107 protein-coding genes, 6 tRNA genes and 1 pseudogene (2 of these 114 cut by a window edge) are annotated in these 115,031 nt (G+C 55.5%); 68 read left to right on the forward strand and 46 right to left on the reverse strand.

Going from position 1 to position 115,031, the window contains the following annotated elements; translation table 11 throughout:
- A protein-coding gene (locus E3U32_RS03540; protein ID WP_134347659.1) for an MFS transporter crosses the window boundary here: on the reverse strand, positions 1–815 show its 5' portion. Its footprint begins 415 nt before the window's first position; the window shows 815 of its 1,230 coding nt (coding positions 1–815); its start codon is at positions 813–815; the stop codon falls past the left edge of the window.
- A gap of 96 nt (positions 816–911) precedes the next feature.
- Between E3U32_RS03540 and E3U32_RS03545 the strand changes: the two genes are divergently transcribed.
- Positions 912–1,802 (forward strand): LysR family transcriptional regulator, encoded by an 891-nt coding sequence (locus E3U32_RS03545; protein ID WP_134347660.1) that lies wholly within the window; start codon positions 912–914, stop codon positions 1,800–1,802.
- Here E3U32_RS03545 and E3U32_RS03550 read toward each other — a convergent pair.
- Complete coding sequence (locus E3U32_RS03550; RefSeq protein WP_021241815.1) at positions 1,799–1,987, reverse strand: YfgG family protein; 189 nt, start codon at positions 1,985–1,987, stop codon at positions 1,799–1,801. The genes E3U32_RS03545 and E3U32_RS03550 overlap by 4 nt on opposite strands.
- Positions 1,988–2,340: 353 nt before the next feature.
- Here E3U32_RS03550 and E3U32_RS03555 point away from each other — a divergent pair, with 353 nt between their 5' ends.
- Complete coding sequence (locus tag E3U32_RS03555) at positions 2,341–4,581, forward strand: sensor domain-containing phosphodiesterase (protein ID WP_134347661.1); 2,241 nt, start codon at positions 2,341–2,343, stop codon at positions 4,579–4,581.
- Between the two features lie 4 nt (positions 4,582–4,585).
- On the opposite strand, the gene ppx is transcribed toward E3U32_RS03555, so the two are convergent.
- The 4 genes from ppx to purM all read right to left on the reverse strand — a co-directional run bounded on the left by ppx (position 4,586) and on the right by purM (position 10,071).
- Positions 4,586–6,124 (reverse strand): exopolyphosphatase, encoded by a 1,539-nt coding sequence (gene ppx, locus E3U32_RS03560; RefSeq protein WP_134347662.1) that lies wholly within the window; start codon positions 6,122–6,124, stop codon positions 4,586–4,588.
- Between the two features lie 3 nt (positions 6,125–6,127).
- Positions 6,128–8,188: a polyphosphate kinase 1 gene (gene ppk1 / locus E3U32_RS03565; protein ID WP_134347663.1), complete on the reverse strand. Its 2,061-nt coding sequence runs from the start codon at positions 8,186–8,188 to the stop codon at positions 6,128–6,130.
- A 207-nt stretch (positions 8,189–8,395) separates the two neighbouring features.
- Entirely contained in the window at positions 8,396–9,037 is a 642-nt protein-coding gene (gene purN, locus E3U32_RS03570) for a phosphoribosylglycinamide formyltransferase (protein ID WP_134347664.1), read from the reverse strand.
- Entirely contained in the window at positions 9,034–10,071 is a 1,038-nt protein-coding gene (purM, locus tag E3U32_RS03575) for a phosphoribosylformylglycinamidine cyclo-ligase (protein WP_025758936.1), read from the reverse strand. The genes purN and purM overlap by 4 nt, the downstream gene beginning before the upstream one ends.
- Before the next feature lie 246 nt (positions 10,072–10,317).
- Here purM and bglK point away from each other — a divergent pair, with 246 nt between their 5' ends.
- The 5 genes from bglK (at position 10,318) to E3U32_RS03600 (ending at position 15,678) form a co-directional block, all read left to right on the forward strand.
- A complete protein-coding gene (bglK, locus tag E3U32_RS03580; RefSeq protein ID WP_134347665.1) occupies positions 10,318–11,211 on the forward strand; it encodes a beta-glucoside kinase BglK in 894 nt (297 codons plus the stop codon).
- 10 nt (positions 11,212–11,221) lie between these two features.
- Entirely contained in the window at positions 11,222–12,652 is a 1,431-nt protein-coding gene (locus tag E3U32_RS03585; RefSeq protein ID WP_134347666.1) for a 6-phospho-beta-glucosidase, read from the forward strand.
- Between the two features lie 227 nt (positions 12,653–12,879).
- Entirely contained in the window at positions 12,880–13,506 is a 627-nt protein-coding gene (upp, locus tag E3U32_RS03590) for a uracil phosphoribosyltransferase (protein ID WP_008501641.1), read from the forward strand.
- Positions 13,507–13,592: 86 nt separating this feature from the next.
- Complete coding sequence (uraA, locus tag E3U32_RS03595; RefSeq protein ID WP_134347667.1) at positions 13,593–14,882, forward strand: uracil permease; 1,290 nt, start codon at positions 13,593–13,595, stop codon at positions 14,880–14,882.
- A 94-nt stretch (positions 14,883–14,976) separates the two neighbouring features.
- Positions 14,977–15,678 carry a DnaA inactivator Hda gene (locus tag E3U32_RS03600; protein ID WP_216821201.1) on the forward strand — a complete coding sequence of 234 codons (702 nt, stop codon included), beginning with the start codon at positions 14,977–14,979 and terminating at the stop codon, positions 15,676–15,678.
- Positions 15,679–15,760: 82 nt separating this feature from the next.
- On the opposite strand, the gene E3U32_RS03605 is transcribed toward E3U32_RS03600, so the two are convergent.
- Genes E3U32_RS03605 through celB form a run of 3 tightly spaced genes read right to left on the reverse strand, consistent with a single transcriptional unit; the run spans position 15,761 to position 19,458 of the window.
- The gene (locus E3U32_RS03605) at positions 15,761–17,179 is read right to left on the reverse strand and encodes a leucyl aminopeptidase family protein (RefSeq protein WP_134347668.1); all 1,419 of its coding nucleotides are present in this window, start codon (positions 17,177–17,179) and stop codon (positions 15,761–15,763) included.
- Entirely contained in the window at positions 17,179–18,135 is a 957-nt protein-coding gene (locus E3U32_RS03610) for a N(4)-(beta-N-acetylglucosaminyl)-L-asparaginase (RefSeq protein ID WP_134347669.1), read from the reverse strand. The genes E3U32_RS03605 and E3U32_RS03610 overlap by 1 nt, the downstream gene beginning before the upstream one ends.
- A gap of 3 nt (positions 18,136–18,138) precedes the next feature.
- Positions 18,139–19,458, reverse strand: coding sequence for a PTS cellobiose transporter subunit IIC (gene celB / locus E3U32_RS03615; RefSeq protein WP_134347670.1), 1,320 nt, complete (start codon positions 19,456–19,458; stop codon positions 18,139–18,141).
- Positions 19,459–19,605: 147 nt separating this feature from the next.
- Between celB and E3U32_RS03620 the strand changes: the two genes are divergently transcribed.
- Positions 19,606–20,430: an XRE family transcriptional regulator gene (locus E3U32_RS03620; protein ID WP_134347671.1), complete on the forward strand. Its 825-nt coding sequence runs from the start codon at positions 19,606–19,608 to the stop codon at positions 20,428–20,430.
- Here E3U32_RS03620 and arsC read toward each other — a convergent pair.
- Positions 20,427–20,783: an arsenate reductase (glutaredoxin) gene (gene arsC / locus E3U32_RS03625; protein WP_134347672.1), complete on the reverse strand. Its 357-nt coding sequence runs from the start codon at positions 20,781–20,783 to the stop codon at positions 20,427–20,429. The genes E3U32_RS03620 and arsC overlap by 4 nt on opposite strands.
- 18 nt (positions 20,784–20,801) lie before the next feature.
- Positions 20,802–22,265: a beta-barrel assembly-enhancing protease gene (gene bepA / locus E3U32_RS03630; protein WP_134347673.1), complete on the reverse strand. Its 1,464-nt coding sequence runs from the start codon at positions 22,263–22,265 to the stop codon at positions 20,802–20,804.
- A gap of 221 nt (positions 22,266–22,486) precedes the next feature.
- Here bepA and E3U32_RS03635 point away from each other — a divergent pair, with 221 nt between their 5' ends.
- Complete coding sequence (locus E3U32_RS03635) at positions 22,487–23,551, forward strand: AI-2E family transporter (protein ID WP_024907566.1); 1,065 nt, start codon at positions 22,487–22,489, stop codon at positions 23,549–23,551.
- A gap of 83 nt (positions 23,552–23,634) precedes the next feature.
- On the opposite strand, the gene bcp is transcribed toward E3U32_RS03635, so the two are convergent.
- Together bcp and E3U32_RS03645 are read right to left on the reverse strand one after the other, a co-directional pair.
- Positions 23,635–24,105, reverse strand: a complete 471-nt coding sequence (gene bcp / locus E3U32_RS03640; protein WP_134347674.1) for a thioredoxin-dependent thiol peroxidase — start codon at positions 24,103–24,105, stop codon at positions 23,635–23,637.
- Entirely contained in the window at positions 24,105–24,674 is a 570-nt protein-coding gene (locus E3U32_RS03645; protein WP_134347675.1) for a glycine cleavage system transcriptional repressor, read from the reverse strand. The genes bcp and E3U32_RS03645 overlap by 1 nt, the downstream gene beginning before the upstream one ends.
- Positions 24,675–24,819: 145 nt before the next feature.
- Between E3U32_RS03645 and dapA the strand changes: the two genes are divergently transcribed.
- From dapA to ypfH, 7 genes and pseudogenes are all read left to right on the forward strand, one after another.
- A complete protein-coding gene (gene dapA / locus E3U32_RS03650; RefSeq protein ID WP_134347676.1) occupies positions 24,820–25,698 on the forward strand; it encodes a 4-hydroxy-tetrahydrodipicolinate synthase in 879 nt (292 codons plus the stop codon).
- Positions 25,699–25,714: 16 nt separating this feature from the next.
- On the forward strand, positions 25,715–26,749 hold the full coding sequence (gene bamC, locus E3U32_RS03655) for an outer membrane protein assembly factor BamC (RefSeq protein ID WP_033146169.1): 1,035 nt from the start codon (positions 25,715–25,717) through the stop codon (positions 26,747–26,749).
- Between the two features lie 109 nt (positions 26,750–26,858).
- A complete protein-coding gene (gene purC / locus E3U32_RS03660; RefSeq protein WP_134347677.1) occupies positions 26,859–27,572 on the forward strand; it encodes a phosphoribosylaminoimidazolesuccinocarboxamide synthase in 714 nt (237 codons plus the stop codon).
- A 120-nt stretch (positions 27,573–27,692) separates the two neighbouring features.
- Entirely contained in the window at positions 27,693–28,562 is an 870-nt protein-coding gene (ypfJ, locus tag E3U32_RS03665; RefSeq protein WP_134347678.1) for a KPN_02809 family neutral zinc metallopeptidase, read from the forward strand.
- A 599-nt stretch (positions 28,563–29,161) separates the two neighbouring features.
- Positions 29,162–29,483: pseudogene (locus E3U32_RS23885) on the forward strand (tRNA cytosine(34) acetyltransferase TmcA); the annotation flags it as partial.
- A gap of 213 nt (positions 29,484–29,696) precedes the next feature.
- Positions 29,697–30,509, forward strand: a complete 813-nt coding sequence (locus tag E3U32_RS23890; protein ID WP_353620356.1) for a GNAT family N-acetyltransferase — start codon at positions 29,697–29,699, stop codon at positions 30,507–30,509.
- Between the two features lie 73 nt (positions 30,510–30,582).
- On the forward strand, positions 30,583–31,278 hold the full coding sequence (gene ypfH / locus E3U32_RS03675) for an esterase (RefSeq protein WP_134347679.1): 696 nt from the start codon (positions 30,583–30,585) through the stop codon (positions 31,276–31,278).
- Between the two features lie 38 nt (positions 31,279–31,316).
- Here the strand turns inward: ypfH and E3U32_RS03680 are convergent, their stop codons facing one another.
- Genes E3U32_RS03680 through E3U32_RS03690 form a run of 3 tightly spaced genes read right to left on the reverse strand, consistent with a single transcriptional unit; the run spans position 31,317 to position 33,027 of the window.
- Complete coding sequence (locus tag E3U32_RS03680) at positions 31,317–31,514, reverse strand: YpfN family protein (protein ID WP_014171111.1); 198 nt, start codon at positions 31,512–31,514, stop codon at positions 31,317–31,319.
- Positions 31,515–31,538: 24 nt separating this feature from the next.
- Positions 31,539–32,666 (reverse strand): succinyl-diaminopimelate desuccinylase, encoded by a 1,128-nt coding sequence (gene dapE / locus E3U32_RS03685; protein ID WP_134347680.1) that lies wholly within the window; start codon positions 32,664–32,666, stop codon positions 31,539–31,541.
- 10 nt (positions 32,667–32,676) lie between these two features.
- Entirely contained in the window at positions 32,677–33,027 is a 351-nt protein-coding gene (locus tag E3U32_RS03690) for an ArsC family reductase (protein WP_134347681.1), read from the reverse strand.
- A gap of 387 nt (positions 33,028–33,414) precedes the next feature.
- On the opposite strand from E3U32_RS03690, the gene ypfM reads away from it, so the two are divergent.
- Positions 33,415–33,474, forward strand: coding sequence for a protein YpfM (gene ypfM, locus E3U32_RS03695; RefSeq protein WP_015572204.1), 60 nt, complete (start codon positions 33,415–33,417; stop codon positions 33,472–33,474).
- 109 nt (positions 33,475–33,583) lie between these two features.
- On the opposite strand, the gene acrD is transcribed toward ypfM, so the two are convergent.
- Both acrD and narQ read right to left on the reverse strand, forming a co-directional pair.
- Positions 33,584–36,697, reverse strand: coding sequence for a multidrug efflux RND transporter permease AcrD (gene acrD, locus E3U32_RS03700; protein ID WP_134347682.1), 3,114 nt, complete (start codon positions 36,695–36,697; stop codon positions 33,584–33,586).
- 142 nt (positions 36,698–36,839) lie between these two features.
- Positions 36,840–38,534: a nitrate/nitrite two-component system sensor histidine kinase NarQ gene (gene narQ / locus E3U32_RS03705; protein ID WP_134347683.1), complete on the reverse strand. Its 1,695-nt coding sequence runs from the start codon at positions 38,532–38,534 to the stop codon at positions 36,840–36,842.
- Positions 38,535–38,686: 152 nt separating this feature from the next.
- Here narQ and aegA point away from each other — a divergent pair, with 152 nt between their 5' ends.
- The 3 genes from aegA to E3U32_RS03725 all read left to right on the forward strand — a co-directional run bounded on the left by aegA (position 38,687) and on the right by E3U32_RS03725 (position 42,467).
- Complete coding sequence (gene aegA, locus E3U32_RS03715) at positions 38,687–40,696, forward strand: formate-dependent uric acid utilization protein AegA (RefSeq protein WP_134347685.1); 2,010 nt, start codon at positions 38,687–38,689, stop codon at positions 40,694–40,696.
- 32 nt (positions 40,697–40,728) lie between these two features.
- Entirely contained in the window at positions 40,729–41,322 is a 594-nt protein-coding gene (nudK, locus tag E3U32_RS03720; protein ID WP_134347686.1) for a GDP-mannose pyrophosphatase NudK, read from the forward strand.
- 101 nt (positions 41,323–41,423) lie between these two features.
- Positions 41,424–42,467, forward strand: a complete 1,044-nt coding sequence (locus tag E3U32_RS03725; protein WP_134347687.1) for a DUF1176 domain-containing protein — start codon at positions 41,424–41,426, stop codon at positions 42,465–42,467.
- Between the two features lie 92 nt (positions 42,468–42,559).
- On the opposite strand, the gene tkt is transcribed toward E3U32_RS03725, so the two are convergent.
- The gene (tkt, locus tag E3U32_RS03730) at positions 42,560–44,548 is read right to left on the reverse strand and encodes a transketolase (RefSeq protein WP_134347688.1); all 1,989 of its coding nucleotides are present in this window, start codon (positions 44,546–44,548) and stop codon (positions 42,560–42,562) included.
- Positions 44,549–44,567: 19 nt separating this feature from the next.
- Positions 44,568–45,518 carry a transaldolase gene (gene tal / locus E3U32_RS03735; protein ID WP_134347689.1) on the reverse strand — a complete coding sequence of 317 codons (951 nt, stop codon included), beginning with the start codon at positions 45,516–45,518 and terminating at the stop codon, positions 44,568–44,570.
- Between the two features lie 246 nt (positions 45,519–45,764).
- On the opposite strand from tal, the gene maeB reads away from it, so the two are divergent.
- The 18 genes from maeB to eutR all read left to right on the forward strand — a co-directional run bounded on the left by maeB (position 45,765) and on the right by eutR (position 62,981).
- Positions 45,765–48,044, forward strand: coding sequence for an NADP-dependent oxaloacetate-decarboxylating malate dehydrogenase (gene maeB / locus E3U32_RS03740; protein ID WP_134347690.1), 2,280 nt, complete (start codon positions 45,765–45,767; stop codon positions 48,042–48,044).
- Positions 48,045–48,204: 160 nt separating this feature from the next.
- A complete protein-coding gene (gene eutS, locus E3U32_RS03745; protein WP_024907587.1) occupies positions 48,205–48,540 on the forward strand; it encodes an ethanolamine utilization microcompartment protein EutS in 336 nt (111 codons plus the stop codon).
- Positions 48,541–48,552: 12 nt separating this feature from the next.
- Entirely contained in the window at positions 48,553–49,032 is a 480-nt protein-coding gene (eutP, locus tag E3U32_RS03750; protein ID WP_134347691.1) for an ethanolamine utilization acetate kinase EutP, read from the forward strand.
- Positions 49,010–49,714, forward strand: a complete 705-nt coding sequence (eutQ, locus tag E3U32_RS03755) for an ethanolamine utilization acetate kinase EutQ (RefSeq protein WP_134347692.1) — start codon at positions 49,010–49,012, stop codon at positions 49,712–49,714. Before eutP ends, eutQ begins: the two co-directional genes overlap by 23 nt.
- A gap of 9 nt (positions 49,715–49,723) precedes the next feature.
- On the forward strand, positions 49,724–50,527 hold the full coding sequence (gene eutT, locus E3U32_RS03760) for an ethanolamine utilization cob(I)yrinic acid a,c-diamide adenosyltransferase EutT (RefSeq protein WP_134347693.1): 804 nt from the start codon (positions 49,724–49,726) through the stop codon (positions 50,525–50,527).
- Positions 50,524–51,540 (forward strand): phosphate acetyltransferase, encoded by a 1,017-nt coding sequence (pta, locus tag E3U32_RS03765; RefSeq protein ID WP_134347694.1) that lies wholly within the window; start codon positions 50,524–50,526, stop codon positions 51,538–51,540. The genes eutT and pta overlap by 4 nt, the downstream gene beginning before the upstream one ends.
- 40 nt (positions 51,541–51,580) lie before the next feature.
- Entirely contained in the window at positions 51,581–51,874 is a 294-nt protein-coding gene (gene eutM, locus E3U32_RS03770; protein ID WP_114680758.1) for an ethanolamine utilization microcompartment protein EutM, read from the forward strand.
- Positions 51,875–51,988: 114 nt separating this feature from the next.
- On the forward strand, positions 51,989–52,276 hold the full coding sequence (eutN, locus tag E3U32_RS03775; protein WP_134347695.1) for an ethanolamine utilization microcompartment protein EutN: 288 nt from the start codon (positions 51,989–51,991) through the stop codon (positions 52,274–52,276).
- Positions 52,277–52,287: 11 nt separating this feature from the next.
- On the forward strand, positions 52,288–53,691 hold the full coding sequence (locus tag E3U32_RS03780; RefSeq protein WP_134347696.1) for an aldehyde dehydrogenase family protein: 1,404 nt from the start codon (positions 52,288–52,290) through the stop codon (positions 53,689–53,691).
- Between the two features lie 12 nt (positions 53,692–53,703).
- Positions 53,704–54,543 (forward strand): ethanolamine utilization protein EutJ, encoded by an 840-nt coding sequence (gene eutJ / locus E3U32_RS03785; protein ID WP_134347697.1) that lies wholly within the window; start codon positions 53,704–53,706, stop codon positions 54,541–54,543.
- Entirely contained in the window at positions 54,533–55,717 is a 1,185-nt protein-coding gene (eutG, locus tag E3U32_RS03790; RefSeq protein ID WP_134347698.1) for an ethanolamine utilization ethanol dehydrogenase EutG, read from the forward strand. The genes eutJ and eutG overlap by 11 nt, the downstream gene beginning before the upstream one ends.
- 30 nt (positions 55,718–55,747) lie before the next feature.
- Positions 55,748–56,980 carry an ethanolamine utilization protein EutH gene (gene eutH / locus E3U32_RS03795; protein WP_134347699.1) on the forward strand — a complete coding sequence of 411 codons (1,233 nt, stop codon included), beginning with the start codon at positions 55,748–55,750 and terminating at the stop codon, positions 56,978–56,980.
- Positions 56,977–58,380, forward strand: a complete 1,404-nt coding sequence (gene eutA, locus E3U32_RS03800; RefSeq protein ID WP_134347700.1) for an ethanolamine ammonia-lyase reactivating factor EutA — start codon at positions 56,977–56,979, stop codon at positions 58,378–58,380. The genes eutH and eutA overlap by 4 nt, the downstream gene beginning before the upstream one ends.
- An 11-nt stretch (positions 58,381–58,391) precedes the next feature.
- A complete protein-coding gene (eutB, locus tag E3U32_RS03805; protein ID WP_003038029.1) occupies positions 58,392–59,753 on the forward strand; it encodes an ethanolamine ammonia-lyase subunit alpha in 1,362 nt (453 codons plus the stop codon).
- Positions 59,754–59,772: 19 nt separating this feature from the next.
- A complete protein-coding gene (eutC, locus tag E3U32_RS03810; RefSeq protein WP_134347701.1) occupies positions 59,773–60,669 on the forward strand; it encodes an ethanolamine ammonia-lyase subunit EutC in 897 nt (298 codons plus the stop codon).
- Positions 60,670–60,678: 9 nt separating this feature from the next.
- Positions 60,679–61,338, forward strand: coding sequence for an ethanolamine utilization microcompartment protein EutL (eutL, locus tag E3U32_RS03815; protein WP_134347702.1), 660 nt, complete (start codon positions 60,679–60,681; stop codon positions 61,336–61,338).
- 11 nt (positions 61,339–61,349) lie between these two features.
- Positions 61,350–61,880: an ethanolamine utilization microcompartment protein EutK gene (gene eutK, locus E3U32_RS03820; protein ID WP_134347703.1), complete on the forward strand. Its 531-nt coding sequence runs from the start codon at positions 61,350–61,352 to the stop codon at positions 61,878–61,880.
- Between the two features lie 48 nt (positions 61,881–61,928).
- Complete coding sequence (gene eutR / locus E3U32_RS03825) at positions 61,929–62,981, forward strand: HTH-type transcriptional regulator EutR (RefSeq protein ID WP_134347704.1); 1,053 nt, start codon at positions 61,929–61,931, stop codon at positions 62,979–62,981.
- A gap of 120 nt (positions 62,982–63,101) precedes the next feature.
- Here eutR and hemF read toward each other — a convergent pair whose 3' ends face one another.
- Both hemF and amiA read right to left on the reverse strand, forming a co-directional pair.
- Positions 63,102–64,001: an oxygen-dependent coproporphyrinogen oxidase gene (gene hemF / locus E3U32_RS03830; protein WP_134347705.1), complete on the reverse strand. Its 900-nt coding sequence runs from the start codon at positions 63,999–64,001 to the stop codon at positions 63,102–63,104.
- On the reverse strand, positions 64,001–64,876 hold the full coding sequence (gene amiA / locus E3U32_RS03835) for an N-acetylmuramoyl-L-alanine amidase AmiA (RefSeq protein WP_023308739.1): 876 nt from the start codon (positions 64,874–64,876) through the stop codon (positions 64,001–64,003). The genes hemF and amiA overlap by 1 nt, the downstream gene beginning before the upstream one ends.
- A 212-nt stretch (positions 64,877–65,088) precedes the next feature.
- Here amiA and E3U32_RS03845 point away from each other — a divergent pair, with 212 nt between their 5' ends.
- The 10 genes from E3U32_RS03845 to pdxK all read left to right on the forward strand — a co-directional run bounded on the left by E3U32_RS03845 (position 65,089) and on the right by pdxK (position 73,380).
- Positions 65,089–65,514, forward strand: a complete 426-nt coding sequence (locus E3U32_RS03845) for a GNAT family acetyltransferase (protein ID WP_134347706.1) — start codon at positions 65,089–65,091, stop codon at positions 65,512–65,514.
- On the forward strand, positions 65,501–65,950 hold the full coding sequence (locus E3U32_RS03850) for a DUF2919 domain-containing protein (RefSeq protein ID WP_134347707.1): 450 nt from the start codon (positions 65,501–65,503) through the stop codon (positions 65,948–65,950). The genes E3U32_RS03845 and E3U32_RS03850 overlap by 14 nt, the downstream gene beginning before the upstream one ends.
- Before the next feature lie 63 nt (positions 65,951–66,013).
- Entirely contained in the window at positions 66,014–66,589 is a 576-nt protein-coding gene (locus E3U32_RS03855; protein WP_134347708.1) for an RpoE-regulated lipoprotein, read from the forward strand.
- Positions 66,590–66,681: 92 nt separating this feature from the next.
- The gene (locus E3U32_RS03860; RefSeq protein ID WP_134347709.1) at positions 66,682–67,581 is read left to right on the forward strand and encodes a Dyp-type peroxidase; all 900 of its coding nucleotides are present in this window, start codon (positions 66,682–66,684) and stop codon (positions 67,579–67,581) included.
- Positions 67,582–67,754: 173 nt separating this feature from the next.
- Positions 67,755–68,768: a sulfate ABC transporter substrate-binding protein gene (locus tag E3U32_RS03865; protein WP_134347710.1), complete on the forward strand. Its 1,014-nt coding sequence runs from the start codon at positions 67,755–67,757 to the stop codon at positions 68,766–68,768.
- Positions 68,768–69,601, forward strand: coding sequence for a sulfate/thiosulfate ABC transporter permease CysT (cysT, locus tag E3U32_RS03870; RefSeq protein WP_134347711.1), 834 nt, complete (start codon positions 68,768–68,770; stop codon positions 69,599–69,601). Before E3U32_RS03865 ends, cysT begins: the two co-directional genes overlap by 1 nt.
- A complete protein-coding gene (gene cysW / locus E3U32_RS03875; RefSeq protein ID WP_134347712.1) occupies positions 69,601–70,476 on the forward strand; it encodes a sulfate/thiosulfate ABC transporter permease CysW in 876 nt (291 codons plus the stop codon). Before cysT ends, cysW begins: the two co-directional genes overlap by 1 nt.
- Positions 70,466–71,560: a sulfate/thiosulfate ABC transporter ATP-binding protein CysA gene (gene cysA, locus E3U32_RS03880; RefSeq protein WP_134347713.1), complete on the forward strand. Its 1,095-nt coding sequence runs from the start codon at positions 70,466–70,468 to the stop codon at positions 71,558–71,560. Before cysW ends, cysA begins: the two co-directional genes overlap by 11 nt.
- 66 nt (positions 71,561–71,626) lie before the next feature.
- On the forward strand, positions 71,627–72,538 hold the full coding sequence (gene cysM / locus E3U32_RS03885) for a cysteine synthase CysM (protein ID WP_134347714.1): 912 nt from the start codon (positions 71,627–71,629) through the stop codon (positions 72,536–72,538).
- Positions 72,539–72,543: 5 nt separating this feature from the next.
- Positions 72,544–73,380, forward strand: a complete 837-nt coding sequence (gene pdxK, locus E3U32_RS03890) for a pyridoxine/pyridoxal/pyridoxamine kinase (protein ID WP_134347715.1) — start codon at positions 72,544–72,546, stop codon at positions 73,378–73,380.
- 44 nt (positions 73,381–73,424) lie between these two features.
- Here the strand turns inward: pdxK and crr are convergent, their stop codons facing one another.
- From crr to cysZ, 5 genes are all read right to left on the reverse strand, one after another.
- Positions 73,425–73,934: a PTS glucose transporter subunit IIA gene (gene crr, locus E3U32_RS03895; protein ID WP_003861316.1), complete on the reverse strand. Its 510-nt coding sequence runs from the start codon at positions 73,932–73,934 to the stop codon at positions 73,425–73,427.
- 40 nt (positions 73,935–73,974) lie between these two features.
- Positions 73,975–75,702 (reverse strand): phosphoenolpyruvate-protein phosphotransferase PtsI, encoded by a 1,728-nt coding sequence (gene ptsI, locus E3U32_RS03900; protein WP_023332954.1) that lies wholly within the window; start codon positions 75,700–75,702, stop codon positions 73,975–73,977.
- A gap of 44 nt (positions 75,703–75,746) precedes the next feature.
- Positions 75,747–76,004, reverse strand: a complete 258-nt coding sequence (ptsH, locus tag E3U32_RS03905; protein ID WP_000487600.1) for a phosphocarrier protein Hpr — start codon at positions 76,002–76,004, stop codon at positions 75,747–75,749.
- Between the two features lie 317 nt (positions 76,005–76,321).
- Positions 76,322–77,293 (reverse strand): cysteine synthase A, encoded by a 972-nt coding sequence (gene cysK, locus E3U32_RS03920; RefSeq protein ID WP_014884739.1) that lies wholly within the window; start codon positions 77,291–77,293, stop codon positions 76,322–76,324.
- A 163-nt stretch (positions 77,294–77,456) separates the two neighbouring features.
- On the reverse strand, positions 77,457–78,218 hold the full coding sequence (gene cysZ / locus E3U32_RS03925; protein WP_134347716.1) for a sulfate transporter CysZ: 762 nt from the start codon (positions 78,216–78,218) through the stop codon (positions 77,457–77,459).
- 230 nt (positions 78,219–78,448) lie between these two features.
- Here cysZ and zipA point away from each other — a divergent pair, with 230 nt between their 5' ends.
- The 3 genes from zipA (at position 78,449) to E3U32_RS03940 (ending at position 81,722) form a co-directional block, all read left to right on the forward strand.
- Positions 78,449–79,420 carry a cell division protein ZipA gene (gene zipA / locus E3U32_RS03930; RefSeq protein WP_134347717.1) on the forward strand — a complete coding sequence of 324 codons (972 nt, stop codon included), beginning with the start codon at positions 78,449–78,451 and terminating at the stop codon, positions 79,418–79,420.
- Between the two features lie 69 nt (positions 79,421–79,489).
- Positions 79,490–81,505: an NAD-dependent DNA ligase LigA gene (ligA, locus tag E3U32_RS03935; protein WP_134347718.1), complete on the forward strand. Its 2,016-nt coding sequence runs from the start codon at positions 79,490–79,492 to the stop codon at positions 81,503–81,505.
- Position 81,506: 1 nt separating this feature from the next.
- A complete protein-coding gene (locus tag E3U32_RS03940; RefSeq protein ID WP_003861328.1) occupies positions 81,507–81,722 on the forward strand; it encodes a DUF3820 family protein in 216 nt (71 codons plus the stop codon).
- Here E3U32_RS03940 and E3U32_RS03945 read toward each other — a convergent pair.
- Complete coding sequence (locus E3U32_RS03945) at positions 81,719–82,714, reverse strand: bile acid:sodium symporter family protein (protein WP_134347719.1); 996 nt, start codon at positions 82,712–82,714, stop codon at positions 81,719–81,721. The two genes, E3U32_RS03940 and E3U32_RS03945, sit on opposite strands and share 4 nt — an antisense overlap.
- 89 nt (positions 82,715–82,803) lie before the next feature.
- Here E3U32_RS03945 and E3U32_RS03950 point away from each other — a divergent pair, with 89 nt between their 5' ends.
- Entirely contained in the window at positions 82,804–83,739 is a 936-nt protein-coding gene (locus E3U32_RS03950; protein WP_134347720.1) for a LysR family transcriptional regulator, read from the forward strand.
- Here E3U32_RS03950 and E3U32_RS03955 read toward each other — a convergent pair.
- The 4 genes from E3U32_RS03955 to E3U32_RS03970 form a co-directional block, all read right to left on the reverse strand.
- Positions 83,736–84,074 (reverse strand): FlxA-like family protein, encoded by a 339-nt coding sequence (locus E3U32_RS03955; RefSeq protein WP_047346677.1) that lies wholly within the window; start codon positions 84,072–84,074, stop codon positions 83,736–83,738. The genes E3U32_RS03950 and E3U32_RS03955 overlap by 4 nt on opposite strands.
- 170 nt (positions 84,075–84,244) lie before the next feature.
- Positions 84,245–84,320, reverse strand: a tRNA-Lys gene (locus E3U32_RS03960).
- Between the two features lie 4 nt (positions 84,321–84,324).
- A tRNA-Val gene (locus E3U32_RS03965) sits at positions 84,325–84,400 on the reverse strand.
- A 41-nt stretch (positions 84,401–84,441) separates the two neighbouring features.
- A tRNA-Val gene (locus tag E3U32_RS03970) sits at positions 84,442–84,517 on the reverse strand.
- 258 nt (positions 84,518–84,775) lie between these two features.
- On the opposite strand from E3U32_RS03970, the gene gltX reads away from it, so the two are divergent.
- On the forward strand, positions 84,776–86,191 hold the full coding sequence (gene gltX / locus E3U32_RS03975) for a glutamate--tRNA ligase (RefSeq protein WP_134347721.1): 1,416 nt from the start codon (positions 84,776–84,778) through the stop codon (positions 86,189–86,191).
- 56 nt (positions 86,192–86,247) lie between these two features.
- Here the strand turns inward: gltX and E3U32_RS03980 are convergent, their stop codons facing one another.
- Positions 86,248–86,631: a YfeC-like transcriptional regulator gene (locus E3U32_RS03980; protein ID WP_134347722.1), complete on the reverse strand. Its 384-nt coding sequence runs from the start codon at positions 86,629–86,631 to the stop codon at positions 86,248–86,250.
- 1 nt (position 86,632) lies between these two features.
- Positions 86,633–86,995 carry a YfeC-like transcriptional regulator gene (locus tag E3U32_RS03985; protein WP_134347723.1) on the reverse strand — a complete coding sequence of 121 codons (363 nt, stop codon included), beginning with the start codon at positions 86,993–86,995 and terminating at the stop codon, positions 86,633–86,635.
- 217 nt (positions 86,996–87,212) lie between these two features.
- Here E3U32_RS03985 and E3U32_RS03990 point away from each other — a divergent pair.
- The 3 genes from E3U32_RS03990 (at position 87,213) to E3U32_RS04000 (ending at position 89,809) form a co-directional block, all read left to right on the forward strand.
- A tRNA-Ala gene (locus tag E3U32_RS03990) sits at positions 87,213–87,288 on the forward strand.
- A gap of 41 nt (positions 87,289–87,329) precedes the next feature.
- A tRNA-Ala gene (locus tag E3U32_RS03995) sits at positions 87,330–87,405 on the forward strand.
- 214 nt (positions 87,406–87,619) lie between these two features.
- Complete coding sequence (locus E3U32_RS04000; RefSeq protein WP_134347724.1) at positions 87,620–89,809, forward strand: sensor domain-containing phosphodiesterase; 2,190 nt, start codon at positions 87,620–87,622, stop codon at positions 89,807–89,809.
- A gap of 44 nt (positions 89,810–89,853) precedes the next feature.
- Here E3U32_RS04000 and E3U32_RS04005 read toward each other — a convergent pair whose 3' ends face one another.
- Positions 89,854–91,041 carry a NupC/NupG family nucleoside CNT transporter gene (locus E3U32_RS04005; protein ID WP_014884725.1) on the reverse strand — a complete coding sequence of 396 codons (1,188 nt, stop codon included), beginning with the start codon at positions 91,039–91,041 and terminating at the stop codon, positions 89,854–89,856.
- A gap of 350 nt (positions 91,042–91,391) precedes the next feature.
- Here E3U32_RS04005 and E3U32_RS04010 point away from each other — a divergent pair, with 350 nt between their 5' ends.
- Positions 91,392–92,630 (forward strand): Nramp family divalent metal transporter, encoded by a 1,239-nt coding sequence (locus E3U32_RS04010; protein ID WP_134347725.1) that lies wholly within the window; start codon positions 91,392–91,394, stop codon positions 92,628–92,630.
- A 33-nt stretch (positions 92,631–92,663) separates the two neighbouring features.
- On the opposite strand, the gene E3U32_RS04015 is transcribed toward E3U32_RS04010, so the two are convergent.
- Together E3U32_RS04015 and mgrA are read right to left on the reverse strand one after the other, a co-directional pair.
- The gene (locus tag E3U32_RS04015) at positions 92,664–93,014 is read right to left on the reverse strand and encodes a DUF2502 domain-containing protein (protein ID WP_134347726.1); all 351 of its coding nucleotides are present in this window, start codon (positions 93,012–93,014) and stop codon (positions 92,664–92,666) included.
- A gap of 127 nt (positions 93,015–93,141) precedes the next feature.
- Complete coding sequence (mgrA, locus tag E3U32_RS04020) at positions 93,142–94,140, reverse strand: L-glyceraldehyde 3-phosphate reductase (RefSeq protein ID WP_134347727.1); 999 nt, start codon at positions 94,138–94,140, stop codon at positions 93,142–93,144.
- Between the two features lie 185 nt (positions 94,141–94,325).
- Between mgrA and ipdC the strand changes: the two genes are divergently transcribed.
- Positions 94,326–95,984 (forward strand): indolepyruvate decarboxylase, encoded by a 1,659-nt coding sequence (gene ipdC, locus E3U32_RS04025; RefSeq protein WP_134347728.1) that lies wholly within the window; start codon positions 94,326–94,328, stop codon positions 95,982–95,984.
- Here ipdC and E3U32_RS04030 read toward each other — a convergent pair whose 3' ends face one another.
- A complete protein-coding gene (locus tag E3U32_RS04030; protein WP_134347729.1) occupies positions 95,985–97,220 on the reverse strand; it encodes an ion channel protein in 1,236 nt (411 codons plus the stop codon). It lies immediately after the preceding gene.
- A 206-nt stretch (positions 97,221–97,426) separates the two neighbouring features.
- Here E3U32_RS04030 and glk point away from each other — a divergent pair, with 206 nt between their 5' ends.
- Complete coding sequence (gene glk, locus E3U32_RS04035) at positions 97,427–98,392, forward strand: glucokinase (RefSeq protein ID WP_134347730.1); 966 nt, start codon at positions 97,427–97,429, stop codon at positions 98,390–98,392.
- A 31-nt stretch (positions 98,393–98,423) separates the two neighbouring features.
- Here the strand turns inward: glk and E3U32_RS04040 are convergent, their stop codons facing one another.
- Together E3U32_RS04040 and E3U32_RS04045 are read right to left on the reverse strand one after the other, a co-directional pair.
- Complete coding sequence (locus E3U32_RS04040) at positions 98,424–99,155, reverse strand: LytR/AlgR family response regulator transcription factor (RefSeq protein WP_134347731.1); 732 nt, start codon at positions 99,153–99,155, stop codon at positions 98,424–98,426.
- Positions 99,156–99,158: 3 nt separating this feature from the next.
- Complete coding sequence (locus E3U32_RS04045) at positions 99,159–100,865, reverse strand: sensor histidine kinase (RefSeq protein ID WP_134347732.1); 1,707 nt, start codon at positions 100,863–100,865, stop codon at positions 99,159–99,161.
- Between the two features lie 29 nt (positions 100,866–100,894).
- Here E3U32_RS04045 and E3U32_RS04050 point away from each other — a divergent pair, with 29 nt between their 5' ends.
- A complete protein-coding gene (locus tag E3U32_RS04050; RefSeq protein ID WP_134347733.1) occupies positions 100,895–101,188 on the forward strand; it encodes a hypothetical protein in 294 nt (97 codons plus the stop codon).
- A 64-nt stretch (positions 101,189–101,252) separates the two neighbouring features.
- A complete protein-coding gene (gene alaC / locus E3U32_RS04055; RefSeq protein WP_134347734.1) occupies positions 101,253–102,491 on the forward strand; it encodes an alanine transaminase in 1,239 nt (412 codons plus the stop codon).
- A gap of 52 nt (positions 102,492–102,543) precedes the next feature.
- On the opposite strand, the gene ypdK is transcribed toward alaC, so the two are convergent.
- Both ypdK and lpxP read right to left on the reverse strand, forming a co-directional pair.
- On the reverse strand, positions 102,544–102,615 hold the full coding sequence (gene ypdK, locus E3U32_RS04060) for a membrane protein YpdK (protein WP_099458937.1): 72 nt from the start codon (positions 102,613–102,615) through the stop codon (positions 102,544–102,546).
- A gap of 357 nt (positions 102,616–102,972) precedes the next feature.
- On the reverse strand, positions 102,973–103,929 hold the full coding sequence (lpxP, locus tag E3U32_RS04065) for a kdo(2)-lipid IV(A) palmitoleoyltransferase (protein WP_134347735.1): 957 nt from the start codon (positions 103,927–103,929) through the stop codon (positions 102,973–102,975).
- Positions 103,930–104,222: 293 nt separating this feature from the next.
- On the opposite strand from lpxP, the gene E3U32_RS04070 reads away from it, so the two are divergent.
- Complete coding sequence (locus E3U32_RS04070) at positions 104,223–104,861, forward strand: helix-turn-helix domain-containing protein (RefSeq protein WP_134347736.1); 639 nt, start codon at positions 104,223–104,225, stop codon at positions 104,859–104,861.
- A 3-nt stretch (positions 104,862–104,864) separates the two neighbouring features.
- Here E3U32_RS04070 and E3U32_RS04075 read toward each other — a convergent pair.
- Both E3U32_RS04075 and E3U32_RS04080 read right to left on the reverse strand, forming a co-directional pair.
- Positions 104,865–104,939, reverse strand: a tRNA-Arg gene (locus E3U32_RS04075).
- A 75-nt stretch (positions 104,940–105,014) separates the two neighbouring features.
- Positions 105,015–105,944: a formate/nitrite transporter family protein gene (locus tag E3U32_RS04080; protein ID WP_134347737.1), complete on the reverse strand. Its 930-nt coding sequence runs from the start codon at positions 105,942–105,944 to the stop codon at positions 105,015–105,017.
- Positions 105,945–106,259: 315 nt separating this feature from the next.
- On the opposite strand from E3U32_RS04080, the gene mlaA reads away from it, so the two are divergent.
- Positions 106,260–107,012: a phospholipid-binding lipoprotein MlaA gene (gene mlaA, locus E3U32_RS04085; protein ID WP_134347738.1), complete on the forward strand. Its 753-nt coding sequence runs from the start codon at positions 106,260–106,262 to the stop codon at positions 107,010–107,012.
- A 44-nt stretch (positions 107,013–107,056) separates the two neighbouring features.
- Here mlaA and fadL read toward each other — a convergent pair whose 3' ends face one another.
- Positions 107,057–108,379 (reverse strand): long-chain fatty acid transporter FadL, encoded by a 1,323-nt coding sequence (gene fadL, locus E3U32_RS04090; RefSeq protein WP_166790901.1) that lies wholly within the window; start codon positions 108,377–108,379, stop codon positions 107,057–107,059.
- Between the two features lie 372 nt (positions 108,380–108,751).
- Between fadL and E3U32_RS04095 the strand changes: the two genes are divergently transcribed.
- The 4 genes from E3U32_RS04095 to sixA all read left to right on the forward strand — a co-directional run bounded on the left by E3U32_RS04095 (position 108,752) and on the right by sixA (position 113,431).
- Complete coding sequence (locus E3U32_RS04095) at positions 108,752–109,036, forward strand: YfcZ/YiiS family protein (RefSeq protein ID WP_134347740.1); 285 nt, start codon at positions 108,752–108,754, stop codon at positions 109,034–109,036.
- Between the two features lie 242 nt (positions 109,037–109,278).
- A complete protein-coding gene (fadI, locus tag E3U32_RS04100; RefSeq protein WP_134347741.1) occupies positions 109,279–110,589 on the forward strand; it encodes an acetyl-CoA C-acyltransferase FadI in 1,311 nt (436 codons plus the stop codon).
- Complete coding sequence (gene fadJ, locus E3U32_RS04105) at positions 110,589–112,736, forward strand: fatty acid oxidation complex subunit alpha FadJ (RefSeq protein ID WP_134347742.1); 2,148 nt, start codon at positions 110,589–110,591, stop codon at positions 112,734–112,736. The genes fadI and fadJ overlap by 1 nt, the downstream gene beginning before the upstream one ends.
- 209 nt (positions 112,737–112,945) lie before the next feature.
- On the forward strand, positions 112,946–113,431 hold the full coding sequence (sixA, locus tag E3U32_RS04110) for a phosphohistidine phosphatase SixA (RefSeq protein WP_134347743.1): 486 nt from the start codon (positions 112,946–112,948) through the stop codon (positions 113,429–113,431).
- 50 nt (positions 113,432–113,481) lie between these two features.
- Here sixA and smrB read toward each other — a convergent pair whose 3' ends face one another.
- On the reverse strand, positions 113,482–114,033 hold the full coding sequence (gene smrB, locus E3U32_RS04115; protein ID WP_008502613.1) for an endonuclease SmrB: 552 nt from the start codon (positions 114,031–114,033) through the stop codon (positions 113,482–113,484).
- Positions 114,034–114,178: 145 nt separating this feature from the next.
- Here smrB and prmB point away from each other — a divergent pair, with 145 nt between their 5' ends.
- Positions 114,179–115,031, forward strand: partial view of a 50S ribosomal protein L3 N(5)-glutamine methyltransferase gene (gene prmB, locus E3U32_RS04120; RefSeq protein ID WP_008502612.1) — the 5' portion only. It continues 80 nt past the right edge of the window; the window shows 853 of its 933 coding nt (coding positions 1–853); its start codon is at positions 114,179–114,181; its stop codon lies off the right edge, out of view.

The raw sequence follows: 115,031 nt of genomic DNA on the forward strand, positions 1-115,031 counted from the left end.
GTAAAAAGCGTTAATGTGAAGGGGGTTAAGCGGGCACCCGCCAGTACCTCCAGGGCGCGCGCGCCCGTCTGGCCGATTCCCCACAGCATGCCGATGGCGACCGGCAGGCCGAAGCTTTCAATAAACTCCGGCAGATGAGTGGACGTGCCGTTAGAGACAAAGGTGATGAGGGCAATGAAGGCGGCATAAAGCCAGCCGTTACGCCGTTCGTTGTTCAGCGGCGGCGCGGTAACTTTTGTCGTCACCGTCAGCCGCTGCCGGGGAAGCGTGCGTATCAGCACCGCGCTCAACAGGCCAAAGAGGGCATAGACGCGTAGCGCATCCTGCCAGCCCATGATGTGAAGCAGGCTATCGCCCAGCGGCCAGAAGATGGCGGAGGCCAGCCCGCCCGCCAGCGTGACCCGTGAAATTGTTCTTCGCGCCTGCTGTCCGTAGAGGTTCACCAGCGCGGCGAACAGCGCATCGTACAGCGACAGGCGCATCCCGACGCCGGTGACCAGCCAGGCGCAGTACCAGCCAAAAAGCGTCTGGGTATACGCCATCCCCGCGCAGCTGATGGCGATCAGCAACGTGCCGCTCATCACCACCTTCTGGCCGCCAAAGCGCGCGAGCAGACGGGCGACAAAAGGGGAGACCGCCGCCATCACCAGCATCGCCAGCGTCAGGCCGAGGTAAATCTGCGGTGATGACCATCCCCGGTCGGCTGAAATGGCCTGCGCAAAAGTGCCGGGCATATAAAACGAGATCCCCCAGTTGATGAGTTGATTACATCCCGCCGTGAGGGCGAGTCGGCGAGGCAGGGCAGGTGTTTCCATTGTTTTCATTCCGCTGTGCAGTTGTCCTGAGCATAACTCGCGCGGTATTGTGCTGGCAGGGCAGCAACCTTATGCGCGGTATAAGAGAAACTTTGAATGACGACGCTTAATCTGGGCTATCTCGCCACGTTCCGTCTGGCGATCCAGCGCGGCAGCTTTTCAGCGGCAGCGGATCTGCTCGGCATTTCCCAGCCCGCCGTCAGCCTGCAAATACGCCAGCTGGAGCAATTTCTGCAAACGCGGCTGGTGGAGCGTACCGGGCGTGGCATTAAGGCGACGGATGCCGGGCAGGCTTTGCTGGCCCATGGGGAGCGTATTCAGCAGGCGGTGGATGACGCCATCCGCTCCGTGAGCGCGTTCAGCCACGACGTGAGCGGCACCATTACGCTTGGCACGGGGGCAACGGCCTGTATCCATCTTTTGCCGCCGCTGCTGGAACAGCTACGCCGCGACTTTCCGCTCCTGAGCGTGGGGGTGACGACGGGTAACACCCTCGACATCGTCAGGGCCATCGAAGAAAACCGTCTCGATATGGGGCTGGTGACGCTGCCGGTGAGTAGCAGAGCGCTGGAGGTGATGCCGGTGATGGACGAGGAGTTTGTCTTTATCGCGTCGCGAGGGCAGCAGGATGCTTTCAGGGATTTCACCCCACAGGCACTGCACGCTCAGCCGCTGATTGCCTTTGAATCCGGCAGCGGTACCCGGGCGCTGATCGACGGCTGGTTTGCAGGCAGTGGATTAACGATCGCGCCGGTGATGCAGCTTGGCAGCATAGAGGCGATCAAACGCATGGTTCGTGCGGGGCTGGGCTACAGCATTGTGCCGCGAATGGCGGTCAAAGAGGATGCCGATCGCGAAGGGCTGTGCGTGATGTCGCTGACGCCCGTGCTGCAGCGGCAGCTGGCCGTGGTGATGCGGCAGGATAAAATCCTGAGCAAAGGCATAGCAGGCATTATTCGGATAGTGCAAAACCCTCCGGCGGCCTAGCGGTCAGCGGTGTCGACGGTCAGGCTGGATTGCTGTGACTGGGTTTTGTCCTGATGGTGATACCAGGCGCCAATCGAAGAGTAAACGAAGCGGCCAAAGAAAAACAGGAAGCTGATGAGCAGTATGATGCGGGTCATTCGGGTGTTAAATCGATGTCGTTTGCGCATACGCGTGACCTGACTCACTCTGTTTTTCCTGGGTAAGCCCTTTTGGGCGATAAGGATATTAAGGCACAGCGGGAAGATGGGGTCAATTCTGGAGTGTGTAAATAACCGTCAATGTTTACATTGGTTAATGTTATTGAAATTAATTAATGCATTTACCATATTGATAATATGAAGAAAAATATTTCAAAAAAAACACCACAAAAAGTTATTTGCGTAAATTAGTTTGATTTAAGTCAACGGATTCCCGGCCCTGATATTTAAAATCCTTCCTCCACACTGTTCGCCCCGCTCGTGGCCGGGTGACGCGTACGTCAGGTTGGATGCCTGTCTTTATTTTCCCTCTGGAGCGATAGGGGTTTAACTGGGCATCTATGAATATTCTCGCTTTCCTGAAAAACAATGAAAACCGCTGGTGGGCATTGCCGCTTATTTTACCTGTGGTTTTACTTCCCGTGCTGAGCGTCGCCAATACGTTCACGCAGTTGGGCGACGGCATTGTGGCACTCTATTATTTGCCCCTCTCATTTTTGCTTTCGCTGATGATGTTCTTTGGCCTGGGAGCCCTTCCCGGGATCGCGCTGTCGCTGTTTATCCGCTATTACCCGTCGGTCGGGATGTTTGAAACTGTCGCCGGTATGCTCCATTTTATCATTCCTTTAGTGCTCAGCTGGGGGGGTTACCGGGTGTTTGCGCCCCGACGGAATATGACGGCTTACGGCGACGTCCGGCTGATGGCGCAGCGCATCTTCTGGCAGGTCTTCTGCCCCGCGACGCTGTTTCTGGTGTTGTTTCAGTTTGCGGTCTATCTGGGCGTGTATGAGAGCCGCCAGAGCCTGGCGGGATTAAACCCTCTTAATATTCGCACGCTCATTAACTATCAGGCACTGCTGGTCAGCGGGCTGACGGGCGTGCCGTTGAGCTATCTGCTGATCCGCCTGATTCGCCATCCGCGTTATGTCAAAAGCCTTGTCTCGCAGATCCGTTCCCAGATAGATAAAAAGGTGACGATCGCTGAGTTTTTACTATGGGCTGTTGCGCTTGGCGGGCTGCTTTCACTGCTGCTGCTTCCGATGAACGAAAACAGCTCCATTTTCACCACCAACTACACCCTGTCATTGCTGATGCCGGTGATGCTCTGGGGCGCGATGCGTTTTGGCTATAAGCTGGTATCGCTGATCTGGACACCGGTGCTGCTGGTGTCTATTCACTATTTTTACCACTATATCCCGGTTAACCAAGGGTATGACATCCAGCTGGCGATCACCTCTTCCAGTTACCTGGTCTTCTCGTTTGTGGTGATTTATATGTCGATGATGGCGACTCGCCAGCGCGCCGTGAATAAACGCTCCCGCAGGCTGGCGCTGCTCGACCCGGTCGTACATATGCCTAACCTGCGGGCATTGTCGCGCGATCTGGCAAAGAACCCGTGGTCGGCGCTCTGCCTGCTGCGCATTCCGGAACTGGAAATTCTGGGGCGAAATTACGGTGTGTTGCTGCGTATTTTGTACAAACAGCAGCTGGCGCAGTGGGTTAATGGCACGCTCCAGCCCAATGAGCAGGTGTATCACCTGACCGGGTATGACCTGGCGGTGCGGCTCAACGCGGAATCTCACCAGCAGCGGATTGAAGCCCTGGACGAGCATATCAAACAGTTCCGCTTTGTCTGGGATGGCATGCCGCTGCAGCCGCAGGTTGGCGTGAGCTACTGCTATGTACGTTCTCCGGTTAACCATCTCTATCTGGTCCTGGGGGAACTGGGGGTAGTTGCCGATATGTCGCTCTCCTCCAACCATCCGGAAAATCTTCAGCAGCGTGGTGCGGTCCATTTGCAGCGTAGCCTGAAGGATAAAGTCGCGATGATGAGCCGCCTGCAAAAGGCGCTCGATAACAACGAATTCACCCTGCTGGCGCAGCCCGTTCGCGGCCTGCGAGGCGATCGCTATCACGAAGTCTTGCTGCGGATGTCGGATGTCAACGGGTTATTGATCTCTCCCGATCAATTCTTGCCCGTTGCGCAGGAGTTTGGTTTGTCGTCGCGGGTGGATTTGTGGGTGCTGGAGCACACCCTGCGCTTTCTGGCCGCGCATCGCGAAAGGCTGCCCGGACAGCGTTTTGCCATTAATCTGGCCCCTTCAACCGTTTGTCGGGTGCAGTTCCCGCTCGAGGTGAGTCGCCTGCTGGCGAAATACGCCATCGAGCCGTGGCAGATGATTTTTGAGGTGACGGAGTGCAGCACTTTCGGCAGCGGGGAGCAGGCGCTACACATCCTTCAGCAGCTGCAGAAAATGGGGGTACGCATTGCGATTGATGATTTCGGTACCGGGTATGCGAGCTATGCACGGCTGAAAAGCGTGGATGCGGACATTCTCAAGATCGACGGCAGCTTTATCCGCAATATCGTCAACAACAGCCTGGATTACCAGATAGTGGCCTCTATCTGCCATCTGGCGCGCATGAAGAAAATGCTGGTGGTCGCAGAGTATGTCGAGACCGAAGAGATACGTAGCGCGGTTAACGCGCTAGGTATTGATTATGTGCAGGGCTATTTGATTGGCAGGCCGGTACCGCTTGAGTCACTGCTGGAAGCTGAGGCGTCCTCCTCGGACGCCTGAGGCGTTACGCGGCGACGTCGGCACTCTCTTCTTCGATTTTGAGCAGCCAGCCGGTGACCGCTTCCCAGTACTGCTGCTCTTTTTCCAGGTCCAGCAGGACCAGCGCGTTCTGGCTAAACCAGTCGTGCGGGAAGCTTAGCGTCCAGTGATGGTCGTCGGTTTTCAGCTTCAGCGTTGGCGGCGTGGTGGTTGCCTGACGCTGGTTATTGAGCAGCACGCCCAGACGCAGCAGCTGAATCAGCGGCAGGAACTGCTTCTTCTTGAACAGCGTGAAGCGCGGCAGATCGTCAAGCTTGATGGCTTTACGGTGATAGCGCACCAGGGTCGCCATCATGGTTTGCTGCTCCTGGTTGAAGCCAGGCAGATCGCTGTTTTGCAGAATATACGCCGAATGGCGGTGCATCCCGCTGTGGTTGATATTCAGTCCCACTTCGTGCAGCATCGCTGCCCATTTCAGCAGGGCGGCAAGCTGCGGGTGCGCCAGCTTAGGGTTCTGCTCCTGCCATTGATCGTACATCTGAACGGTCGTTTCCAGAACTCGCTTCGCCTGTTCCCGATCGATGTTGTACTGGTTTGCCAGGCTTTGCGCGGTGCGGCTGCGGATATCCTGATGGCGGAAGCGGCCTTCCATCTCATACAGCACACCTTCACGCAGCGCGCCGTCAGAAAGACGCAGCTCTTTAATGGCCAGCGCATCAAACACGCCGCAGAGGATAGCCAGCCCCGGCACGAAGACCGCTTTGCGCTCGTCGGAAAGGCCCGGCAGGCTTAAGGCGTCGAAGCTTTTATTTTTCAGCACCTCTTCGGTAAGCAGTGTCAGGCGCTCGGGCGTGATAAACCCGTCTTTTTCACCCATCGCCAGCAGCACTTCATGCGCCGCTTTGATGGTGCCTGACGCGCCCAGCGCTACGTTCCAGCCCTGAATACGGTACTGCCAGGCCAGGTTTTCCAGCTTCTGGACAGCCGCCATACGCGCGCGCTGGAAGTTCTCACGGGTGATGGTGCCGCCCGGGAAATACATCTGCGCGAAGCTGACGCAGCCCATACGGCGGCTTTCCACCAGACGTGGCTCAAAGTCTTCGCCGATCACCAGCTCCGTAGAGCCGCCGCCGATATCAATAACCAGCTTGCGCCCTTTTTCCGGTTGGGTGTGCTCGACGCCCATGAAAATCAGACGCGCCTCCTCGTTACCGGAGATGATCTCAATCGGGTAGGGGATCACTTTTTCGGCCCGCTTGAGGAATTCTGGCGCGTTCAGCGCCTGGCGCAGGGTGTGGGTGCCCACGATGCACACGCTGGAGGGCGAGAAGCCCTGCAGGCGTTCAGCAAACAGCGACAGGCAGTTTAACCCACGCTCCATCGCCTCTTCGCTAAGCATGCTGCGTTCATCAAGACCATCCGCCAGGTGTACGCGCTGCTTCAGACGACCGATGATCTGCAGCGCGCCATCCACCTCACGGGCGATGACCATGTGGAAACTGTTAGAGCCAAGATCGACCGCGGCGAATTCCTGCGGACGTGGGGTCTTATCATTTATCGGCATAGGTTAATCGGGTTGCTCGAGTGATTTGATATAGTCGTAAATCGCCAGTTGCGACCGCACTTTACGGCGGTTGCCGCGCGGTACGTAGCGGTTACTGAGTTCTTTGTCGATATAGCGTGCTTTCACGGTATCGCTGAACAGAATCTCGATGATGTCGAGGATCTGCTGCTTCAGGCGTGGATCCAGCAGCGGCGTCGCGACTTCAATTCGGTAGTCAATATTGCGCGTCATCCAGTCTGCAGAAGAGAGATAGACCTGTTTATCACCCGCATTATCAAAAATATAGACCCGATCGTGTTCCAGGTAACGGTCAACAATGCTGATCACCCGAATATTGTCGCTGATGCCTTCCAGTTCAGGGATCAGGGAGCACATGCCGCGGATCAGCAGGTTAACCGGCACGCCGGAACTGGACGCCGCGTACAGCCTGTCCACCAGACCTTTGTCGACCAGGTTGTTGAGCTTCAGCGTGATGCCTGACGACAGCCCTTTCTGGGCATTGGCGATCTCTTTGTCGATCATATCGTACAGCAGACGGCGCGAGTTCTGCGGCGACACCAGCAGATAATCGAAGCTCACCGGACGGTACGGGTTCTCAATAAAGTTAAACACCCGGCGCACCTCGTTCGTGATGCGGGCATCGGCGGTCAGCAGCGAGTAGTCGGTATAAATTCGCGCGGTTTTCTCGTTAAAGTTTCCGGTACCGATGTGGGCATAACGCACCACCTCATCGCCCTCTTTACGCGAGATCAGGAACAGCTTGGCGTGAATTTTCAGTCCTGGCGCGGAGAAGATGACGTGTACGCCCGCTTCCGTCAGACGGCGCGCCCAGTGAATGTTCGCCTCTTCGTCGAAGCGCGCCTGCAGCTCAACCACCACGGTGACTTTTTTGGCGTTGTGCGCCGCATGGATCATCGCGTCGATGATGCGGGAATCTTTTGCCACGCGGTAGATGTTGATTTTGATCGCCAGGACGTTCGGGTCGAAAGAGGCCTGACGCAGCAGTTCCAGCACGTGCTCGAACGTGTGATACGGATAGTAGAGCAGGACATCGCGTTCGCGAATGGCGTCGAACCCGTTGCGGAATTTATCAAACCACAGATGGCGCAGGCGCGGCAGCGGCTTGTTCACCAGATTGGCTTTGCCGACGTTCGGGAAGCCAATAAAGTCTTTAAAGTTGTGGTAACGGCCACCCGGCACGATGGAGTCATAGCGCGAAATGGTCAGTTTCTCGCGCAACATTTCCACCATGGCGTCTGGCATATCGCGCTGATAAACAAAGCGCACCGGTTCGGCCGTCAGACGCTGTTTAAGGCTGGATGACATCAGCTCCATCAGGCTGGCTTCCATCTCGTGCACCAGGTCATATTCGGCGTCACGGGTCATCTTCATCGAGTAGGCGTTTAACGCATCGTAATCGAAGAAGCCTTTAAAGATGTCGTCCAGGCAATAGCGCAGGATGTTATCCAGCAGGATCATCGGTTTGCGTCTGCGCGGGGTTTCCGGCGGCAGGTTCACAAAGCGTGGCACCTTGTCGGACGGGATCTCCAGCAGCGCGTAACGGATAGATTCACCGCGAATGATCTCCACCGCCAGGTAGGTGTAGTCATCTTTCAGGAACTGCACCAGATCGGTTTCGCGGTTGATCAGAATCGGGGTAATGTGCTGGCGCAGATAGTGTTTGAAGTAGTGCCGCAGCCAGTTTTGCTGGTTAACGGAAAGCTGGCGTTCGTTAATCAGGAAGATTTGATTACGCGCCATCTCCAGCAGGAGTTCGTTATACAGGCCGTCAAATTCCTGATCGGCTTTCAGCACGCGGGCCTGTATTTTGCCCAGCAGATGACGCGAGTGAGAGTTTAAGCCCTGTTCTTCGCTAATGATGATGCGTCTTTTCAGCTCGGCAAAGCGAACCTTATAGAACTCATCCAGGTTGTTGGAATAAATGCCCAAAAAACGCATGCGCTCGATCAGCGGGTTACTTTTGTCAGCCGCTTCCTGGAGTACACGTTCGTTGAATGCTAACCAGCTTAGCTCTTTCTCGATATATAACTTTTCCTGACCCATTACAGCTCACACTCCAGTTCAATCACAGGACGTGGTAAATCCGTCTCGTCCTTATTATGGCGAGCATTTCCACGATATGTCCAACAGTGCCAGAAAAGTATGACAGTTATTTTTTTTGTTGGGGATTTTAGAAGGTTGGAGAAGGGAATATCGGGTAATGCGATGTACAGGTCGGGTAAGCGCAGCAGCGCTACCCGACATAACCAACTACTCTTCCGCCGCATAACCCTGCGGGGGGAGCTTAACGCCATCCAGCCATGCTGCGCCGTCGCGCATCGCCAGACGCCCGTCAACAAACCAGCTGACCACCAGCGGGTAAATGGCATGCTCCTGAGTCTGCACGCGTTCGGTCACGTCTTCTTCGTTGTCGCCGTCAAAGACCGGAACTTTCGCCTGCAGGATCACCGGACCGCCGTCCAGTTCGTCAGTAACGAAATGCACGGAGGTGCCATGCTCTTCATCGCCGTTTTCCAGAACCTGACGATGGGTGTGCAGGCCGGGATATTTCGGCAGAAGCGAAGGGTGAATATTCAGCAGACGTCCGGCGTAATGCGCGACAAAAGCCGGGCTCAGAATTCGCATATACCCCGCCAGCACCACGACGTCAGGGGCGTAGGCATCAATCTCCTGAACCAGCTCACGGTCAAAGGCTTCACGACCGGCGAACTGGCTGGCTTCCAGCGCGTGCGCGGGAATGTTCGCTTCCCGGGCGCGCTCAAGGCCGAACGCATCGGCCTTGTTGCTGAATACTGCCCGAATGGTGCCGTTGATTTTCTTCTGTTTGCAGGCGTCGATTATCGCCTGCAAATTGCTTCCGTTGCCGGAAATGAGCACCACGATGTTTTTCATTCAATGACCACACGCTGTTCGGAATCGGAAGCTTTAATCGTACCGATTTTCCACGCGTTTTCACCTTTCTCTGTCAGCAGTTTAACCGCTTTGTCCGCTTCACTTGCCGGCAGGGCGATAACCATACCCACGCCACAGTTAAAGGTGCGATACATTTCGTGAGAGCTCACATTGCCTGCGGTCTGCAGCCAGTTGAACACGGCTGGCCACTGCCATGACGATTCGTCGATCACCGCCTGCGTGTTGTCTGGCAGCACGCGCGGAATGTTTTCCCAGAAGCCGCCGCCGGTCAGGTGAGCGATAGCGTGAACGTCGACGTTCTCGATAAGTTCAAGCACGTTTTTCACGTAGATGCGGGTCGGCGCCAGCAGATGGTCCGCCAGCGGTTTACCTTCAAGCTCGGTGGTCTGTGGGTCGCAACCGCTCACCTCAAGGATTTTACGCACCAGAGAGTAGCCGTTTGAGTGCGGGCCGCTGGAGGCCAGCGCGATCAGCACATCGCCATCGGCCACTTTGCTGCCGTCGATAATTTCTGATTTTTCTACCACGCCGACGCAGAAGCCTGCGACGTCGTAATCTTCGCCGTGATACATGCCTGGCATTTCCGCGGTTTCGCCACCGACCAGCGCACAGCCTGACTGTAAGCAGCCTTCGGCGATACCGTTAATCACGCTGGCTGCGGTATCCACGTCCAGTTTGCCGGTCGCGTAGTAGTCGAGGAAGAACAGCGGCTCTGCACCCTGAACCACCAGGTCGTTTACGCACATCGCGACCAGATCGATACCGATCGTGTCGTGACGTTTTAAATCCATCGCCAGGCGCAGTTTTGTGCCTACACCATCAGTACCCGAGACCAGAACAGGTTCACGATATTTTTGCGGCAGCGCGCACAGTGCGCCGAATCCACCCAGACCACCCATCACTTCCGGGCGGCGGGTTTTTTTCACCACACCTTTGATTCGGTCAACCAGCGCATTACCTGCGTCAATATCAACACCGGCATCTTTGTAGCTGAGAGAAGTTTTGTTGGTCACGGCTTAAATCCCCACGCGATTGCATAGCTAGTAAGAAAAATCGGCGCAATTCTAACAGTCCAGGCAAACGTTTGCGAGCCTATTCTCGGCAAGAGGATTTTTTTTTCTGTTGCGTCTCGTACGGCGTGCAAACTTGACTCCGTTCACGAAAATGAAACCGGTTTCGGCGATCCGCTTGCAAGCGGTTTGCGGAATGAACATCATAAACTGAAACCGGTTTCAGTTTCATTCAGGAGGGATGAAGTCATGAACATTGCCGCATTTGATATTGGTGGCACCGCCTTAAAAATGGGTATCGCGACAGGGCAGGGAGCGCTGCTGCAGAGGGACAAGGCCGCCATTAAAAACAGCGACGGCGAGGCCATCCTTTCGCAGATGCTGGGCTGGGTGGCGGCGCATCCCGGGCTTGCGGGGATCGCCGTCAGCGCGCCGGGGTATGTGAATCCGCATACCGGGTTTATCGACATGGGCGGGGCGATTCGCCGCTTCGACCAGTTCGCGATGAAAGCCTGGCTTGAGGCGCAGACGGGGTTACCGGTCACTGTAGAGAATGACGCCAACTGCGTGCTGCTGGCGGAGCGCTGGCAGGGCAAGGCGACGGATATCGACAACTTTCTGGTGCTGACCATCGGCACCGGGATCGGCGGGGCGATTTTCTGCAACGGCAGGCTGGTTCACGGGGCGCGTTTTCGCGCCGGGGAGTTCGGCTACATGCTCACGGAAAGGGCGGACTCAAGACGCGTTGCCCGCCACTCCATGAATGAAAACTGCACGTTACGCACCCTTCGCAAGCGTTACAGCGATTTTTACGGGCTGGCGCTTGATGACGTGACCGGCGAAGCCATTTTTGACGGTTATGACGCAGGCGACGCCGTGTGCCGCCGCCTGGTGGATGATTTTCTTAACGGTATTGCGACAGGTCTCTACAACCTGGCGAATGTTTTCGATCCGCAGACCATATTCATTGGCGGCGGAATTGCGGAGCGCCCCGGGTTTATGGATTTGCTTCGCACCCATCTCTCGTGGTTTGGCATCGCGGATATCGCCGATGTTGTCAGCCACGGCAACCGCGCCGGGTTAATTGGCGCGGTTTACCACTTCAGACAGCAGTATCCGTCAGCAATCCGCAACATCGAATGAGGGAAAAAGTATGTCAGGATTTAAAGCAGGTTTTCTGTGGGGCGGCGCGGTTGCCGCGCATCAGCTGGAAGGCGGCTGGAAAGAGGGCGGCAAAGGGGTGAGCGTCGCCGACGTCATGACCGCCGGCGCGCACGGCGTACCGCGTGAAATCACCAACGGCGTGCTGCCAGGAAAAAACTACCCGAACCACGAAGCCATCGATTTCTACCATCGCTATAAAGAAGACATCAAACTCTTTGCCGAGATGGGGTTCAAATGCTTCCGTACTTCTATCGCCTGGACGCGTATTTTCCCGAAAGGGGACGAGCTGGAGCCTAACGAGGCTGGCCTGAAATTCTATGACGATCTGTTCGACGAATGTCTGAAATACGGCATCGAACCGGTTATCACGCTTTCTCACTTCGAAATGCCTTTCCATCTGGTCACGGAATACGGTGGATGGCGCAACCGTAAGCTGATCGACTTCTTCGTTCGTTTCGCAAAAGTCGTTTTCCAGCGCTACCAGCATAAAGTGAAGTACTGGATGACCTTCAACGAGATCAACAACCAGGCCAACTTCCACGAAGACTTTGCGCCGTTCACCAATTCCGGGCTGAAGTATGAGCCGGGTGAAGACCGTGAGCCGGTGATGTTCCAGGCCGCGCACTATGAGCTGGTGGCCAGCGCCCTGGCGGTGAAGGCGGGGCGCGAGATTAATCCGTCGCTGCACATCGGCTGCATGATTGCCATGTGCCCTATCTATCCGCTGACCTGCGCGCCTGACGATATGATGATGGCGATGAACGCCATGCACCGTCGTTACTGGTTCACCGACGTTCACGTGCGCGGCAAGTATCCGCAGCATCTGCTCAACTACTTTGAGCGTCGCGGTTTCGCGCTGGATATCACCGAAGAAGATAAAGCGGCGCTGACGCAGGGCTGCGTGGATTACATCGGGTTCAGCTATTACATGTCTTTCGCCACCAAAGCGACGGCGGATAACCCGCAGCTGGATTACGACGAGAGCAAGAGCCTGGTCTCTAACCCGTACGTGCAGAAATCCGACTGGGGCTGGCAGATTGACCCGGTAGGGCTGCGCTACTCCCTGAACTGGTTCTGGGATCACTACCAGCTGCCGCTGTTTATCGTGGAAAACGGCTTTGGCGCTATTGACGTGCAGGAGAGCGACGGCACGGTGGACGACCAGTACCGTATTGACTACCTGGCCGCACACATCCGCGAGATGAAAAAAGCGGTAGTGGAAGATGGCGTTGACCTGATGGGGTATACCCCGTGGGGCTGTATCGACCTCGTTTCTGCCGGCACGGGCGAAATGAAAAAGCGCTACGGCTTTATCTTTGTCGATAAAGATAATGAAGGTAACGGCACGCTGAACCGCAGCAAGAAGAAGTCGTTCGACTGGTATAAGCAGGTGATCGCGAGTAACGGCGATAACCTGTAATTGTCGGGTGGCGCTAACGCTTACCCGACCTACACTACACGTAGGCCCGCGTAAGCGTAGCGCCACCGGGCAGAACCCGCACCCAAGCCGGAGTCTCGCCTCCGGTTTTTTTTATCTCTAAATCACTTTGCTTGATATACGTCAAGCAAGATGGGTATGGCCTAATCCGAAAAAAGCGGTATAATCCCGCGATTTTTTTGCGGATGCCACCTCAGAGGAGAAAGAGAATGAAGATTGTGGAAGTGAAACACCCACTCGTTAAACACAAGTTGGGCCTGATGCGTGAGCATGACATCAGCACGAAGCGTTTTCGCGAACTGGCATCTGAAGTCGGCAGCCTGCTGACCTACGAAGCGACCTCTGACCTGGAAACGGAAAAAGTGACCATCGAAGGCTGGAACGGCCCGGTGCAGGTTGAGCAGATCAAAGGTAAGAAAATTACCGTTGTGCCAATCCTGCGTGCCGGTCTCGGCATGATGGAAGGCGTGCTGGAGCACGTGCCAAGTGCGCGTATCAGCGTGGTCGGGATCTACCGTAATGAAGAGACGCTGGAGCCGGTTCCTTACTTCCAGAAGCTGGTGTCTAACATCGACGAGCGTATGGCGCTGGTGGTTGACCCAATGCTGGCGACCGGCGGTTCAATGATCGCGACCATCGACCTGCTGAAAAAAGCGGGCTGCAGCAGCATCAAAGTGCTGGTGCTGGTTGCGGCACCGGAAGGGATCGCGGCGCTGGAAAAAGCGCACCCGGACGTTGAGCTGTATACCGCCTCTATCGACCAGGGCCTTAACGAGCACGGGTACATCATCCCGGGGCTGGGCGATGCCGGCGATAAGATCTTTGGTACGAAATAATCGAATAACGATAAATAAGCCGACTTTGATAGTCGGCTTTTTTTTGAATAAAACACCAACAACAATACTACTCAGAGGAAAACACTATGACGCGCCGTGCTATCGGGGTGAGTGAAAGACCGCCGCTTTTACAGACTATCCCGCTTAGTTTGCAGCACCTGTTCGCCATGTTTGGCGCAACCGTGCTGGTGCCAATCCTGTTTCACATTAACCCGGCTACCGTGCTGCTGTTCAACGGCATTGGTACGCTGCTGTACCTCTTTATCTGTAAAGGCAAAATCCCGGCGTATCTGGGGTCGAGCTTCGCCTTTATCTCGCCGGTTTTACTGCTGCTGCCGTTGGGTTATGAAGTGGCGCTGGGCGGGTTTATTATGTGTGGCGTCCTGTTCTGCGTGGTGTCTTTTATCGTGAAGAAAGCCGGTACCGGCTGGCTGGACGTCATGTTCCCGCCTGCCGCGATGGGCGCCATCGTTGCGGTCATCGGTCTGGAGCTGGCGGGCGTGGCGGCGAATATGGCCGGTCTGCTGCCTGCTGACGGCCAGTCACCGGATTCCAAAACCATTATCATCTCGCTCGTAACGCTGGGCGTAACGGTGTTTGGCTCCGTGCTGTTCCGCGGCTTCATGGCGATTATCCCGATCCTGATCGGCGTGCTGGCGGGCTATGCGCTCTCCTTCGCAATGGGCGTGGTGGATACCACTCCAATCGCTCAGGCGCACTGGTTCGCTCTGCCAACCTTCTATACGCCACGCTTCGAATGGTTTGCTATCTTCACCATTCTGCCCGCGGCGCTGGTAGTGATTGCGGAGCACGTCGGCCACCTGGTGGTGACGGCGAACATCGTCAAGCGCGATTTAATCCGCGATCCGGGTCTGCATCGTTCCATGTTTGCCAACGGATTCTCGACCATTATCTCGGGGTTCTTTGGCTCCACGCCAAATACCACCTACGGTGAGAACATCGGCGTGATGGCCATTACCCGCGTCTACAGTACCTGGGTTATCGGCGGCGCGGCGATCATTGCCATTCTGCTCTCCTGCGTCGGTAAGCTGGCGGCCGCTATCCAGATCATTCCGGTGCCGGTAATGGGCGGTGTGTCTCTGCTGCTGTACGGCGTGATCGGCGCATCCGGTATTCGCGTGCTGATTGAATCTAAAGTGGATTACAGCAAAGCGCAGAACCTGATCCTGACCTCCGTTATCCTGATCATCGGCGTGAGCGGTGCGAAGGTGCACATTGGTGCGGCCGAGCTGAAAGGTATGGCGCTGGCAACTATCGTCGGAGTCGGCCTGAGCCTGATCTTCAAGCTGATCTCTGTGCTCCGCCCGGAAGAAGAGATACTGGACGCTGACGACAGCGAAAAAGCGTCACATTGATCGTTTAACCGGGCGAAGGATCGCCCGGTTCTCTCCTTGCAGGTTCCGTGTTAAACTCCGTTCCGATTTTATGTAAGATCTGGTTGAGGTACTTCTGAACGGACCGGCACAGCTCTCTCTGCCACTCTATCTCCCTGACGACGAAACTTTCGCGAGTTTCTGGCCGGGTGATAACCCCTCTTTACTGGCTGCACTGCAAAACGTGCTGCGCCAGGATCACAGCGGATACATCTATATCTGGTCACGCGAAGGCGCGGGGCGCAGCCACCTGTTGCATGCCGCCTGTGCGGAGCTCTCCGCGCGGGGTGATGCGGTAGGCTATGTGCCGCTGGATAAACGTACCTGGTTTGTGCCTGACGTGCTGGAGGGAATGGAACATCTCTCCCTGGTGTGCATCGATAATATCGAATGCGTGGCGGGGGATGAGCCGTGGGAAATGGCGATCTTTAACCTCTATAACCGCATTCTGGAGTCGGGCAAAACCCGGCTGCTGATCACCGGCGATCGTCCGCCGCGCCAGCTTAACCTTGGGCTACCGGATCTGGCGTCTCGTCTGGACTGGGGCCAAATCTACAAGCTCCAGCCGCTGTCGGATGAAGACAAACTCCAGGCGTTACAGCTGCGGGCAAAGCAGCGTGGATTTGAGCTGCCGGAGGACGTGGGGCGTTTCCTGCTTAAGCGTCTGGACAGGGAAATGCGCACGCTGTTTGATACGCTCGATCAGCTCGATCGCGCTTCCATTACCGCCCAGCGCAAGCTGACCATTCCGTTTGTGAAAGATATTCTCAAGCTGTAGTTGTGCCGGGTGGCGGCTGCGCCTTACCCGGCCTACAGGAGCCTTCGGGTTTCGTAGGCCCGGTAAGCGTGGCGCCACCGGGCTAGAGATCTCCCATTAGATGCTTCACCAGCAGCGGAATCGGCCTCCCTGATGCCACGCTCTGTCCGTTTTCACGCCACAGCGCCGTTCCGCTGATATCCAGATGCGCCCACGGAATGGTCGGCGGGCAGAAGTGATGCAGCAGCCACGCCGCCGAGGCGCTGATTGCCGCATTGTTGGTCGGCGTGTTGCACAGATCGGCAATCGCGCTGTCGGTCTGCTTTTTCAGCCGCGCGTCCAGCGGCAGGGACCACACTTCATCGCCGCTCTGTTTACCCGCCTGCGTTAGCGCCTTACGCAGCGGTTCATCCTGGGTCATCAGCCCGCTCAGCTCATACCCCAGCGCTTTCACCACCGCACCGGTTAAGGTCGCCATATCAATGATATAGCGCGCCTGCGGATGCCGCTGGCTGGCCCAGGCAATCGCGTCTGCCAGTACCAGGCGGCCTTCGGCATCGGTATTGTTGATTTCAACCGTAGTGCCGTTGCAGGCCCTCGCGACCGTGCCGGGCTGCATGGCGTCCGGACCTATCGCATTTTCCGCCAGCGCCAGCACGCCCATGATGCGAACGGGAAGGCCAAGTTCTGCGACCGCGAGCATCAGGCCCAGCACGTTTGCCGCCCCGCACATGTCATATTTCATGGTGTACATGCCTGCGCCTTCCTTTAGCCACAGCCCTCCGGTATCAAAGGTAATACCTTTTCCTACATAGCAGCATACCTGGCCGTCAGAAACACCGTCATAGTGGATCGCCAGCAGCCGCGGCGGGCAGGAGGCGCCTTTGCCTACGGCATGAAGGAGCCCCAAACCTTGCTCAACAATGTCTGTTTCGTTGAGTACCTCACACCGCAGGGCCGGGAAGGCGGCACACAGCTTTTGCGCCTCTTCGACCACAAACTGCGGCGTGCAGCGGTCAGAAGGGGTATCCGCCAGACGACGCGCGCAGACCATCCCCCTGGCGATAGCCTGCTGCTGGCGGAAGATAGCGTCCAGCTTGTCCTGCTGTTCCGGCAGGCAGAGCGCGGTAATCCGCTCAAGACGAACGTCGCTGGCGGTTTTCTTCAGCTGCAAATCGCTCAGCCTGTGCGCCTGGTTAAAGAGAAAACGCAGCACCTGTACCAGCACAACGTCATCGATATGAGTAATGTCTATAACTACATCCGGGCTGACGGGGGAGGCCAGCAGGGGGCGCAGCGCCGCAAGTAATCCTTCGGTCAGACTGTCCTGCCAGAGCGTATCGGGCAGCAAAGAGATGCGGGCAAAAGGCGCGCAGCCAAAGCGCGTGTCCGCGATGGCGTTCTGGTCGCGCATTTCAGCGATAAGCGCCGTATCCGGCAACAGGCTGCAGGAGGCGCGGGCGATTAAATGGCTTTTTGGCTTCGCGTCTGACAGCGTGGTGATAAATTGATACGTAATCATCATTGTTCCTCAATCGGCGCGCGGATCCGCGCAGCGTAGGCCTGCATCCATTCGTCATCCACGGCCTGATAGTGCGTCTTCTCCTGCCGGCGCTCGGTGCGAAATACGGTAAGCGGCTGGCGGGCGGTGGCGACCACAAACGAGAAGGTTTTGATGTTCGTCGCCGCGCCGAACTCGCCTTTGTTATTCATGCACACCACGGAGAGATCGCCCACGCGGCCAAAGCGCGACATCAGCTTGTCTTCCAGCTCGAACACTACCGAATCTGCCGCCTGCTGCGGCGTCATGCCCTGCGCCATCCGGCGGACGATTTCGTAGCTGGTACAGCCTTTCATCAGATCTTCCCCCACGCCCGTGGCGATGGCGGCGCCGGTTTCGCTGTCGCAGTAAAAGCCGGAACCGATAATTGGCGAATCGCCGAGTCGGCCGCGCTTTTTCATGAACAGGCCGCTGGTGGAGGTGGCGACGCTCATCGACCCCTGTTTGTCGAGGCCGATAATCCCGACGGTGTCGTGACCGTCGTACGGGCTTAAGCCTTTATCCAGCGTCTCCCGGCAGCGCTTGCGGTAATGCTGCATGGCGCGGTCGGTGAGCATGGTTTTGTCCGCAAAGCCCTGGCTCAGCGCCCATTCGCGCGCTCCCTGGCCGACCAGCAGGCTGTTGTAACGCTGGCGGCTAAGCGCCTGCGCCACGCGTACCGGGTTGGCGATATCCACCAGATTGCCCACGGCACCAAACGCCAGCGTGTCGCCGTCCATGTAGGCGGCGTCCAGCTCAACCTCGCCATTTTCGGTGGGCAGTCCGCCATAGCCGACGGATTTATAAAATGGAAAGTCCTCGACGGCGGCCACGGCATCTACCACTGCCGCAGAGACCGGTTTTCCCGCAGCCAGCGCAGAGGCAGACTCCGTGACGCCTTCAAGCGCCATTCGCCAGGTGGCGATAATTCCCCACATGCTTTACTCCTGTTTTGCAAGTGTCGTGTCGGTTTGCGTCGCGGTAGCCACTTCCGCCGCGCGGTACTGCTTGTCCACAATGCGCATAAAAGGCAGATAGAGCATGGCGCCAATCAGCAGGTTAATAAGCTGCATCACGCTGCCGCTGAGATGCCCGGTGACGATGAAACCGCTGATCACCGGCGGCAGCGTCCAGGGAATAAAGACCCCGGTGGTCACGGCGACCGCGCCAATTTTCATGGCGGCATACTGCACGGTGACCAGCACCAGCGGGACAAGATTGAAGGGGATAAGCATGATCGGGTTCATGATCACGGGCAGGCCAAACAGAATCGGTTCGTTGATGTTAAACACCGATGCCCCTGCGCCGAGTCGCGCAACTTCCCGCATGTTTTTGCTGCGGGCGAAAATCAGCATCGCAATAACCAGCGACAGCGTAGCGCCTGCGCCACCCATCCAGATCATGTCAAAAAACTGTTCCGTAATAATGTGCGGCGGCGTGGCACCTGCCTGAATGGCCGCGATGTTATCGGTCTGGTTTTCCATCCACAGGGGACGAATAATGCCGTTGATCATCGAGCCGGAGTTAATGCCCACTGACCACAGAATGGTGATGCTGAATACCGTCATCAGCGCGCCAAAGTAAGAGGTGCCGTAGTGGCGCACCGGTGTGGCAACCACCTCATAAATAAACTGATGAATCGTGTTGTAGTGGGTGTTTTCAAAGACGATGCGGATAACCAGCACCAGAATCATGACCAGCAGTGCCGGGATCAGCGCGGCGAAAGACTCCTGTACCGCTGGTGGTACGCCGTCCGGCATTTTGATGACCAGATTTTTGCGCTTGAGCCAGCAGAACAGCTCCGTCCACAGCAGGGAACCAATCATCGCCACGAACAGCCCTTTACTGCCAATCCACTCTACCGGCATCACGGTGATCCCGCCGTTCTCCGCCACTTTAATAAACGGCGTCAGGATCAGAAACGCGACCAGCGCCAGAATACCGCAGGAGATGCGGTCTTCACCGTAGTGTTCGGCCAGGCGGAAAGCCACCAGGAAGCTGATAAACAGCGACATGGTCGAGAACACCGCGTTGAACGGAATTTCAATGATGGCGCTCCAGCTGGCACCAAAGGCCTGAGACATAAACTGTTGATAGGTTTGATTCGGGAATGACGAGATCACCAGCAGAATAGAACCGACGATGATGAAGGGCATGAACGACACGTAGGCGCCGCGAATGGCCCCGAGGTGGCGCTGCTGTGCCGTTTTGGCCGCCAGCGGCATCAGCTTTGCTTCAAGAAATCCCAGAACATTGTTCATTGTGAACTCCGTACAAGATTGAGTGGTGCGGTTTATGTTATGTCTGTGGATTATCAGTGAAGCGTGGCGAGCGAAAGGTGAAATCGGTCACAAAGCAACCGCCTGCGCTATATAAATCTCATATGATTAGTTAACGGAATTGTTGCGATGGAAATTAAACTGCATGCCAATGCCACCACCACGCCACGCATTCGTCGCTATTTGCAGCAGTCCGCTAAAAGCGACAGAGAGCTCGCAACTGAGCTCGGGATCTCTGTCACGACCGTCAGGCGCTGGCGTAACCGTGAGCAGATTACCGATAACCAGACAACGCCAAAAGTGATATACAAAGCACTGAGACAAGAGCAGGTTGCGCTGGTGAATGCTTTGCGTGAAGCTACAGGCGCACCGCTGGACGAACTGCTGTTGATGGTCAATGACGGACTCGGGATCGCCGTCTCCCGCGCGACCCTGAACCGTTACCTTAAACCGGCTTCGGCAAAGCACAAGGGCGCGACTCTACAGGGGAAAAAGGCGCTAAAGGCGGGCATCGTGCCGCAAAAACTTCTGCTGCATTATCAGCCTCTGTCGCTGCATATGGACGATGGCGGGCAACAGCATCTGCTCTGGGCGCGTGAACCCGTGAGTGGCTGGTGCTATGCCCGGCTGTATGCGGGCATTTCTCCGCAGCTGCTGACCCGCTGGGTGAACGACGTGCTGGAAGCCTGTCCGGCTGATATTCAATCTGTTGAGACTTTCGGTTTAGAGGTGAACCAACTGGAATGTAACGTCGCTGTGAAAGTACGCCCACAGCAATACCGCGCCGTTCAGGTTGCTCTGCCGCTATGCGACATTATTCCGCGTCTGAACAGTGAGCCGGCAGGTGAGCTGTTGATTCAGCTATGCGAATTTTACAACCGGGGAAAGGCGCAGAAAAAGTTGGGAGAGAGGACGCCGCAGGCCTTTCTCGAAGCGCTGCGGCGTAACGATTAGAGAATTTCGAGCACGTCTTCCGGCGGGCGACCAATCCGTGCCTGGCCGTTGGCCACCACAATCGGTCGCTCAATCAGCTTTGGATTGTCAACCATCGCCTGGATCAGCTCAGCCTCGGTGAGGCGGCTGTCGTCCAGGTTAAGCGACTTATACAGGTCTTCTTTCTGGCGCATCAGCTCTCTTGCACTGCCCATTCCCAGCATGTGCAGCAGCTGGCGGAGGGTTTGCGCGTCAGGTGGGGTGTCGAGATACAGCACCACCTCCGGCTCAACGCCGTTAGATTTCAGCAGGCTCAGGGTGTCGCGGCTCTTGGAGCAGCGAGGGTTGTGATAGATTTTTACGGCGTCTGTCATGACGTGAACTCTCCTTTATTACATCTTTTCGTAAGGCTTAAAGCGCTGCTGCAGGCCGCGCAGCTGATCGATACGCGCGTCGTAACGGGCCTGCTGGAGGCTGCCGAGTTTGACCTGCGCGCTGGCGCTGCTGAGCGTGGAAATCGCCTGATCGAGACGCCCCACCAGGGCAAAGCCTTCGGCACGGGCCGCCAGCTCCTGATCGCGGTTGCCCAGCTGAGCTTCCGCCTGTGCGAGCAGATCCCAGCCGTTTTGATCGTCTTTATTATTAAAGGTGTAGCGGTTCAGAATGGTCGCTGCTTCCCCGGGCTGGCCGCCCTGTAAGTAAGCGTTCGCCAGGTTAAGTTGCAGCACCGGGTTGGTACGGACGTCTTTCGCCCCTTTCAGGCGGTTGATCGCATCGGCAGGTTTCTTCTGCCCCAGATCGATATCCGTCGACAGATCGAGATACCACGGGTTATTCGGGTCGGCAGCCAGAAGCGGTTGCAGGGCTTTACGCGCCTCGTCGTATTTGCTGGCCTCCATCGCCTGTAGCGCCTGACCATACTGTGCGGCGTTCTTCTCACGTACGTTGCCTTTTCCCAGGGCATCCAGCAGGTCACTGGTGAGCTGGTTACGCCCGGAATTGTACATCCCCAGCGTTCTCACTTTCGCCATGTAGAAATCCTGCGAAGACTGGACCACGACCGGACGCATCTGGTTGGCACGGTTGCGCGCATCCGACAGACGGCTTTCCGGTAACGGGTGCGTAAGCAGAATTTCCGGTGGGCGGGAAGAATAACGTGCCTGATCGAGCAGTTTTTCGAGGAAGCTCGGCATGGCCTGCGGGTCAAAGCCCGAACGCTGTAGTACCTGAATGCCGATGCGGTCCGCTTCCTGCTCGTTTTGCTGGGTAAAGCTGATCATCCCCTGACGCGTACCGGCCAGCGTACCGGTTAAGGCGGCCATCCCGGCCTGCGGGCTGGCCATCGCCAGTAGAATAGAGCCCAGGGCGCCCACCCAGGTGAGCGGGGCATTACGCTTCTGGTCTTCCATCGCACGCGCCAGGTGGCGCTGCGTGACGTGCGAAATTTCGTGCGCCATCACCGAGGCCAGCTGGCTTTCGTTGTCTGAGTAACGGAATAACGCCGAATGCAGTACCACGTTACCGCCAAAGAAGGCGAAGGCGTTGATTTCGTCATTATTAATTAAATAGAAATGGAAGGGCGTTTTTACCGAGTCGGCGTGCGCCACCAGACGCATCCCCAGCCCGTTTATGTACTGTACCAACAAAGGGTCGTTAATCAGCGGGGCGCTGCCGCGCAGCTGGCGAACATAGTAATCGCCCATTTGCATCTCTTGCCCAATAGAGAGCGTGCTTCCTGCTGTGGTGCCCATGTCCGGCAATGAATCGGACGAGTCAGCAAAAGCGGGTAACACCTGACCGACCGTCACTGCGGCAATCAGTGTTGCAACCAGTGTTTTTCTCAACTGCCTGAACATAACCACTGTCCTGTATATTGGATGTGCTAATTTGACCGATGAACCGGCATATCGTTCATCTCTGCTGCCCTGCGAGTGTAGCCGTGTTACCGCATGAAGAAAATCCCATTCATCAGGCTTTTGCGGATTGTGTCGGCGATACAAAAAGCGAAAGTCTTTTTTGTGACAGTTAGATACAATTCACCGTCTCACTCCCGCCATTCGATTCAGGGAAGGGTTGTATGCTCGAAATGTTAATGCAGTGGTACCGGCGTCGGTTCAGCGACCCGGAAGCCATTGCTTTGTTGGTTATTCTGGTCGCCGGTTTCGGTATTCTGTTCTTCTTCAGCGGTCTGCTTGCGCCGCTGCTGGTGGCGATTGTGCTGGCGTATCTGCTGGAGTGGCCAACGGCGCGCCTTGAACATATCGGCTGTTCCCGCCGCTGGGCAACCAGCATCGTACTGGTGCTGTTTGTCGGCATCCTGCTGTTGATGGCCTTTGTGGTGATGCCCGTCGCCTGGCAGCAGGGGATCTACCTGATCCGCGATATGCCCGGCATGTTGAATAAACTCTCTGATTTTGCCGCCACGCTGCCGCGCCGTTACCCCGCGTTAATGGACGCCGGGATCATCGACGCGATGGCGGAAAATATGCGCGCCCGCATCATGACGATGGGCGATTCGGTGGTGAAATACTCTCTGGCCTCGCTGGTGGGGTTGCTCACCCTGGCGGTCTACCTTGTGCTCGTTCCGCTGATGGTCTTCTTCCTGGTGAAAGACAAAGACCAGATGCTCAACGCCGTGCGGCGTATTTTACCGCGCAACCGCGGGCTGGCGGGGCAGGTCTGGGAAGAGATGAACCAGCAGATCACCAACTACATTCGCGGCAAGGTGCTGGAGATGATTGTCGTGGGGGTAGCCACCTGGATTGGCTTCCTGATCTTCGGCCTGAACTACTCGCTGCTGCTGGCGGTGCTGGTGGGGCTGTCGGTCCTGATTCCGTACATCGGCGCGTTTGTGGTGACCATTCCGGTTGTTGGGGTCGCGCTGTTCCAGTTCGGGCTGGGGACGGAGTTCTGGAGCTGCTTCGCGGTGTACCTGATTATTCAGGGGCTGGACGGTAACCTGCTGGTTCCGGTGCTGTTCTCAGAAGCGGTGAACCTGCATCCGCTGGTAATTATCTTGTCCGTGGTGATTTTCGGCGGGCTGTGGGGGTTCTGGGGCGTGTTCTTTGCGATCCCGCTGGCAACGCTGATTAAAGCTGTGGTCCACGCGTGGCCGGATGTGCCGGCAGTGGAAGAGAAGTAGGTTTGTCGGGTGGCGCTGCGCTTACCCGACCTACACTCGGAATGTAGGCTGGGTAAGCGCAGCGCCACCCGGCACAACAAGTATCAGACGTTCTCTTTCAGCCAGTTCAACACCACGTCGTGGTGGTTGCTGGTTTTGAAGTCGTCAAACACGTGTTCAATTTTACCGTCAGCGTCAATCAGGAAGCTGATGCGGTGAATACCGTCGTAGGTTTTACCCATAAACGTCTTCTCGCCCCAGATGCCGAACTGCTCGCACACCTGATGATCTTCATCAGAAAGCAGCGTGAAGTTCAGCAGCTCTTTTTCAGCAAATCGTGACAGCTTTTCCGGTTTATCCGTGCTGATACCCAGCACTTCCACGCCGACTTTTTTCAACTCGTCCATGTTGTCGCGTAAGCCGCAGGCCTGTACGGTGCAGCCGGGGGTCATGGCTTTCGGGTAGAAATAGACCAGAACACGCTGTCCCTGGAAGTCGGTCAAATTTACTTGCTCGCCGTCTTGATCCGGTAAGCTAAATTTCGGTGCGATGTCACCGGCTTTCAGTGGATTCATTACTCAACTCCATCCTGTTCGTGCTGCGAATAATTGACGACGCTTATACTGCCCTGCGCGTTTAATTCTGTACAGAGGGCTTTGAACGCTTGCTCGATATTTGACGCATCCTGTGAGGCAGGGCAGTGCGCGGTAATTTGAATAAAGAGCGTAGGAACCGTGCTCTCGTCACCCGGCTGTGTGCGGGAAACAAGCTCAGCGATGTTCATCTGATGGCTGTCAAACAGCGCGGTAAAGCGCTCAATCAGATGGGGAGAGTCAGGGACTTCAACCTGCACCCAGACGGTCGCGGGCATAGCCGGACGCGGGCGCGCGGTAGTACGTTTCATCACGATCAGCAAATCCAGCTCCGCGCCCTTCAGCGGCAGGGTCGATTCGATAAGCGTAATGGCATTCCATGTTCCGGACAGCAGCATAATAAACGTGAACTCGTCGCCCAGCATTGCCAGACGGCTGTCTTCGATATTACAGCCGCAGCTGCTCACGTGACGGGTGATGGTGTTCACGATACCCGGCCTGTCGGCACCCAGCGCAGTGATAACCAGGTAATGTTGTGATGAGGTTGTCAAACCTGTTCTTCCTTTGCATGGTTAAGTCTTCCTAAGGAAAGCATAAAAAAAACATGCATACAACCGCCTGAGGGCCTCAGGTCGCTTGCTTTTATTACAGTTCCAAACGTACCATTGAGGCTCTTGTTCGCACAGAGGATGGCTCATGTTCACGGGAAGTATTGTCGCGCTTGTAACACCGATGGATGAAAAAGGTAATGTCTGCCGGTCAAGCATGAAGAAGCTGATTGATTACCATGTCGCCAATGGAACCTCGGCGATCGTTTCGGTAGGGACTACCGGTGAATCTGCAACGCTGAGCCACGAAGAGCACGGCGATGTGGTTATGCTGACCCTGGAACTGGCTGACGGACGTATTCCGGTTATCGCGGGGACAGGGGCTAATGCAACCGCAGAAGCTATCAGTCTGACCAAACGTTTTAACGACAGCGGCATCGTAGGCTGTCTGACGGTGACCCCTTATTACAACCGTCCTACCCAGGAAGGTTTGTTCCAGCACTTCAAAGCCATCGCTGAACATACTGACTTGCCACAAATTCTGTATAATGTGCCGTCCCGTACCGGTTGCGATATGCTGCCGGAAACCGTTGGTCGTCTCTCGGAAGTAAAAAATATTATCGCTATTAAAGAGGCGACAGGGAACTTAAGCCGCGTTCATCAGATCAAAGAGCTGGTTTCAGATGACTTTATCCTGTTGAGTGGTGATGATGCGACCGCGCTGGACTTTATGCAGCTCGGTGGTCATGGCGTGATCTCCGTAACGGCAAACGTTGCGGCGCGCGATATGGCTGAAATGTGCAAGCTGGCCGCAGCCGGTCATTTTGATGAAGCGCGTGTCATTAACCAGCGTCTGATGCCGCTGCACAATAAATTATTTGTCGAACCCAATCCGATCCCAGTGAAATGGGCGTGTAAGGAGTTGGGGCTTGTAGCAACCGATACGCTGCGTCTGCCAATGACACCGATTACCGACCACGGTCGTGACATCGTCAAGGCAGCGCTGAAGCATGCCGGTTTGCTGTAAAGTTTAGGGAGATTTGATGGCTTATTCAGTACAGAAGTCGCGCCTGGCGAAGGTTGCGAGTGTTTCGCTTGTTATGCTGCTCGCTGCCTGTAGTTCAGACTCGCGCTACAAGCGCCAGGTGAGCGGTGATGAATCCTATCTGGATGCGACCCCGCTTGCTGAACTTCACGCACCGGCTGGTATGATCCTGCCGATTCAGAACGGCGATTATAATATTCCCGTGACCAACGGCAGCGGCCTGGTTGGTAAAGCGCTTGATATTCGTCCGCCAGCACAGCCTTTGGCGCTGGTGAGCGGGGCGCGTACCCAGTTCACCGGTGATACGGCGTCTCTGATGGTTGAGAGCGCGCGCGGTAGCACCCTGTGGCCGCAGGTTGTCAGCGTTATTCAGTCGAAGAACTACACCATCGATAAACGCGATGACGCCAGCCAGACGTTAACCACCGACTGGATCGAATGGAACCGTCTGGATGAAGATCAGCAGTACCGCGGTCGCTATCAAGTCTCCGTAAAACCACAGGGTTATCAGCAGGCGGTTAACGTTAAGCTGTTGAACCTGGAGCAGGCGGGTAAACCGGTTGCGGATGCCGCGTCCCTGCAGCGTTACAGCACCGAAATGCTGAACGTGATTGCCGCGGGCCTGGATAAGACCGCTACCGATGCCGCCAACGCCGCGCAGAGCCGCAATGGCGCGACCTTCGATGTGCAAAGCGGTGCGGATGATACCGGCCTGCCAATGCTGGTGGTTCGTGCACCGTTTAACCAGACCTGGCAGCGTCTGCCAGCGACGCTTGAAAAAGTGGGCATGAAAGTGACCGACAGCACGCGTTCGACCGGCAGCATGACGGCAACGTATAAGCCGCTCTCCGACAGCGCGTGGCAGGAACTGGGTGCGAAAGATCCTCAGCTTGCCTCCGGTGACTACAAGATTCAGGTTGGCGACCTTGATAACCGCAGCAGTCTGCAGTTTATCGATCCAAAAGGTCACACGCTGACCCAGTCGCAGAACGATGCGCTGGTCGCTGTCTTCCAGGCGGCATTCAGCAAATAAATACGAGGGCTGGTTAATCCAGCCCTTTTTATTTTAGTGCCACGCAAACGTGTGCGTGGCATAATATCCCCAGTTTTGAACACAAATCATCACACCAGGAGTAATGAAGATGCAGAAGCAAGCTGAGTTGTATCGTGGCAAAGCGAAGACCGTATACAGCACGGAAAACCCGGATCTGTTGGTGCTCGAGTTCCGCAATGATACGTCAGCAGGGGATGGCGCACGCATTGAGCAGTTCGATCGTAAGGGCATGGTGAACAACAAGTTCAACCATTTCATTATGACCAAACTGGCCGACGCGGGTATCCCGACTCAGATGGAAGCGTTGCTGTCCGATACGGAATGTCTGGTGAAAAAACTGGATATGGTTCCGGTTGAGTGCGTTATTCGTAACCGTGCAGCGGGCTCCCTGGTGAAGCGTCTGGGCATTGAAGAAGGTATCGAACTGAATCCACCTCTGTTCGATCTGTTCCTGAAAAACGATGCTATGCACGATCCTATGGTTAATGATTCCTACTGCGAAACCTTCGGCTGGGTGAATAAAGAGAACCTGGCGCGCATGAAAGAGTTGACCTACAAAGCCAACGACGTGCTGAAAAAATTGTTTGATGACGCGGGCCTGATCCTCGTCGACTTCAAGCTGGAGTTTGGTCTGTTCAAAGGCGAAGTGGTGCTGGGCGATGAGTTCTCACCAGACGGTAGCCGCCTGTGGGATAAAGAAACCCTGGATAAAATGGACAAAGACCGCTTCCGTCAGAGCCTGGGTGGCCTGATTGAAGCGTACGAAGCGGTTGCTCACCGTTTAGGCGTTAAGCTCGACTAACTCCCTAACTTGCCAAAGGATGTTTGCATCCTTTGGCGTCTTACCTTTGTTTCCTATGGTAATCTTGCCGTTAACCGCCTACGATCATAGCTATTATAAATGGAATAGTTCGAGGTGGTTATGCGCTGGCAAGGGCGTCGTGAAAGTGACAATGTAGAAGACAGACGCAGTGATGGTGGCGGCGGTCCTTCAATGGGCGGGCCCGGCTTCCGGTTACCCAGCGGCAAGGGCGGGATAATCCTGCTGATTGTGGTGCTGGTCGCGGGGTATTACGGCGTCGATCTCACCGGTTTAATGACCGGTCAGCCGCTGCAACAGCAGCAGCAATCTCAGCGCTCCATCAGTCCGAATGAAGATGAAGCGGCCAAATTTACCTCCGTTATTCTCGCCACAACAGAAGACACCTGGAGTCAGCTGTTCGAGAAGATGGGGCGTACCTACCAGCAGCCGAAGCTGGTGATGTATCGTGGTGCAACCCGTACCGGATGCGGTACCGGGCAATCTGTGATGGGGCCGTTCTACTGCCCGGCAGACGGCACGGTCTATATCGATCTCTCGTTTTACGATGACATGAAACGCAAGCTTGGCGCTGACGGTGATTTTGCTCAGGGCTACGTGATCGCGCATGAAGTCGGCCATCACGTGCAAAAGCTGCTGGGGATTGAGCCAAAAGTACGCCAGCTTCAGCAAAATGCGTCTCAGGCGGAAGTGAACCGCCTTTCTGTCAAAATGGAACTGCAGGCGGACTGCTTCGCGGGCGTCTGGGGCCACAGCATGAAGCAGCAGGGCGTTCTGGAATCCGGTGACCTTGAAGAGGCGTTAAATGCCGCTCAGGCTATCGGTGACGACCGTCTTCAGCAGCAGAGCCAGGGGCGCGTAGTGCCGGACAGCTTCACTCACGGTACCTCGCAACAGCGTTATAGCTGGTTCAAACGTGGTTTCGACAGCGGCGATCCGGCGCAGTGCAATACCTTCGGTAAAGCGATGTAATGCAGCTGTTTGAACAGCTAATAAGCGAGCTTGAGCGCACCGGCCATCGTCGGCTGGTGGTGCTCAGCGGTGACGCGCAGTGGACGTTAACCCAGGCGGTCGCCCTGCGTGACGCCCTCCCCGGAGACTGGGTTTGGCTGGATGAACGCCCTTCACAAGCCATCAGCGGCCTGCTGGGACGCGAGTTCCGGCATGCCGTTTTTAACGCCAGTACCGGGTTTGATGTCGCCGCGTTTGCCGCCCTGAGCGGAACGCTGAGCGCCGGAAGCCTTCTGGTACTGCGGGTGCCGCCGCTCGACGCGTGGGCTGAACTTCCTGACAGTGATTCATTACGCTGGAGCGATAGCGCCGAAGCGATAGCCACGCCACATTTTGTCCACCATTTCTGCCAGACCATTACCGCCGATCCCGACGCGATTGTCTGGCTTCAGGGTAGCGAGTTATCTCTTCCGCCTTTACCCGATACGCCCGACTGGCAGCCTGCCAGCGGCGCACCGCAGCGCGAGCAGGCGGAGATCCTGGATGTGCTTCAGGGGATGCAGGGTGGCATCGTGGCCGTTACCGCCGCGCGCGGGCGCGGAAAGTCAGCCATGGCGGGAATGTTGCTGAACCGTATTGCGGGCAGCGCCGTGGTCACCGCCCCGGCGAAGGGGGCAACGGATATTATCGCCCGCTTTGCCGGAGAGCATTTTTTATTTTATGGCTCCGGACGCGCTGCTTGCCTCTTCACGCCACGCCGACTGGCTGATTGTTGATGAAGCTGCCGCGATCCCCGGCCCGCTGCTGGAAAAGCTGGTGCGTCGTTTCCCTCGCGTGCTGTTGACCACCACGGTGCAGGGTTATGAAGGGACGGGCCGGGGATTCTTGCTTAAATTCTGCGGTCGGTTTGCCGGGCTACAGCGTTACAGCCTATCAGCGCCGGTACGCTGGGCTGCGGGCTGCCCGCTTGAGCGGGTCGTTGCCAGCGCGCTGCTGTTTGACGATACGCTGCTTGACCGCCGCCCGGAAGGGGAGGTGCATTTAACTTCTCTGACGTCTGCTACGTGGGAAAGCCGTCCGGCGCTGGCAGCGAGCGTATACGAGCTACTCTGCGCCGCGCATTATCGTACCTCGCCGCTCGATTTACGCCGCATGATGGACGCGCCCGGGCAGCAGTTTGCTGTCGCAGAAGCGAACCCGGTCATCGCCGGGGCGCTCTGGCTGGTGGAGGAGGGCGGGCTATCCCCTGAGCTTAGCCGCGCCGTGTGGGCGGGGTTCCGGCGTCCTCGCGGGAACCTGGTGGCGCAGTCTCTGGCGGCGCACGGCGGCTGCCCGCTGGCGGCAACGCTCAGAGGCCGACGGGTGACCCGCATTGCCGTGCACCCTCATCGTCAGCGGGAAGGGATTGGTCAGGCGCTTATCCGCAGCGCCAGCGGAGAAGATTATCTGTCGGTGAGCTTTGGTTATACCGATGAGCTTTGGCGCTTCTGGCAGCAGTGCGGGTTTGTGCTGGTGCGGATGGGGAGCCATCGTGAAGCCAGCAGCGGCTGTTACACCGCGATGGCGCTACTGGCGCAGAGTGATGCCGGGCGCCTGCTGTGTGAGCAGGCACAGCAGCGTCTGAAGCGCGATGCGCGTGTATTATCGGCCTGGAACGGTGAAAAGATCCCGGTGGAAGATGAATGGGAAGCTACCCTTAATCATGACGACTGGCTGGAGCTGGCAGGGTTTGCCTTCGCCCACCGGGCGTTTTCAACCTCGGTTGCCGCACTGACGCGGCTGTTGTTAACCGTGGACATGCCGCTTCCGGCCCTGCGTGGGAAAATGGAAGGAAAAACGGAAGACGTCGGGCGAAAAGCATTGCTGGCAAAGTTGCGGAGTGAAACCGCGCAAGCGATTGAAAGTCTTGATTATCCGCGCTGCCAGCAGTTGAAAGAAGACATTTTGCAATGGCAATTTTTTCAATGACTTCTTCAGTAAAGTGGCATGGTCATTCCCGCTGCGAGGCGTAGAATCCAGGTCATCTATTAAGGAGACCGCCATGAAACACGACCATTTTGTTGTTCAAAGCCCTGACAAACCGGCTAAACAGTTACTGCTTCTGTTTCATGGCGTTGGCGATAATGCCGTCAATATGGGGCAGATTGGCAGCTGGTTTGCGCCTGTATTTCCGGAGGCCTTGATTGTCAGCATCGGTGGCGTAGAGCCATGTGGTCCAAACGGTCGGCAGTGGTTTTCTGTTCAGGGTGTAACGGAGGAGAACCGTCAGGCGCGCATTGATGCCATTATGCCCACGTTTATCGACATTGTTCGCTACTGGCAGCAGCAGAGCGGCGTCGGTGCCGACGCAACCGCGCTGATTGGCTTCTCGCAGGGGTCAATCATGTCCCTGGAAAGCGTAAAAGCGCAGCCAGGTCTGGTTTCGAGAGTGATCGCGTTTAACGGTCGTTTTGCGACGCTACCGACTAGCGCGTCCACGCAGACGACGATCCACCTGATCCACGGTGGTGAAGACCGGGTGATTGAGCTTTCGCATGCGGTTGCCGCGCAGGAAGCGCTGATTCGCGAAGGTGGGGATGTGACGCTGGATATCGTTGACGACCTGGGCCATGCGATTGACGACCGTAGCATGCAGTTTGCGCTCGATCGTTTGCGCTATACCGTACCGAAGCACTACTTTGATGAAGCGCTCAGCGGCGGCAAGCCGGATAACGATGATATTGTTGAGTTTATGTGAGGTTGCCCCCTCTCCCATGGAGAGGGGAAACAGATCGATTACTTCTTCTGATCCTTCTTCGGCCAGTCGTCGTCATCGTCCCACTTATCGTTAAAATCACGATGCGGGGGAAGATCCGGTTTGTTGGCGAGAAATTTTTTATGGTCAACGCGCTTAAGATCTTTAATCACGTTAAGCAATACGCCGACCAGAAAAACCAACACCAGAATCCACCAGTACTTTGAAAGCCAGTCCATTCGCTATTCCTCTCAGAGCGTTCGTCAGGCGACGAGTTGCTCCATAATACGTTGATACATACGGGCCAGCAGTTGCAAATCTGCCGCATTGACACACTCATTTATTTTATGAATGGTTGCGTTCACTGGACCCAGTTCGACAACCTGGGCACCCATGCGGGCGATAAAGCGTCCGTCTGAGGTGCCACCCGTCGTCAGCAGCTGTGGCTTAATTTCATTATAGTGCTCGATGGCGTTCACCACCGCATCCACCAGTTTGCCACGCTGCGTCAGGAACGGCTGGCCGGAAAGCCACCAGTCGACGGTGTAGCGCAGGTTATATTTTTCCAGCAGGGCGACAACGCGCGCCTTGATCATCTCATCGGTCAGTTCAGTGCTGAATCGGAAGTTGAACTGGACGAAGTAATCTCCCGGGATAACGTTATTGCTGCCGGTCCCGGCCTTGACGTTTGCAATCTGCATGCTGGTCGGCGGGAAGAACTCGTTGCCTTTATCCCACTCAATTGCCACTAATTCGCTCAGCATCGGCGCCGCGCGATGGACCGGGTTATCGGCCAGATGCGGATAAGCAACGTGTCCCTGAACGCCATGAATGGTCAGATTACAGGTCAGCGAGCCGCGGCGCCCGTTTTTGACGACATCACCCACCACTTCGGTACTGGACGGCTCACCGACCAGGCAGTAGTCGAGACGATCGTTACGCGCCATCAGCGCTTCAACGACCTTCACGGTACCGTTATGGGCGCTGGCTTCTTCGTCGGAGGTGATTAAAAACGCGAGACGGTTCTTGTGGTTCGGATGCTGAGCAACAAAGCGCTCTGCTGCCACGACCATCGCCGCCAGAGAGCCTTTCATGTCTGCCGCACCGCGGCCAAACAGCATGCCATCGCGGATGGTCGGTTCAAACGGTGGGTTAATCCAGCGATCCGCGTCACCCGCGGGAACGACGTCAGTATGCCCGGCAAAGGCCAGCGTTTCACCCTGGCCGCGCCACGCCCAGAAGTTCTGGGTATCGCCAAAATCCATGCGTTCAACGGTAAAACCGATGGCACGCAGGCGTTCAATCATTAATGCCTGACAACCTGCGTCGTCCGGGCTAAGGGAAGGACGGCGAATAAGCTGCTGAGTCAGCTCAATGACCGGGCATGACATAGACTACACCTCAACGAAAAAATTCTGAATAAACGGTTTCACTGAAACCCAGCAGCATAGGCTGCCCTGGCGCGCAGAGCAATGGGCGTTTGATGATTGCCGGCATTTCGAGCATCAGTTTTGCCGCGCTGTCGGCATCTTTGATGCTGGCGCGCAGAGATTCGTCCAGTTTACGCCAGGTGGTACCGCGCGTATTCAGCAATGCTTCCCACCCCAGTTCGTTGATAGCTTTATGCAGAAATTCTGCATCAAGCCCATCGGCACGGTAATCGTGGAAGCGGTACTCCACGCTATTTGCTTCCAGCCAGCGGCGGGCTTTTTTGATGGTGTCGCAATTTTTAATGCCGTACATCACAACCATGGTGAATCCTTTTGACCTAATGATGATTAAATGTTCAGTAAATTCGAAGATATATCCTTAAATAGAATATAACACATTCAGGAATCGTCTGGATTTACACTTCTTCTTAATTCAACTCACAACTGTACGCTGAATATTCTTTCACCCTTTAAGCATAGATGTCCATAAGGTTTAAATTTCGAATAAACTCAGCAGGTAAAATAAAATTCACCCATTTGTGGGGTTATTTCAAAATATTGCTAGCCGTCACAAAAAATTGAGGGTGATCCGTTCATATTTATCATAAATCCCCGCAGGACGTGGGGTACAATCACAGCAATTGGTTAAAGAGTCTTCACAATGATGGTCCGTTTTTGTAGAATGCGCATAATAATAAGAGAGGTTGTTATGATTGAACGTGAACTGGGGAACTGGAAAGATTTTATCGAAGGCATGCTTCGTAAATGACATTCAGTAAGAATTGCAAGAGCACTAAAATAAGTATAATAACCATAGTGTGAATTAATCACACAATAAAAAGGCGGCCGATAAAGCCGCCTTTTTTTATTTCAACCACTTACTCCAGACGCTCCTTCAGCGGGAAGCGGCGACGCACCAGCACAAAGAACAGCGGAACGAAGTAAATGGCCAGGATGGTGGCCGAAATCATGCCCCCCATGACGCCCGTGCCTACGGCATGCTGGCTGCTGGAGCCTGCGCCCGTGCTGGTTGCCATCGGCAGTACACCAAAAACAAACGCCAGCGACGTCATCAGGATCGGGCGTAAGCGCTGACGGCAGGCGTGCAGCGTGGCGGCCATTAGCTCGTGGCCTTTGGCATTCATCTCGTTGGCAAACTCAACAATCAGAATGGCGTTTTTCGCCGATAGCCCAATCACGGTGAGCAGCCCGACCTGGAAGTAGACATCGTTCTCCAGGCCGCGCATCCATGTCGCGAGCAGGGCACCGATGACGCCAAGGGGCACTACCAGCATGACGGAGAACGGGACTGACCAGCTTTCATACAGTGCGGCAAGGCAGAGGAAGACCACCAGCAGCGAGAGCGCGTAAAGCGCAGGGGCCTGCGCGCCGGAGAGACGCTCCTGGTAAGACATGGCCGTCCACTCCAGACCAAAACCGGCGGGCAGCTGCTGCACCAGTTTTTCCATGGTGTTCATGGCGGTACCGGTACTGACGCCCGGCGCGGCTTCCCCGACGATTTCAACCGCGGAATAGCCGTTATAGCGTTCCAGACGCGGCGAACCGCTCTCCCAGTGCGAGTTGGCAAAGGCGGAGAAGGGCACCATGCCGCCGGCATTATTCCTGACAAACCAGCGGTTAATATCATCCGGCAGCATGCGGAACGGTGCGGCGGACTGTACATACACTTTTTTCACGCGACCGCGATCCATAAAGTCATTCACATAGCTCGAGCCCCATGCCGTTTGCAGGGTGTCATTGATATCGTTGATCGAGACGCCCAGCGCCTGCGCCTTACGCTGATCGATATCCACCTGCAGCTGCGGGCTGTCATCAAGACCGTTATGGCGAACGCGGGTCAGGCCTGAATCGCTGCTCGCCAGCGCTAGCAGCTTATCGCGCGCTGCCATCAGTGCCGTATGGCCCGCACCGGCGTGATCCTGCAGTTCCATATCAAACCCGGCAGAACTGCCCAGACCGCTTATCGCAGGCGGGCTGCTGGCAAAGACGCGCGCTTCTTTGATGTGCGCAAAGGCTTTCGTCGCACGCTCAATGATGGCAAATGACGTTCCCGTTTTGGTGTCGCGTTCGTCCCAGTCCTTCAGGCGCACGAACATGCGGGCGACGTTCTGCCCGTTTCCGCCGGGGCCGGAACCGACGGTGGAGAAGACCGAAACGACGTTATCTTTCTCTTTGGTGAAGAAGTACTGTTCCACTTTCTGAACCACTTTCAGCGTCTGCTGCTGCGTTGCGCCGCTCGGGAGCTGCACCGAAGTGGTGAACATCCCCCGGTCTTCCATCGGCAGGAACGAGGTGGGCAGATGCATAAACAGCCAGACCATGCCGCCCAGCAGCGCAACGTAAACCATCATCCAGCGCAGGCTGCGGTGCAGCACGCCGCCGACGGCAGATTCATACCGGGCGGCATTGCGGTTAAACATCCGGTTAAACCAGCCGAAGAACCCTTTCTGACCGTGATGTTCCCCTTTGTGCAGCGGCTTCAGGATGGTGGCGCAGAGTGCAGGGGTGAGGATCAGCGCCACCAGCACGGAGAGCACCATCGCCGAGACGATGGTGATGGAGAACTGACGGTAAATCGCCCCGGTTGTGCCGCCGAAGAAGGCCATCGGGATAAAGACGGCCGACAGCACCATCGCAATACCGACTAACGCCCCCTGAATTTGTCCCATGGATTTTCGCGTCGCCTGGCGTGGAGAAAGGCCTTCTTCACTCATGATGCGCTCGACGTTTTCAACCACCACGATGGCATCATCCACCAGAAGGCCAATCGCCAGCACCATCGCAAACATTGTCAGGGTATTAATGCTATACCCGAACGCGTACAGCACCGCAAAGGTGCCCAGCAGCACCACGGGGACGGCAATGGTTGGGATCAGCGTTGCGCGGAAGTTTTGCAGGAACAGGTACATGACCAGGAACACCAGCGCGATGGCTTCCAGCAGGGTCTTCACCACATCCTCAATCGACGCTTTAACGAAGGAGGTGGTTTCATAGGCGACTTTGTACTCCAGCCCGTGCGGGAAATACTGCGACAGCTCATCCAGACGGTCCAGCACCAGTTTCGCCGTGGCCATTTCGTTCGCACCGGAGGCCAGTTTAATCCCCAGACCGGAGGCCTGTTTGCCGTTAAAGCGGCTCAGGTAGTCGTATTTTTCTGCCCCCATTTCCACCGTGGCGACATCGCCCAGGCGCACTTCCGATCCATCCTGATTCACGCGCAGGGTGATATTGCGGAATTGGTCCGGCGTCTGCAGCAGGGATTGCGAATTAATGGTGGCATTCAGGGCCTGTTTATCGACGGACGGCGTTCCCCCCAGCTGCCCCACGGCAATCTGGGCGTTCTGGGCTTTGATGGCATTCGTCACGTCGGTTGCCGTCATCTGGACGCTGTTAAGCTTGTTGGGATCGAGCCAGATACGCATCGAGTATTGCGAGCCGTAAGCATCGATATCCCCCACGCCGTTGATACGGCTGATGGGATCCTGAATATTACTGGCGACGTAGTCCGCAATGTCCTGTTTATCCATCGAGCCATCTGTCGAGACAAACGCGATGGTCAAAATATTGGTATCACCGGTTTTACGTACGGTCACGCCCTGGTTCTGCACCGCCTGGGGAAGCTTGCGCATGGCCGACTGCAGCTGGTTTTGTACCTGCTGCACTGCTTCGTCCGGGTCGGTGCCCGCCTTAAAGCTCAGGGTGACCGTCGCCTGGCCCGTCGCGCTACTTTGCGAAGACATGTACATCAGGTTATCCAGACCCGTCATGTTCTGCTCGATAACCTGCGTCACGGTGTTTTCCAGCGTTTGTGCGGAAGCGCCGGGGTAGTTTGCGGTGACACGCACGTTTGGCGGTGCCAGATCGGGGTATTGCTCAACGGGAAGTGATGTAATCGCCAGGACACCTGTCAGACACAACAGGATGGCAAGCACCCAGGCAAAAATGGGGCGATCGATGAAAAAATTCGCCATGAAAAAGTGACCTCGTTTTGCTGCACGTCATTATTGTTTATTGCCCGCATAACTTTAGCGGTAAGGCCCAGGTCAAACGTGGAGAAATAAAGGAGATAATGTAAATTATCATGCGCTTTTCCCTGCGCTTCCCCCTTTACCGTTATTTACCCGCCGGTGCCTCAGGCACGGGGAACGTGACGCTGACCAGCGTGCCGCCGTTTTGCGGCTGCGAAAAGTGTAGCGTTCCTCCAAGCCGTTGCGCGCGTTCACGCATAATGTTCAGTCCGTAGTGCCCCGGCGGCTCGCTGGCCTCGCCAATCCCGATGCCGTTGTCACGAATGCTGACGCAGTGCGTGCCGTCCGCTGCCGTCACGCAGCTCACCGCGATCTCGCTGGCCTGCGCGTGCTTAATGGCATTCAGCACGGCCTCACGCACGATCTGTAAAAGATGCACCTGCTTTTGCGCGTCCAGCGCCAGCGAGGAGAGGCGGCAGTCGAGATGCAGTCTGGCCTGCGTCTGGCTCTGCAGGGCGTCGAGAGACTCCTGTAGCGCCGCGGGTAAATTCGCGTGGTTCAGCGTCAGGCGGAAGGTGGTGAGCAACTCGCGCAGTTGCTGCCAGGCGTTGTTAAGCTCGCGGGAGAAGTCGGTGATGATGGTCTGTGCCGGGGTATTTTCCTCCGGCACGGCGCGTTTAAGCAGGGCAAGCTGAATGCGCAGATACGACAGCACCTGCGCCAGCGAATCATGCAGCTCGCGAGCGATGGTGGCGCGCTCTTCCATCAGCAGCAGCTGCTGGTAGTGCTTTTGCGCCTGGTTAAAGTACAGCCCGCGCCCGAGCATGGTCGCCACGCTTCTCATCAGCGGGAGGGGAACGCTGTCCGTTTCGCTTTGCCAGCGCAGCTCGCCGTAAAGGGTGTCCTGCATCAGGACCGGCAGGTTTTGCAGCGGGAGGCCGCTTGACTCCGTCCCTTCACACAGCCGCCAGTCGTCGCTGGTGCGCAGTTCCAGATAACTCATCTGCGTATAGTCACGGACAATCTGCAGGATATGCCGGAAGCAGTGGCTGTCTATCTGGCCGGTATTCAGCGCCTGAGAGCATTTGAACAGCATGTCGAGCTGCTGGTGGGCGTCATGCAAATGCCGCGTTTTTTCCGCAACTGAGGCTTCAAGCGATCGGTAGAGCGTGGCTAACTCGGCGGACATGTGGTTGAAGGCACGCGATAGTTGACCCAGTTCATTCGGCAGGGCGGTATCCGGCGCAGGGGTCGCAAACTCGCCTCGCTCAATCCGTTCGCTGGCCGCCACCAGATTGTTCAGCGGCAATACCACCTGGCGACGGATGCGTCGCAGGGTAAACAGCGTCAGTAGCAGGATCCCAAGCGCGCCCGCCAGAGAGAGCAGGGTGACCGTCTGAATTTTATGTTCGGTGTAGTGCTGTAGGGCGAGCACAAAGGCATCAATGCGGCCGACAAAATCACCAATGTGGCTTTGATACCATGCGCTGTCGCCGCGGGCGATGCGCGCATCCATCTCCAGCCAGGCCACATGCAGTTGCTGATAGCGTGCTTTAACATTGTCCGGGACGTACCAGCGGTTCAGCTTCTGCAGGGCTGGCGCACTCAGCGTCTGTTGCCAGTTCTCGCGATGTTCGGCAAGGGAAGGGCTGTTGCGCTGCATCTCGTAGCCCAGACGATAGCTCTGCATGCGCAGCGAGCCCGCGATATTAATTGCTTCGGCATCACGCTGGCTGCTGGCAAGCGTCAGCAGCGCGACGGTGCTGGTCAGCACGGATAAGACAATGATCGAAAAGAAAGCCCAGGCGAGGCTTCCGGAAACGGGTCGTTTAACGGTCACAGAACGGCTCTCTGAATAAAATTGATCTGCCACAGGTTCACTGGAAATAATTGGGCATCCTGGGCATTTGAACATTGCCCGATCGCGCCGTGATGCGTAAATACCATATTCATACAAAGAATAAGGTTATTGAACCAAAAACAGGTGTGATTATGAATCGTTTTATTATGGCTAACAGCCAGCAATGCATTGGGTGTCGTGCCTGCGAAGTGGCCTGCGTGATGGCGCACAACGGTGAGCAGCATGTCCTGAGCGAGCGCCATTTTCATCCCCGTATTACGGTCCTGAGATCCGGCGAGAAGCGAAGCCCTGTCACCTGTCATCACTGTGAAAATGCGCCCTGCGCGCAAAGCTGCCCGAACGGCGCCATCAGCAAATGTGATGACAGCGTACAGGTGAATCAACAAAAATGCATCGGCTGTAAGGCCTGCGCGGTGGCTTGCCCGTTTGGCACGATGGAGATTATCGTCACCCCGCTCGACAACGGCAGCGTGAAGGCCTCGGCGAATAAATGCGATCTCTGTCTGACGCGTCCACATGGCCCGGCCTGTATCGAAAACTGCCCGGCAGATGTCCTCTCCCTGGCGACGCCTGCTGTCCTGGATAATCTGGCGAAATCGCGCCGACAGCGCGCTGCCTCCCTGGAGGCGCAGCCCTGGCATGCGGAGGCCGTCAAAGAGAACGTCCCGCGCACCAAACTGCAGCAGATGCAAACAACCCTGCCACGCGGCGAGCCCGATAAACTGGCTGGCGCAGAGCGCGTGGGCCATTTTAACGAAATTTACCTGCCGTTTCGGACTGAGCAGGCCGCCCGCGAGGCGTCGCGCTGCCTGAAGTGCGGAGAGCACAGCATTTGCGAATGGACCTGCCCGCTGCACAACCACATCCCGCAATGGATTGAGCGCCTCAGCGCGGGTGACATTGCTGGCGCGGTCGAGCTTTCTCATCAGACTAACTGTTTACCTGAAATTACCGGCCGCGTCTGTCCGCAGGACCGATTATGCGAAGGTGCCTGCACACTACGTGACGAGGCGGGTTCCGTGACCATCGGAAACATCGAGCGCTATATCGCCGAACGGGCGCTGGCGATGGGCTGGCGGCCGGATATGTCCGCCGTCACGCCGTCGGGTAAACGTGTCGCGATTGTCGGCGCGGGGCCTGCCGGGCTGGCGTGTGCCGACGTGCTGGCGCGCAGCGGCGTGAACGTGACGGTCTATGACCGGCATCCGGAAATCGGCGGATTGCTGACCTTTGGCATCCCGGCATTCAAGCTGGACAAATCTTTGCTCACGCGGCGCAGAGAGATATTTACCGCGATGGGGATCCGCTTCGAGCTGAACTGCGAGGTGGGCCAGGACGTGTCGATGTCACAGTTACAGAACGACTACGACGCCCTGTTTATTGGCGTGGGTACCTATCGCTCGATGAAGGCAGGTATCCCGCATGAAGACGCGCCCGGTGTCTATGACGCGCTGCCTTTCCTGGCAGGCAATACGCGGCATGTTATGGGGCTGGACGAGTTGGCCAGTGAACCGTTCATCGACACCCGTGGTTTAAACGTGGTGGTGCTGGGCGGGGGCGATACCGCGATGGACTGCGTCCGCACAGCGTTACGCCACGGCGCGACGAACGTCACCTGCGCCTATCGTCGGGATGAGGCTAATATGCCGGGCTCGAAGAAAGAGGTGAAGAATGCCAGAGAAGAGGGTGCAGCGTTTGAATTTAACGTCCAGCCGGTTGAACTGACGCTGGATCCTGACGGAAGGGTCAACGGTATCCGGATGCTGCGTACCGAACTCGGTGAACCGGATGCGCAGGGGCGGCGTCGGCCCGTTCCGGTGGCGGGCAGCGAGTTTGTGATGGCGGCTGATGCGGTCATTATGGCGTTTGGTTTTAACCCGCACGCGATGCCGTGGCTGCAGGCGCAGGGCGTTGAAACGGACGAGCGCGGGCGGATTGTTGCCTCGGTCGAGAGCCGCTACCGTTACCAGACGACCAACCCGCAAATCTTCGCCGGCGGTGATGCGGTGCGCGGTGCGGATCTGGTGGTGACCGCCATGGCGGAAGGGCGTCATGCGGCGCAAGGGATGCTCGACTGGCTTGGGGTTAATGCACCAAACATCATTAAACAGGCGGGCGACAAAGCGGGATTCACGGCGTAGTATAGGATGACTCATTGTGTTGTGGAGCCCGTATGACCCTGAAAATTGACGTTATCAAAGACAAAATTCTCTCTGAAAACTACTTTGTCCTGCGTAACATCACCTATGATCTTACACGTAATAACGGTGAAGTGATCCGACACAAACGCGAGGTTTACGACCGCGGTAACGGGGCAACCATTTTGCTCTATAACCGTGAGAAGCAGAGCGTGGTGCTGATCCGTCAGTTCAGGGTGGCGACATGGGTCAATGGCAACCCTGACGGACGTCTGATTGAAAGCTGTGCGGGCCTGCTCGATGATGATGAGCCGGAAGTCTGCATCCGCAAAGAGGCCGTAGAAGAAACCGGTTTCGAAGTGGGAGAGGTCAAAAAGGTCTTCGAGCTGTTTATGTCGCCCGGCGGCGTGACGGAAATCGTCCACTTCTTCATTGCGGAATACAGCGACGCGCAGCGCACTCACCGGGGCGGTGGCGTAGAAGATGAAGATATCGAAGTGCTGGAACTCCCCTTTTCTCGGGCGCTGGAGATGATGCGTTCAGGGGAAATTAAGGATGGTAAGGCAGTGATATTACTGCAGTATTTACAGACGACCGGGTTAATGAACACCGCTTTCGAACGGATATAGCGTGTTTTTCGGGTATATCTGATAAATCCGATTGAGCAACCCCGGCGGGAACACGAAGATACTGCCCAGTTAAGCGTTTTCGTTCCGGGATTGTGTCATTCATGCGCTACAGCGTCTTTTTATTTTCCCTGTTTTGTGTGCTTCTCGCGCCGCAGGTGCGGGCTGCGCCTGCTCAGCAAGCCTTTTCTGACTGGCAGGTGACCTGCAATAACCAGAACTTTTGCCTTGCACGCAATACGGGTGAACACCGTGGTCTGGTCATGACGCTCACCCGAAGCGCCGGGGCGAAAACGGATGCCACGCTGCGTATCGATCTCGGTGGCCTTGAAACGCCCTCTGTCAAAGAGCCAGAGATTGCCCCCCGGCTGCTGCTGGATAACGTCCCCCTGAAGCTGGACAAGCAGCATTGGCAGTTCACATCCTGGCATCTGAAAACGGACGATGCGTCCACCATCACCGCCTTTCTGAAAAACATCCAGGAAGGGAAAGCGCTCACCCTGAGCGGTGGCAAGCAGGTGATTTCCCTGAGCGGTTTGAAAGCAGCGCTGCTGTTTATTGATGCACAGCAAAAGCGTGTCGGCAGCGAAACCGCATGGATTAAGAAAGGTGACGATCCGCCGTTAAGCGTGCCGCCCGCACCCGCCCTGAAAAAAGTGACTGTCGTGAATCCCACACCAACACCGCTTTCCCACGCTGAACTGAACGACCTGCTGGATTATGGTACCGGGCGGATGAACAGTAGCCAGTGTTCGCTGGATCCTAACCGCCGGGAAGTGCGCGTTACTGCATTAACCGATGACAAAGCGCTGCTGATCGTCAGCTGCGAGGCGGGGGCCTATAACACGGTCGATCTGGCGTGGCTGGTATCACGTAAAAAACCCTTCTCTGCCCGCAGCGTCAGGCTACGTCTGCCGTTTACGCCGTCAAGCGACAGCAGTGAAATGGAGTTAATGAACGCCAGCTTCGACGAGAAAACGCGCGAGCTGACCACGCTCGCGCTCGGGCGGGGTATGGGGGATTGCGGGATCCAGACGCGCTGGCGCTTTGACGGCCAGCGTTTTCGCCTGGTGCGCTACGCCGAGGAGCCCAGCTGTGATAGCTGGAACGGGCCAGATGCCTGGCCCACGCTGTGGATCACGCGGTAGCTTTTTGCCGGGTGGCGGCTGCGCCTTACCCTGCCTACGTTTCGAACCATGTAGGCCCGGTAAGCGTAGCGCCACCGGGCACGCAGGCCGCACTAAATCACGCTCAGCGCCTTCTCTACTACGTTCTCAACGGTAAAGCCGAAGTACGGGAACAGCTTGTCGGCAGGGGCGGACTCACCGTAGCCCCGCATGCCAACAATCGCCCCCTTAAGCCCGACATATTTGTACCAGTAGTCGGCAATACCGGCTTCCACCGCCACGCGCGCCGCGACGCTGGAAGGCAGGACCGATTCCCGGTACGCCTCGTCCTGGGCGTCAAAGATATCCGTTGAGGGCAGGGACACCACGCGTACCGCGTGGCCTTCGGCGGTCAGTTTTTCCGCCGCTTTCACCGTGATTTCCACCTCTGAACCGGTCGCAATCAGGATCACGTCCGGCTTGCCGCCGCTGTCTTTCAGGATGTAGCCGCCGCGGGAGATATTTTTCACCTGCTCAGGGGTACGCTCAATCTGCGCCAGGTTTTGGCGTGACAGAATCAATGCCGTTGGGCCATTGTGACGTTCTACCGCCAGCTTCCAGCCCACCGCCGCTTCGACCTGATCGCACGGACGCCAGGTGCTGAAGTTTGGCGTTAAGCGCAGGCTCGCCAGCTGCTCAACCGCCTGGTGCGTCGGGCCATCTTCCCCCAGCCCGATGGAGTCATGGGTGTAGACCATAATCTGTCGCGCCTTCATCAATGCCGCCATGCGCGCCGCGTTACGGGCATACTCGACAAACATCAGGAAGGTGGCGGTGTAGGGCACGAAGCCGCCGTGATGGGCGATGCCGTTGGCAATGGCGGTCATCCCGAATTCACGTACGCCGTAGTGGATATAGTTCCCGGCAATGTCCTCTTTCAGCGATTTCGAGCCGGACCAGATCGTCAGGTTACTGGGCGCCAGATCCGCCGAGCCGCCAAGCAGTTCAGGCAGGATAGGGCCGATGGCATTCAGCGTGTTTTGTGAGGCCTTACGGGTGGCGATTTTCGCCGGGTTGGACTGCAGGTTTTCAATCAGCGCCTGGGTTTTATCGTCCCAGTCTTCCGGCAGGCCGCCGCTCATGCGACGGGAAAACTCGGCGGCCAGATCCGGGTACGCTTTTTTATACGCGGCAAACTTCTCGTTCCAGGACTGCTGTGCTTTTTCACCCGTTTCGCGGGCATCCCAGGCCTTGTAGATCTCTTTTGGGATCTCAAACGGCGGATGTTTCCAGCCCAGCTTCTGCCGGGTTAGCGCCACTTCCTCTTCGCCCAGCGCCGCACCGTGCGCCTCTTCTTTGCCCGCCTTGTTCGGCGAGCCGAAGCCGATAACCGTGCGGCAGATAATCAGGGACGGTTTGTCCTTCACGCTTTGCGCTTCCTGAATCGCCTTTTTCACCGCCTCGGGATCGTGGCCGTCGATCTCATGCACCACGTGCCAGTGGTAGGCTTCGAAGCGCTTCGCCGTGTCGTCGGTAAACCAGCCCTCGGTTTCCCCGTCGATGGAGATGCCGTTGTGATCGTAAAACCCGATCAGCTTGCCCAGCCCCAGCGTGCCCGCCAGCGAGCAGACTTCATGGGAAATCCCCTCCATCAGGCAGCCGTCACCCATAAATACATAGGTGTAGTGATCGACAATCTCGTGGTCCGGCTGGTTAAACTGTGCCGCCAGCGTGCGCTCGGCAATTGCCAGCCCGACCGCATTTGCCAGCCCCTGGCCGAGCGGCCCGGTGGTGGTTTCCACGCCGGGCGTGTAACCAATTTCCGGGTGACCCGGAGTTTTGGAGTGCAGCTGGCGGAAGTTTTTCAGCTCCTCAAGCGGCAGGTCGTAGCCGGAGAGATGAAGCAGGCTGTATAGCAGCATTGAGGCGTGACCGTTGGAGAGAATAAAACGGTCGCGATCGTACCAGGTGGGGTCGCTGGGGTTGTGCTTCAGGAAGTCGTTCCACAACACTTCGGCAATATCAGCCATGCCCATTGGCGCGCCAGGGTGGCCGGAATTGGCTTTCTGCACGGCATCCATGCTGAGGGCGCGAATGGCATTGGCTAGCTCTTTACGGGACATAGTTCACTCCGTGGCAAGGTTAAAGTTTGGCGGCGAGAAGATCTTCAAGTTTGCGCTGGTCGACGGCGAACAGGCGGATACCTTCCGCCAGTTTTTCCACGGCCATGGCGTCCTGATTGTGCTCCCAGCGGAACTCCGCTTCGGTCATGACTTTCGGTTTTGGCAGAACGGTAGAGGTGGGCACCAGTTTACGGATCACCGTCTCTTCTTTGTCCTGCAGCTCTTTGAGCAGATTAGGGGAGATAGTCAGGCGGTCGCAGCCTGCCAGGGCGAGGATCTGCTCGGTTCGGCGGAAGCTGGCCCCCATCACGATGGTTTCATAGCGGTGCTGCTTGTAATAGTCGTAGATATTACGGACCGATTTCACGCCCGGGTCCTCATCCACCACGTACGGGTCCATTGGCTGTTTTGCCTGATACCAGTCGTAGATGCGGCCAACAAACGGCGAGACCAGGAACACGCCCGCTTCGGCACAGGCGCGTGCCTGAGCAAATGAGAACAGCAGCGTCAGGTTGCAGTGAATTCCCTCTTTTTCCAGCACTTCCGCCGCGCGGATGCCCTCCCAAGTGGAAGCGAGTTTAATCAAAATGCGTGACTTATCGATCCCCTGTTCCTGGTAGAGTTCAACCAGGCGGCGGGCCTTATTAATACTTTTTTCTTTATCGAACGAGAGGCGGGCGTCGACTTCGGTTGAGACGCGCCCCGGGATGCTTTTAAGAATTTCCGCACCGAAATTAACCGCCAGCTTGTCGCTGGCTTCCGCGACCTGCTGCTCCTGCGTTTTCCCGCGCTGTTTACCGTAGGCAATGGCGTCATCAATCAGATGACTAAAATGCGCAAGACCGGCTGCCTTGAGCAGGAGCGAAGGGTTAGTGGTTGCATCCTCCGGCTGATAGTGGCGAATCGACTCGATATCGCCGCTGTCTGCAACCACGGTGGTGAATTTTTTGATGCCGTCTAGCTGGTTCATAAATAATTACTCCTTGGAAATAAAAGAGTTAGATGAGTGCGTTAGTTCACACTTCTGAGAAAATCATGATGGACTTAACAAAAAAGCATAGCAGACGGGGGAGGCATTGCTTTTGAGACGGGTAACATGGCTGTTATAAATTGATAACAATTTTTAATGTGTGATGGTGAGAGTTTGGCAGCCTTCAAAGTTTATGCGCTGTCCTGCGGCGATACTATCTGACCGATACGTAAAAGGAATAACAAGATGGACGATCAGTTAAAACAGAGTGCCCTCGATTTTCACGAGTTCCCTGTCCCAGGCAAAATCCAGGTCTCCCCAACCAAGCCGCTGGCGACCCAGCGCGATCTGGCGCTGGCCTATTCGCCAGGCGTTGCTGCGCCGTGTCTGGAAATCGAAAAAGACCCGCTGGCAGCCTACAAATACACCGCGCGCGGCAACCTCGTGGCCGTTATCTCGAACGGCACGGCTGTGCTGGGTCTCGGTAACATCGGCGCCCTGGCGGGTAAACCGGTGATGGAAGGGAAGGGCGTTCTGTTCAAGAAATTCGCCGGTATCGACGTGTTTGATATCGAGGTGGACGAACTCGATCCCGATAAATTCATCAACGTGGTGGCCGCGCTGGAGCCGACCTTCGGCGGGATCAACCTGGAAGACATCAAAGCGCCGGAATGTTTCTATATCGAGCAGAAGCTGCGCGAGCGTATGAACATTCCCGTGTTCCATGATGACCAGCACGGCACTGCGATTATCAGCACCGCCGCTATTCTGAACGGTCTGCGCGTGGTTGAGAAAAATCTCTCTGACGTGCGCATGGTGGTCTCTGGCGCAGGCGCCGCGGCCATCGCCTGTATGAACCTGCTGGTGGCGCTGGGGATGCAGAAACACAACATTGTGGTCTGCGACTCCAAAGGCGTTATCTATAAAGATCGCGAGCCTAACATGGCGGAAACCAAAGCGGCCTATGCGGTGGAAGACGACGGCAAGCGCACGCTTGAGGACGTCATCGATGGCGCGGATATCTTCCTCGGTTGCTCGGGTCCGAAAGTGCTGACCCAGGAGATGGTCAAGAAGATGGCGCGCGCGCCAATGATCCTGGCTCTGGCAAACCCGGAACCCGAAATCCTGCCGCCGCTGGCGAAAGCGGTGCGTGAAGATGCCATTATCTGTACCGGCCGTTCCGACTACCCGAACCAGGTGAACAACGTGCTCTGCTTCCCGTTCATCTTCCGCGGCGCGCTGGACGTCGGCGCGACGGCAATCAACGAAGAGATGAAGCTTGCCGCCGTTCACGCCATCGCGGAGCTGGCTCATGCCGAGCAGAGCGAAGTGGTTGCGTCAGCCTATGGCGATCAGGATCTGAGCTTTGGTCCGGATTACATCATTCCAAAACCGTTCGACCCGCGTCTGATTGTTAAAATTGCGCCAGCGGTGGCCAAAGCGGCGATGGACTCCGGTGTGGCGACGCGTCCGATTCAGGACTTCGACGCTTATGTCGATAAGCTCACCGAGTTTGTCTATAAAACCAACCTGTTCATGAAGCCGATCTTCTCGCAGGCACGTACCGACGCGAAACGCGTTGTACTGGCGGAAGGGGAAGAGGCGCGCGTGCTCCACGCCACCCAGGAACTGATCACCTTAGGTCTGGCGAAGCCGATCCTGATTGGTCGTCCGAGCGTGATTGAGATGCGCATTCAAAAGCTGGGCCTGCAGATTAAGCCGGGCGTCGACTTCGAGATCGTCAACAACGAATCCGATCCGCGCTTCAAAGAGTACTGGAGCGAATACTACGCGATCATGAAACGCCGGGGGATCACCCAGGAGCAGGCGCAGAAAGCTGTCATCAGTAACACGACGGTGATCGGCGCGATCATGGTTCATCGCGGCGAAGCGGATGCGCTGATCTGCGGCACCATCGGCGATTACCACGAGCACTTTAGCGTGGTGCAGGAGATCTTCGGCTATCGCGACGGCGTCCATACCGCCGGGGCGATGAACGCCCTGCTGCTGCCGAGCGGGAACACCTTTATTGCCGACACCTACGTTAATGACGATCCAACCCCTGACGAGCTGGCGGAGATCACCGTGATGGCCGCGGAGACCGTGCGCCGCTTTGGTATCGAGCCGAAGGTGGCGCTGCTGTCGCACTCAAACTTTGGTTCGTCTAAATCCGCGGCGGCCTGCAAAATGCGTCAGACGCTGGAGCTGGTGCGCGAGCGTGCGCCGGAGCTGATGATTGACGGGGAAATGCACGGCGATGCGGCGCTGGTGGAGAGCATCCGCAACGAACGTATGCCGGACAGTCCGCTGAAAGGATCGGCGAACATACTGATTATGCCGAACGTGGAAGCGGCGCGTATCAGCTATAACCTGCTGCGCGTCTCCAGCTCTGAAGGGGTGACCGTAGGGCCGGTGCTGATGGGTGTGGCGAAACCGGTGCATGTGTTAACGCCGATAGCCTCTGTGCGCCGTATCGTGAATATGGTAGCGCTGGCGGTGGTGGAGGCGCAGACGCAGCCGCTGTAATATCACTTTAATTTATTTCCGGCGCGGGTTTCTCCCGCGCCTTTTTATTTTCCCTTTCTTAGTGATCCACTTCACCTTTTAAACCTGGTTGCCGAATTTTGTTATTTACTCTGACAAAAAATTGCCACGATGAGGGCAGTTTTAGAGGAGGCGGTGAGCAATGGAAAAAGAACGCATTATTCAGGAATTTGTGCCGGGGAAACAGGTCACGCTGGCGCATCTCATTGCACACCCCGGAGAGGAACTGGCGAAAAAGATCGGCGTTCCCGAAGCAGGTGCCATCGGCATCATGACGCTGACGCCAGGGGAAACTGCGATGATTGCCGGTGACTTAGCCCTGAAGGCGGCAGATGTACATATCGGTTTTCTCGATAGATTCAGTGGTGCGCTGGTTATCTACGGCTCGGTAGGCGCGGTAGAAGAAGCGTTATTACAAACGGTAAGTGGTCTGGGCCGGTTATTAAATTTCACATTGTGCAATCTGACAAAAAGTTAATCAGAGGCGGCGATGAAACGTATTGCGTTTGTCGGTACGGTGGGGGCGGGAAAAACGACGCTCTTTAATGCGCTACAGGGGAATTATTCCCTCGCCAGAAAAACGCAGGCCGTGGAGTTTAATGAGAATGGCGATATCGATACGCCAGGAGAATATTTTAGCCATCCGCGCTGGTATCACGCCTTGATTACCACGCTGCAGGATGTCGATACGTTGATTTATATACACGCGGCAAATGATAAAGAAAGTCGCTTACCTGCCGGGCTGTTGGATATTGGCGCAAGTAAACGACAAATCGCCGTTATCAGCAAAACGGACGTGCCAGATGTCGACGTCGCCGCAACGCGACAACTTCTTCGCGAGATGGGGTTTCAGGAGCCGATTTTTGAGCTCAATAGCCATGACCCGCGCAGCGTGCAGCACCTGGTGGATTATCTGACTGAGCTCAGCCAAAAGGAGAAAAGGGCAGGTGAAAAAACTCATTACAGCTAACGATATTCGTGCGGCCCACGCACGCGGCGAACAGGAAATGTCAGTTGTTCTGCGCGCCAGCATCATCACCCCGGAGGCGCGCGAAGTTGCGGAGCTGCTGGGCGTCACCATTAGCGAATGCGATGAATCCACGCCATACGTAGCCGCTGCTAAACCGGCTGCGGTGATTGATGGCAAAACGGAAAACCAACGCATTCGCGAAACCATCATTGCACAGTTACCGGAAGGACAGTTTACCGAAAGCCTGGTTGCCCAACTGATGGACAAAGTCATGAAGGAGAAACAGTCGCTGGAGCAGGGCGGAATGCAGCCAGGCTTTAACTCGGTGACCGGCAAAGGCGGCGTCAAAGTCATCGACGGCAGTAGCGTGAAGTTTGGTCGTTTTGACGGCGCACAGCCGCAATGTGTGGGTTTAACCGATCTGGTGACCGACCAGGACGGCAGCAGTATGGCCGCCGGGTTCATGCAGTGGGATAACGCCTTTTTCCCATGGACGTTGAACTACGACGAAATCGACATGATTCTGGAAGGTGAGCTGCACGTTCGTCACGAAGGCGAAACCATGATTGCTAAAGCCGGGGACGTGATGTTTATCCCGAAAGGCTCCAGCATCGAATTTGGTACGCCCTCGACGGTGAAGTTTCTGTATGTGGCCTGGCCTGCGAACTGGCAGTCCTGCTAAGGCGGATGTATGAAGGATTTCATTACCGAAGCATGGCTCAGAGCGAATCATACGCTCAGCGAAGGGGCTGAAATTCATCTCCCCGCTGACGCTCGCCTGACGCCGTCTGCCCGGGAATTACTGGAAAGCCGACATCTGCGCATTAAGTTTATCGACGAGCAGGGCAGCCTGTTTATTGCTGACGAAGACCAGCAGCCGCAGCCGGTTCATGGGTTAACCAGCAGCGATACGCATCAACAGGCCAGCTGCGAACTGTGTCATCAACCGGTGGTGAAGAAACCCGACACGCTGACGCATCTGACGGCGGACAAGATGGTTGCCAAAAGTGACCCGCGCCTGGGATTTCGCGCCGCGCTGGACAGCACCATCGCGCTGGCCGTGTGGTTGCAGATAGAGCTGGGGCAGCCGTGGCAGCCGTGGCTTTCGGATATCCGTTCGCGCCTGGGCAACATTATGCGCGCCGATGCGATGGACGAGCTGCTGGCAGCACAAGCTATCGTCGGTTTAAGTGACGACGATTTACACCGCCTTTCGCATCAGCCGTTGCGCTATCTGGACCACGACCATCTGGTGCCTGAAGCCAGTCACGGACATGATTGCGCGCTGCTTAATCTGCTGCGTACCAAAGTCCGTGAAACGGAGACGGTGGCGGCCCAGGTTTTCATCAGCCGTAGTTTTGAAGTCATGCGACCGGACATCATGCAGGCGCTCAACCGCCTTTCCAGTACGGTCTACGTCATGATGATTCTGAGCGTTGCGAAGCACCCGCTGACGGTTAGCCAAATTCAACAGCGACTGGGGGAGAAGCCATGATCATTGAACGTGCTCGTCAACTCGCCCACCGCTCACCTGCACGTGTGGTGTTCCCGGATGCATTGGATATTCGGGTACTGCAGGCGGCAAATTACCTGCGTCAGCACCGTCTGGCGCGTCCCATTCTCGTCGCCAGTCCGTTTGCGCTGCGCCAGTTTGCTCTCAGCCACCGGGTGGCGATGGATGGCATTCAGGTTATCGATCCGCAAAGCAACATGCCAATGCGCGAAGAGTTTGCGCTGCGCTGGTTGGCCCGCGCGGGAGATAAAACGCCTGCGGATGCGTGGGAAAAACTCAACGATCCGCTGATGTTCGCTGCGGCAATGGTCAGCGCGGGCAAAGCAGACGTCTGTATTGCGGGCAATCTATCGTCGACGGCAAACGTGCTGCGCGCCGGTTTGCGCATTATTGGGCTACAGCCAGGCTGTAAAACGCTGTCGTCAATTTTCCTGATGCTGCCGCAGTACCTCGGGCCGTCATTAGGGTTTGCCGATTGCAGCGTCGTGCCGCAGCCCACCGCCGCACAGCTGGCGGATATTGCAATTGCCAGCGCGCAGACATGGCAGGGGATCACCGGTGAAGAGCCGCGCGTGGCCATGCTGTCGTTTTCAAGTAATGGCAGCGCTCGTCATCCCAACGTCGCTAACGTGCAGCAGGCGACGGAGATTGTTCGTGAGCGTGCCCCGCAGCTTATCGTGGATGGAGAACTGCAATTTGATGCCGCCTTTGTTCCGGATGTCGCCGCGCAAAAAGCGCCCGCCAGTCCGTTAAAGGGCAATGCCAACGTGATGGTCTTCCCGTCGCTGGAGGCAGGCAATATTGGCTACAAAATCGCCCAGCGTTTGGGAGGGTATCGCGCCGTTGGACCCTTGATTCAGGGACTTGCCGCACCGCTTCACGACCTCTCTCGCGGCTGTAGCGTACAGGAAATTATCGAACTGGCGTTGGTGGCAGCTGTGCCGCGCCAGACTGACGTGAGTCGTGAGAACGCCTCGCACACACTGGTTGTATAAGGTCCCGTTCTGGACCCCTTTGACTTAAGAGGAAAGCAAAATGGAAGCATTAGGAATGATTGAAACCCGGGGCCTGGTTGCACTGATTGAGGCTTCTGACGCAATGGTTAAAGCGGCACGTGTGAAACTGGTTGGCGTGAAGCAGATCGGTGGCGGTCTGGTCACTGCTATGGTCCGTGGCGACGTAGCGGCATGTAAAGCGGCAACAGACGCAGGTGCTGCGGCTGCACAGCGTATTGGCGAGCTGGTTTCCGTACACGTGATCCCGCGTCCGCATGGCGATCTGGAAGAAGTGTTCCCGATCAGCTTTAAAGGCGACAGCAGCGACATGTAAGTCGTCCATGTGACGCCACAAACTTCATTGCTGGCGTCACCCTCTCTCCTTTTCACATTACCTTCTGCGGAGGGTAGGGGGAGGTTTTACCTGAAATATGCCACGGAGGCGCGTATGAAACTGGCAATCGTCAAAGGACAAATTGTTTGTACCGTACGCCATCAGGGGCTCGCGCACGACAAGTTGCTGATGGTGGAAATGATTGATGCCTGCGGTAATCCCGACGGGCAGTGTGCCGTTGCTATCGACAGCATCGGGGCGGGAACCGGGGAGTGGGTGCTGCTGGTCAGCGGAAGCTCAGCCCGTCAGGCGCACCGTAACGAATCATCACCTGTCGATCTGTGCGTGATTGGCATCGTCGATGAAGTGGTGGCAGGTGGCCAGGTGATCTTCCATAAATAAGGCAGAAAATCATGAATCAACAGGATATTGAACAGGTCGTGAAAGCGGTGCTGCTGAAAATGAAAGACAGCAGCCAGCCCGTCAGTGCCGTTCAAGAAATGGGCGTTTTTGCCTCCCTGGATGACGCAGTGACGGCAGCAAAACTGGCCCAGCAGGGGTTGAAAAGCGTCGCCATGCGTCAGTTGGCTATCGCGGCTCTACGTGAGGCGGGCGAAAAGCACGCCAGAGAATTAGCGGAACTTGCCGTCACAGAAACCGGCATGGGACGCGTTGAAGATAAATTTGCCAAAAACGTGGCGCAGGCGCGCGGTACGCCAGGGGTGGAATGCCTGTCTCCACAGGTCCTGACCGGCGATAACGGCCTGACGCTGATTGAAAATGCGCCGTGGGGAGTGGTGGCCTCGGTGACGCCGTCCACCAATCCGGCCGCGACCGTTATTAACAACGCCATCAGCCTGATTGCCGCTGGCAACAGCGTGGTCTTCGCACCGCATCCGGCTGCTAAAGGCGTGTCTCAGCGCGCTATCACTCTGCTCAACCAGGCGGTGGTCGCTGCAGGCGGACCGGCCAACCTGCTGGTTACCGTTGCCAACCCGGATATCGAAACCGCCCAGCGGTTGTTCAAGTACCCAGGCATCGGACTGCTGGTCGTAACCGGCGGTGAAGCCGTAGTGGATGCCGCGCGTAAGCACACCAACAAGCGTCTGATTGCCGCCGGTGCAGGTAATCCGCCGGTGGTGGTGGATGAAACGGCCGACCTGGCGCGCGCGGCGCAGTCGATCGTCAAAGGCGCTTCGTTTGACAACAACATCATCTGCGCCGATGAAAAAGTCCTGATCGTCGTGGATAGCGTTGCCGACGAACTGATGCGCCTGATGGAAAGCCAGCATGCGGTGAAAATGACTGCGGCTCAGGCCGAACAGCTGCAACCTGTGCTGCTGAAAAATATAGATGAGCGCGGTAAAGGCACGGTCAGTCGTGACTGGGTAGGCCGCGATGCAGGAAAAATCGCTGCGACGATTGGTCTGAACGTACCAGAGCAAACGCGGCTGTTATTCGTCGAAACCTCAGCGACGCATCCGTTTGCCGTCACCGAATTGATGATGCCGGTGCTGCCTGTCGTGCGGGTCGCCAGCGTCGATGAAGCCATTGAACTGGCGGTCAAGCTTGAAGGTGGCTGTCACCATACGGCGGCGATGCATTCACGCAATATCGACAACATGAACCGCATGGCAAACGCCATTGATACCAGTATTTTCGTCAAGAACGGACCGTGTATTGCTGGTCTTGGGCTCGGCGGAGAAGGCTGGACCACGATGACCATTACTACGCCAACCGGGGAAGGGGTGACCAGCGCGCGTACGTTTGTGCGTCTGCGTCGCTGTGTGTTGGTTGACGCCTTCAGAATTGTATAAGGAGTAAAAGAGATGGCACACGACGAACAACGTTGGCTGACACCCAGGCTGCTAAAAACGGCAACGCTATGTAACCAGCCCCCTGCTGTGAGCGATTCACCGCTGTGGCTGGGCGTTGATTTGGGAACGTGTGATGTGGTGTCGATGGTTGTCGACAGTGACGGACAGCCGGTTGCGGTTTGCCTGGACTGGGCCGATGTCGTGCGCGATGGCATCGTCTGGGATTTCTTCGGCGCGGTGACCATCGTTCGTCGCCATCTCGATACGCTCGAACAACAGCTGGGTTGCCGCTTTACTCATGCGGCAACCTCGTTTCCACCGGGAACGGACCGGCGAATTTCGATCAACGTGCTGGAGTCTGCCGGGCTTGAAGTAAGTCATGTGCTCGACGAACCGACCGCATTGGCGGACTTGTTGCAGCTCGATAACGCTGGCGTGGTGGATATCGGGGGCGGTACCACCGGGATTGCCATTGTTAAACAGGGCAAAGTGATCTATTCCGCCGATGAAGCGACCGGCGGGCACCATATTTCTCTGACGCTGGCCGGGAACCGTCGCATCCAGTTGGAGGAAGCCGAGCAGTACAAGCGCAGCAATGGCAAAGAAATCTGGCCAGTGGTTAAGCCGGTCTACGAAAAGATGGCGGAAATCGTGGCTCACCATATAGCCGGACAGGGCGTCGCTGACTTGTGGCTGGCCGGTGGCTCCTGTATGCAGCCGGGCCTTGATGAACTGTTCCGTAAGCGTTTCCCGGAGCTGCAGGTGCATTTACCCCAGCACAGCCTGTTTATGACTCCGCTGGCGATTGCAAATAGCGGAAAAGAAAAAGCGGAAGGAATCTATGCAAGCTGAATTGCAGACCGCGCTCTTTCAGGCATTCGATACCCTGAATCTGCAACGCGTAAAAACATTTAGCGTTCCACCGGTTACGTTATGTGGACTGGGAGCGCTGAGTACCTGTGGACAGGAAGCAAAAACGCGCGGACTGACGCATATGTTCGTCATGGTTGATAGTTTCCTGCATCAGGTGGGGATGACTGCTGCACTGGAACGCAGCCTGGCGATGAAAGGCGTGGCGATGACGCTGTGGCCATGTCCGGCGGGCGAACCGTGCATTACGGATGTCTGCGCGGCGGTCGCGCAAATGCGTGAATCGAAGTGCGATAGCGTTGTGGCCTTCGGCGGCGGTTCCGTACTGGATGCCGCAAAGGCAGTAGCGTTGCTGGTGACCAACCCCACGCAGACGCTGGCTGACATGACGGAGCACAGCGTGTTGCGTCCGCGTCTGCCGCTAATTGCGGTGCCAACTACCGCCGGAACGGGCTCAGAAACCACTAACGTCACGGTGATTATCGACGCCGCGACAGGACTTAAACAAGTGCTGGCCCACGCAATGCTGATGCCGGATGTGGCGATCCTTGACGCCGCGCTGACGGAAGGTGTGCCCGCACACGTCACGGCGATGACCGGGATCGATGCGCTGACGCACGCCGTTGAAGCGTATAGCGCGCTGAACGCGACGCCGTTTACCGACAGCCTGGCGATTGGCGCGATTGCGATGATCGGTAAATCGCTGCCGAAGGCCGTCGGATACGGTCAGGATCTGGCTGCGCGGGAAAGCATGCTGCTGGCGTCCTGCATGGCGGGAATGGCGTTTTCCAGCGCGGGACTGGGATTGTGTCATGCGATGGCGCACCAGCCGGGCGCAGCGCTGCATATCCCGCACGGACAGGCTAACGCCATGCTGCTGCCCACGGTAATGGGATTCAACCGCATGGTGTGTCGTGAGCGCTTCAGCCATATCGGACGGGCGTTAACCAACAAGAAGTCGGACGATCGCGATGCCATCAACGCCGTCAGCGAGCTGATTAGTGAAGTGGGCCAGACAAAACGACTCTCTGATGTTGGGGCAAAGCTCGAGCATTACAGCGCATGGGCGCATGCCGCGCTGGAGGATATATGTATTCGCAGTAACCCACGCACCGCCACGCATGCCGACATTATCGCATTGTATGCAACGGCATAATAAATACACATATGACAGGGAGTGAAGGTTATGGGAATTAACGAAATCATCATGTACATCATGATGTTCTTTATGCTGATTGCCGCCGTGGACAGGATCCTGTCGCAGTTCGGCGGTTCGGCGCGCTTCCTCGGTAAGTTCGGTAAGAGTATTGAGGGTTCGGGCGGCCAGTTTGAAGAAGGTTTCATGGCGATGGGCGCGCTGGGCCTGGCGATGGTCGGTATGACCGCGCTGGCACCAGTACTGGCGCATGTGCTTGGGCCGGTGATTATTCCGCTGTACGAAATGCTGGGCGCAAACCCGTCGATGTTTGCCGGAACGCTGCTGGCGTGCGATATGGGGGGCTTCTTCCTGGCGAAAGAACTGGCGGGCGGCGACGTTGCGGCGTGGCTGTACTCTGGTCTGATCCTCGGAGCGATGATGGGGCCGACGCTGGTCTTCTCCATTCCGGTTGCGCTGGGAATTATTGAACCGTCTGACCGTCGTTATCTGGCGCTGGGCGTACTGGCCGGTATTGTCACCATTCCTGTTGGCTGTATTGCGGGTGGTTTGGTCGCGATGTACTCCGGCGTCGAAATCAATGGTCAGCCGGTGGAGTTCACCTTTGCGCTGATCCTGATGAACATGATCCCGGTGCTGATTGTGGCCGTGCTTGTGGCGCTGGGACTGAAATTCATCCCGGAAAAAATGATCAGCGGCTTCCAGATCTTCGCGAAATTCCTCGTGGCGCTGATCACCCTCGGTCTGGCAGCTGCGGTGATCAAATTTCTGCTCGGCTGGGAGCTAATTCCGGGTCTTGATCCTATCTTCATGGCACCGGGAGACAGGCCGGGTGAAGTGATGCGCGCCATCGAAGTTATCGGTTCTATCTCCTGTGTGCTGCTGGGCGCCTACCCGATGGTACTGCTGTTGACCCGCTGGTTTGAAAAACCGCTGATGAGCGTCGGCAACCTGTTAAACGTTAATAACATTGCGGCTGCGGGGATGGTCGCGACGCTGGCGAACAACATCCCGATGTTCGGCATGATGAAGAATATGGATACCCGCGGCAAAGTGATCAACTGTGCCTTTGCGGTCTCCGCGGCCTTTGCTCTGGGTGACCACTTAGGCTTCGCCGCTGCCAACATGAACGCAATGATCTTCCCAATGATTGTCGGCAAGTTGATCGGCGGTGTGACGGCGATTGGCGTGGCTATGCTGTTAGTACCAAAAGACGAAGATGTTCCGGCACCAGCAGAAACTAATCCGGAGACGCAATCGTGAATACTCGCCAGCTACTCAGCGTCGGTATCGATATCGGCACCACTACCACTCAGGTGATCTTCTCGCGCCTTGAGCTGGTCAACCGTGCGGCAGTGTCGCAGGTGCCGCGCTACGAATTCATCAAACGCGAAATTAGCTGGCAAAGCCCGGTGTTCTTTACCCCCGTTGATAAGCAGGGCGGGTTGAAAGAGGCCGAACTTAAGGCACTGATCCTCGCCCAGTATCAGGCGGCGGGCATCAAGCCTGAGGCCGTCGATTCCGGTGCGATCATCATTACCGGAGAAAGCGCCAAAACCCGCAACGCACGACCCGCAGTGATGACGCTCGCCCAGTCGCTGGGGGACTTTGTGGTTGCCAGCGCCGGTCCGCATCTGGAATCGGTGATTGCCGGTCAAGGAGCGGGAGTGCAAACCCTGTCCGAGCAAAAAATGTGCCGCGTACTGAATATCGACATCGGCGGCGGGACGTCGAACTTCGTCCTGTTCGATGCCGGAAAGGTCAGCGGTTCGGCCTGCCTGAACGTTGGCGGACGGCTTCTGGAAACGGATGGTCAGGGGCGAGTGGTGTATGCGCATCAACCGGGACAGATGATTGTTGATGACGTATTTGGTCCGGGCTTTGACGCCCGAACCCTCAATGCGGCGCAGCTTGTTCAGGTGGCTCGACGGATGGCGGCGCTGATTGTGGAGGTGATTGACGGCACGCTTTCACCGTTGGCGCAGGCGCTGATGCAAACCGGTTCACTGCCTGCGGGCGTGAAACCGGATGTGATTACGCTTTCAGGGGGAGTGGGCGAATGCTACCGCAACCAACCTGCCGATCCGTTCTGTTTTTCCGATATCGGGCCGCTGCTCGCCACGGCGCTGCACGAACATCCGCGCCTGCGTGATATGAACGTGCAGTTCCCGGCGCAGACCGTGCGTGCCACGGTGATTGGTGCCGGAGCGCATACGCTGTCGCTTTCGGGCAGCACTATCTGGCTGGAAGGTGTAGCGCTTCCGCTGCGCAATCTGCCGGTGGCGATTCCAGTTGATGAGGCTGATTTGGTTGCCGCCTGGCAGCAAGCGCTGATGCAACTCGATCTGGATCCGCAAACGGACGCCTACGTGCTGGCGCTGCCCGGTTCGCTGCCGGTGCGCTACGCCGCGCTATTAACGGTGATTGATGCGCTGCAGGCCTTTGTCGCGCGCTATCCGAATCCGCATCCCCTGCTGGTGGTAGCCGAGCAGGATTTTGGTAAAGCCCTGGGCATGCTGTTACGCCCACAGTTACAGCAACACCCGCTGGCGGTCATCGATGAGGTGGTTGTCCGGGCGGGGGACTATATCGACATTGGTACGCCTCTTTTTGGCGGATCGGTTGTGCCGGTGACGGTGAAATCACTCGCATTTCCTTCCTGAGGGAACGACTTATGAAACTAAAGACCACATTGTTCGGCAATGTTTATCAGTTTAAGGATGTGAAAGAGGTGCTGGCAAAAGCCAACGAACTGCGTTCGGGGGATGTGCTGGCAGGGGTAGCTGCAACCAGTTCGCAGGAGCGCGTGGCGGCCAAGCAGGTGCTGTCAGAAATGACGGTGGCGGATATCCGCAATAACCCGGTGATTTCCTATGAAGAGGACTGCGTCACGCGTCTGATTCAGGATGACGTCAACGAAACGGCCTATAACCGCATCAAAAACTGGAGCATCAGCGAACTGCGCGAGTACGTGCTGAGCGATGAAACCTCCGTTGATGACATTGCTTTTACGCGCAAAGGGTTAACCTCGGAAGTGGTCGCCGCGGTAGCGAAAATATGCTCTAACGCGGACCTGATCTACGGCGGTAAGAAAATGCCGGTGATCAAAAAGGCCAACACCACTATCGGTCTGCCGGGCACATTCAGCTGCCGTTTACAGCCGAACGACACCCGTGATGACGTGCAGAGTATTGCGGCACAAATTTACGAGGGACTGTCCTTCGGTGCGGGCGATGCGGTAATTGGCGTAAACCCGGTAACGGATGATGTGGAAAACTTAAGCCGCGTACTGGATACCGTGTACGGCGTCATCGATAAATTCAACATCCCGACCCAGGGCTGTGTACTGGCACACGTTACCACCCAGATTGAAGCGATTCGTCGCGGCGCGCCGGGTGGGCTGATTTTCCAGAGTATCTGCGGCAGCGAGAAAGGCTTAAAAGAGTTCGGCGTTGAGCTGGCTATGCTGGATGAAGCACGCGCGGTGGGCGCGGAGTTCAACCGCATTGCCGGGGAAAACTGCCTGTACTTCGAAACCGGGCAAGGGTCTGCGCTCTCCGCAGGCGCTAACTTCGGTGCCGATCAGGTGACGATGGAAGCGCGTAACTACGGACTGGCGCGTCACTACGATCCGTTTCTGGTGAACACCGTAGTGGGCTTTATCGGGCCGGAGTATCTGTACAACGATCGTCAGATTATTCGCGCGGGTCTGGAAGATCACTTTATGGGCAAGCTGAGTGGCATCTCAATGGGCTGCGACTGCTGCTACACCAACCATGCTGATGCTGACCAGAACCTCAACGAAAACCTGATGATTCTGCTCGCCACCGCTGGCTGCAACTACATCATGGGCATGCCGCTCGGTGACGACATCATGCTCAACTATCAGACCACCGCATTTCACGACACCGCCACCGTCCGTCAGTTGCTGAATTTACGGCCGTCGCCGGAGTTTGAACGCTGGCTGGAAACCATGGGCATTATGGCAAACGGTCGCCTGACCAAACGGGCGGGCGATCCGTCACTGTTCTTCTGATGACGCGGGGATGACACAGATGGATCAAAAACAGATTGAAGAAATTGTACGCAGCGTTATGGCGTCAATGGGAGAGTCGCAGCCGCAGGCGCAAGCGTCGTCACCAGAAGAGAAATGTAGCACCGCGCAGTGTGTTGCACCAACGGGTGAAAGCTGTTCAATGGATTTAGGCTCAGCCGAGGCCAAAGCGTGGATTGGCGTTGAGAACCCGCACCGCGCAGAGGTGTTGACCGAGCTGCGCCGCAGCACCGCCGCGCGTGTATGTACCGGGCGTGCCGGTCCACGCCCGCGCACTCAGGCGCTGCTGCGTTTCCTGGCCGATCACTCGCGTTCAAAAGACACGGTATTGAAAGAAGTGCCCGAAGAGTGGGTAAAAGCCCAGGGGCTGCTGGAAGTACGCTCGGAAATCAGTGACAAAAACCTGTATCTGACGCGCCCGGATCTGGGACGTCGTCTGAGTGCGGAAGCCATTGAAGCGCTGAAATCACAGTGTGTAATGAACCCGGATGTGCAGGTGATTATCTCTGATGGCCTGTCTACCGACGCCATTACCGCCAACTACGAAGAGATCCTGCCGCCGCTGTTGTCGGGCTTAAAACAGGCCGGATTGAAGGTTGGGACGCCGTTCTTTGTTCGCTATGGTCGCGTGAAAATCGAAGATCAGATCGGCGAACTGCTTGGTGCGAAAGCGGTGATCCTGCTGGTTGGGGAACGTCCGGGCCTTGGCCAGTCTGAAAGCCTTTCCTGCTATGCCGTCTATTCGCCGTGCGTGGCGACGACCGTTGAAGCTGACCGTACCTGTATCTCGAATATTCACCAGGGCGGTACGCCACCGGTTGAAGCGGCGGCGGTGATTGTGGATTTGGCCAGGCGCATGCTGGAGCAAAAAGCATCCGGCATCAATATGACCCGTTAAGGAGGCATCATGCCAGCATTAGATTTGATTAGACCTTCAGTCACCGCAATGCGCGTGATTGCCTCGGTAAATGACGATTTTGCCCGTGAACTTAAATTACCGCCACATATACGTAGCCTTGGACTCATCACAGCAGATTCTGATGACGTGGCGTATATTGCCGCAGACGAAGCGACAAAACAGGCAATGGTCGAAGTGGTTTATGGCCGCTCGCTGTATGCCGGCGCGGCGCACAATCCCTCTCCAACCTCGGGCGAAGTGCTGATTATGCTCGGGGGGCCAAACCCGGCCGAAGTTCGCGCAGGTCTGGACGCGATGGTGGCCAATATTGAAAGCGGTGCGGCGTTCCAGTGGGCAAATGACGCAGAAGATACCGCTTTCCTGGCACATGTGGTTTCGCGTACCGGATCGTATCTCTCGGCGACCGTAGGATGCCGACCTGGCGATCCGATGGCGTATCTGGTGGCGCCGCCGCTGGAGGCGACGTTTGGTATTGATGCTGCGCTGAAATCTGCTGATGTGCAGATTGCCACCTATGTGCCGCCACCGTCAGAAACCAACTATTCGGCCGCGTTTTTGACCGGTAGCCAGGCTGCCTGTAAAGCCGCCTGTAACGCCTTTGCTGATGCCGTGTTGGATATTGCCCGTAATCCAGTCCAGCGCGCGTAAGAGAGGTAGTGATGATCAATGCACTGGGATTACTGGAAGTGGATGGTATGGTGGCTGCCGTAGACGCGGCAGATGCCATGTTGAAAGCCGCTAACGTGCGTCTGCTGAGCCACGAAGTGCTCGATCCTGGCCGGCTGACGCTGGTGGTGGAAGGCGATCTGGCTGCGTGCCGCGCAGCGCTGGATGCCGGCAGCGCTGCCGCAGCGCGTACAGGCCGTGTTATCAGCCGTAAGGAAATAGGCCGGCCGGACGATGACACCCAGTGGCTGATCGGCGGTTTTACGCGCCAGCCGGAGAAACCAGAACAGAAGCCAGAAGTGAAAGCAGACGTAAATACGCAGAAGACGCAGGATACCCCGTTGACGTCTGAATCCTCTGAGCAACTTCTGACGCTGTTGGCATCGGTCCGTCAAGGAATGACTGCAGGGGAAGTGGCTGCTCACTTTGGCTGGTCACTTGATGAAGCCAGAAAGGCGCTGGAACAGCTCTTTTCTCAAGGAGCGTTGCGTAAACGCAGTAGTCGCTATCGCTTAAAAAATTAACCTGTCGGAGGGTCGGGGGCTTCGTTGAGGCTTCCGGCTTAAAAGATCATGAAAAAGACCCGAACTGCAAACCTGCACCATCTTTATCATGAAGCATTACCCGAAGACGTTAAACTTACGCCGAAAGTGGAGGTGGACAACGTTCACCAGCGGCGAACAACGGATGTGTATGAGCATGCGCTGACGATTACCGCCTGGCAGCAAATATACGACCAGCTGCATCCGGGAAAATTTCATGGCGAGTTCACGGAAATCCTGCTCGACGATATTCAGGTGTTCCGTGAATACACCGGACTGGCGCTGCGTCAGTCATGTCTTGTCTGGCCGAACTCGTTCTGGTTTGGTATTCCGGCCACGCGCTGCGAACAGGGATTTATTGGCACCCAGTGTCTGGGTAACGCTGAAATTGCCACCCGCCCGGGCGGGACGGAGTTTGAACTGAGCACGCCGGATGATTACACCATTCTGGGTGTCGTTATTTCGGAAGAGGTGATTGCCCGTCAGGCCAACTTCCTGCATAACCCGGAAAGGGTGCTGCATATGCTGCGTAACCAGTCGGCGCTGGAAGTGAAAGAACATCACAAAGCTGCTCTATGGGGCTTTGTGCAGCAGGCGCTGGCGACATTTAGCGAGAATCCGGCAAACCTCCATCAACCTGCAGTACGCAAAGTGCTGGGCGATAACCTGCTGCTGGCGATGGGCACCATGCTGGAAGAAGCGCAGCCGATAATCACGGCCGAGAGCATCAGCCATCAGAGCTATCGTCGCCTGCTGTCGCGTGCGCGCGAATATGTGCTGGAAAATATGTCAGAGCCGCTGACCGTACTCGACCTGTGTAATCAGTTGCACGTCAGCCGTCGGACGCTGCAAAACGCCTTTCATACGATACTCGGAATTGGTCCGAATGCCTGGTTAAAACGTATTCGTCTGAACGCCGTGCGTCGCGAGCTGATAAGCCCGTGGTCGCAAAGCGCGACGGTAAAAGACGCCGCCATGCAGTGGGGATTTTGGCATTTGGGGCAGTTTGCCACTGACTACCAGCAATTGTTTGCGGAGAAACCGTCGTTGACGCTGCATCAGCGTATGCGCCAGTGGGTGTGATGACATTATTGTGCCGGATGCGACGCTTTGCGTCTTATCCAGCCTACGGGGCGGTGCCGTCGTAGATGTAGGCCTGATTAGGCGCTAGCCGTCATCAGGCAAAAAAAACGGCCAGGTAAATTACACCCAGTCGCGGATCTGAATAAACTCCCTCAAGGCAGCCTCCGGGCTGCCTTCTTTTGGTTCGTAGCAGTACTCCCAGCGCACCAGCGGCGGCATCGACATTAAAATCGACTCCGTGCGCCCGCCGGTCTGCAGGCCGAACAGCGTCCCGCGATCCCACACCAGGTTGAATTCCACGTAGCGCCCGCGACGATAGAGCTGGAACTCGCGTTCGCGCACGCCGTAGTCGGTGTTTTTACGGCGTTCGACGATAGGCATATAGGCGTCGGTATAGCCTTCGCCCACCGCGCGCATAAAGCTGAACGCGGTATCAAAATCAGGGGTGTTGAGATCGTCAAAGAACAGCCCGCCGATGCCGCGCTGCTCATCGCGGTGCTTCAGGTAAAAGTAGTCGTCGCACCACTTTTTAAATTTCGGGTAGACGTCTTCGCCAAACGGCAGACAAAGGTCCCGCGCGGTGGTGTGCCAGTGCACGGCATCTTCTTCGAAGCCGTAGTAGGGCGTTAAGTCAAAACCGCCACCAAACCACCAGACTGGATCGGCCCCCGGTTTTTCCGCAATGAAAAAGCGGACATTGGCGTGGCTGGTCGGCACAAACGGGTTGTGCGGATGCACCACCAGCGAGACACCCATCGCTTCGAAGCTGCGGCCCGCGAGTTCAGGACGATGTGCGGTGGCAGACGCGGGCATGGCGTCTCCGTGAACGTGGGAAAAATTCACGCCCGCCTGTTCAAAGATACCGCCGTTACGCAGCACCCGGCTGCGCCCGCCACCGCCGGCTTCGCGCTGCCAGTTATCTTCCTGAAATTCACCGCCGTCTGCGGCGGCCAGTTTCTGGCAAATCTCATCCTGCAGCTGCAGCAGGAACGTTTTGACCAGTTGAGCATTGGGTTTCATCAACGTTTCCTGGAGTGCGCTTTTTGGTTATCGAACCAGTTGAAGTAACTGATAATGCCAGAGGCAATGGCGTTGGCGATCTTCTGACGAAACGCCGTGGTGCCGAGAAGTCGCTCTTCTTCCGGGTTGGTAATGAAGGAGGTTTCCACCAGTACGGAAGGGATTGAAGGTGATTTCAGCACCACAAACGCCGCCTGCTCGGTGCCTTTACTGTGCAGACGATGCACCGGCTTAATCTTCTTCAGAATATGCGAGCCGAGCGTCAGGCTGTTTTTGATCGTATCGGTCTGCACGAGGTCGAACAGTACCTGTTGTAGCAGATGATCTTTGTCGGTGGCTTTCTTCCCGGCGACTTCATCCGCCCGGTTTTCACGGTCGGAGAGGTATTTTGCCATGGCGCTACTGGCGCCACGGTTGGAAAGCGCAAACACCGAGGCACCTGCCGCAGAAGGGTTGGTAAAGCCGTCGGCGTGAATCGACATAAACAGATCCGCACCGTGCTGATGGGCGATTTCTACGCGGTCATACAGCGGAATAAAGGTATCGCCAGAGCGCGTCAGTCGGGCGTCAATGCCGTTACTGCGTAAAATTGCGCGCACATTTTTTGCAATCGCCAGCACGACGTGTTTTTCTTTCGAACCGTTTTTGCCGATGGCACCGGTATCAATGCCGCCGTGACCCGGGTCAAGCATCACCAGACGCTTCGCGCCCGGCTTTTTGGTTTTGGGTTTGCTGTGTCCGTTACTGGTTTTGAGCGTGCTCTCGTCTTTCGCCTGAGCCTGCTTTGCGATGCCCGTTAACGTTAAGGCCGCCAGCCCCGCTTTGAGAACCTGACGACGCGATGTGAGTGCTTTTAATGGTTTGAATGTGCTCATGCGGCCTGAATACTGAAAATTGGGGTCCTGGTGTTATATCGTATCGTGTTTCCCGTTACGACAGTCCATATTGAGAATTGTTTTACTTTTCATTTCAATACGTGACAAAGTGACATTATGCCAAATTTTGGCGAGATTTTCCCCGGTTATTGGCTAAACGCACCGTTCGCGCCATAATCACTGTTTTTAAACCCGAAAAGGCGGTTAATACCATGGAGATACGCGTTTTTCGCCAGGAAGATTTCGAAGAGGTGATCACCCTTTGGGAACGCTGCGATTTGCTGCGTCCGTGGAACGATCCGGAAATGGATATCGAACGTAAGGTGAATCACGACGTCAGTCTGTTTCTGGTTGCGGAAGTCAATGGCGTGGTCGTGGGAACAGTGATGGGCGGTTATGATGGCCACCGCGGCTCGGCCTATTATCTGGGCGTTCACCCGGAATACCGTGCCCGTGGCATCGCCAACGCGCTGCTTAATCGTCTCGAGAAGAAGCTTATCGCCCGCGGCTGCCCGAAAATCCAGATCATGGTGCGGGAGGATAACGACGTGGTGCTGGGCATGTATGAACGTCTGGGCTATGAACACGCTGACGTGCTGAGTTTAGGTAAGCGCCTGATCGAAGATGAAGAGTACTGAAATCCATCCCGCAGATTATGACGCGCAGGGCCGTGTCAGGCTGCCCTTTTTATTCTGGTGCGTTCTGCTGCTGCAGGCCCGCACCTGGGTGCTGTTTGTGATGGCCGCTGCGTCACGCGGGCAGGGCGACACGCTGCTGAATCTCTTTTATCCCGATCATGACGCCTTCTGGCTCGGCTTATTGCCGGGCGTACCGGCGGTGGTGGCTTTTTTGTGCAGTGGCCGACGGCATGCGATCCCGCGTTTGTGGCGTGCGCTTCGCTGGCTGCTGATCCTTGCTCAGATTGCGCTGCTCTTCTGGCAGCCGGTACTCTGGTGGTACGGTGAACCGCTGACGGGCCTCGGCGTTGCGCTGGTGGTTACCGATATTGTGGCGCTGCTGTGGCTGCTGACCAACCCTCGTCTTCGCGCCTGTTTTACGCATCAGGATGATTAATCCGGCACTTTTTGCCGATGTCGCACTCCAACAAGCGTTGATTTAACAAGAAAGGACGTTTCAATGAAATCGCTGCGTTTACTTTTATGCGCTCTCCCGCTGGCATTGACCGGCTGTTCGACGCTCTCCTCCATTAACTGGTCCGCTGCGTATCCGTGGAACTGGTTTGGCTCATCAACGGAAGTGACCGAGCAGGGAGTGGGAAAAATTACCGCCGCGACGGCGCTGGATCAGAATGCCATTCAGGATGCGCTCAGCAGCGATTACCGCCTGCGCAGCGGCATGAAAACGGAGAATGGCAATATTGTTCGCTATTACGAAGCGCTGAAGGGCGACAAGCTGGCGCTGGTGATTAATGGTGATAAAGGCACGGTAAACCGTATCGCGGTGATGGATGAAGACATTCCAACCGCAACCGGTGTGAAAGTGGGGACCCCGTTTAGCGATCTCTATAAACAGGCGTTTGGCAACTGCACCAGCGTGCCGTCTGACGACAAGGTTGCGGTGGAATGTAAGGCTGAAGGCAGCCAGCACATCAGCTACGTCTTTACCGGCACCTGGAGCGGCCCGGAAGGTTTGATGCCGTCTGACGACACCCTGAAGAGCTGGAAGGTGAGCAAAATTATCTGGCAGCAGTAATTTGCGCCTGAACAAACCGCCTCGCTGAAATCCGGGTATAATACCCGCCATCCATGCCACGCTGACGTGGCATCTTTATTTCAGGAGGAGCGATGTCTCAGGTTCAGAGTGGCATTTTGCCAGAACATTGCCGCGCGGCGATTTGGATTGAAGCCAATGTAAAAGGGGACGTGGATGCCCTGCGTGCGGCCAGTAAAGCGTTTGTTGATAAGCTGGCCACCTTCCAGGCTAAGTTCCCGGAAGCCCACCTCGGCGCCGTTGTCGCCTTTGGCAATAACGTCTGGCGTCAGCTGAGCGGTGGCGAAGGGGCGGAAGAGCTCAAAGACTTCGTCCCCTACGGCAAAGGCCTGGCGCCAGCGACGCAATACGACGTGCTGATCCATATTCTCTCTCTGCGTCATGACGTGAACTTCTCGGTTGCGCAGGCGGCGGTGGCGGCTTTTGGCGACAGCATTGAGGTGCAGGAAGAGGTGCACGGTTTCCGCTGGGTGGAAGAGCGCGATCTGAGCGGCTTTGTCGACGGAACCGAAAACCCGGCGGGTGAAGAGACGCGTCGTGAAGTCGCGGTGATCAAAGACGGCGTGGACGCGGGCGGCAGCTACGTGTTCGTGCAGCGCTGGGAACACAACCTCAAGCAGCTTAATCGCATGAGCGTGCATGACCAGGAGATGATGATTGGCCGTACCAAAGAAGCCAACGAAGAGATCGACGGCGATGACCGCCCGGTCACCTCTCACCTGACTCGCGTTGACCTCAAAGAAGACGGCAAAGGGCTGAAGATTGTTCGCCAGAGCCTGCCGTACGGCACAGCAAGCGGCACGCACGGCCTCTACTTCTGCGCGTACTGCGCGCGTCTGCATAACATTGAGCAGCAGCTGCTGAGCATGTTCGGCGATACCGACGGCAAGCGTGACGCCATGCTGCGTTTCACCAAACCGGTGACCGGCGGCTACTACTTCGCGCCGTCCGTTGAGCGTCTGCTGGCGCTGTAATAAACTTTCTCCCTCTCCCTGTGGGAGAGGGCCGGGGTGAGGGCATCAGGCCGCACCCCTTATTCCCTTTTCTGCTTCTAAATCACCAAACGGTATATAAAACCGTTACTCCTTTGGTCCTCGTTATAAATATTATGACTATAAGATAGTCATCACATTTATAAGGGTGCGCAATGGCCGTTACTGTACTGAAAAAAGGAACTCTGGCGCTGGCAGGTCTACTGCTGGTGGCACAGGCGCAGGCGACTGAGCTGCTGAACAGTTCATATGACGTCTCCCGCGAGCTGTTTGCCGCCCTTAATCCACCGTTTGAACAGCAGTGGGCGAAAGAAAACAATGGCGATAAGCTGACCATTAAGCAGTCTCACGCCGGTTCATCCAAGCAGGCGCTTGCCATTCTTCAGGGACTGAAAGCGGACGTCGTGACCTACAACCAGGTCACTGACGTGCAGATCCTGCACGACAAAGGCAAGCTGATCCCGGCCGACTGGCAGAGCCGTCTGCCCAACAACAGCTCGCCGTTCTATTCCACCATGGGCTTCCTGGTGCGCAAGGGCAACCCGAAGAATATCCACGACTGGAGCGACCTGGTGCGTTCCGACGTGAAGCTGATTTTCCCGAACCCAAAAACCTCCGGTAACGCGCGTTATACCTATTTAGCGGCGTGGGGGGCGGCGGACAAGGCTGACGGTAACGATAAAGCCAAAACCGAGCAGTTCATGACCCAGTTCCTGAAAAACGTCGAAGTGTTTGATACCGGCGGACGCGGAGCAACCACGACCTTCGCAGAACGCGGTTTGGGCGATGTGCTGATTAGCTTTGAATCAGAAGTGAATAACATCCGCAAACAGTATGAAGCGCAGGGCTTTGAGGTGGTTATCCCGAAAACCAACATTCTGGCCGAGTTCCCGGTGGCGTGGGTGGATAAAAACGTGCAGGCAAACGGTACCGAGAAAGCGGCAAAGGCCTATCTCAACTACCTGTACAGCCCGCAAGCGCAGACCATCATTACCGATTACTACTACCGCGTGAATAACCCGGACGTGATGAACAAACTGAAAGACAAATTCCCGCAGACCGCGCTGTTCCGCGTGGAAGATCATTTCGGCTCCTGGCCTGATGTGATGAAAACGCATTTTGCCAGCGGCGGTGAGTTAGACAAATTGCTGGCGGCGGGGCATAAGTAATGTTTGCAGTATCGACTAAACGCGTGCTGCCGGGCTTTACCTTAAGCCTCGGAACCAGCCTGCTGTACGTCTGCCTGATTTTGCTTTTGCCGCTCAGCGCGCTGGTGATGCAGCTTGCGCAGATGAGCTGGACGCAGTACTGGGACGTGATCACCAACCCGCAGGTGGTGGCGGCCTATAAAGTGACGCTGCTGTCAGCGTTTGTCGCCTCCATTTTTAACGGCGTGTTTGGCCTGCTGATGGCGTGGATCTTAACCCGCTATCGCTTCCCGGGCCGTACGCTGCTTGATGCACTGATGGATCTGCCGTTTGCGCTGCCGACGGCGGTTGCAGGCTTAACCCTTGCGTCGCTCTTCTCCGTGAACGGGTTGTACGGAGAGTGGCTGGCGAAATTCGACATCAAAGTGACTTATACCTGGCTCGGTATCGCGGTGGCGATGGCCTTTACCAGTATCCCGTTTGTGGTGCGTACCGTGCAGCCGGTGCTGGAAGAGTTGGGTCCGGAATACGAAGAAGCGGCGGAAACGCTGGGCGCTACGCGCTGGCAGAGCTTCCGCAAAGTGGTTCTGCCTGAGCTGTCGCCGGCGCTGATGGCGGGTGTTGCGCTGTCGTTTACCCGCAGCCTCGGTGAGTTCGGTGCGGTGATTTTTATCGCCGGGAACATCGCCTGGAAAACGGAAGTGACCTCGCTGATGATTTTCATCCGTCTGCAGGAGTTTGATTATCCGGCGGCGAGCGCCATTGCTTCGGTGATCCTTGCGGCCTCGCTGCTGCTGTTGTACTCGATTAACACTCTGCAAAGTCGCTTTGGTCGACGTGTGGTAGGTCACTGATGGCGGAAGTTACGCAATTGAAGCGATACGATGCACCCCGTATCAACTGGGGTAAATGGTTTCTGATTGGGGCGGGCGTGCTGGTTTCCGCCTTTATTCTCGTCGTGCCGACGATTTATATCTTCGTTCAGGCGTTCAGCAAGGGGTTGATGCCTGCGCTGGAAAACCTGGCGAACCCGGATATGCTGCATGCCATCTGGCTGACCGTACTGATTGCATTGATCACCGTGCCGGTGAACCTGGTGTTCGGTACCTTGCTGGCCTGGCTGGTTACGCGCTTTAACTTCCCGGGACGTCAGCTGCTGCTGACCCTGCTGGATATTCCTTTTGCCGTGTCGCCGGTGGTGGCGGGCCTGGTCTATCTGCTCTTTTACGGCTCCAACGGCCCGTTGGGCGGCTGGCTGGATGAGCATAATCTGCAGATCATGTTCGCCTGGCCCGGCATGGTGCTGGTCACCATTTTCGTGACCTGTCCGTTTGTGGTGCGTGAACTGGTGCCGGTGATGTTAAGCCAGGGAAGCAACGAAGACGAAGCGGCCGTGCTGCTGGGCGCGTCAGGCTGGCAGATGTTCCGTCGCGTGACGCTGCCGAATATTCGCTGGGCGCTGCTTTACGGCGTGGTGTTGACCAATGCCCGCGCGATTGGTGAGTTCGGTGCCGTTTCCGTCGTCTCCGGCTCCATTCGGGGTGAAACCCTGTCGCTGCCGTTACAGATCGAGTTACTGCAGCAGGACTACAACACCATCGGCTCGTTTACTGCCGCAGCGTTGCTGACGCTGATGGCTATTTTGACCCTGTTTTTGAAGAGTGTGGTGCAGTGGCGTTTAGAAAATCAGGAAAAACGTCAGCATCAGGAGGGAAATCATGAGCATTGAGATTGCCAATATTAAGAAGTCTTTTGGTCGCACCCAGGTGCTGAATGATATCTCGCTGGATATCCCTTCCGGACAAATGGTGGCACTGCTGGGGCCGTCTGGCTCGGGTAAAACCACGTTGCTGCGTATTATTGCCGGACTTGAGCATCAGACCAGTGGGCACATCCGCTTCCACGGCACCGACGTGAGCCGCCTGCATGCCCGGGACCGTAAGGTTGGATTTGTGTTCCAGCATTACGCGCTGTTCCGCCACATGACCGTGTACGACAACATCGCATTTGGCCTGACCGTGCTGCCGCGTCGCGAGCGCCCGAATGCGGCGGCCATTAAAGCGAAAGTGACCAAACTGCTCGAGATGGTGCAGCTGGCTCACCTGGCGGACCGTTTCCCGGCGCAGCTTTCTGGCGGGCAGAAACAGCGCGTGGCGCTGGCGCGTGCGTTAGCCGTTGAACCGCAAATTCTGCTGCTGGATGAACCCTTCGGCGCGCTGGATGCGCAGGTGCGTAAAGAGCTGCGTCGCTGGCTGCGACAGCTCCATGAAGAGCTGAAATTCACCAGCGTCTTCGTGACCCACGATCAGGAAGAGGCGATGGAAGTCGCGGACTGCGTGGTGGTCATGAGCCAGGGCAACATTGAGCAGGTTGACGAGCCAGAGCAGCTCTGGCGTGAACCGGCGACCCGTTTTGTGCTGGAGTTTATGGGTGAAGTGAACCGTCTGCAGGGCACCATTCGTGGCGGACAATTCCACGTGGGGGCGCACCGCTGGCCGCTGGGCTATACCTCCGCGCATCAGGGGCCGGTCGATCTGTTCCTGCGCCCGTGGGAAGTGGACGTGAGCCGTAGAACCAGCCTGGATTCACCGCTGCCGGTGCAGGTGCTGGAAGCTAGCCCTAAAGGGCACTACACACAATTGGTGGTACAACCGCTGGGCTGGTATACCGAGCCGCTGACCGTGGTTATGCGCGACGACGTTCCACCGCACCGGGGAGAGCGACTGTTTGTCGGTCTGCAGCATGCCCGTATTTATCACGGGAAGGAACGTATCGAGACGCGCGAGGATATTGCTCTGGCGGAGTCAGCCTGATAGGTTATTGAGTATGTTTTCGCCCGGTGGCGTAATGCTTACCGGGCTTTTTATTGAGTAAAAATCGTGAATACACTCGAACACACCATCGGCAACACACCGCTGGTCAAACTTCAGCGCATGGGGCCGGATAACGGCAGCGAAATCTGGGTCAAACTCGAAGGCAATAACCCGGCGGGGTCGGTGAAAGACCGTGCGGCGCTGTCGATGATTGTCCAGGCCGAAAAACGCGGAGAAATTAAGCCAGGCGACGTGCTGATTGAGGCCACCAGCGGCAACACCGGTATCGCCCTGGCGATGATTGCAGCGCTGAAAGGCTACCGCATGAAGTTGCTGATGCCGGATAACATGAGCCAGGAGCGCCGTGCCGCGATGCGTGCCTACGGGGCCGAACTGATTCTGGTGACCAAAGAGCAGGGAATGGAAGGCGCGCGCGACCTGGCGTTAGAAATGGCCGAGCGCGGTGAAGGTAAACTCCTCGATCAGTTCAACAATCCGGACAACCCGTACGCGCACTACACCACCACCGGCCCGGAAATCTGGCAGCAGACCGACGGACGGATCACCCATTTTGTCTCCAGCATGGGCACCACCGGCACCATTACCGGGGTATCGCGTTTTCTGCGCGAGCAGGAAAAAGCCGTCACCATTGTTGGCCTGCAGCCGGAAGAGGGGAGCAGCATTCCGGGTATTCGCCGCTGGCCTGCGGAGTATATGCCCGGCATCTTTAATGCGCAGCTGGTGGATCAGGTGCTGGATCTTCATCAGCGCGAGGCGGAAAATACCATGCGTGAGCTGGCCGTGCGCGAAGGTATCTTCTGCGGCGTCAGCTCGGGCGGCGCGGTAGAGGGTGCCATTCGGGTTGCGCAGGCAAACCCGGGAGCGGTGGTGGTGGCGATTATTTGCGATCGCGGCGATCGCTATCTGTCTACCGGCGTCTTTGGTGAAGAGAGTTATTCGCAGGGGGCGGGGATTTAAGCGTCATGGAGATGATTCTATTCCGGGATAATACCCGGGCGCAGCAAACCGATATTGTCGCGGTGCAGTCGCAGGTGGTTTACGGCAGCGTGGGGAACAGTATTGCGGTACCAAATATTCGTACCCACAGGCTGAACGTTACCGCCGTGCCGACGGTGCTGTTTAGCAACACGCCACACTATGACACCTTCTACGGTGGGGTGATCCCCGACGAGTGGTTCAGCGGCTACCTTAAGGCGCTGGAAGAGCGCGAGATCCTGCGCGAGCTTAAAGCAGTCACCACCGGCTATATGGGCAGCGCCAGCCAGATCGCCCTGCTGGCACAGTGGCTGAAGGCGGTGAAAGTGCAGCATCCTGACCTGCTGGTGCTGGTCGACCCGGTTATCGGCGATATCGACAGCGGGATGTACGTGAAGCCCGATATTCCGCAAGCGTATCGGGAGCACCTGCTGCCGCTGGCGCAGGGGATTACGCCAAACGTCTATGAACTGGAAGTGCTAAGCGGCAAACCGTGCCGCACGCCGGAAAGCGCCATCGCGGCGGCTCAGGGATTGCTCTCCGATACCCTGAAATGGGTGGCGATCACCAGCGCGCCGGTCGCTGACGACCCGCAAAACATCCACGTGGTGCTGGTGACGCATGAGGGCGTTACCGTCAGCGCGCATCCGCGCGTAGAAACCGATCTGAAAGGAACGGGCGATCTGTTCTGTTCAGAACTGGTGAGCGGAATCGTTGAGGGGAAAACCGTTGCCGATGCCATTCGCATGGCCGGCGATCGGGTCACCGACGTGATGCTGTATACGCAGACGAAAGGGTACGATGAGCTTATCCTCCCCGCATAAACAAAAATGGCGCCCGAAGGCGCCATTTTTCTGTGCGGCAAGAATTACTTCTTGATGCGGATAACCGGGGTTTCACCCACGGTGACGCTGCCAGACAGTTTGATCAGTTCTTTGATTTCGTCCATGTTGGAGATAACAACCGGTGTCAGGGTAGACTTGGCTTTTTCTTCCAGCAGTGGCAGATCGAATTCAATGACCGGGTCGCCAACTTTAACACGCTGGCCTTCTTCCGCGATACGTTTGAAGCCTTCGCCTTTCAGTTCAACGGTGTCGATACCGAAGTGAACGAACAGTTCGATACCGCTATCAGATTCGATAGAGAACGCATGGTTGGTTTCAAAAATTTTACCGATGGTGCCGTCAACTGGAGCAACCATTTTGTTGCCAGTTGGTTTGATAGCAATGCCATCACCAACGATTTTCTCAGCAAACACTACATCCGGCACGTCTTCGATGTTGACGATCTCGCCGGAGAGCGGAGCAACAATCTCAATAGTTCCGGAGTCTTTCTTATCATCAGAAACCAGAGATTTCAGTTTATCGAACAAACCCATGATCTTCTCCTAAGCAGTAATTTGGGCCGCATCTCGTGGATTAGCAGATTGTTTTTTCTTCAATGAACTTGTTAACCAGCGTCATTAACTCGTCCGTTGTCGGTTGAGCAAGAGCCTGCTCTGCTAACACCTTCGCATCTTCGAAGTTCGTGTTACGGATAATCTTCTTAATGCGCGGGATGGAAATGGCGCTCATAGAGAATTCGTCCAGACCCATACCCAGCAACAGAAGTGTAGCACGTTCGTCGCCTGCAAGCTCACCACACATGCCAGTCCATTTACCTTCTGCATGAGAAGCATCAATAACTTGCTTGATCAAGTTCAGTACGGACGGTGACATTGGCTGGTAGAGATGTGAAATCATATCATTACCACGGTCAACTGCCAGGGTGTACTGCGTTAAATCATTGGTACCGATACTAAAGAAATCAACTTCTTTGGCTAAATGACGCGCAATGGTCGCGGCCGCAGGTGTTTCCACCATCACGCCGATCTCGATTGACTCGTCAAACGCTTTACCTTCGTCACGCAGTTCCTGTTTGTAGATTTCGATCTCTTTCTTCAGTGCACGCACTTCTTCAACAGAGATGATCATCGGGAACATGATGCGCAGTTTACCGAAAGCGGAGGCACGCAGGATCGCGCGAACCTGGTCACGCAGGATCTCTTTACGATCCATCGCGATACGGATTGCACGCCAGCCCAGGAACGGGTTCTCTTCTTTCGGGAAGTTCATGTACGGCAGCTCTTTGTCGCCACCGATGTCCATGGTACGGACGATAACGGCCTGAGAGCCACAGGCTTCAGCCACCGCTTTGTATGCCGCAAACTGCTCTTCTTCAGTTGGCAGGGCGTCACGGTCCATGAACAGGAATTCAGTACGATAGAGACCTACACCTTCCGCACCGTTACGCTCAGCGCCATCAACGTCGCGGACGGTACCGATATTCGCGCACACTTCTACCTGATGGCCGTCAAGGGTGATGGCTGGCAGGTCTTTCAGTTTAGCGAGTTCCGCTTTTTCAGTCGCAACCTGCTCCTGAACCGCGCGCAGTTTATCGATCTCTTCGTTGGTTGGGTTGACGTAAACCAGATTGTTTACGGCATCCAGAATCAGATAGTCGCCGTTTTTCACCTGAGAGGTGACGCTGCCGGTACCCACGATGGCAGGCAGTTCCAGAGAACGCGCCATGATAGAGGTGTGAGAGGTACGGCCACCCGCATCAGTGATGAAACCGAGCACCTTTTTCAGGTTCAGCTGTGCGGTTTCAGACGGGGTGAGGTCAGCGGCAACCAGGATAACTTCATCCTGAATCGCGCTCAGGTCGATAATGGCCAGACCCAGGATGTTGCGCAGCAGGCGCTTACCGATGTCACGTACGTCAGCCGCACGCTCTTTCAGGTATTCATCATCCAGTTCTTCCAGGGCAGTTGCCTGACCTTCGATAACTTCATGCGCAGCCGCGTCGGCCGTCATGCCTTTATCTTTAATCAGGGCTATGATTTCCTGCTCCAGCTCCTCATCTTCGAGCAGCATGATGTGCCCTTCGAAGATGGCTTCTTTTTCTTCACCGAAAGTTTCGCCAGCTTTAGTCTTGATTGCTTCCAGTTGCGCAGATGCCTTGGCACGACCGCTCAGAAAACGTTCAACTTCCTGATCAACCTTGTCGGCAGAAATTTTTTTCCGGTCGATGACGATCTCGTCTTCTTTCAGCAGCAGTGCTTTGCCGAAAGCGATACCCGGGGATGCTAAAATGCCTGAAATCATAACCCTACCTTACTTGTGACTGATATTTAAAAGAACCCGGAAACTTACTCGAGCTCAGCCATCAGTTTTACCAGATGCTCAACTGCTTTCTGCTCGTCTTCACCTTCCGCAGAGATGGTGACTACGGTGCCCTGAGTCAGGCCCAGAGTCTGCAGTTTGAACAGGCTTTTTGCGCTGGCGCTTTTGCCGTTGGAAGTCACAGTGATTTCAGAAGTGAAGCCTTTCGCTTCTTTAACAAACTGAGCAGCAGGGCGGGTGTGCAGACCGTTCGGAGCGGTAATGGTAACTTCTTGCTGGAACATTGTATTTCCCCAACTTATAGGTTTAGTGTTGTGGAACTAAAGTCTAGCCTGGCGACTGAACTTTAGCCTGTATTGTTAGCGCTGACGTTTCGATCGTCATTAAACATTATGCAGCGAAAGCAAGACTTGAACCAAATCATAAAATCGATTCAGCAAGGCTATTTCGTTCACTGATTAATTTCACGCATCAAAATAATTGCTGGTTTAAATACCAGACCCAACGGGGTGAAGCAATGCCAGGAGGGGTAAAAGTTTGAAGCAGGCCACAAAAAAGCACCTGAAAAGGTGCTTTTTTACGCGTTATTAACATGCTGGCATTACTGTTGCAGCTCTTTTTCAGTAAAGAGATCGGCAAACAGTGCGGTGCTCAAGTAACGCTCACCCGAAGAAGGAAGGATAACCACAATATTCTTGTTGGTAAAGGCTTCGTCTTCCTGAAGTTTGAGCGCTGCCGCAACAGCTGCACCGGAAGAGATACCCGCCAGAATGCCTTCTTCATCCATCAGGCGACGCGCGGTAGAGATGGCTTCTTCGTTAGTGATGGTAACCACTTTGTCGATCAGTTTCAGATCCAGGTTGCCCGGAATGAAGCCTGCGCCGATACCCTGAATTTTGTGCGGGCCTGGTTTGAGCTCTTCGCCCGCAAGTGCCTGAGTGATAACCGGTGAGTCAGTCGGTTCAACCGCAACGGTGATCAGGTCTTTTTTACCTTTTGTGCCTTTAATATAGCGCGACACGCCGGTCAGCGTACCGCCGGTACCCACGCCGGAGATAAAGACGTCAACCTGGCCGTCGGTATCTTCCCAGATTTCCGGACCGGTGGTCTTTTCGTGAATTTCCGGGTTAGCCGGGTTGCTGAACTGCTGCAGCAGAAGATATTTCGCCGGATCGCTGGCAACAATCTCTTCGGCTTTCTGAATGGCGCCTTTCATGCCTTTCGCGCCTTCGGTCAGCACCAGGTTCGCGCCAAGCGCTTTAAGCAGTTTGCGACGCTCGATGCTCATGGTTTCTGGCATGGTCAGCGTCAGCTTGTAGCCACGCGCGGCAGCCACATAGGCCAGCGCGATACCGGTATTGCCGCTGGTCGGTTCCACCAGCTCAACGCCCGGCTTCAGTACGCCACGTTTTTCAGCATCCCAAATCATGTTTGCACCGATACGGCATTTTACGCTGAAGCTCGGGTTACGTGATTCGACCTTCGCCAGAATGCGTCCATTACCGATACGGTTCAGTCGAACCAGGGGCGTATGACCGATAGTCAGCGAGTTGTCTTCATAAATCTTACTCATGGCCTGTCCTTAACTGTATGAAATTGGGATACCGACCCAGCATACCTGCTAAGCAGGTAGGGGGAAGTAAGGAATTCGCATATCTATATACTGCAAGGAAATAATGGGGATCAGTATGGAATAAGGGAGAGCATAAGCCCTCCCTCATTTACACAGTTTTGCATTATTTCCATAACGCGTGTTTTGCACGGTAGCAGTCCACCCACATCGCCGTTGCACCGCACACCGCCACGGGCATGATGAACAGATTGAGGAAGGGAATCATCGTGAACAGGCTCGTCAGCGCGCCGAACTGCATATTGGCGACCTTCTGGGTGCGCAGGGCAGTTCGCATCTCTTTAAACGGCACCTTGTGGTTATCGAACGGGTAGTCGCAGTACTGGATCGCCAGCATCCAGGCGCTGAACAGGAACCACAGCACCGGTGCCACCGTCTGGCCAATGCCTGGCACAAAGTAAAGAATCAGCAGGACAATCGCACGGGGCAGGTACCAGGCAAATTTCTGCCATTCGCGTTTCATGATACGCGGAAGGTCTTTCATGATCCCCAGCACGCCCGTGTCCGGTGGCGTCGCGCCGGTAAGCCGTGCTTCCAGCTGTTCCGCCAGCAGGCCGTTAAACGGGGCGGCTATCCAGTTCGCAATCGTCGAAAAGAAGTACCCAAATACCAGCAGGACGGAGATCACCGCTACCGGCCAGAGCAAATAGTTAAGCCACTGCAGCCAGTCTGGTACATGGCTCATCAGCGACGGGAGCCAGCTCTCCAGCTTTGTGAACAGCCACCAGAATGCGCCGCCCATCAGAATAATGTTGATCAGCAGCGGCAGAATGACGAAGCGTCGAATACCCGGCAGGGAGACCAGTTTCCAGCCCTGAGAAAAATACCAGACACCGCTGCGCGGCGGAGAAGAATATGTTGAAACCATAACCAGTCTGTACTCCTTTTTTCACAACCAGTGGAATTGCCCGCCTATATTATCCACTTACGGACCAATGACCAGTTCGGAAATGTTCGAAAAACCAGCAAAAAGCACGATTTCCTTCATCTTTATGCTGTGAATGCTCTGCACACACTTGCACTTGACGTAAACGGCAAATACTCTTAGTGAGTAAATGTTTGCCGTGGTGGCAAGGTGTTAGAACAACAGAGAATATAATGATGCAGGATTTGCGTCTGATATTAATCATTGTTGGCGCGATCGCCATAATCGCTTTACTGGTACATGGTTTCTGGACCAGCCGTAAAGAGCGTTCCTCAATGTTTCGCGATCGCCCACTGAAGCGCATGAAGTCCAGTCGTGACGACGATGACAGTGAAGATGACATCGACGGCAGCGACGACGACGGCGTGGGTGAAGTTCGTGTTCATCGGGTCAATACTGCGCCCGGCGCAGGCCATGGGGAGCATGAAGCGCCTCGTCCTTCGCAGCACCAGTATCAACCGCCGTATGCTTCTGCACAGCCGCGCCAGCCCGCGCCGCAGCCTGTGGAAGAGCCGGTGCGCCAGCCGCCGCAACAGCCTGTTCAGCAGCAGCCTGCTGCGCCACAGCCGGTTCAACAGCAACCTGCACAACACTCCGTGCAACAACAGCCTGCACAGCCGGTACAACAGCCGCAGCAGCCTGTTCATGTGCAGCCTGCCCCGGCTCCGCACGTTGAACCTGAGCCCGTTGTAGAGCCTGAACCGGTTGTTGAAAAACCGCAGCGTAAAGAAGCAGTGATCATCATGAACGTGGCCGCGCATCACGGCAGCCATCTCAACGGTGACGTGCTGCTTAACAGTATTCAACAGGCAGGCTTCAAGTTTGGCGATATGAATATTTTCCATCGCCACCTGAGCCCTGACGGCAGCGGCCCGGCGCTCTTCAGCCTGGCTAACATGGTTAACCCTGGCACCTTCGATCCGGAAATGACCGGTGATTTCGTGACGCCGGGTGTCACTATCTTTATGCAGGTGCCGTCCTACGGCGACGAACTGCAGAACTTTAAGCTGATGCTGCAATCCGCTCAGCACATTGCTGACGAAGTGGGCGGTGTGGTACTCGACGATCAGCGTCGAATGATGACCCCGCAGAAGCTGCGCGAGTATCAGGACCGCATCCGCGAAGTTAAGGAAGCCAACGCGTAATCGTCGCGTTTACTTCAACTCCTCCTCAACCCCCGCATGTCGGGGGTTTTTTCTCATTGATGGTGTGATATGGACTCAATCGAACAACAACTCACTGAACTGCGAACCACGCTTCGCCATCATGAATATCTCTATCATGTCATGGACGCACCGGAAGTACCGGACGCGGAGTATGACCGCCTGATGCGTGAGCTGCGTGAATTAGAGGCGCAGCACCCGGAGCTTATCACGCCGGATTCCCCTACCCAGCGCGTCGGTGCTGAGCCGCTGGGTGCCTTCAGCCAGGTGCGTCATGAAGTACCTATGCTGTCACTGGATAACGTCTTCGATGAAGAGAGCTTCCTCGCGTTTAACAAGCGCGTGCAGGATCGCCTGAAAAGTAGCGACTCTCTCACCTGGTGCTGCGAACTGAAGCTGGATGGCCTGGCGGTCAGTCTTCTGTACGAAAACGGCGTGCTGGTGCGTGCCGCGACGCGTGGCGACGGTACGACGGGTGAAGACATTACAACCAACGTTCGTACCATTCGCGCAATCCCGCTGAAACTGCAGGGTGACAATATTCCTGCGCGTCTGGAAGTGCGAGGCGAGGTGTTCCTGCCCCAGGCGGGCTTCGAGAAAATTAACGAAGAGGCACGTCGCACTGGCGGGAAGGTGTTTGCTAACCCGCGTAATGCGGCAGCGGGCTCTCTGCGCCAGCTTGATCCGCGTATCACCGCGAAGCGACCGCTTACTTTCTTCTGCTACGGCGTGGGTATTCTGGAGGGCGGGGAACTGCCGGATACGCATCTCGGCCGTCTGCTGCAGTTCAAAGCGTGGGGCTTGCCGGTGAGCAACCGCGTTCAGCTTTGTGATTCCCCGGAGGCGGTTCTGGCGTTCTATCACAAGGTGGAAGAGGACCGTCCGACGCTCGGCTTTGATATAGATGGCGTGGTCATCAAGGTTAACTCGCTGGCGCTGCAGGAGCAGCTGGGCTTTGTGGCGCGTGCGCCACGCTGGGCGGTTGCGTTCAAATTCCCGGCCCAGGAGCAGATGACCTTTGTTCGCGACGTGGAGTTCCAGGTGGGGCGGACAGGCGCCATTACCCCGGTTGCCCGTCTGGAGCCCGTGCAGGTTGCGGGCGTGCTGGTGAGTAACGCCACGCTGCATAACGCCGATGAAATCGAACGCCTGGGTCTGCGTATTGGTGACAAAGTGGTGATTCGCCGCGCGGGCGATGTTATCCCACAGGTGGTTAACGTCGTTGAGTCAGAACGTCCTGACGATACGCGCGAGGTCGTCTTCCCGACCCATTGTCCAGTGTGTGGCTCTGACGTTGAGCGTGTTGAGGGTGAAGCGGTGGCGCGCTGTACGGGCGGCTTAATCTGTGGCGCGCAGCGTAAAGAGTCGCTGAAGCACTTTGTCTCCCGTCGGGCGATGGACGTTGACGGCATGGGCGACAAGATTATCGATCAGCTGGTTGAGAAGGAGTATGTCCACACGCCAGCGGATCTCTTCAAGCTGACGGCAGGTAAACTGACTGGACTTGACCGCATGGGGCCAAAGTCGGCCCAGAATGTGGTCAATGCCCTGGACGCCGCAAAAGAGACGACCTTTGCCCGCTTCCTCTATGCGCTGGGCATTCGTGAAGTGGGTGAAGCCACGGCGGCAGGGCTGGCGGCGTACTTCGGCACGCTGGAGGCGCTGGAAAAAGCGAGTATCGATGAGCTGCAGAAAGTCCCGGATGTCGGCATCGTCGTCGCCACCCACGTCTTTAACTTCTTTGCCGAAGAGAGCAACCGCGAAGTGATCGGCAAACTGCTGGAAGAGGGCATCAAATGGCCCGCGCCGGTGGTGGTCAACGCCGAAGAGATCGACAGCCCGTTCGCCGGTAAAACGGTGGTGCTGACCGGCAGCCTGAGCCAGCTTTCACGCGACGATGCGAAAGCGCGTCTGGTGGCGCTGGGGGCAAAAGTGGCGGGCAGCGTGTCGAAGAAAACCGACCTGGTGATTGCCGGAGAAGCCGCCGGTTCAAAGCTGGCGAAAGCCCAGGAGCTCGGCATTGCGGTTATCGACGAAGCAGAAATGATGCGTCTGTTAGGAGAGTAAGGTGGAAAAAGAGCAGCTCGTTGAGATCGCCAACACGGAGATGCCGTTCGGTAAATATAAAGGCCGCAGGCTGATCGATTTGCCAGAGGAGTATCTGCTGTGGTTTGCCCGTAAAGATGAATTCCCGGCCGGTCGACTGGGCGAGCTGATGGCTATCACGTTACTGATCAAAACCGAGGGGCTGACCCAGTTGGTTCAGCCCCTGAAACGCCCTTAAGCCTTCGCGGCGCGGGTCTCTTCCTGCGCCAGTTTTTCCGTCTGGCGTTTGTAACGACGCGCCAGCACCGCACAGACCATCAGCTGGATCTGATGGAAAATCATCAGCGGCAGTACCATCATCCCAATCATTGAGGTTGGGAACAGAATGTTGGCCATCGGGATACCGTTCGCCAGGCTCTTCTTCGAACCGCAGAACACAATCGTAATTTCATCTGCTTTGTTGAAGCCGCACTTGCGTGCCACAAAGACGTTTACGGCAATCACAATCGTCAGCAGGACGATGCTGACCACCACGATAAACAGCAGTGAACCTGCGCCCACCTTGTGCCAGATTCCGTTCACGACCGCTTCGCTGAAGGCGGAGTAAACCACCAGCAGAATCGAGGTCTGGTCGGTTTTTGAGATCCATTTTTTATGCTTTGCCACAAACGCGCCGGTCCACGGTCGGGAGAGATGACCCAGGACAAACGGCAGCAGCAGCTGCAGACAGATTTTGCCAACCTGCTCAAGGTTACCTTCCGCACCGTGCATGTTCATCAGCAAGCCTACCAGCAGCGGTGAGATGAAAATCCCTAACAGGCTGGATGCTGAAGCTGAACAAACCGCCGCCGCAACGTTACCCCCCGCCAGCGAGGTAAACGCAATGGCGGACTGAACGGTAGCAGGCAGTATGCACAGATAGAGGAAACCCATATAAAGCGCCGGATCGACGTTTACCGGTGCCCACCAGGCAAACAGCACGCCGAGTATCGGGAACAGAATGAAGGTGCTGCACATCACCCACAGGTGCAGCCGCCAGTGACCACCGCCTGCAATGATCGCTTCACGGGAAAGTTTGGCGCCGTGCATAAAGAACAGCAACGCGATGGCCGCCGTGGTGAGTCCTTCAAAGAACGGGACAAAACCGCCGCGTGCGGGGAGGAAGGAGGCCAGTAAAACGGTGACAACCAGGGTAAGCGTGAACGGATCAAGGATACGAAACAGTTTCATAATGACTCCTGAAATCAGATATCGCTATTGTGCTTTTTTCCATTTGAGAAATAAAATTGATTTATTGCATCCATTCATGAATTAAACAGATGAATTATTCACTACGCCAGCTTCGCGTTTTTGTCACCGTGGCCCATGCCCGCAGCTTTAGCCGGGCAGGGGATATTATCGGGCTGAGTCAGTCTGCGGTCAGCCACAGCGTGAAAGAGCTGGAAAATCAGACCGGCGTGAAATTGCTGGACAGAACGACGCGGGAAGTTGTGCTTACCGAGGCAGGGCAACAGCTGGCGCAGCGCCTGGAACGGCTGCTGGACGAACTGAACAGCACGCTCAGAGACGTGGGAAGGCTTGGGCAGCAGCTTTCGGGCACCGTGCGGGTGGCGGCCAGCCAGACCATTTCTGCACATCTTATCCCGCAGTGCATTGCCGAGGGTAACCACCGCTATCCGGATATCGATTTTGTGCTGCATGACAGGCCACAACAGTGGGTACTGGAAAGCATCCGTCAGGGGGATGTGGATTTTGGTATTGTGATCGACCCCGGCCAGGTGAACGATCTGGAGTGCGAGATCGTGCTTTCAGAGCCCTTTTTGCTGCTCTGCCGGGATGACGATCCGCTGGCCACGTTGCCGGAGGTCAGCTGGCAGTCCCTGACGGGCGCGAACCTGGTTTTACAGGATTATGCCTCTGGCAGCCGTCCGCTGATTGATTCCGCGCTGGTGAATCAAGGCGTAAAGGCAACGATCGTGCAGGAGATTGGTCACCCGGCGACGCTGTTTCCGATGGTGGAAGCCGGCATTGGCATCAGCGTCTTGCCCGCCCTGGCGCTTCCCCTGCCGCAGGGAAGCCGGCTGGCCGTCAAGCGATTAACGCCCGTTGTTGAGCGAAAACTGATGCTGGTGCGGCGAAAAAATCGTTCACTCTCGGGTGCGGCGCAGGCTATCTGGGAAGTGGTGCGTATCCAGGCACAGCGATTAACCGAAGCCCGCATACGCGACCCACTGTTTAACGCATCAGAAGATTAGATGTAGATATCAATCTGATTATTGTCTGACGGGCTGTTCACCCCTTCCACTTTGCCCAGCTTTTGATCCTGCTTCTTCTGGGCCTCTTCGGCCTGCTGGCGCTGCAGTGCGGCGAGCTGCGCCTGCAGCACTTTGATCTGGGTCTGAATAAGTTCCTGCTGCTTCTTCTTCTCATCGGTGCTGACGGGACTGTTTGCCAGTTCTTTTAACTGCTGAGTCAGCTTTTTGATCTTGTCGAGAATGCGGGTGATTTGCGCAGAGATATCGTTACTGCTCGAAGTTCCACTCGCGCCGCTGGTTTGAATAGGTTGGGTTGAAGCCTGAATGGTCGTCATACTTTTTCCTCGCGTTATAAAACAGAGGTATCGGCACCGACGGGATTAGCTTGAGCAAAACTGCCATATCTGGCAGGGCGTTGCATTAATACACAACCAGTATTGATGGGGCGGCGAAAGTGTATTGATCGCAGATAGCAAAAAGGCGCCTTTAGGGCGCCTTTCTACATTGGTGGGTCGTGCAGGATTCGAACCTGCGACCAATTGATTAAAAGTCAACTGCTCTACCAACTGAGCTAACGACCCGAAATGGTGGGCGATGACGGGCTCGAACCGCCGACCCCCTCCGTGTAAAGGAGATGCTCTACCAACTGAGCTAATCGCCCAATCTCAATTCTTATCTACACTGCGAGTCTACCGAAGTAGATGGTGGGTGATGACGGGCTCGAACCGCCGACCCCCTCCGTGTAAAGGAGATGCTCTACCAACTGAGCTAATCACCCCCGCTGTGTGGAGTCGCATTATAGGGAGAGTTGAAAATGAGTCAACGCATTTTCTAAAGTTTTTATTCGTTCGTCGTAAAATTAAACAAAACGATCGCGGAACGGGCTGTGGCGCATGATTTCTAAACAAAAATCGCAAACCTGGTCACGATAAAGGGATCAACATTGAGGATTCCCCCCACAGTGATAGAATATTGCCCATCGTTTTTTCCCCAGGATTTGCCGATTGCCGGCATCTTTATAACGTAAGGCCATTTCATGAAAATCAAAACTCGCTTCGCGCCGAGCCCGACAGGCTATCTGCACGTCGGTGGTGCACGTACCGCTCTCTATTCCTGGCTGTTTGCACGCCACAATAAAGGTGAGTTCGTGCTGCGTATTGAAGACACCGATCTTGAGCGCTCCACGCCGGAAGCAATTGAAGCCATTATGGATGGGATGAACTGGTTGAATCTGGAATGGGACGAAGGTCCGTATTTCCAGACCAAGCGCTTTGACCGCTATAACGCTGTCATTGATGAGATGCTGGTCGCGGGCACGGCGTATAAATGCTACTGCTCCAGAGAGCGTCTGGATGCGCTGCGTGAAGAGCAGATGGCGAACGGTGAAAAGCCGCGTTATGACGGCCGCTGCCGCCACGACCACAGCGAGCATGCTGCTGATGAGCCTTGCGTAGTGCGTTTTGCTAACCCGCAAGAGGGTTCTGTGATCTTTGACGATCAGATCCGTGGCCCAATCGAGTTCAGTAACCAGGAGCTGGATGACCTGATCATCCGCCGCACCGACGGTTCCCCAACCTACAACTTCTGCGTGGTGGTTGATGACTGGGATATGGAAATTACCCATGTTGTCCGTGGTGAAGACCATATCAACAACACCCCGCGCCAGATCAACATCCTGAAAGCGCTGAATGCGCCTGTTCCGGTCTATGCGCACGTTTCGATGATCAACGGTGACGACGGTAAGAAACTCTCTAAACGTCACGGTGCGGTAAGTGTTATGCAGTACCGCGACGACGGTTATCTGCCGGAAGCGCTGCTGAACTATCTGGTGCGTCTGGGCTGGGCCCACGGTGACCAGGAGATCTTCAGCCGCGAAGAGATGATCGAACTGTTCTCTCTGAGCTCAGTGAGCAAATCAGCGAGCGCATTTAATACCGACAAGCTGCTGTGGCTGAACCATCACTACATCAATACCATGCAGCCAGAATATGTGGCGACGTACCTGCAGTGGCACATTGAGCAGGCAAATATTGATACCCGCACTGGCCCTGAGCTGGCGGATCTGGTGAAACTGCTCGGCGAGCGCTGCAAAACGCTGAAAGAGATTGCCGAAAGCTGCCGCTACTTCTATGAAGAGTTTGATGCGTTCGACGCGGACGCCGCGAAGAAACACCTCCGCCCGGTTGCGCGTCAGCCGCTGGAAGTGGTGCGCGACAAGCTGGCCGCACTCACCGAGTGGACCGCTGAGAATGTGCATCACGCGATTCAGGCGACGGCAGACGAGCTGGAAGTCGGAATGGGTAAAGTCGGTATGCCACTGCGCGTTGCGGTGACCGGTGCGGGGCAGTCTCCGGCGCTGGATGTAACTGTCCATGCCATCGGCAAGTCACGCAGTGTGGCGCGCATTAACAAGGCGCTGGACTTTATTGCTGAACGCGAAAATCAGCAGTAATTAGGTCCAGGATAAGAAGAACGGCAGGGGTGTTACCTGCCGTTTTTTTATGCGTTTCATTCAGCAATATCCAGACGCGTAAGAAAGCCGCGTATACCTTCGCGTTTCAACAGGGAGTCGAGACGCTTCTGCTCTGGCTGAGTCATACTTTCCAGCGTCTCAATAATGCCCGGACGCAGGTTTGAAGACGGTTCGCTGTAGGAAGAGGTGACCTCAGCGAGATGATAAACTGCCTGACGGTTTCGGATCGCCGGGAGACTCATAATATGTTCCTTCACGCGGGCATCAATATGAATGAGCCGCGCCCGACCGCCTTTCACGCCGTTGAGCCCTTCGGTTTTCCATCTTTGCTGGCGTATCCAGCGATTAACCGTTTGTCTGGCAACACCTAAACTTTCCGCCAGTTCTTCCGTGGTCATTTTGCTACGTAATTTTTTCATATTAATTCTGGTCGCGAATCCCTAAACGTTGCAATAATCCGGTAATCCCTTCCCGCAGTAATAGCGATGTCATCTGCTTCTGCTCTTCCGGCGTCATTTCATTGGCCAGCGTCAGAAGTAGGGTGTGAAGCGAACTGTCATGGCTGGCGCTTTCTGGTAAATCGGACGTTTCAGTTGCCCGACGTGCGCTGCGGATAAAGTCGCGCACTTTTTCGTTCACATGCACCAGGCGCGCTTTCCCGCCCTGGACGCCTGGTTTTGGCGATGTAATCCAACCCTCTTTGCGTACCCATTTATTGATGGTCTGGCGGCTATAGCCAGTGAGCAGGGCTAACTCTTCTGGCGTCATTCGTTCCTTGATCATGCAATTTCCTGAATATTCGTGGGGTTAATTAACGGCTCATTTTATAGCACCGTTTTAGCTGAAAACGTGACAGGCTTAACTCATGACTGCGAGAAGGCTCGCAAAGTGATTCATTTGCATGATTTTTCGGCGATTGAGTTGCAGTCATTGATTTTGCCGTTGACACTCCGCAGCGGAATTCATATTATGCCGCCCGTCAACATGACAGCTTTACGATGGGGCTATAGCTCAGCTGGGAGAGCGCTTGCATGGCATGCAAGAGGTCAGCGGTTCGATCCCGCTTAGCTCCACCAAACTCTGAACCCAACAGAGTGCGGTCAGTAAAGTAACATGTGGGGCTATAGCTCAGCTGGGAGAGCGCTTGCATGGCATGCAAGAGGTCAGCGGTTCGATCCCGCTTAGCTCCACCAAAATTGTAAACCCTCGTCGAAAGACGGGGGTTTTTTTTATCTGTTTGTAACGTCCATCGCCGCATTTTGTTATCAAAAAGAAGGTATTCCTGTACCTCACCTCAATCGACATCAATAAACCAGTCTATAAATAGACTTGAACTTGATTCGCGCAATTAATAAACCTATTATCCATCCGGTCAATGATTCTCCCGGAAAATAACGCCCCTGATTAATGAATAGAAAAACTTACAATAATGTAAAGATATTTATGATTGCCCTGGCACTTTGCCTGATTGCGGTACCTGTCTCCCGTTATCTCTCTCCCCGCGCAATTGTTAATGGTCACGACGTTTATTTAGCATGGTTACCGCTAAGCGTTATGCTGGCGGTAATTCTGCTATTTGGACGCAGGGCCATTCTTCCCATTTTGTTAGGTTTTACTGTCACTAATTTATTTTATGTTAATTTAGCACCGCTACAATATTCAGTATTACTGTTTTGTCAGACCTTTGCGTTGTTCGCGGCGTGTGGCCTTCTGCGCCTCATGCTGGGCAAGCGTTGGCGTTACTGCATCCCCAACAAGCACATCGGTTTACGTATATTCTGGCTCGGTTTTATCGTGCCAATAGGTATTAAGCTGTCGATGTATATGGCGGGCTATTTGTTTGATTTTCCGGTGACTATTTCAACCTTTTTCGGCGAAGGAACGGTAATTTATAACGTTGTGGATATACAAAGCCTGATATGCGCGGCGCTGATTTTTACCATGATGTTCTATTACCCATTAAGAATGATAATTAATCCTCGTTATGCGATGAACTTCTGGCGGCGAAGCGTGAAGCCCGTGTTTTTTCACAAGAATTCATTATATATTTTTGTCTGGCTGATGCTTTTAAGTTTCATTCTCGTCATTTTATGTGGTCCTTTTGAATCACCCGTCATTGCGGGCTATTTGATGCCGCTGATTTTTATTCTTTTTACCTTAGCGATAAGTCGCCTGACCTATGCGCTTATCTCTCTGCTGTGGGCCGCATCTGCGCTCCTGCTGTTGTCCTACAACTACAACTTTCTTAACGGGGTGGAATCGGGCCATTCGCTCTCCTTTATCCTCTCCGTACTTATCTCTTTCGCCATCTGTTTGCTTTACATGTCGCGAATTTACCAGCGCAGCGAGTGGCTGAAGCGGGGCTGGCAGGGCAGGGCGCTCACCGATCCGCTGACCGGTTTGCCCAATATTCGCGCGCTGGAGGATCATCTTGAAATTCACCCGGATGCAAAAGTAAGCATTCTGCGTATGGATAACCTGGAGTTTTTGAGCCGCCACTATGGGATCCTCATGCGGGTCCATTGCAAACGAACGATCGCCGCGTCGCTTCAGCCGCTTTTGCAAAAAGATGAAGCACTCTTCCAGCTTCCGGGAAGCGAGCTGGTGCTGGTATTGCTGGGTCCGGAAACCGCTGAGCGTCTTCAGCATATGGTCGATCGCCTGAACAGCCGTAAGATTTTCTGGAACAACACCGGGCTGGATATTGAATTTGGCGCGTCCTGGGGAATGGTCGAAAACGGCGAAAAGCTGCACCACACGCTGGGGCAACTGAGCTGGCTGGCAGAGCAATCTTGTGGGGCGCACAACGTTCTTGCGCTCACGAATAGCCTCGAGGCGGCATCAGGACAAACGACAGAGCGCGTGCTGATGCTGGCGCGGATTAAGCATGCCCTGGAGGCCGGTCAGTTCCACTTATACGCGCAGCCCATCCAGAAGGCGGATGGAAGCGGGTACTACGAAATTCTGACGCGTATGGAAAGCGAGGGAGAGATGATTACCCCCGATCGCTTTATTCCGTTGATTGCTCAGTTCAACCTGAGCCACCGGTTCGATATGTGCGTTATGGAAAAATTACTGGCGTGGCTGCGCGATCATCCTGCAACGCAGGCTGGCGCCCGCTTCTCCGTCAATCTGATGCCGCTCACGCTGATGCAAAAAGAGGTCGCCGGCGAGATTTGCTCCCTCTTTGAACGGTACGGCATTGCGCCTCAGGCCGTCGTTCTTGAAATCACCGAGGAGCAGGCCTTCTCGAATTCAGGAAGCAGTATCAGCAATCTCCAGCAGCTACGGGATTACGGTTTCCGGATTGCCATTGATGATTTTGGTACCGGCTACGCTAACTATGAGCGTCTCAGGCGTCTGCAGGCGGACATCATTAAAATTGACGGCTGTTTTGTAAAAGACATTTGTACAGATGATATGGATGCGATGATCGTGCAATCGATGTGTAATCTGGCGAAGACAAAGTCGCTGTGCGTCGTCGCTGAATACGTAGAAACACCGGCGCAGCGCGAGATGCTGCTCCGCTTCGGTGTGGATTATCTGCAGGGCTACCTGATAGGCAAGCCCAAACCGCTGGAAGAATTACGGGCATAAAAAAACCGGGAGCCAGGCTCCCGGTTTTTGTTTAACGGTAAACGTTACAGAACCAGTGCTGCGATAGAAGCAGACAGAACGCTCACCAGGGTAGAGCCGTAAACCAGTTTCAGACCAAAGCGAGAAACCACGTTACCCTGTTCTTCGTTCAGACCTTTAATCGCACCGGCGATAATACCGATGGACGAGAAGTTCGCGAAGGAGACCAGGAACACGGACAGAATGCCTTCCGCGCGCGGAGAAAGCGTGCTGGCGATTTTCTGCAGATCCATCATCGCAACGAATTCGTTAGAAACCAGTTTGGTCGCCATGATACTGCCCACCTGCAGCGCTTCGTGAGCTGGAACACCCATCACCCATGCAACAGGGTAGAAGATGTAGCCCAGAATACCCTGGAAGGAGATACCCAGCACCGCTGCGAACAGGGCGTTCAGCGCAGAAATCAGCGCAATGAAGCCGATCAGCATGGCGGCAACGATAACTGCCACTTTGAAACCAGCCAGGATGTATTCACCCAGCATCTCGAAGAAGCTCTGACCTTCATGCAGGTTGGACATCTGGATGTTTTCTTCGCTGGCGTCAACGCGGTACGGGTTGATCAGCGACAGAACGATAAAGGTGCTGAACATGTTCAGAACCAGCGCAGCAACAACATACTTCGGCTCCAGCATGGTCATATACGCGCCCACGATTGACATGGAAACGGTAGACATTGCGGTTGCCGCCATGGTGTACATGCGGTTGCGGGACATTTTGCCGAGAATATCTTTATACGCGATGAAGTTCTCAGACTGACCGAGGATCAGGGAACTTACGGCGTTGAACGATTCCAGCTTACCCATGCCGTTCACTTTGGATAACAGGAAACCAATTCCACGAATCACGAACGGCAGAACACGGATGTGCTGCAGAATACCGATAAGTGCGGAGATAAAGACGATTGGGCACAGAACTTTCAGGAAGAAGAACGCCAGACCTTCGTCGTTCATTTTACCGAAGACAAAGTTCGTCCCTTCATTGGCGAATCCGAGCAGTTTTTCGAACATTTCGGAGAAGCCTTTCACGAAGCCGAGGCCGACGTTGGAGTTCAGGAAGAACCACGCAAGTAAAACTTCAATGACCAGCAACTGGACAACATAACGAATACGAATTTTTTTGCGGTCTGTGCTGACCAGCAATGCGAGTGCAGTAACGACAACAAGTGCCAGGACAAAATGAAGGACGCGGTCCATATTTGCTCCAAATATGAGGCAGGTTTAATTTTCGTGCACATTCTATGTAACAAGCGAAAAGAAAACGAGATCAAGAACACACTATAGTTACATCCTGTGACGAGTCTCAAAAATAGTGATCCACAATACATTTTTGTTATGTTAGGTAAATGAGTGAAAAGTTAAGTTTGTGTGCTAGTCTTCACAAAAGAGCGCGCGATTTCTGTTTTTGTTAGATCGCCCCCCGCTTACCCGCCCGTCTATCGTTCAAAGCTATCAGAGAAATCACTGTAAACTTCACAAATGATCTTGATAATCATTCTCATTTTGGTAGCATTAAACATAGCAAAGGCTATATTTCAGAGGCAGAAATGACAAACAGTCGCGTAGAGGGTAGCAGTGGCAGAGCAGCGCGCAAGTTGCGGTTCGCATTAATGGGACCTGCGTTCATCGCTGCCATTGGCTATATCGATCCAGGTAACTTTGCGACCAACATTCAGGCCGGGGCCAGCTTCGGCTATAAGCTGCTGTGGGTGGTTGTCTGGGCTAACCTGATGGCAATGCTGATTCAGATGCTCTCTGCGAAGCTGGGGATTGCCACCGGTAAAAACCTGGCGGAGCAAATTCGTGACCATTACCCGCGTCCGGCCGTCTGGCTCTACTGGATTCAGGCGGAAATTATCGCGATGGCAACTGACCTCGCTGAATTTATCGGCGCAGCGATCGGCTTTAAACTTATTCTGGGGGTATCGCTGTTGCAGGGGGCGGTGCTGACCGGGATTGCCACGTTCCTGATCCTGATGCTGCAGCGTCGCGGTCAAAAACCGCTGGAGAAGGTTATCGGCGGTCTGCTGTTGTTTGTCGCGGCGGCGTACATTGTCGAGCTGATTTTCTCACAACCGAATCTGGCGCAGCTCGGTAAAGGCATGGTGATCCCAAGCCTGCCAACCTCCGAAGCGGTATTCCTGGCCGCCGGGGTATTGGGGGCGACCATCATGCCGCATGTGATTTATCTCCACTCCTCGCTGACCCAACATCTCCACGGTGGGACGCGTAAAGAGCGTTATTCCGCAACCAAGTGGGATGTTGCTATCGCCATGACCATCGCGGGGTTTGTGAATCTGGCGATGATGGCCACCGCAGCCGCCGCTTTCCACTTTAACGGCCATACCGGCATTACCGATCTCGACCAGGCTTATCTCACGCTGGAGCCATTGCTGAGCCATGCTGCCGCCACGATATTTGGTTTGAGCCTGGTGGCTGCCGGTCTATCTTCAACGGTGGTGGGCACGCTGGCAGGCCAGGTGGTGATGCAGGGATTTGTCCGGTTCCACATTCCGCTGTGGGTGCGTCGCTCTGTTACCATGCTCCCGTCATTTATCGTGATTCTGATGGGGCTCGACCCAACGCGAATTCTGGTCATGAGTCAGGTGCTGCTGAGTTTTGGTATCGCGCTGGCGCTGGTGCCGCTGCTGATCTTTACCAGCAACAAAACTCTGATGGGCGAACTGGTCAACTCGACGCTGGTGAAACGGACCGGGTGGGCCATCGTGGTGGTGGTGGTGGCGCTGAACCTGTGGCTGCTGATTGGCACCGCGTTGGGACTCTAAAAGAAAAAGGAGCCGGGAGGCTCCTTTTTGCTGTTAGTCGTCATGACCGTGATGGCCATGTCCGTGACCTCTGCCGCGACCCCAGCCGCCGCGACGGTCGTCACGATCGTTCCAGCCTTCACGGTAGCCGCGCTCATAAGCTTTATCTTTATACCAGCCACGGTGTCTGCCGTTGTCATGTTTCCACCAGCGATCGCCGCGCCACTCATAGTTACGATGCCAATAGTCACGGTCGCGCCAGTAGCCACCGTCCCAGTATCTGCCGTAGTCGTCACGATCGCCAATTTGTAATTTTACTGATGGCAACAGGGTGATTTCGCCCGCAGTGGCGATGAGCGGGGCCGAAGCCAGTAATACCGCTGCAAGAATCAGTGACCTGAACATACTCTTTCTCCTTCACGATCGGGGCCTTTGTTGGGCCTGTTAACGCAATATTACGAGTTGGTAAAGCCTCGTTTCATCGCCTCAACTCCGAATTCCTGAATGAGAGCACTTTTTGCTAAAAGTGATTTTATTTTGAGCTGTTCAGAATGGCTTCAATACGGGCCAGTTCTTCGGCGGAGAAATGGCGGTTTTCCAGCATACCCACCGCGTCATCAATCTGAGCCGCTTTACTTGCCCCAATCAGCACTGACGTCACATTCTCATGGCGTAATACCCAGGCCAGCGCCATCTGCGACAGCTTCTGGCCGCGGTCTTCCGCCATGGCGTTCAGCTTTCTTACCTTCTCCAGCTTCTCTTCGGTGATCTGGTCAGGGTTAAGGAATTGACTGTCGCTTGCCGCGCGTGAATCTGCCGGAATGCCGTTCAGATAGCGGTTGGTCAGTTGCCCGCCGGCCAGCGGTGAGAAGGGAATGCAGCCGACCCCTTTTTCCTGCAACACGTCCAGTAGCGCCTCTTCCGGCGCACGTTCAAACAGGGAGTATTTCGGCTGGTGGATCAGGCATGGCGTACCGAGGTCATCAAGGATATCAATCGCCTTGCGGGCCAGCTCAGCAGGATAGTTGGATAACCCGACATACAGGGCTTTTCCCTGACGCACCACATGGTCAAGCGCTTTCATGGTTTCGAGCAGAGGCGTTTGTGGGTCAGGACGGTGGTGATAAAAGATATCTACATACTCCAGCCCCATGCGTTTCAGGCTTTGATCCAGGCTTGCCAGCAGGTATTTGCGTGACCCCCAGTCGCCGTAGGGGCCATCCCACATGGTATACCCCGCTTTGGTGGAGATGATTAGCTCATCGCGCCAGGGCAGGAAATCCTCCTGCAAAATACGTCCGAAATTACGTTCGGCAGATCCGGGAGGCGGGCCATAGTTATTGGCAAGGTCAAAATGCGTAATGCCCAGATCGAACGCACGCTGTAAAAGTTGACGGCTATTTTCGATAAGCGTGGTGTCGCCAAAATTATGCCACAGCCCTAGCGAGATGGCGGGCAACCTGAGTCCGCTTTGCCCGCAGCGGCGATACTCCATTGTCTGATAACGATTTTTGTCCGGCTGATAACCCATTCTTATGACCTCTGGCGCTGAAGAGAAAAAACTGTGTATACGTTTACATTCGCGTGATTAAAAGCAGCATAGCGCAGCCTTTTTTGTAAAGCATTCTTTCCATGTCCTTCTTACCGCCAATTCTGGACAGTCATCACGCTTCTTTAATACTCAAAGTGAGGTCAACATTAGAAGGATACCTGTTCATGCGTACCCCATACTGCGTCGCCGATTACCTGCTGGACCGTCTTACAGATTGTGGAGCCGATCATCTGTTTGGCGTGCCGGGCGACTATAACCTGCAGTTTCTCGACCACGTGATAGACAGCCCGGATATCTGTTGGGTGGGCTGTGCCAACGAATTAAACGCCTCTTATGCCGCTGACGGATATGCCCGATGTAAGGGCTTCGCCGCGCTGCTGACGACATTTGGCGTAGGAGAGTTAAGCGCCATGAACGGCATAGCGGGCAGCTATGCTGAGCACGTTCCGGTGTTACATATTGTGGGGGCGCCGGGAACGGCGTCACAGCAGCGAGGGGAGCTGCTGCACCATACGCTGGGCGACGGTGAATTTCGTCACTTTTACCATATGAGCGAACCGATCACTGCCGCACAGGCGATCCTGACCGAACAAAATGCCTGCTATGAGATTGACCGGGTGTTAACTACCATGCTTCGGGAACGCCGGCCTGGCTACCTGATGTTGCCTGCCGATGTGGCAAAAAAAGCCGCCACACCGCCTGTAAACGCTCTCACTTTCAGGCATGCGCATGCCGATAGTGCCTGCCTGAAGGCATTCCGGGATGCAGCAGAGAACAAGCTGGCCATGAGCAAGCGCACGGCGCTGCTGGCCGATTTCCTCGTCCTGCGCCATGGCCTGAAACATGCACTACAGAAATGGGTCAAGGAAGTGCCGATGGCGCACGCTACCATGCTGATGGGCAAAGGTATATTTGACGAGCGTCACGCCGGTTTTTACGGGACGTACAGCGGTTCGGCGAGCGCCGGCGCGGTGAAAGAGGCGATTGAAGGGGCTGACACGGTGCTGTGCATCGGCACGCGATTTACCGATACCCTGACCGCCGGCTTCACCCACCAGTTAACCCCGTCGCAAACGATAGAAGTTCAGCCTCATGCCGCCCGCGTCGGTGATATCTGGTTTACCGGTATCCCTATGCTGCACGCGATCGAGACGCTGGTGGAACTGTGCAAGCAGCACGTGCACGGCACGCCTGTTCCAGCGTCCCAAAGCGCGATGTCCTACCCGCAGCCGGATGGCTCGCTGACCCAGGAGAATTTCTGGAGAACGTTGCAGACGTTTATTCGCCCGGGAGACATTATCCTTGCGGATCAGGGAACCTCAGCCTTCGGTGCGATCGATCTTCGCCTTCCGGCAGACGTGAATTTTATCGTCCAGCCGCTGTGGGGGTCGATTGGCTACACGCTGGCGGCGGCATTTGGCGCGCAAACCGCCTGCCCGAACCGGCGCGTGATTGTGCTGACGGGGGACGGTGCGGCGCAGCTCACCATTCAGGAGCTTGGCTCGATGCTGCGGGATAAACAACACCCCATCATTCTGGTCCTTAACAACGAAGGGTACACGGTGGAAAGGGCGATCCACGGGCCTGAGCAGCGGTATAACGATATTGCGTTATGGAACTGGACGCAAATCCCACAGGCGCTGAGCCTTGATCCTCAGGCCCAGTGCTGGCGGGTCAGCGAAGCGGAGCAGCTGGCGGATGTGCTTGAAAAAGTGGCGCACCACGAGCGGCTCTCGCTGATTGAGGTGATGCTGCCGAAAGCCGACATCCCGCCGCTGTTGGGGGCGATTACCAAAGCGCTGGAAGCGCGCAATAGCGCCTGATTACCTGTCGTTTCGCCAGGCCATCATCATCGGTTTGCCCGCCAGCAGGAGCCAGGCGGGCAACATCACGATGCAAAGTAACGGAATGAGGGTGGTATCCGGAACCACCACGGCGGCCATAAACAGGCTCAGCCACGCGTCGCGCGTGACTACCAGCACCAGCCCCAGAATCGAGCAGGAAACGGTAATCGCTGCCGGAACGGCATCGACGTGCTCATGCAGCATCAGCCCCAGCGCTACGCCGACAAAGACCGCCGGGAAGATGCGTCCGCCGCGAAAACCACAGGCTGCAGCCACTACCAGTGCAGCCAGTTTGATTACGGCAAACAGCAGATAATCGGACACGCTAAACACCTGGCTGAAAGCCAGCTGCTGCATCTCGTCCAGACCTTTAAACAGCGTCACCGTCCCGCCGATTGCCCCTAAAACACCCAGAATCAAACCGCCGGTCCCCAGAATCAACACCGGGTGTTTGAGTTTATGCATCAGCCGGTGCAGGCGTGGAAGACACCATACCGCCACCATCCCCAGCGCGATGGCAATCGCGACGACGATGGCGCCGCTGAAAATATCGGCTATTTGCATCTGCCCGTAGTGGGGCAGGGAGAGGGAAAAATGAGGATGGAAAAACAGGCTGGTCGTCAACGCCCCGGCGGCTGCGGCCATCAGCGGGGCAAAGAGTTTATCCCACAGCGGGACATCGTTATTGCTGCTGAGCGTCTGAGAAAAGATCAGTGCCGCAGCAACGGGCGTGCCGAAAAGCGCCCCGATGGTGCCTGCGGAGGCGAGAATGGTCCAGTCCAGCGCGCCAACGCGGGGTAAAATGCGTGAACCGAGGAAAACCGCCAGACCAATATTTACGGCCATGATGGGATGCTCAGGCCCCAGGCTGACGCCGCCGGCCAGGCCCACAATCAACGCAACGATCAGCCCCGGCAGCGCAGAAGGCGGAACCGGGGCACCAATCAGTGGTTCCTGCGCCGGGTCTGGTCCGGCATGCCCGGGACTGAAACGGATCACCAGGCCTACTGCAATACCGGTCAACGTCAGCATCATGATGATCCAGGCAGAGGAATCAGCGCTGACGCCCAGTTTTGCCGGAAGCGCTGTCCATAACATCGTTTGCAGCACTGACGCGACTTTCATCACGACAATGAGTATCAGGCTTGAGGCCACGCCAATGATTAACGCCGGGATTGCCAGCAACAGCATGGTTCTGGCTCGCGGGTGGAGCATGATGATTTCCTTGTACAAAACGGTATTACGTTACTTTGCACAATCAGCTTTATGGCAATAGTGCAAAAGGTGCTGAAACGGTAAAGTTATTCTGTGACGAAGATCGATAATCCATGGGCATTCACCTTCCGGTCGTTGTTGTTATCACGCCTTGAATTTACAGTGTCCCAAAAGATTTATTCTGACTTTAGCGGAGCAGTAGAAGAATGACAAAGTATGCTTTGGTAGGTGATGTGGGCGGCACGAACGCGCGCCTCGCATTATGCGATGTAAGTAGCGGTGAAATTTCCCGGGCGAAAACCTACTCAGGGCTGGATTATCCAAGCCTTGAGGCTGTTGTCCTCGTCTACCTGGAAGAGCAGCAGGTGAGCGTTGAAGACGGCTGCATCGCGATTGCCTGCCCGATAACCGGCGACTGGGTCGCAATGACCAATCATACCTGGGCATTCTCCATCGCCGAGATGAAAAAAAACCTCGGTTTTGCGCATCTTGAAATCATCAATGACTTCACCGCGGTGTCCATGGCAATCCCGATGCTGAAGCCAGAGCATCTGATCCAGTTTGGCGGCGCTGAACCGGTTGAAGGCAAGCCGATTGCGGTTTACGGGGCCGGTACCGGTCTGGGCGTTTCGCATCTGGTGCATGTGGCTCAGCGCTGGGTAAGCCTGCCGGGTGAAGGCGGCCACGTGGACTTTGCGCCAAACAGCGAAGAGGAGGGCATTATCCTCGAAGAATTACGCGCTGAAATCGGCCACGTCTCTGCCGAGCGTGTGCTCTCCGGTCCGGGGCTGGTGAACCTGTACCGTGCGATTGTGAAATCGGACGGTCGTCTGCCGGAAAACCTGCAGCCGAAAGACGTCACCGAACGCGCGCTGGCGGACAGCTGCATTGACTGCCGCCGCGCGCTGTCGCTGTTCTGCGTAATCATGGGACGTTTCGGTGGCAACCTGGCGCTGACGCTGGGCACCTTCGGTGGGGTCTATATTGCCGGCGGGATCGTACCGCGCTTCCTCGACTTCTTTAAAGCCTCAGGCTTCCGCGGCGGGTTTGAAGATAAAGGCCGTTTCAGAAGCTATGTGCAGGACATTCCGGTTTATCTGATCGTGCATGATAACCCTGGCCTGCTTGGCTCGGGTGCCCACCTGCGTCAGGTTCTCGGTCAAATCCTCTGACACAGAGCCCTCTCCGGCAGGAGAGGGCGCTTTACAGGTGCATCAGCTGACGGAACTCTTTCACCTTGCTGCGGCTCACCGGCACCTGAAAATCCAGATCTTTCAGACGCAAAATATAGGTGTTGTTAAACCACGGTTCGATCTCGCGGATCTTGTTTAAATTCACGCAGAACGACCGGTGACAGCGGAAAAAGTGTGCCGTTGGCAGCTTGCTGCAAAATTCGGTGATGTTCATCGCCATCACGTACGATTCCCGCCGCGTATAAACAAACGTCATCTTTTCATGGGCTTCGGCATAGTAGATGTCATTGACCGGCGTCACGATGATGCGCTCATCTTTGACCAGATTAATGGTGTCGTTTTCCCGTACCGTTGGGCTGGCGTTCGCGGGCGCAGTCTGCTGCTGCCAGGCGGCTTCCAGCTTTTGCAGCATGCTGACAATCCGCGACTCCTGATAAGGCTTCAGAATATAGTCAAACGCCTCCAGCTCGAAAGCCTCCACGGCGTGCTCTTTCCAGGCCGTGACGAAAACGATAAACGGCTTATGGGCAAACTGATTGATGTTTTGTGCCAGTAATACGCCATCCAGCGATGGAATATTGATATCCAGGAAAATGGCGTCGACCCGGTTATGCTGCAGAAACTTCAACACGTCCAGACCATCGTCAAAGGTACCCACAATCTCCATCTGGCTGTGGGTTTTGATAAGCCAGGTTAGCTCCTGTTGAGCCAGGAATTCATCTTCTACGATGATGACTTTCATGGGTTACTCCACATGGGGTAACAGTGATGTCGTCGTATGAACGAGAGAGCGTTCATTCGGGACGTAAAAAGCAATTTCGGTACCCGGTTCAAGACGGTGAATATGCAGTCCGTCGCCATAAAGCAGTTTGACCCGGTGGTGCACGTTCAGCAGGCCGATTTTATTCCCGGGCATCTCGTTAGACTCCACGCGCTCAATGACTTTTGGATCAATCCCGTGGCCGGTATCGCGCACGGCAATTCGCACGCGGTTGCCGCTTTCGGTGATGCTGATGGTGACGACACCTTTGCCTTTACAGGGCTGTATCCCGTGTACGATCGCGTTTTCGACCAGCGGCTGGATAAGCAGGCTCGGGATCACGCAGTTGACCTCTTCATCAATATCGTAAATGACCGTGAGTTTGTCGCCAAAGCGCGCCTGCTCAATCGCGATGTAGTCTTTGATCTGATACAGCTCTTTTTTAATGTCGATCTGCTCGTCATCTTTCAGCTCGATGTTGTAGCGCAGATAGCGCGACAGGTTGAAAATCAGCTGGCGCGCGGTGTCCGGATTAAGACGAATGGAAGAGGAGATAGCGTTCAGGGCGTTAAACAGGAAATGGGGATTGATTTTGCTCTGCAACGCGCGCAGCTCTGCCTTATTTGCCATCTCACGCAGTTGTTCTGCACGGGAAACCTCAAGCTGGGTAGAGATAATCTGCGACAGGCCGATGGCCATCTCCTGCAGTGAGGAGGTTATCTGATGCGCGTGACAGTAATAAATTTTCAGCGTACCCGTTACGATGCCTTTCTCCCACAGCGGGATCACCAGCATCGAGTGGATTTCCGGCGTTCGGTGGGCTTCGTCATTGTTTTTAATAATGATTTTACCGTAGTTAATCGCCTGTCTGGTGGTCGGGCTTATGGTGTCATCGTTGTCGCGATAGTTGTGCTCCCCCACGCCGACGTAGGCCAGCACGTGGTCGATATTGGTAATGGCGACGGCATCAGCATGGATGTCGTGGCGGATAATCTCGCAGACCTGACGCAACGATTCCGCGTTAACGTGGCGGAAAAGCGGCAGCGTTTTGTTGGCGATATCCAGCGCCAGCTTGGCCTGACGCGCGGCGCTGGCCTCTTTTTCCCCTTCAACGCTCTGCACCAGCAGCACGATAAAACCGATGCAAACGCTGCCGAGGATCATCGGGATACCGATTTTCGAGACGATATCCAGCCCCAGCGCGGTGGTGGGGGCCCAGACGACGACCAGGATCATGGTCAGCGTTTCGCACACCATGCCTGCGACGATTCCGGCACGCCAGCGCTGTTTTTTCGGGATTTTGCGGCTGATCCAGCCGGACAGCACTCCGGCGATAATGCTGGTGATAAAGCACGGTACCGCCGTTACGCCACCGATATCAATCAGGTAGCGGTGAGTACCGGCAATCAGACCGGTGATGACGCCCACCCACGGGCCAAATAAAATCCCGCCGGACATGACGGCGATAATGCGCACGTTAACCAGCGAACCCTCTACCGGCACGCCGGACCAGGTGCTGAACAGGGCGAACAGCGAAAAGATGGCTGTGACGGCCAGCAGCTCTTTTGGCGAGTGGGCTGATTTGTGCAACAGCTCGCGAAACAGGCGAATGCGGATAAGGAAGAACAGGCAAATCAGCATTAATGCCGCACGGTCAAAAACCGCCAGCAGCATAGTAAATATTTCGTGCACGAGTAGACCTGGGAAAACGGGAAAGAACCATGATAAAAAACCTGGCGCGTATTGACCAGCTATCCGTCAGGTTTATCAAATGGGGAAAAACCATAATTTACAAAGGGGATTATCTGCCGGAGATTGACCCGTACCGGTTTTTAATCGACTGCTCGGCATCTGGTAACTGTTTTGATATCATGATGTTAAATAACAGCTATCAGAACGATGATTCCGGAACAAAGACTTCCGCTTTTACGCCCAGCCGGCTTCCGGTTTTCGTGCGAACGCTTTTTTTTTCATTTCCCTCTCGACAGCATGATTTTTTTCAGGTTATTTTCTAAACACGCCACATCAGTGGCAGCGTCGCTCGGACGGTCCGGGCGCTAACGTTAATCTGAGGAATCTATGGCTGAATTCAGTCCTGAACGCCGTTTTACGCGTATCGATCGTCTCCCCCCTTACGTTTTCAACATCACCGCTGAACTGAAGATGGCTGCGCGTCGGCGCGGCGAAGATATTATCGATTTCAGTATGGGTAACCCTGACGGCCCCACGCCACCGCACATTGTTGAGAAACTCTGCACGGTTGCCCAGCGCCCGGATACCCATGGCTACTCAACGTCTCGCGGTATTCCCAGATTACGTCGCGCGATCTCGCGCTGGTATCAGGATCGCTATCAGGTTGATATCGATCCTGAAAGTGAAGCCATTGTCACCATTGGCTCGAAAGAGGGGCTGGCACACCTGATGCTGGCCACCCTGGATCATGGCGACACGGTGCTGGTCCCTAACCCAAGCTACCCAATCCATATCTACGGCGCGGTGATTGCCGGGGCGCAGGTCCGTTCTGTGCCGCTGGTGGAAGGTGTCGATTTCTTTAACGAACTGGAACGTGCAATTCGCGAAAGCTACCCGAAACCCAAGATGATGATCCTCGGTTTCCCGTCGAATCCAACGGCCCAGTGCGTGGAGCTCGATTTCTTCGAGAAAGTTGTCGCGCTGGCTAAGCGTTATGACGTGCTGGTGGTTCACGATTTAGCCTATGCTGACATCGTCTATGACGGCTGGAAGGCTCCGTCGATTATGCAGGTCCCGGGCGCACGTGACGTGGCGGTAGAGTTCTTTACCCTGTCGAAAAGCTACAACATGGCGGGCTGGCGTATTGGCTTTATGGTGGGTAACAAAACGCTGGTGAATGCACTGGCACGTATTAAGAGTTACCACGACTATGGCACCTTCACGCCGCTACAGGTCGCCGCTATCGCTGCTCTGGAGGGCGATCAGCAATGTGTTCACGAGATTGCGGCTCAGTATAAGCGCCGCCGCGACGTGTTGGTAAAAGGGTTACATGAAGCGGGCTGGATGGTAGAAATGCCGAAAGCGTCCATGTACGTCTGGGCTAAAATTCCGGAGCCGTATGCGGCGATGGGGTCCCTGGAGTTTGCCAAAAAACTGCTTCAGGACGCGAAGGTGTGTGTATCACCGGGCATTGGCTTTGGTGATTATGGTGACACCCATGTGCGATTTGCCCTGATTGAAAACAGCGACCGTATTCGTCAGGCGGTGAGGGGCATCAAGAGTATGTTCCGGGCCGACGGGCTGCTCTCCTCAAAGAGCGTCGCTGAGAACCCCGCGTCGTCATGACATAAAAAAACAGGAGCCAATGGCTCCTGTTTTTTTGACTGCATATTCTTCACTAGATCATCAGGGCAAAGGTTCCGGCCCAGACTAAAACAATCACCGAAATGCCCATAAAGAAATATTTCACGTTTCATCGCTCCGCGTATCTTGTGGTACGCATTTAAAAACAGAGTCCACCTGATTATAGAGAACTGAAATCCGGTCAAAACGGAAATGAGAATTTTCCCGTTACGCCGCCGACTCCAGCTCAGAATTCTGTGCTTTCCTGTTGCCAGACGGCGCTAATGTACGCCTAAAAATGGGGGGTGACAAGAGGGATTTTTTTAAATAATTTCCGTCACTTACGAGTGTCGTGGAACGGCGACAGTTTGATTTCGCAACGCAATAAATTCACTTTGAGCGACGCAATAAAAGACGGTTTGGGTACGGGATGGCAGGTGATTGAAAAGGTTAGTTTCTTAGCGAAACTAACCTTCATAAGGGCTTAAATATAGAGCGAGGCTTCGCCAAGTGGGCGCGTTTTGAAACGACGATGCATCCAGAGATACTGCTCTGGTGCTCGCATGATTTCAGTTTCGATGACTTTGTTGATAAACGCTGCGGCTTCGCACTCGTTTTCCGGATAGTTAGCCATTTCAGGAGAAATGTGCAGACGATAGCCTGACTTATCCGCTTTTCTCACCATCGTCACGGTCAGCATGGAGGCACCCGACAGACGCGAAATGACAAAGGTGCCGTTGGTCGTAGCAACGTCTTTAACCGCGAAGAACGGTGCAAAGCTACTGCCCTTACGTCCATAATCCTGATCGGGTGCAAACCAGACGGCCTCACCTTTCTTCAGGGCACCGACCATACCGCGCAGGTTATTACGGCTGATCATCGCCTTGTTGGAACGCATGCGGCCACGGGTCTGAACCCATTCCATCAGCGCACTGTTGTGAGGACGGTAGGTGGCCATCATTGGCTGACACAGACCCATCACGCGACCACCCAGTTCCAGCGACATAAAGTGAACCCCGACGACCATCACGCCGCGTTTTTGCATCTGCGCGCGTTTAAGGTTATCCAGTCCTTCCACATCAAACCACTTGCGGACGCGCTCATCTGGCCAGAACCAGGCCATGCCGGTTTCAAGCAGCGCCATGCCGATAGACTTGAAGTTTTCAGCGATGAGTTTTTCACGCTGTTCGGCATTGTACTGCGGAAAGCAAAGCTCAATATTTTTACGCGCGATGGACTCGCGACGTTTCAGGAAATAGCGGGATGTACTACCGAGCCTTGAGCCCAGTATGCGAATCACCGGATAAGGAAGCTGTACCAGCAACCACAGCAGGCCAAGACCAAACCATGTAAACCAGTAACGCGGGTGCAAAAATTCGCGCTTGAAATTGGATTGAGACAAAATAGAGAAACCTATGTAGAGCCGGTGAAAGTAACGCATAGAGCGATACCACGTGCCTATTAGACCGTAGTACAAGGTCATGGTTGCAGGCTTTACCGATCTTTACGACGTTACCTGGCCATAGCTGACATTGGGTGGGCGGTATAATGTAACACCGTTATACGATATGTGCTATTACTCGTTTTTGATTAAAAAAGCGGCAGTTTGGGAGGTGTTTGATTTTACAGTTTTTATAGATTTCAACGATGTTTCGCGTCATCTGTGGAGCATTACAATAGGTACTGATAAAGTCTCTTTTATGGGCTAAAACGTGGCTGACAGGAAAACCCCGGGTGACTGAGCGAATCGATTATCAGATTGAAAAGTACAGTTTTACGGAAGTGAATGAATCTTCCCGCCTCACAAAGCAGTGGAGTGATGTGTTGAGCGAGTGCCGGGAGAGTAAAGCCGGGGCCGAGGAGCGCTTACGTATTGCCCTGCTCAATGTCGATTACGTGACCAGCTTTGAGCTGCCTTTCCGCCTGCTGCTCGTGCGCACGCCCCAGTTAATAGCCGGGCTTCGCAATGAGCTGCAGCTCAGCCAGAAGAACGTCATTTTTAACGGTAAACGCTTCGGTTGCGTCTGGAGTGTGAAAACCGATCTGAGCGATGTTCCTGAACATTTTCAATACCGTCTATCCACCCGTATACGACGACTGGGGTCAGTCAATCAAACCGCGGAACCTTTTTTGCAGATTGCGAAAGAGATTAAGCCTCCCGCTGAACGCCTGAAGCGTGCGCTGCTGAGCGGCCTGGAAGTGACCGCACTGGACGCGCTTTTCTGGTTTGGCATCCAACGGATTGCCGCTGAGGTGTCGCGCCTGAGAAAGGCGGGCATGAGGATTACAACGGCTGAAACAGAGGTATTTGAGAATCTGACCGGAACGACCCGACGCGTGCCGGTTTATCGTTGTGCTGAAAAGACCGACTGAATATGGTGTCCCCTGCAGGAATCGAACCTGCAACTAGCCCTTAGGAGGGGCTCGTTATATCCATTTAACTAAGGGGACGAGGCGGCACGAGTATAGCCTTATTTACACTTTGCGTTAAGCGCATTGCCGCCTGACTGCTCAAAGAGTCACCGTTCAGGTCGATTTTTTTGTCGATTTATCATCATTTTCCCGCGCCTTAAGTTCAGCTTTGCGTTTGTTAGACATGTCGTTACGAATTTGGGCATGGCTTAACAGCGCGAAGATAAACGTTCCGCCGCAGATGTTTCCCGCAAGCGTCGGCAGGGCGAACGGCCAGAAAAAATCGCTCCAGTGAAGCGTACCGTTAAAGACCAGATAGAGGATTTCCACGGTACCGACCACAATATGCGTGGTGTCGGCGAGCGCAATTAGCCAGGTCATCAATATGATCACCACTATTTTGGCGCTGCCGGCTGAAGGAAACATCCAGACCATCGTGGCAATAATCCAGCCGGAGATGATGGCATTTGAGAACATCTCGATTGGCGTATTTTTCATCACGTCCATGCCAATTTTCACAAACGCGTCTCGGGTGGGTTCATCAAAGATCGGCATATACTCAAATGCCCAGGCCGCAATGCCCGTGCCGATGATATTACCCAGCAGGACCACGCTCCACAGACGCATCAATAAACCAAAATTGCCGAGGGTAGGGTTTTGCATCACTGGCAAAACGGCCGTCACCGTGTTTTCGGTAAACAGCTGCTGGCGGGCCATGATGACAATCACAAAGCCGAAGGTGTAGCCGAGATTTTCGAGTAAAAACCCACCGGGCACACCTTCCAGCTGAACATGAAATATCCCTTTTGCGAGCAGAGATGCGCCCATTGACAGACCAGCAGCGATAGCAGACCAGAAGAGGGCCATGGCATCGCGCTCCATCTCTTTTTCGCCATCCTGACGTATATGCTCGTGGATCGCCATTGCGCGGGAAGGGAGGCGATCTTCATCAATTTCTATCTTCTCGCCGCGCGCTTTCTCCTCGCTTTCAATTTCAAGCTCCTCACTGCTCTCGCCAATTTTTTCTTCGCCCACTTCTTTCATATCTGCTCCCGGAGGTTGATCTTTCTGTTAAGCGTAGCGGCTTTTATCGGGATGCCTGTGGGGATGGTCTTAAATTGGCGGGAATGACAACAAAGGTGATACATCTCTTTCAAAGACATTATAAAATTGCCAGCGAAACGAATTCCAAAAGCCAGGCTATGCTGAGATCAGAGTCACGGTGGTTACTGCCCGTAATTGTGCTCATAGACATCGGTAAACGTGCTGTTACAATCGCTTGCACGTTTACAGACGGAGCGTCAACGGCTCCGTTACGGATGGCAATCAACGATAGCCATACTGAACAGGGAGATATTTATGAAACTTCGGCTGTCGGCGCTTGCGCTGGGCGCGACGATGCTTGTGGGCTGCGCCAGCTCCGGGGAGCAAACGGGACGCTCCGATCCTCTCGAAGGATTTAACCGTTCAATGTATAGCTTCAACTACAACGTGCTGGACCCGTATGTGGTTCGTCCGGTGGCTGTAGCATGGCGTGATTACGTTCCCCAACCTGCGCGTAACGGATTAAGTAACTTTACCAGCAACCTCGAAGAGCCTGCGGTAATGGTGAACTACTTCCTGCAGGGTGACCCGTATCAGGGGATGGTGCACTTTACCCGCTTCTTCCTGAACTCCATATTGGGTATGGGGGGCTTTATTGATGTTGCCGGCATGGCTAACCAGAAACTGCAGCGTGAACAGCCGCACCGTTTCGGCAGCACGCTGGGACATTATGGCGTCGGATATGGCCCTTACGTGCAGTTACCGTTCTACGGTAGCTTTACGATCCGTGATGAGGGCGGCGATATGGTGGATACGCTGTATCCGGTCCTGTCGTGGCTGACCTGGCCGCTGTCGATTGGTAAATGGACGGTAGAAGGGATTGAAACGCGCGCGCAACTACTCGACTCTGATGGCCTGCTGCGTCAGTCTTCAGATCCGTACATTATGGTGCGTGAAGCGTACTTCCAGAATCATGACTTTATTGCCAACGGCGGTAAGCTGAAGCCGGAAGAAAATCCAAACGCGAAGGCTATCGAAAACGAACTAAAAGATATCGATTCGCAGTAAATAAAAAAGGTGAGCAATGCTCACCTTTTTTGCTTCAAGCGCGATTAGAACGCGTAGTTGAAGTTCATGCCATACAGCCAGGCTTTACCTTCGGAAGAGAACTCATACGGACCTTCCTTGAAGTTAACTTTTTGACCATGCATATAAGAGATACCGGCATCAACCGAGGCATCTTTGTTGAAGGCATAGGTCGCACCTGCGCTCAGCCAGAAGCGGTCCTGATCCGGAATTGAGATGGAACGCTTGTCTGCTGGGACCGGGCTGTCATCGAAGGCAATACCGGTACGGAACGTCCAGTTGTCATCCATATAGTAGGTCGTACCCAGCGCGATGCGGTAAGCGTCGCGGAAGCTTTCATCTTTATAGAAGAGCGTGTCGCCCTTGCTGTTGGTTGCTTTCAGTTCCTGGAACTGGCTCCAGCTGGTATAGGTCAGGCTATAGTGAACTGCCCACTGCGGCGCCACTTTATTATAACCTGACAGTTCCCACATTTCTGGCAGGTGCAGGCTCAGAGAACCGCCGGTGGTACGGCCGTTGGTGCCCATCGGTAGACCGAAGTTGCCAAGGATTTGGTTATAAGCGGAAGGCAGGCTGCTCTTATAGTCGCCATCAAAGTCGATTTTCACTTCGGAACGGTAAGTAAAACCGTAACGGTTGTTTTTATCGAGTTCATACAAGATACCGGCGTTCCAGCCAAAGCCCCACTCGTCACCCTTCAGATACGCAATCTGGGTGTCTGCCGGAATTCCCGCCACTCGCTGCGCCAGTGCTGGTGGCAGTGCGCCTGAGCCAGCCACGATTTTGCCCAGGTCGCCCGCGTAGCGTTCGATCTTCGCTTTGGCATACACAGCGTCAAAGCCAACGCCAAAGCTCCAGTGATTGTCCAGACGGTAAGCACCGCTCAGGTTCAGGTTCAGGGTTTCCAGGTCGGTTTTACCGCCAAACGCCCCAGCGGCATAGTTGTCGCTAAACTCAGTCGCTAAACCGTAGTTAGAGGTGACGGAGGCACCCCAGCCAAACTGATCGTTGATTGGCGCGACGAAGTGCATGTTTGGCACCCATGCCGTTGGCGCGATGTTATCCGCTTTCAGGCTGGCGCCTGTCGGAGAACGACCAGAAATATCAACGCCGGGATCGACAAAAATAGCACCAGCAGAGAAGGTCGGACGATCAAACATCATGATCAGCGCAGGGTTACGACTCGCGTTACCCGCATCATCTGCAATCGCACCTTCCCCGGAATACGCACGGCCAAGGCCAGAGGAAGAAAATTCGTTTAACTGAAAGCCCGCTGACCAGGCGGAAGTTGACACGATTGCCACTGCGACTGCCAGCGCAGTTTTGTTGAACAGGGTTTTCTGGCTCATGACCATAACCTCATTGAGTTATTTTTATTCAATAATTGTTACATACCGTAACAGGAGCGCGAAGTGTAGGGTCTGAGGTATGACATACAAATCAGACCAGTGGCGTGAGTATAGGTCTGACCAGCTAGAATGTTGCAAGTTTGTTTATTAATATTTTCAAACATGTTTCGTGAAACGAGATCTGGTTGGCAAAATTGTGACCATCGCGACTCACCCAAAAGGGTGGTTTTTGTTTTAGATCATTTTTTAGTGTGATATTGGTCACTTATCCGCTTTTACGCCATTAACGGCTGGAGAGAGCCAGCGTCGGGGCGTAAAATATCAGCATCGTGTTTATCTCGCGCGCTGCGCGAATACAGAGGAAATTGAGCTATGAGTAAATGCAGTGCTGATGAAACCCCGGTTTGCTGCTGTATGGATGTTGGGACCATCATGGACAACACCGATTGCACCGCCTCTTACAGCCGTGTATTCACTAACCGTGCCGAAGCGGAAGAGACCCTGACCGCGCTGAGCAAGCGTGCGCGCGATGTTGAATCCGAACCGTGCGAAATCAAATCTACCTTCACCGAGGTGGACGGTGGCGTGCAGCTGGACATCGATTTTGTCTTCGCCTGCGAAGCCGAAACGCTGATTTTCCAGTTAGGGCTGCGTTAATCCTTTTTGCCCGGCGGCGCTTCGCTTGCGCGGGCCTACGATTTTGTAGGCCGGGTAAGGCAACGCCGCCACCCGGCAACACCGTACAAATGCCTCTGCCATGCAGGGGCATTTTCTTTTTCTTCTCTGTGTCTTAGCTCGCACTTTTTCGTTTCCCCGATTGGCTGAATGTAAAAAAATGGTTAAGACTATTATCAGGTCAGACCACTTTATGTTTGAGATAATTTTTACAGGGGAGTGTTATGAGTCAGGCATTACCGCTTATTACCCGTCAGGGCGATCGCATTGCCATCGTCAGCGGATTGCGCACGCCATTTGCGCGTCAGGCAACGGCGTTTCATGGCATACCAGCTGTCGACCTGGGGAAAATGGTAGTGGGAGAGATGCTGGCTCGCAGCGAAATTCCGCCTGAAGTTATCGAACAGCTGGTTTTCGGCCAGGTCGTGCAGATGCCGGAAGCCCCCAATATTGCGCGGGAAATTGTACTCGGTACCGGGATGAACGTTCATACCGATGCCTACAGCGTTAGCCGCGCCTGTGCGACAAGTTTCCAGGCCGTTGCTAACGTTGCCGAAAGCCTGATGGCGGGCACGATCCGCGCCGGGATTGCAGGTGGGGCGGACTCTTCTTCGGTACTGCCGATTGGGGTCAGTAAAAAGCTGGCGCGCATCCTGGTGGATGCCAACAAAGCCCGCACGACGGGTCAGAAACTCAAACTCTTCTCGCGCTTACGCCTGCGCGACCTCATGCCTGTGCCACCTGCCGTAGCGGAATACTCTACCGGCCTGCGCATGGGAGATACCGCTGAGCAGATGGCAAAAACGTACGGCATTACCCGTGAACAGCAAGATGCCCTGGCGCATCGTTCACATCAGCTTGCGGCAAAAGCCTGGTCGGAAGGCAAGCTGTCCGATGAAGTCATGACTGCCTATATTCCGCCCTACCGTGAACCGCTCGCGGAAGATAACAATATTCGCGGCACCTCGACGCTGGCGGATTACGCAAAACTGCGCCCTGCGTTTGACCGTAAACATGGCACGGTGACGGCGGCTAACAGTACGCCACTGACGGATGGGGCTGCCGCTGTGATCCTGATGACCGAATCCCGCGCAAAAGAGCTGGGCATCACTCCGCTGGGCTATTTACGCAGCTATGCTTTTACCGCCATTGATGTCTGGCAGGACATGCTGTTAGGTCCGGCGTGGTCCACGCCGCTGGCACTGGATCGTGCGGGGCTGACGCTGGCTGATTTAACCCTGATTGATATGCACGAAGCGTTCGCTGCGCAAACCCTGGCTAACGTACAGCTGCTGGCAAGCGAGCGTTTTGCGCGCGATGTGCTGGGCCGCGCGCATGCCACAGGCGAAGTGGATCAGAGTAAATTTAACGTGCTGGGGGGCTCCATCGCCTATGGTCATCCATTTGCGGCGACAGGGGCGAGGATGATTACGCAAACATTACACGAGCTACGCCGCCGTGGCGGTGGTTTTGGTCTCGTCACCGCCTGTGCGGCGGGTGGACTGGGTGCAGCAATGGTTCTGGAGGCTGAATAATGGAAATGACATCTGTCTTTAATCTGACGGTTCGCCTCGATAACGTCGCAGTGATAACCATTGATGTTCCTGGTGAAAAGATGAATACCCTGAAAGCCGAGTTTGGTGTTCAGGTGCGCGCAATGCTAAAGCAGATCCGCGAAAACAAGGCTATCCGCGGTCTGGTGTTTATCTCTGCCAAGCCGGACAACTTTATTGCCGGGGCCGATATCAACATGATTGCCCGGGCGCAAAGCGCTCTGGAAGCTGAAGAACTGGCACGTCAGGGCCAGCAGGTAATGGCGGAGATTAGCGGCCTGCCGATCCCGGTCGTCGCAGCGATCCACGGCGCTTGCCTGGGTGGGGGACTGGAGCTGGCACTGGCCTGTCATAGCCGCATCTGCACTGACGATGCAAAAACCGTTTTAGGCCTGCCTGAAGTGCAGCTTGGCTTGCTGCCTGGCTCCGGCGGAACGCAACGTCTGCCGCGTCTGGTGGGCGTCAGCACGGCGCTGGAGATGATCTTAACCGGTAAACAGTTGCGTGCCCGCCAGGCGCAGAAGGTCGGTCTGGTCAATGACGTCGTACCGCATTCCATTTTGCTGGAGGCCGCCGTTGAGCTTGCGCTGAAAGGACGTCAGGCAAAACGTCCTTTGCCGGTACGCGAGCGCGTGCTGGCCGGTCCGCTGGGGAGAACGCTGCTGTTCAACATGGTGGGCAAAAAGACCGAACAAAAAACCAAAGGCAACTACCCGGCGGCAAAGCGGATCCTGGAGGTTATTGAAACCGGGTTGTCCCAGGGAAGCAGCAGCGGCTATGCCGCGGAGGCTAAAGCCTTTGGCGAACTGGCGATGACGCCCCAGTCGCAGGCGCTGCGCAGCATCTTCTTCGCCAGCACTGACGTGAAAAAAGATCCCGGTAGCGAGGCGCAGCCTGCGCCGCTGCGTGCTATTGGCGTGCTGGGTGGGGGACTCATGGGCGGGGGCATTTCATTTGTTACTGCAAGCAAAGGTAAATTGCCTGTACGGATCAAAGACATCGCTGCGAAAGGGATCAACCATGCGCTGCAGTACAGTTGGCAGAACCTTGATCAAAAGGTTAAACGCCGCCATATCAGAGCAAGCGAGCGCGATAAGACCCTGGCGATGATCTCCGGCACGACGGATTATAGCGGTTTTGCGCATCGCGATCTGGTGATTGAAGCCGTGTTTGAAGACCTGGCGCTGAAGCAGCAGATGGTCGCTGACGTTGAGCAACATTGCGCGCCGCATACCATTTTTGCCTCAAACACGTCGTCATTACCGATTGGCGATATTGCGGCTAACGCCGTGCGTCCGGAGCAGGTGATAGGCCTGCACTTTTTCAGTCCGGTTGAAAGAATGCCGCTGGTGGAGGTGATCCCACATGCCACGACCAGCCCGCAAACCATCGCCACCGTAGTGAAGCTGGCTAAAATGCAGGGCAAGACGCCGATCGTGGTGGCGGACAAAGCCGGCTTTTACGTCAACCGCATTCTGGCACCCTATATTAATGAAGCCATGCGGCTGCTGACGGAAGGCGAGAAGATAGAGCATGTCGACGAGGCGCTGGTAAAGTTTGGTTTCCCCGTTGGCCCAATCCAACTTTTGGATGAGGTGGGAATAGATACCGGCACTAAAATTATACCAGTGCTGGAAGCTGCTTATGGCGATCGTTTTAGCCCACCTGCAAACATTGTTTCTGCAATTTTGAAGGACGATCGCAAAGGGAGAAAAAATGAACGCGGTTTCTATCTTTACGGCGCGAAAGGGCGTAAAAGCAGGAAACAGGTCGACCCTTCGGTTTATGGACTTATTTCGACCACCGGTCAGGGAAAACTGTCCGCCGTCCAGTGTGCTGAACGCTGTGTGATGATGATGCTCAATGAAGCGGCGCGCTGCTTTGGTGAGCAGGTGATCAAGAACGCGCGCGATGGTGACATCGGCGCGGTATTTGGCATTGGTTTCCCGCCATTCCTTGGCGGTCCGTTCCGTTACATGGATACGCTCGGCGCGGGTGAAGTGGTTGCTATCCTGCAACGTCTGGCTTCGCAATATGGTCCCCGGTTTACACCGTGTGACGAATTATTGCAGATGGCGGAACGGGGCCAGACATTTTGGCCTGCAAGGGAAACTGTCCTCGTAAGCTGAGGTCAAAGAAGGGTAAATCCTGAAGTGAATGAACCTGTTCTGGCGATTTTGTAAACAGAGATTGACTATACTTACGCCATTGAGGTAAAAAACAGCGTTTCATTCACCGAATGGATCAGGCACAATGCCCGACCATCGGGTTTTCTACCTCTTAGTATTTATCGCGGGTAGTTAACGCCGGTGATTCTGGTTAACAAAAGCGGTGCAATATGCAAGTTTTTATCATGCGTCACGGCGACGCGGCACTCGATGCCGCCAGTGACTCAGTACGTCCTTTGACCGTCTGTGGCTGCGACGAATCTCGTCAGATGGCGACCTGGCTTAACGGTCAAAAAGTGGACATCGAACGCGTTCTGGTGAGTCCGTTCCTGCGTGCAGAACAGACGCTGGATGTGGTGGGGGAGTGTATGAACCTGCCGGCCAGTGTGGATGTTCTCCCTGAACTCACCCCATGTGGCGATGTAGGCCTTGTCAGCGCTTATCTTCAGGCGCTGTGCAATGAAGGTGTCGCTTCCGCGCTGGTCATTTCCCACCTGCCACTGGTTGGCTATCTGGTATCTGAGCTGTGCCCGGGCGAAACCCCGCCGATGTTCACGACATCCGCCATTGCCAATGTTTCTCTGGACGAAACGGGAAAAGGTGTCTTCAACTGGCAAATGAGTCCGTGCAACCTGAAGATGGCAAAAGCCATCTGACGTGACGTACGATAGCGCGGGGGGAACAATATCCGCCTCCCGCCGTCGTATCAGGGTAATTCCGGCGGCTGCCACTCTTCTACTTCAATCAACACCAGTAATGCGGCATCTCCGCCGTACTCTTTGGGTGCCTGATGAAAAGCCATCACGTGTGGATGCTGAGCCAGCCACAGCGGTGTCTGTTGCTTGAGGATATGTTTACCGTGGCCGTGCATCACGCAGGCGCAAAAAACATGTTCGCGACGACAGGCCGCGATCAGTGCCCCCAGTTCCTGTTTGGCCTGCATCTGCGTTAACCCGTGCAGATCGAGAAACAGCTCTGGCGAATAATCCCCACGGCGTAACTTTTTCAGCTCAAAATGGCTGACGTCCTCGCGGACATACTTCACAGCACCTTGCGTGTTGAGCAGAGGCTGAAATTCATCTGAAAAATAGTGACTGTTATCCGCCTGCTCCTGCAGCAGTCTCTTGACCGGTACTTCGCTGATTTTTTTACGCTGCGGGCGATGGACAATGGTGTCCTGCGCGATTTTACGCGTCCCGGTCATCAGCTGTCGGAAGAGCGCCTGATCCTCCTCGCTGAGCGATGTTTTCTTTTTCATTTGTCATTCTCATCTCGTATTTCCGATAGTGTACCCGACTAAACGCATTTTTTAACCTCAAGCGCGACGCGTCATTGCTGATTTATCGCCGTCTTCATGGCAAACTAGCCGCCGAAAATTATGCGAGCATGCCCTGGAGGAAAGAGTGGATAAAATATTTGTCGATGAAGCAGTAAACGAGCTGCATACCATACAGGACATGTTGCGCTGGTCGGTTAGCCGCTTCAGCGCCGCTAATATCTGGTACGGTCACGGTACCGATAACCCATGGGATGAAGCCGTGCAGCTGGTGCTGCCATCCCTCTACCTGCCGCTGGATATCCCGGAAGACATGCGCACCGCGCGTCTGACCTCCAGCGAAAAACACCGTATCGTTGAGCGCGTGATCCGCCGCGTGAACGAGCGCATTCCGGTCGCCTATCTGACCAACAAAGCCTGGTTCTGCGGCCATGAGTTCTATGTCGATGAACGCGTGCTGGTGCCGCGCTCGCCGATTGGTGAACTGATCAACAACCACTTTGAAGGTCTGATCGGCCATCAGCCGCAGCACATTCTGGATATGTGTACCGGCAGCGGCTGCATTGCCATTGCCTGCGCTTACGCCTTCCCGGAAGCGGAAGTCGACGCCGTAGACATCTCCACCGATGCGCTGGCCGTGACCGAGCACAACATTGAAGAGCACGGCCTGATCCATCACGTTACGCCAATTCGCTCTGACCTGTTCCGCGACCTGCCGACGCTGCAGTACGATCTCATCGTCACGAACCCGCCGTATGTCGATGCGGAAGACATGTCCGATCTGCCAAACGAATACCGTCACGAGCCGGAGCTGGGTCTGGCGTCAGGTTCTGACGGCCTGAAGCTGACCCGCCGCATCCTGGCCTGCGCGCCGGATTATCTGACCGATGACGGCGTTCTGATTTGTGAAGTAGGCAACAGCATGGTACATCTGATAGAGCAGTACCCGGATGTGCCGTTCACCTGGCTTGAGTTCGACA

This window comes from Lelliottia nimipressuralis, from assembly GCF_004402045.1.
Lineage (GTDB): Bacteria > Pseudomonadota > Gammaproteobacteria > Enterobacterales > Enterobacteriaceae > Enterobacter > Enterobacter chinensis.

Coding starts and splice junctions, on each gene's coding strand:
- E3U32_RS03945 (WP_134347719.1), bottom strand. CDS start 82,714: ATGAAACTGTTTCGTATCCTTGATCCGTTCACGCTTACCCTGGTTGTC.
- E3U32_RS03855 (WP_134347708.1), top strand. CDS start 66,014: ATGAAATCGCTGCGTTTACTTTTATGCGCTCTCCCGCTGGCATTGACC.
- purN (WP_134347664.1), bottom strand. CDS start 9,037: ATGAAAAACATCGTGGTGCTCATTTCCGGCAACGGAAGCAATTTGCAG.
- uraA (WP_134347667.1), top strand. CDS start 13,593: ATGACGCGCCGTGCTATCGGGGTGAGTGAAAGACCGCCGCTTTTACAG.
- cysW (WP_134347712.1), top strand. CDS start 69,601: ATGGCGGAAGTTACGCAATTGAAGCGATACGATGCACCCCGTATCAAC.
- fadI (WP_134347741.1), top strand. CDS start 109,279: ATGAGTCAGGCATTACCGCTTATTACCCGTCAGGGCGATCGCATTGCC.
- E3U32_RS03950 (WP_134347720.1), top strand. CDS start 82,804: ATGAATTATTCACTACGCCAGCTTCGCGTTTTTGTCACCGTGGCCCAT.
- tal (WP_134347689.1), bottom strand. CDS start 45,518: ATGAACCAGCTAGACGGCATCAAAAAATTCACCACCGTGGTTGCAGAC.
- E3U32_RS03680 (WP_014171111.1), bottom strand. CDS start 31,514: ATGGACTGGCTTTCAAAGTACTGGTGGATTCTGGTGTTGGTTTTTCTG.
- E3U32_RS03555 (WP_134347661.1), top strand. CDS start 2,341: ATGAATATTCTCGCTTTCCTGAAAAACAATGAAAACCGCTGGTGGGCA.
- bepA (WP_134347673.1), bottom strand. CDS start 22,265: ATGTTCAGGCAGTTGAGAAAAACACTGGTTGCAACACTGATTGCCGCA.
- E3U32_RS03605 (WP_134347668.1), bottom strand. CDS start 17,179: ATGATTACGTATCAATTTATCACCACGCTGTCAGACGCGAAGCCAAAA.
- tkt (WP_134347688.1), bottom strand. CDS start 44,548: ATGTCCCGTAAAGAGCTAGCCAATGCCATTCGCGCCCTCAGCATGGAT.
- eutS (WP_024907587.1), top strand. CDS start 48,205: ATGGAAAAAGAACGCATTATTCAGGAATTTGTGCCGGGGAAACAGGTC.
- eutP (WP_134347691.1), top strand. CDS start 48,553: ATGAAACGTATTGCGTTTGTCGGTACGGTGGGGGCGGGAAAAACGACG.
- glk (WP_134347730.1), top strand. CDS start 97,427: ATGACAAAGTATGCTTTGGTAGGTGATGTGGGCGGCACGAACGCGCGC.
- E3U32_RS03585 (WP_134347666.1), top strand. CDS start 11,222: ATGTCAGGATTTAAAGCAGGTTTTCTGTGGGGCGGCGCGGTTGCCGCG.
- ptsH (WP_000487600.1), bottom strand. CDS start 76,004: ATGTTCCAGCAAGAAGTTACCATTACCGCTCCGAACGGTCTGCACACC.
- E3U32_RS04080 (WP_134347737.1), bottom strand. CDS start 105,944: ATGAAAGAAGTGGGCGAAGAAAAAATTGGCGAGAGCAGTGAGGAGCTT.
- eutG (WP_134347698.1), top strand. CDS start 54,533: ATGCAAGCTGAATTGCAGACCGCGCTCTTTCAGGCATTCGATACCCTG.
- mlaA (WP_134347738.1), top strand. CDS start 106,260: ATGAAACTTCGGCTGTCGGCGCTTGCGCTGGGCGCGACGATGCTTGTG.
- fadL (WP_166790901.1), bottom strand. CDS start 108,379: ATGAGCCAGAAAACCCTGTTCAACAAAACTGCGCTGGCAGTCGCAGTG.
- fadJ (WP_134347742.1), top strand. CDS start 110,589: ATGGAAATGACATCTGTCTTTAATCTGACGGTTCGCCTCGATAACGTC.
- E3U32_RS03635 (WP_024907566.1), top strand. CDS start 22,487: ATGCTCGAAATGTTAATGCAGTGGTACCGGCGTCGGTTCAGCGACCCG.
- maeB (WP_134347690.1), top strand. CDS start 45,765: ATGGACGATCAGTTAAAACAGAGTGCCCTCGATTTTCACGAGTTCCCT.
- gltX (WP_134347721.1), top strand. CDS start 84,776: ATGAAAATCAAAACTCGCTTCGCGCCGAGCCCGACAGGCTATCTGCAC.
- E3U32_RS03780 (WP_134347696.1), top strand. CDS start 52,288: ATGAATCAACAGGATATTGAACAGGTCGTGAAAGCGGTGCTGCTGAAA.
- ppk1 (WP_134347663.1), bottom strand. CDS start 8,188: ATGGGTCAGGAAAAGTTATATATCGAGAAAGAGCTAAGCTGGTTAGCA.
- E3U32_RS04095 (WP_134347740.1), top strand. CDS start 108,752: ATGAGTAAATGCAGTGCTGATGAAACCCCGGTTTGCTGCTGTATGGAT.
- sixA (WP_134347743.1), top strand. CDS start 112,946: ATGCAAGTTTTTATCATGCGTCACGGCGACGCGGCACTCGATGCCGCC.
- ypfH (WP_134347679.1), top strand. CDS start 30,583: ATGAAACACGACCATTTTGTTGTTCAAAGCCCTGACAAACCGGCTAAA.
- cysT (WP_134347711.1), top strand. CDS start 68,768: ATGTTTGCAGTATCGACTAAACGCGTGCTGCCGGGCTTTACCTTAAGC.
- amiA (WP_023308739.1), bottom strand. CDS start 64,876: ATGAGCACATTCAAACCATTAAAAGCACTCACATCGCGTCGTCAGGTT.
- E3U32_RS03845 (WP_134347706.1), top strand. CDS start 65,089: ATGGAGATACGCGTTTTTCGCCAGGAAGATTTCGAAGAGGTGATCACC.
- hemF (WP_134347705.1), bottom strand. CDS start 64,001: ATGAAACCCAATGCTCAACTGGTCAAAACGTTCCTGCTGCAGCTGCAG.
- nudK (WP_134347686.1), top strand. CDS start 40,729: ATGACCCTGAAAATTGACGTTATCAAAGACAAAATTCTCTCTGAAAAC.
- E3U32_RS04015 (WP_134347726.1), bottom strand. CDS start 93,014: ATGTTCAGGTCACTGATTCTTGCAGCGGTATTACTGGCTTCGGCCCCG.
- eutT (WP_134347693.1), top strand. CDS start 49,724: ATGAAGGATTTCATTACCGAAGCATGGCTCAGAGCGAATCATACGCTC.
- upp (WP_008501641.1), top strand. CDS start 12,880: ATGAAGATTGTGGAAGTGAAACACCCACTCGTTAAACACAAGTTGGGC.
- eutB (WP_003038029.1), top strand. CDS start 58,392: ATGAAACTAAAGACCACATTGTTCGGCAATGTTTATCAGTTTAAGGAT.
- bcp (WP_134347674.1), bottom strand. CDS start 24,105: ATGAATCCACTGAAAGCCGGTGACATCGCACCGAAATTTAGCTTACCG.
- E3U32_RS03850 (WP_134347707.1), top strand. CDS start 65,501: ATGAAGAGTACTGAAATCCATCCCGCAGATTATGACGCGCAGGGCCGT.
- ligA (WP_134347718.1), top strand. CDS start 79,490: ATGGACTCAATCGAACAACAACTCACTGAACTGCGAACCACGCTTCGC.
- E3U32_RS03545 (WP_134347660.1), top strand. CDS start 912: ATGACGACGCTTAATCTGGGCTATCTCGCCACGTTCCGTCTGGCGATC.
- purC (WP_134347677.1), top strand. CDS start 26,859: ATGCAGAAGCAAGCTGAGTTGTATCGTGGCAAAGCGAAGACCGTATAC.
- cysA (WP_134347713.1), top strand. CDS start 70,466: ATGAGCATTGAGATTGCCAATATTAAGAAGTCTTTTGGTCGCACCCAG.
- E3U32_RS03865 (WP_134347710.1), top strand. CDS start 67,755: ATGGCCGTTACTGTACTGAAAAAAGGAACTCTGGCGCTGGCAGGTCTA.
- celB (WP_134347670.1), bottom strand. CDS start 19,458: ATGAACAATGTTCTGGGATTTCTTGAAGCAAAGCTGATGCCGCTGGCG.
- alaC (WP_134347734.1), top strand. CDS start 101,253: ATGGCTGAATTCAGTCCTGAACGCCGTTTTACGCGTATCGATCGTCTC.
- E3U32_RS03725 (WP_134347687.1), top strand. CDS start 41,424: ATGCGCTACAGCGTCTTTTTATTTTCCCTGTTTTGTGTGCTTCTCGCG.
- eutH (WP_134347699.1), top strand. CDS start 55,748: ATGGGAATTAACGAAATCATCATGTACATCATGATGTTCTTTATGCTG.
- ipdC (WP_134347728.1), top strand. CDS start 94,326: ATGCGTACCCCATACTGCGTCGCCGATTACCTGCTGGACCGTCTTACA.
- cysK (WP_014884739.1), bottom strand. CDS start 77,293: ATGAGTAAGATTTATGAAGACAACTCGCTGACTATCGGTCATACGCCC.
- ppx (WP_134347662.1), bottom strand. CDS start 6,124: ATGCCGATAAATGATAAGACCCCACGTCCGCAGGAATTCGCCGCGGTC.
- E3U32_RS04000 (WP_134347724.1), top strand. CDS start 87,620: ATGAATAGAAAAACTTACAATAATGTAAAGATATTTATGATTGCCCTG.
- lpxP (WP_134347735.1), bottom strand. CDS start 103,929: ATGCGTTACTTTCACCGGCTCTACATAGGTTTCTCTATTTTGTCTCAA.
- E3U32_RS03860 (WP_134347709.1), top strand. CDS start 66,682: ATGTCTCAGGTTCAGAGTGGCATTTTGCCAGAACATTGCCGCGCGGCG.
- eutK (WP_134347703.1), top strand. CDS start 61,350: ATGATCAATGCACTGGGATTACTGGAAGTGGATGGTATGGTGGCTGCC.
- E3U32_RS03985 (WP_134347723.1), bottom strand. CDS start 86,995: ATGATCAAGGAACGAATGACGCCAGAAGAGTTAGCCCTGCTCACTGGC.
- eutN (WP_134347695.1), top strand. CDS start 51,989: ATGAAACTGGCAATCGTCAAAGGACAAATTGTTTGTACCGTACGCCAT.
- dapA (WP_134347676.1), top strand. CDS start 24,820: ATGTTCACGGGAAGTATTGTCGCGCTTGTAACACCGATGGATGAAAAA.
- E3U32_RS04010 (WP_134347725.1), top strand. CDS start 91,392: ATGACAAACAGTCGCGTAGAGGGTAGCAGTGGCAGAGCAGCGCGCAAG.
- eutJ (WP_134347697.1), top strand. CDS start 53,704: ATGGCACACGACGAACAACGTTGGCTGACACCCAGGCTGCTAAAAACG.
- pta (WP_134347694.1), top strand. CDS start 50,524: ATGATCATTGAACGTGCTCGTCAACTCGCCCACCGCTCACCTGCACGT.
- pdxK (WP_134347715.1), top strand. CDS start 72,544: ATGGAGATGATTCTATTCCGGGATAATACCCGGGCGCAGCAAACCGAT.
- mgrA (WP_134347727.1), bottom strand. CDS start 94,140: ATGGGTTATCAGCCGGACAAAAATCGTTATCAGACAATGGAGTATCGC.
- smrB (WP_008502613.1), bottom strand. CDS start 114,033: ATGAAAAAGAAAACATCGCTCAGCGAGGAGGATCAGGCGCTCTTCCGA.
- E3U32_RS03620 (WP_134347671.1), top strand. CDS start 19,606: ATGGAAATTAAACTGCATGCCAATGCCACCACCACGCCACGCATTCGT.
- crr (WP_003861316.1), bottom strand. CDS start 73,934: ATGGGTTTGTTCGATAAACTGAAATCTCTGGTTTCTGATGATAAGAAA.
- arsC (WP_134347672.1), bottom strand. CDS start 20,783: ATGACAGACGCCGTAAAAATCTATCACAACCCTCGCTGCTCCAAGAGC.
- eutL (WP_134347702.1), top strand. CDS start 60,679: ATGCCAGCATTAGATTTGATTAGACCTTCAGTCACCGCAATGCGCGTG.
- E3U32_RS23890 (WP_353620356.1), top strand. CDS start 29,697: ATGGACGCGCCCGGGCAGCAGTTTGCTGTCGCAGAAGCGAACCCGGTC.
- eutM (WP_114680758.1), top strand. CDS start 51,581: ATGGAAGCATTAGGAATGATTGAAACCCGGGGCCTGGTTGCACTGATT.
- E3U32_RS03690 (WP_134347681.1), bottom strand. CDS start 33,027: ATGGTTGTGATGTACGGCATTAAAAATTGCGACACCATCAAAAAAGCC.
- E3U32_RS03955 (WP_047346677.1), bottom strand. CDS start 84,074: ATGACGACCATTCAGGCTTCAACCCAACCTATTCAAACCAGCGGCGCG.
- ypfJ (WP_134347678.1), top strand. CDS start 27,693: ATGCGCTGGCAAGGGCGTCGTGAAAGTGACAATGTAGAAGACAGACGC.
- E3U32_RS03610 (WP_134347669.1), bottom strand. CDS start 18,135: ATGTGGGGAATTATCGCCACCTGGCGAATGGCGCTTGAAGGCGTCACG.
- E3U32_RS04040 (WP_134347731.1), bottom strand. CDS start 99,155: ATGAAAGTCATCATCGTAGAAGATGAATTCCTGGCTCAACAGGAGCTA.
- bglK (WP_134347665.1), top strand. CDS start 10,318: ATGAACATTGCCGCATTTGATATTGGTGGCACCGCCTTAAAAATGGGT.
- ptsI (WP_023332954.1), bottom strand. CDS start 75,702: ATGATTTCAGGCATTTTAGCATCCCCGGGTATCGCTTTCGGCAAAGCA.
- cysZ (WP_134347716.1), bottom strand. CDS start 78,218: ATGGTTTCAACATATTCTTCTCCGCCGCGCAGCGGTGTCTGGTATTTT.
- E3U32_RS03980 (WP_134347722.1), bottom strand. CDS start 86,631: ATGAAAAAATTACGTAGCAAAATGACCACGGAAGAACTGGCGGAAAGT.
- dapE (WP_134347680.1), bottom strand. CDS start 32,666: ATGTCATGCCCGGTCATTGAGCTGACTCAGCAGCTTATTCGCCGTCCT.
- acrD (WP_134347682.1), bottom strand. CDS start 36,697: ATGGCGAATTTTTTCATCGATCGCCCCATTTTTGCCTGGGTGCTTGCC.
- E3U32_RS04050 (WP_134347733.1), top strand. CDS start 100,895: ATGATAAAAAACCTGGCGCGTATTGACCAGCTATCCGTCAGGTTTATC.
- eutR (WP_134347704.1), top strand. CDS start 61,929: ATGAAAAAGACCCGAACTGCAAACCTGCACCATCTTTATCATGAAGCA.
- zipA (WP_134347717.1), top strand. CDS start 78,449: ATGATGCAGGATTTGCGTCTGATATTAATCATTGTTGGCGCGATCGCC.
- E3U32_RS04030 (WP_134347729.1), bottom strand. CDS start 97,220: ATGCTCCACCCGCGAGCCAGAACCATGCTGTTGCTGGCAATCCCGGCG.
- bamC (WP_033146169.1), top strand. CDS start 25,715: ATGGCTTATTCAGTACAGAAGTCGCGCCTGGCGAAGGTTGCGAGTGTT.
- aegA (WP_134347685.1), top strand. CDS start 38,687: ATGAATCGTTTTATTATGGCTAACAGCCAGCAATGCATTGGGTGTCGT.
- E3U32_RS04005 (WP_014884725.1), bottom strand. CDS start 91,041: ATGGACCGCGTCCTTCATTTTGTCCTGGCACTTGTTGTCGTTACTGCA.
- eutC (WP_134347701.1), top strand. CDS start 59,773: ATGGATCAAAAACAGATTGAAGAAATTGTACGCAGCGTTATGGCGTCA.